This is a genomic window from Xanthomonas hortorum pv. cynarae, assembly GCF_002939985.1.
Taxonomy (GTDB): domain Bacteria; phylum Pseudomonadota; class Gammaproteobacteria; order Xanthomonadales; family Xanthomonadaceae; genus Xanthomonas; species Xanthomonas hortorum_D.
In genome coordinates this window covers 1-115,343 of sequence record NZ_MDFM01000015.1, presented here as the reverse complement: position 1 = coordinate 115,343, position 115,343 = coordinate 1, and the positions used below count along the sequence as shown (strand labels likewise).

The 115,343-nt window shown below is 62.4% G+C and carries 82 protein-coding genes, 1 other RNA gene and 4 pseudogenes (1 of these 87 running past the window's edge); 33 read left to right on the top strand and 54 right to left on the bottom strand.

Annotated elements, in window-relative coordinates:
* The 3 genes and pseudogenes from XcyCFBP4188_RS12305 to XcyCFBP4188_RS12295 form a co-directional block, all read left to right on the top strand.
* Positions 1-1,371 carry the 3' portion of a peptidoglycan-binding protein gene (locus XcyCFBP4188_RS12305; protein ID WP_104592219.1) on the top strand. 357 nt of this gene lie to the left of the window's left edge, so only the last 1,371 of its 1,728 coding nucleotides appear in the window; its start codon lies off the left edge, out of view; the stop codon is at positions 1,369-1,371.
* Positions 1,372-1,789: 418 nt separating this feature from the next.
* A pseudogene (locus tag XcyCFBP4188_RS12300) lies at positions 1,790-3,312 on the top strand (M4 family metallopeptidase); the annotation flags it as partial.
* Between the two features lie 108 nt (positions 3,313-3,420).
* Positions 3,421-3,906, top strand: coding sequence for an Mpo1 family 2-hydroxy fatty acid dioxygenase (locus XcyCFBP4188_RS12295; RefSeq protein ID WP_043907095.1), 486 nt, complete (start codon positions 3,421-3,423; stop codon positions 3,904-3,906).
* Positions 3,907-3,921: 15 nt separating this feature from the next.
* On the opposite strand, the gene XcyCFBP4188_RS12290 is transcribed toward XcyCFBP4188_RS12295, so the two are convergent.
* The gene (locus XcyCFBP4188_RS12290; protein WP_043907094.1) at positions 3,922-4,824 is read right to left on the bottom strand and encodes an NAD-dependent epimerase/dehydratase family protein; all 903 of its coding nucleotides are present in this window, start codon (positions 4,822-4,824) and stop codon (positions 3,922-3,924) included.
* A 166-nt stretch (positions 4,825-4,990) separates the two neighbouring features.
* Here XcyCFBP4188_RS12290 and XcyCFBP4188_RS12285 point away from each other — a divergent pair, with 166 nt between their 5' ends.
* The 6 genes from XcyCFBP4188_RS12285 to XcyCFBP4188_RS12260 are packed head-to-tail and all read left to right on the top strand — an operon-like array spanning position 4,991 to position 10,940.
* Entirely contained in the window at positions 4,991-7,819 is a 2,829-nt protein-coding gene (locus XcyCFBP4188_RS12285; RefSeq protein ID WP_104592217.1) for a monovalent cation/H+ antiporter subunit A, read from the top strand.
* A complete protein-coding gene (locus XcyCFBP4188_RS12280) occupies positions 7,819-8,193 on the top strand; it encodes a Na+/H+ antiporter subunit C (RefSeq protein ID WP_006451720.1) in 375 nt (124 codons plus the stop codon). Before XcyCFBP4188_RS12285 ends, XcyCFBP4188_RS12280 begins: the two co-directional genes overlap by 1 nt.
* Positions 8,190-9,734, top strand: coding sequence for a monovalent cation/H+ antiporter subunit D (locus tag XcyCFBP4188_RS12275; protein ID WP_006451719.1), 1,545 nt, complete (start codon positions 8,190-8,192; stop codon positions 9,732-9,734). The genes XcyCFBP4188_RS12280 and XcyCFBP4188_RS12275 overlap by 4 nt, the downstream gene beginning before the upstream one ends.
* Positions 9,731-10,237, top strand: a complete 507-nt coding sequence (locus XcyCFBP4188_RS12270; protein ID WP_023902358.1) for a Na+/H+ antiporter subunit E — start codon at positions 9,731-9,733, stop codon at positions 10,235-10,237. The genes XcyCFBP4188_RS12275 and XcyCFBP4188_RS12270 overlap by 4 nt, the downstream gene beginning before the upstream one ends.
* Positions 10,234-10,518, top strand: coding sequence for a K+/H+ antiporter subunit F (locus tag XcyCFBP4188_RS12265; protein WP_023902357.1), 285 nt, complete (start codon positions 10,234-10,236; stop codon positions 10,516-10,518). The genes XcyCFBP4188_RS12270 and XcyCFBP4188_RS12265 overlap by 4 nt, the downstream gene beginning before the upstream one ends.
* Positions 10,515-10,940, top strand: coding sequence for a Na+/H+ antiporter subunit G (locus tag XcyCFBP4188_RS12260; RefSeq protein WP_006451716.1), 426 nt, complete (start codon positions 10,515-10,517; stop codon positions 10,938-10,940). The genes XcyCFBP4188_RS12265 and XcyCFBP4188_RS12260 overlap by 4 nt, the downstream gene beginning before the upstream one ends.
* A 142-nt stretch (positions 10,941-11,082) precedes the next feature.
* On the opposite strand, the gene XcyCFBP4188_RS12255 is transcribed toward XcyCFBP4188_RS12260, so the two are convergent.
* Positions 11,083-11,709 carry a lectin gene (locus XcyCFBP4188_RS12255; RefSeq protein WP_167393543.1) on the bottom strand — a complete coding sequence of 209 codons (627 nt, stop codon included), beginning with the start codon at positions 11,707-11,709 and terminating at the stop codon, positions 11,083-11,085.
* A gap of 181 nt (positions 11,710-11,890) precedes the next feature.
* On the opposite strand from XcyCFBP4188_RS12255, the gene XcyCFBP4188_RS12250 reads away from it, so the two are divergent.
* Positions 11,891-12,436 carry a hypothetical protein gene (locus XcyCFBP4188_RS12250; RefSeq protein WP_006451714.1) on the top strand — a complete coding sequence of 182 codons (546 nt, stop codon included), beginning with the start codon at positions 11,891-11,893 and terminating at the stop codon, positions 12,434-12,436.
* A 318-nt stretch (positions 12,437-12,754) separates the two neighbouring features.
* Here the strand turns inward: XcyCFBP4188_RS12250 and hmgA are convergent, their stop codons facing one another.
* The 3 genes and pseudogenes from hmgA to hppD form a co-directional block, all read right to left on the bottom strand.
* The gene (gene hmgA / locus XcyCFBP4188_RS12245) at positions 12,755-14,059 is read right to left on the bottom strand and encodes a homogentisate 1,2-dioxygenase (protein WP_006451713.1); all 1,305 of its coding nucleotides are present in this window, start codon (positions 14,057-14,059) and stop codon (positions 12,755-12,757) included.
* A 161-nt stretch (positions 14,060-14,220) separates the two neighbouring features.
* Positions 14,221-14,549, bottom strand: a pseudogene (locus XcyCFBP4188_RS23660) (endonuclease domain-containing protein); the annotation flags it as partial.
* Positions 14,550-14,810: 261 nt separating this feature from the next.
* A complete protein-coding gene (gene hppD / locus XcyCFBP4188_RS12235; RefSeq protein ID WP_167393541.1) occupies positions 14,811-15,926 on the bottom strand; it encodes a 4-hydroxyphenylpyruvate dioxygenase in 1,116 nt (371 codons plus the stop codon).
* A 122-nt stretch (positions 15,927-16,048) separates the two neighbouring features.
* Here hppD and XcyCFBP4188_RS12230 point away from each other — a divergent pair, with 122 nt between their 5' ends.
* Positions 16,049-16,537, top strand: a complete 489-nt coding sequence (locus tag XcyCFBP4188_RS12230) for a MarR family winged helix-turn-helix transcriptional regulator (protein WP_104592213.1) — start codon at positions 16,049-16,051, stop codon at positions 16,535-16,537.
* A gap of 266 nt (positions 16,538-16,803) precedes the next feature.
* Here XcyCFBP4188_RS12230 and XcyCFBP4188_RS22610 read toward each other — a convergent pair whose 3' ends face one another.
* From XcyCFBP4188_RS22610 to XcyCFBP4188_RS12215, 5 genes are all read right to left on the bottom strand, one after another.
* Positions 16,804-17,256 carry a hypothetical protein gene (locus tag XcyCFBP4188_RS22610; protein WP_146094055.1) on the bottom strand — a complete coding sequence of 151 codons (453 nt, stop codon included), beginning with the start codon at positions 17,254-17,256 and terminating at the stop codon, positions 16,804-16,806.
* Positions 17,257-17,600: 344 nt separating this feature from the next.
* Positions 17,601-18,278 carry a hypothetical protein gene (locus XcyCFBP4188_RS22605; protein WP_146094054.1) on the bottom strand — a complete coding sequence of 226 codons (678 nt, stop codon included), beginning with the start codon at positions 18,276-18,278 and terminating at the stop codon, positions 17,601-17,603.
* Positions 18,279-18,411: 133 nt separating this feature from the next.
* Entirely contained in the window at positions 18,412-19,017 is a 606-nt protein-coding gene (locus XcyCFBP4188_RS12225; RefSeq protein WP_104592212.1) for a thioredoxin family protein, read from the bottom strand.
* An 11-nt stretch (positions 19,018-19,028) separates the two neighbouring features.
* Positions 19,029-20,549, bottom strand: coding sequence for a peptide MFS transporter (locus XcyCFBP4188_RS12220; RefSeq protein WP_104592211.1), 1,521 nt, complete (start codon positions 20,547-20,549; stop codon positions 19,029-19,031).
* A 258-nt stretch (positions 20,550-20,807) separates the two neighbouring features.
* Positions 20,808-21,701, bottom strand: a complete 894-nt coding sequence (locus XcyCFBP4188_RS12215; protein WP_104592210.1) for a tryptophan 2,3-dioxygenase — start codon at positions 21,699-21,701, stop codon at positions 20,808-20,810.
* Between the two features lie 359 nt (positions 21,702-22,060).
* Here XcyCFBP4188_RS12215 and XcyCFBP4188_RS12210 point away from each other — a divergent pair, with 359 nt between their 5' ends.
* The 7 genes from XcyCFBP4188_RS12210 (at position 22,061) to XcyCFBP4188_RS12180 (ending at position 32,175) form a co-directional block, all read left to right on the top strand.
* The gene (locus tag XcyCFBP4188_RS12210) at positions 22,061-25,642 is read left to right on the top strand and encodes a lamin tail domain-containing protein (protein ID WP_104592209.1); all 3,582 of its coding nucleotides are present in this window, start codon (positions 22,061-22,063) and stop codon (positions 25,640-25,642) included.
* A 176-nt stretch (positions 25,643-25,818) separates the two neighbouring features.
* The gene (gene pdhA, locus XcyCFBP4188_RS12205; RefSeq protein ID WP_104592208.1) at positions 25,819-26,907 is read left to right on the top strand and encodes a pyruvate dehydrogenase (acetyl-transferring) E1 component subunit alpha; all 1,089 of its coding nucleotides are present in this window, start codon (positions 25,819-25,821) and stop codon (positions 26,905-26,907) included.
* Positions 26,900-27,970, top strand: a complete 1,071-nt coding sequence (locus XcyCFBP4188_RS12200; protein WP_006448747.1) for an alpha-ketoacid dehydrogenase subunit beta — start codon at positions 26,900-26,902, stop codon at positions 27,968-27,970. Before pdhA ends, XcyCFBP4188_RS12200 begins: the two co-directional genes overlap by 8 nt.
* Before the next feature lies 1 nt (position 27,971).
* On the top strand, positions 27,972-28,355 hold the full coding sequence (locus tag XcyCFBP4188_RS12195; RefSeq protein WP_006448748.1) for an SH3 domain-containing protein: 384 nt from the start codon (positions 27,972-27,974) through the stop codon (positions 28,353-28,355).
* The gene (locus tag XcyCFBP4188_RS12190; protein WP_104592207.1) at positions 28,352-29,806 is read left to right on the top strand and encodes a dihydrolipoamide acetyltransferase family protein; all 1,455 of its coding nucleotides are present in this window, start codon (positions 28,352-28,354) and stop codon (positions 29,804-29,806) included. Before XcyCFBP4188_RS12195 ends, XcyCFBP4188_RS12190 begins: the two co-directional genes overlap by 4 nt.
* 370 nt (positions 29,807-30,176) lie before the next feature.
* A complete protein-coding gene (locus XcyCFBP4188_RS12185) occupies positions 30,177-30,791 on the top strand; it encodes an SMI1/KNR4 family protein (RefSeq protein ID WP_074058932.1) in 615 nt (204 codons plus the stop codon).
* A 94-nt stretch (positions 30,792-30,885) separates the two neighbouring features.
* Positions 30,886-32,175, top strand: a complete 1,290-nt coding sequence (locus XcyCFBP4188_RS12180) for a DEAD/DEAH box helicase (RefSeq protein WP_043907252.1) — start codon at positions 30,886-30,888, stop codon at positions 32,173-32,175.
* Positions 32,176-32,494: 319 nt separating this feature from the next.
* On the opposite strand, the gene XcyCFBP4188_RS12175 is transcribed toward XcyCFBP4188_RS12180, so the two are convergent.
* From XcyCFBP4188_RS12175 to XcyCFBP4188_RS12160, 4 genes are all read right to left on the bottom strand, one after another.
* Complete coding sequence (locus XcyCFBP4188_RS12175; protein ID WP_006448752.1) at positions 32,495-32,827, bottom strand: DUF6172 family protein; 333 nt, start codon at positions 32,825-32,827, stop codon at positions 32,495-32,497.
* Positions 32,828-33,102: 275 nt separating this feature from the next.
* Positions 33,103-36,192, bottom strand: coding sequence for an efflux RND transporter permease subunit (locus XcyCFBP4188_RS12170; protein WP_104592206.1), 3,090 nt, complete (start codon positions 36,190-36,192; stop codon positions 33,103-33,105).
* Positions 36,189-37,337, bottom strand: a complete 1,149-nt coding sequence (locus tag XcyCFBP4188_RS12165; RefSeq protein ID WP_006448754.1) for an efflux RND transporter periplasmic adaptor subunit — start codon at positions 37,335-37,337, stop codon at positions 36,189-36,191. Before XcyCFBP4188_RS12165 ends, XcyCFBP4188_RS12170 begins: the two co-directional genes overlap by 4 nt.
* Positions 37,338-37,414: 77 nt before the next feature.
* On the bottom strand, positions 37,415-38,032 hold the full coding sequence (locus XcyCFBP4188_RS12160) for a TetR/AcrR family transcriptional regulator (protein ID WP_043907254.1): 618 nt from the start codon (positions 38,030-38,032) through the stop codon (positions 37,415-37,417).
* Positions 38,033-38,122: 90 nt separating this feature from the next.
* Between XcyCFBP4188_RS12160 and XcyCFBP4188_RS12155 the strand changes: the two genes are divergently transcribed.
* Positions 38,123-39,583 carry an efflux transporter outer membrane subunit gene (locus XcyCFBP4188_RS12155; protein WP_104592205.1) on the top strand — a complete coding sequence of 487 codons (1,461 nt, stop codon included), beginning with the start codon at positions 38,123-38,125 and terminating at the stop codon, positions 39,581-39,583.
* 85 nt (positions 39,584-39,668) lie between these two features.
* Here the strand turns inward: XcyCFBP4188_RS12155 and XcyCFBP4188_RS12150 are convergent, their stop codons facing one another.
* The 4 genes from XcyCFBP4188_RS12150 to XcyCFBP4188_RS12135 all read right to left on the bottom strand — a co-directional run bounded on the left by XcyCFBP4188_RS12150 (position 39,669) and on the right by XcyCFBP4188_RS12135 (position 42,688).
* Entirely contained in the window at positions 39,669-40,106 is a 438-nt protein-coding gene (locus XcyCFBP4188_RS12150) for a VirK family protein (protein ID WP_167393540.1), read from the bottom strand.
* A 32-nt stretch (positions 40,107-40,138) separates the two neighbouring features.
* A complete protein-coding gene (locus tag XcyCFBP4188_RS12145) occupies positions 40,139-40,570 on the bottom strand; it encodes a VirK family protein (RefSeq protein ID WP_006448758.1) in 432 nt (143 codons plus the stop codon).
* A 388-nt stretch (positions 40,571-40,958) separates the two neighbouring features.
* On the bottom strand, positions 40,959-42,368 hold the full coding sequence (locus XcyCFBP4188_RS12140; RefSeq protein WP_074058441.1) for an FAD/NAD(P)-binding protein: 1,410 nt from the start codon (positions 42,366-42,368) through the stop codon (positions 40,959-40,961).
* Positions 42,369-42,611: 243 nt separating this feature from the next.
* Positions 42,612-42,688: non-coding RNA, sX9 sRNA (locus XcyCFBP4188_RS12135), on the bottom strand.
* A 170-nt stretch (positions 42,689-42,858) separates the two neighbouring features.
* On the opposite strand from XcyCFBP4188_RS12135, the gene XcyCFBP4188_RS12130 reads away from it, so the two are divergent.
* Complete coding sequence (locus XcyCFBP4188_RS12130) at positions 42,859-43,635, top strand: SDR family NAD(P)-dependent oxidoreductase (protein ID WP_104592204.1); 777 nt, start codon at positions 42,859-42,861, stop codon at positions 43,633-43,635.
* A 360-nt stretch (positions 43,636-43,995) separates the two neighbouring features.
* On the opposite strand, the gene XcyCFBP4188_RS12125 is transcribed toward XcyCFBP4188_RS12130, so the two are convergent.
* From XcyCFBP4188_RS12125 to glgA, 8 genes are all read right to left on the bottom strand, one after another.
* The gene (locus XcyCFBP4188_RS12125) at positions 43,996-44,628 is read right to left on the bottom strand and encodes an NAD(P)H-binding protein (protein WP_074058443.1); all 633 of its coding nucleotides are present in this window, start codon (positions 44,626-44,628) and stop codon (positions 43,996-43,998) included.
* A gap of 16 nt (positions 44,629-44,644) precedes the next feature.
* Positions 44,645-46,807 carry a glycogen debranching protein GlgX gene (gene glgX / locus XcyCFBP4188_RS12120; protein WP_104592203.1) on the bottom strand — a complete coding sequence of 721 codons (2,163 nt, stop codon included), beginning with the start codon at positions 46,805-46,807 and terminating at the stop codon, positions 44,645-44,647.
* A 121-nt stretch (positions 46,808-46,928) separates the two neighbouring features.
* The gene (locus tag XcyCFBP4188_RS12115) at positions 46,929-47,102 is read right to left on the bottom strand and encodes a DUF2934 domain-containing protein (protein ID WP_006449754.1); all 174 of its coding nucleotides are present in this window, start codon (positions 47,100-47,102) and stop codon (positions 46,929-46,931) included.
* A gap of 13 nt (positions 47,103-47,115) precedes the next feature.
* Positions 47,116-49,719, bottom strand: coding sequence for a malto-oligosyltrehalose synthase (gene treY / locus XcyCFBP4188_RS12110; protein ID WP_104592202.1), 2,604 nt, complete (start codon positions 49,717-49,719; stop codon positions 47,116-47,118).
* Positions 49,716-51,665, bottom strand: coding sequence for a 4-alpha-glucanotransferase (locus XcyCFBP4188_RS12105; RefSeq protein ID WP_167393539.1), 1,950 nt, complete (start codon positions 51,663-51,665; stop codon positions 49,716-49,718). Before XcyCFBP4188_RS12105 ends, treY begins: the two co-directional genes overlap by 4 nt.
* Positions 51,662-53,419 carry a malto-oligosyltrehalose trehalohydrolase gene (gene treZ, locus XcyCFBP4188_RS12100; protein WP_104592201.1) on the bottom strand — a complete coding sequence of 586 codons (1,758 nt, stop codon included), beginning with the start codon at positions 53,417-53,419 and terminating at the stop codon, positions 51,662-51,664. Before treZ ends, XcyCFBP4188_RS12105 begins: the two co-directional genes overlap by 4 nt.
* 2 nt (positions 53,420-53,421) lie before the next feature.
* Positions 53,422-55,653: a 1,4-alpha-glucan branching enzyme gene (locus XcyCFBP4188_RS12095; protein ID WP_104592200.1), complete on the bottom strand. Its 2,232-nt coding sequence runs from the start codon at positions 55,651-55,653 to the stop codon at positions 53,422-53,424.
* Positions 55,650-57,233 carry a glycogen synthase GlgA gene (glgA, locus tag XcyCFBP4188_RS12090; protein ID WP_167393538.1) on the bottom strand — a complete coding sequence of 528 codons (1,584 nt, stop codon included), beginning with the start codon at positions 57,231-57,233 and terminating at the stop codon, positions 55,650-55,652. Before glgA ends, XcyCFBP4188_RS12095 begins: the two co-directional genes overlap by 4 nt.
* Positions 57,234-57,719: 486 nt before the next feature.
* Here glgA and XcyCFBP4188_RS12085 point away from each other — a divergent pair, with 486 nt between their 5' ends.
* Entirely contained in the window at positions 57,720-59,348 is a 1,629-nt protein-coding gene (locus XcyCFBP4188_RS12085) for a GGDEF domain-containing protein (protein WP_104592199.1), read from the top strand.
* A 111-nt stretch (positions 59,349-59,459) separates the two neighbouring features.
* On the opposite strand, the gene XcyCFBP4188_RS12080 is transcribed toward XcyCFBP4188_RS12085, so the two are convergent.
* Together XcyCFBP4188_RS12080 and XcyCFBP4188_RS12075 are read right to left on the bottom strand one after the other, a co-directional pair.
* Positions 59,460-60,764 carry a glycoside hydrolase family 10-like protein gene (locus XcyCFBP4188_RS12080; protein WP_043908009.1) on the bottom strand — a complete coding sequence of 435 codons (1,305 nt, stop codon included), beginning with the start codon at positions 60,762-60,764 and terminating at the stop codon, positions 59,460-59,462.
* A gap of 426 nt (positions 60,765-61,190) precedes the next feature.
* Positions 61,191-62,132 (bottom strand): DUF808 domain-containing protein, encoded by a 942-nt coding sequence (locus XcyCFBP4188_RS12075; protein ID WP_043907935.1) that lies wholly within the window; start codon positions 62,130-62,132, stop codon positions 61,191-61,193.
* Positions 62,133-62,261: 129 nt separating this feature from the next.
* Between XcyCFBP4188_RS12075 and XcyCFBP4188_RS12070 the strand changes: the two genes are divergently transcribed.
* Together XcyCFBP4188_RS12070 and XcyCFBP4188_RS12060 are read left to right on the top strand one after the other, a co-directional pair.
* Positions 62,262-63,986, top strand: a complete 1,725-nt coding sequence (locus tag XcyCFBP4188_RS12070) for an ABC1 kinase family protein (protein ID WP_023902319.1) — start codon at positions 62,262-62,264, stop codon at positions 63,984-63,986.
* Positions 63,987-64,359: 373 nt separating this feature from the next.
* Complete coding sequence (locus tag XcyCFBP4188_RS12060) at positions 64,360-66,468, top strand: phosphoglycerol transferase I (protein WP_104592197.1); 2,109 nt, start codon at positions 64,360-64,362, stop codon at positions 66,466-66,468.
* A gap of 796 nt (positions 66,469-67,264) precedes the next feature.
* On the opposite strand, the gene XcyCFBP4188_RS12050 is transcribed toward XcyCFBP4188_RS12060, so the two are convergent.
* Entirely contained in the window at positions 67,265-69,688 is a 2,424-nt protein-coding gene (locus XcyCFBP4188_RS12050) for a DUF3772 domain-containing protein (protein ID WP_043909374.1), read from the bottom strand.
* 354 nt (positions 69,689-70,042) lie between these two features.
* On the opposite strand from XcyCFBP4188_RS12050, the gene XcyCFBP4188_RS12045 reads away from it, so the two are divergent.
* Positions 70,043-70,384, top strand: coding sequence for an HPF/RaiA family ribosome-associated protein (locus XcyCFBP4188_RS12045; protein ID WP_006451224.1), 342 nt, complete (start codon positions 70,043-70,045; stop codon positions 70,382-70,384).
* A gap of 212 nt (positions 70,385-70,596) precedes the next feature.
* Here the strand turns inward: XcyCFBP4188_RS12045 and XcyCFBP4188_RS12040 are convergent, their stop codons facing one another.
* A complete protein-coding gene (locus XcyCFBP4188_RS12040; protein ID WP_104592195.1) occupies positions 70,597-71,280 on the bottom strand; it encodes a thermonuclease family protein in 684 nt (227 codons plus the stop codon).
* A 497-nt stretch (positions 71,281-71,777) separates the two neighbouring features.
* Between XcyCFBP4188_RS12040 and XcyCFBP4188_RS12035 the strand changes: the two genes are divergently transcribed.
* Positions 71,778-73,358, top strand: coding sequence for a thioredoxin family protein (locus XcyCFBP4188_RS12035; protein ID WP_043909372.1), 1,581 nt, complete (start codon positions 71,778-71,780; stop codon positions 73,356-73,358).
* 533 nt (positions 73,359-73,891) lie between these two features.
* Here XcyCFBP4188_RS12035 and XcyCFBP4188_RS12030 read toward each other — a convergent pair.
* A pseudogene (locus tag XcyCFBP4188_RS12030) lies at positions 73,892-74,653 on the bottom strand (M13-type metalloendopeptidase); the annotation flags it as partial.
* Positions 74,654-74,844: 191 nt separating this feature from the next.
* Between XcyCFBP4188_RS12030 and XcyCFBP4188_RS12025 the strand changes: the two are divergent.
* The 5 genes from XcyCFBP4188_RS12025 to XcyCFBP4188_RS12005 all read left to right on the top strand — a co-directional run bounded on the left by XcyCFBP4188_RS12025 (position 74,845) and on the right by XcyCFBP4188_RS12005 (position 82,396).
* Positions 74,845-76,293: a cysteine desulfurase family protein gene (locus tag XcyCFBP4188_RS12025; protein WP_104592194.1), complete on the top strand. Its 1,449-nt coding sequence runs from the start codon at positions 74,845-74,847 to the stop codon at positions 76,291-76,293.
* A 72-nt stretch (positions 76,294-76,365) separates the two neighbouring features.
* Complete coding sequence (locus XcyCFBP4188_RS12020) at positions 76,366-77,286, top strand: DUF4007 family protein (protein WP_104592193.1); 921 nt, start codon at positions 76,366-76,368, stop codon at positions 77,284-77,286.
* The gene (locus tag XcyCFBP4188_RS12015) at positions 77,279-80,614 is read left to right on the top strand and encodes an ATP-binding protein (protein WP_104592192.1); all 3,336 of its coding nucleotides are present in this window, start codon (positions 77,279-77,281) and stop codon (positions 80,612-80,614) included. Before XcyCFBP4188_RS12020 ends, XcyCFBP4188_RS12015 begins: the two co-directional genes overlap by 8 nt.
* On the top strand, positions 80,607-81,449 hold the full coding sequence (locus XcyCFBP4188_RS12010; protein WP_104592191.1) for a phosphoadenosine phosphosulfate reductase domain-containing protein: 843 nt from the start codon (positions 80,607-80,609) through the stop codon (positions 81,447-81,449). Before XcyCFBP4188_RS12015 ends, XcyCFBP4188_RS12010 begins: the two co-directional genes overlap by 8 nt.
* A 17-nt stretch (positions 81,450-81,466) precedes the next feature.
* Entirely contained in the window at positions 81,467-82,396 is a 930-nt protein-coding gene (locus XcyCFBP4188_RS12005; RefSeq protein ID WP_146094053.1) for a hypothetical protein, read from the top strand.
* 184 nt (positions 82,397-82,580) lie between these two features.
* Here XcyCFBP4188_RS12005 and XcyCFBP4188_RS12000 read toward each other — a convergent pair whose 3' ends face one another.
* The 8 genes and pseudogenes from XcyCFBP4188_RS12000 to XcyCFBP4188_RS23200 all read right to left on the bottom strand — a co-directional run.
* A complete protein-coding gene (locus XcyCFBP4188_RS12000) occupies positions 82,581-83,711 on the bottom strand; it encodes a hypothetical protein (RefSeq protein WP_104592189.1) in 1,131 nt (376 codons plus the stop codon).
* 2 nt (positions 83,712-83,713) lie between these two features.
* On the bottom strand, positions 83,714-85,477 hold the full coding sequence (locus XcyCFBP4188_RS11995; RefSeq protein ID WP_104592188.1) for an ATP-binding protein: 1,764 nt from the start codon (positions 85,475-85,477) through the stop codon (positions 83,714-83,716).
* A gap of 8 nt (positions 85,478-85,485) precedes the next feature.
* The gene (locus XcyCFBP4188_RS22600) at positions 85,486-87,132 is read right to left on the bottom strand and encodes a DEAD/DEAH box helicase (RefSeq protein WP_146094052.1); all 1,647 of its coding nucleotides are present in this window, start codon (positions 87,130-87,132) and stop codon (positions 85,486-85,488) included.
* Complete coding sequence (locus tag XcyCFBP4188_RS11985) at positions 87,119-92,533, bottom strand: FtsK/SpoIIIE domain-containing protein (protein ID WP_104592186.1); 5,415 nt, start codon at positions 92,531-92,533, stop codon at positions 87,119-87,121. Before XcyCFBP4188_RS11985 ends, XcyCFBP4188_RS22600 begins: the two co-directional genes overlap by 14 nt.
* Positions 92,527-94,083 (bottom strand): hypothetical protein, encoded by a 1,557-nt coding sequence (locus tag XcyCFBP4188_RS11980; protein WP_104592185.1) that lies wholly within the window; start codon positions 94,081-94,083, stop codon positions 92,527-92,529. Before XcyCFBP4188_RS11980 ends, XcyCFBP4188_RS11985 begins: the two co-directional genes overlap by 7 nt.
* Positions 94,080-95,882, bottom strand: a complete 1,803-nt coding sequence (locus XcyCFBP4188_RS11975; RefSeq protein WP_104592184.1) for a hypothetical protein — start codon at positions 95,880-95,882, stop codon at positions 94,080-94,082. The genes XcyCFBP4188_RS11980 and XcyCFBP4188_RS11975 overlap by 4 nt, the downstream gene beginning before the upstream one ends.
* A gap of 341 nt (positions 95,883-96,223) precedes the next feature.
* A protein-coding gene (locus XcyCFBP4188_RS11970; protein ID WP_104592223.1) for an IS3-like element IS1404 family transposase occupies positions 96,224-97,326 on the bottom strand; the annotation gives its coding sequence in 2 pieces (ribosomal slippage) (positions 96,224-97,068 and positions 97,068-97,326; 1,104 coding nt in all).
* 53 nt (positions 97,327-97,379) lie between these two features.
* A pseudogene (locus XcyCFBP4188_RS23200) lies at positions 97,380-97,754 on the bottom strand (IS3 family transposase); the annotation flags it as partial.
* 171 nt (positions 97,755-97,925) lie between these two features.
* On the opposite strand from XcyCFBP4188_RS23200, the gene XcyCFBP4188_RS11960 reads away from it, so the two are divergent.
* Entirely contained in the window at positions 97,926-99,341 is a 1,416-nt protein-coding gene (locus XcyCFBP4188_RS11960) for a hypothetical protein (RefSeq protein WP_104592182.1), read from the top strand.
* Positions 99,342-99,594: 253 nt separating this feature from the next.
* A complete protein-coding gene (locus XcyCFBP4188_RS11955) occupies positions 99,595-100,314 on the top strand; it encodes a MobA/MobL family protein (RefSeq protein ID WP_104592181.1) in 720 nt (239 codons plus the stop codon).
* A 119-nt stretch (positions 100,315-100,433) separates the two neighbouring features.
* On the opposite strand, the gene XcyCFBP4188_RS11950 is transcribed toward XcyCFBP4188_RS11955, so the two are convergent.
* From XcyCFBP4188_RS11950 to XcyCFBP4188_RS11925, 6 genes are all read right to left on the bottom strand, one after another.
* Positions 100,434-101,894: a YfjI family protein gene (locus tag XcyCFBP4188_RS11950; RefSeq protein ID WP_104592180.1), complete on the bottom strand. Its 1,461-nt coding sequence runs from the start codon at positions 101,892-101,894 to the stop codon at positions 100,434-100,436.
* Positions 101,894-102,232: an FKBP-type peptidyl-prolyl cis-trans isomerase gene (locus tag XcyCFBP4188_RS11945; protein WP_104592179.1), complete on the bottom strand. Its 339-nt coding sequence runs from the start codon at positions 102,230-102,232 to the stop codon at positions 101,894-101,896. Before XcyCFBP4188_RS11945 ends, XcyCFBP4188_RS11950 begins: the two co-directional genes overlap by 1 nt.
* Positions 102,233-102,234: 2 nt before the next feature.
* On the bottom strand, positions 102,235-102,543 hold the full coding sequence (locus XcyCFBP4188_RS11940) for a hypothetical protein (protein ID WP_104592178.1): 309 nt from the start codon (positions 102,541-102,543) through the stop codon (positions 102,235-102,237).
* A gap of 813 nt (positions 102,544-103,356) precedes the next feature.
* On the bottom strand, positions 103,357-103,995 hold the full coding sequence (locus XcyCFBP4188_RS11935; protein ID WP_104592177.1) for a hypothetical protein: 639 nt from the start codon (positions 103,993-103,995) through the stop codon (positions 103,357-103,359).
* Between the two features lie 4 nt (positions 103,996-103,999).
* On the bottom strand, positions 104,000-104,269 hold the full coding sequence (locus tag XcyCFBP4188_RS11930) for a hypothetical protein (RefSeq protein WP_104592176.1): 270 nt from the start codon (positions 104,267-104,269) through the stop codon (positions 104,000-104,002).
* A 677-nt stretch (positions 104,270-104,946) separates the two neighbouring features.
* Positions 104,947-105,357 carry a hypothetical protein gene (locus XcyCFBP4188_RS11925; protein WP_104592175.1) on the bottom strand — a complete coding sequence of 137 codons (411 nt, stop codon included), beginning with the start codon at positions 105,355-105,357 and terminating at the stop codon, positions 104,947-104,949.
* A gap of 149 nt (positions 105,358-105,506) precedes the next feature.
* Here XcyCFBP4188_RS11925 and XcyCFBP4188_RS11920 point away from each other — a divergent pair, with 149 nt between their 5' ends.
* On the top strand, positions 105,507-105,704 hold the full coding sequence (locus tag XcyCFBP4188_RS11920) for a helix-turn-helix domain-containing protein (RefSeq protein ID WP_228318198.1): 198 nt from the start codon (positions 105,507-105,509) through the stop codon (positions 105,702-105,704).
* A 120-nt stretch (positions 105,705-105,824) separates the two neighbouring features.
* On the opposite strand, the gene XcyCFBP4188_RS23420 is transcribed toward XcyCFBP4188_RS11920, so the two are convergent.
* From XcyCFBP4188_RS23420 to XcyCFBP4188_RS23280, 9 genes are all read right to left on the bottom strand, one after another.
* The gene (locus XcyCFBP4188_RS23420) at positions 105,825-106,334 is read right to left on the bottom strand and encodes a JAB domain-containing protein (protein WP_104592174.1); all 510 of its coding nucleotides are present in this window, start codon (positions 106,332-106,334) and stop codon (positions 105,825-105,827) included.
* Entirely contained in the window at positions 106,334-107,287 is a 954-nt protein-coding gene (locus tag XcyCFBP4188_RS11910) for a DUF932 domain-containing protein (RefSeq protein ID WP_104592173.1), read from the bottom strand. The genes XcyCFBP4188_RS23420 and XcyCFBP4188_RS11910 overlap by 1 nt, the downstream gene beginning before the upstream one ends.
* Before the next feature lie 83 nt (positions 107,288-107,370).
* Positions 107,371-107,496: a hypothetical protein gene (locus tag XcyCFBP4188_RS23580; RefSeq protein ID WP_267929391.1), complete on the bottom strand. Its 126-nt coding sequence runs from the start codon at positions 107,494-107,496 to the stop codon at positions 107,371-107,373.
* A gap of 362 nt (positions 107,497-107,858) precedes the next feature.
* Complete coding sequence (locus XcyCFBP4188_RS11905) at positions 107,859-108,509, bottom strand: hypothetical protein (protein WP_104592172.1); 651 nt, start codon at positions 108,507-108,509, stop codon at positions 107,859-107,861.
* A 40-nt stretch (positions 108,510-108,549) separates the two neighbouring features.
* Positions 108,550-112,554: a hypothetical protein gene (locus XcyCFBP4188_RS22595; protein WP_146094051.1), complete on the bottom strand. Its 4,005-nt coding sequence runs from the start codon at positions 112,552-112,554 to the stop codon at positions 108,550-108,552.
* Between the two features lie 36 nt (positions 112,555-112,590).
* A complete protein-coding gene (locus XcyCFBP4188_RS11870; RefSeq protein WP_104592165.1) occupies positions 112,591-113,232 on the bottom strand; it encodes a DUF1629 domain-containing protein in 642 nt (213 codons plus the stop codon).
* A 105-nt stretch (positions 113,233-113,337) separates the two neighbouring features.
* Entirely contained in the window at positions 113,338-113,481 is a 144-nt protein-coding gene (locus XcyCFBP4188_RS23830) for a hypothetical protein (protein ID WP_487403396.1), read from the bottom strand.
* A 535-nt stretch (positions 113,482-114,016) separates the two neighbouring features.
* Positions 114,017-114,985, bottom strand: coding sequence for a hypothetical protein (locus XcyCFBP4188_RS11860; RefSeq protein ID WP_146094050.1), 969 nt, complete (start codon positions 114,983-114,985; stop codon positions 114,017-114,019).
* Positions 114,986-115,095: 110 nt separating this feature from the next.
* Positions 115,096-115,343: hypothetical protein (locus XcyCFBP4188_RS23280; RefSeq protein WP_218972684.1), on the bottom strand; the 248-nt coding region annotated here is incomplete at its 5' end.

Here is a 115,343-nt window from a genome sequence, read left to right as displayed (position 1 = left end):
AACCGCTTCGATGTGCAGACGCAGTCGCAGGCATTGGTGCAACATTTCATCGACAACCGCGATCTCGCGCGTAGCCGCGGCCAGGACGAGGATTACATTTACAAGTATCACCACGATGGTCCCAGCAAAGATTATGGTGGCCTTGCTCTATCCCGGCGCGAAATCGCCCCTCACCTGGACAATTACACCCAGTTCGTAGATCAGCGCCTCGCCCAGACGCAGGGAAACGCAGTGGATCGCTCGGCGCCAGCGGCGCACCCAGCCGAACCCAGCCATGCTACTCGCAGTAACTTCCAGCAGACGATGGAGCGCATGCTTCCAGGCCAAGGCAGTACCGATCCGCATATCACTGGTCATTACGGCGAGCACCGCGGCAGCCGTGGTCCGCACGGCGGTACGGACTTTAATTACGAGGGCGGCCAGGCAGGTCGCAATCTGCAGCATCCGACGGTGCATTCGCCGGTCTCGGGAACCGTCACGTTCGCCGGTGGCAACTACGGCACAGTCAAGATTCGCGATGCACAGGGCAACTCGCACGAGATCCTGCATCTGGAAGGGCTGAAGGTCAAAGAAGGCCAGGCGCTGTCTGCCGGCGATGCCATCGGCACGATGGGGGGACGCGGCCCGAACGGTGTCAACCAGTACGCACAGCATGTGCATTACCAACTGCGCGATGCCAACGGCAAGCTGACCAGTCCGGAGACGTTCTGGAATCAAGGCCATCATCAGGAATCAGGCGCTCGTCAGGCTCAAGCATCGACACACGCTGGCAACGGCACGCTGCGTCAGGGCGACCACAATCCCGATGTCGGCAAGATGCAGCAGGACCTCAACCGGCTTGGCGTGCGCGATGCGCAGGGCAACCGGCTTGCCGAAGATGGTCGTTTTGGCGACAACACGCGTGAGGCGGTAGTGGCGTTCCAGAAGCAGCATGGGCTGCAGCCCGATGGCGTGGTGGGCCGCCAGACGCAGGCCGCCTTGTCTGCATTGCCGGCGCAGACGCAGCCGCATGCAGGCCAGACGCAGCAGGCCGCGCCGAAGGGTCCATCGTTGAACGATGCCTCGCATCCGGACCATGCGCTGCATACGGCGATTCGCGGCAGGCTGCCAAGCATGATCTCCAACGAGACGGCGGCCCATGTCACCTTGCAGGCCAAGCAGAATGGCATCGATTCTGCCGACAAACTGCAAGACGTGACGGTGCAGAACGGTAAGGCGTTCGTGATGGGGACGACGCCGGGCTTCCGTGCGGCGGTGGATCTGAATCAGCCCGCTCCCACGCTCGAGCAGACCAGTGCGCAGTTGCTGGCCGGCCAGACGCAGCAGCAGACGCAGGACGAGCAGCACAAGGTCGCGATCGGCGGCCGCTGACGTTCGGCAGTGCATCGAGAAAAGCCGGCCAGTTTTCTGGCCGGCTTTTTTTGTGCGCGCGTGTTGATCGAGATGGCCGCTTCGCTCTCGAATACGGAGCTGCAATCGCATACCACTGCACGCCCCCTTGGCGTATCGCAGGTCGTTGGATGGCGGCATGTTCTTGTTGAGGCAGCGAAGAGATGACGCGCCTGCAGCGCAATGGGCGCCGATCGTGCAGCGCATGTTGCATCTGTCTGCGATGCGCTCCACAACGCAAAGTGGCGCGGCGCACAGAACGCAACACAACTGTAATTTTTACTACTGCGCTCTCACGGACTGTGCAAGGTTGGCTGCCGGCACCCTGCTGCCATTCGCGATCGGCTGATGCGCGTCGCCGCCGATCTTTGCATTGCACGTTTCTTGGGAGAGAGTCGTCATGCAATTCCATGTGTTGGGCGCAGCGATCTGCTGCGCGCTATCGTTGTCTGCTGTCGCCAGTGCTGCGGATCTTTCCGCCGATGCCGCGGTGGCGCGCGCGCAATCGTTGTTGGGCAAAAACGCTGCGGCGTTGGCCAATCGTGCAACCGCCGATGCGTTTGTCGCGCGCGACAGCATTGTCGATGCCGATGGCACCGAGCATGTGCGCTTCGATCGCACCTATCAGGGCTTGCCGGTCATCGGCGGCGATGTGGTGGTGCATTCGCGGCGCGGGGTGATGCGACAGTTGAGCCAGACCATGGACACCAACGTGCGCCCGGCCATCGTGCCGGGCATCGATGCCGACACTGCGGTGCGTGCGGCCGGTGCACAGTTCGATGTGGCACCCGACGCCGCGCCACGCGCAAATCTGGCGCTGTATGCGCGCCAAGGCGCACCGCGGCTGGTCTACGAAGTGATCTACAGCGGCATCAAGCCCGACCAGACGCCCACCGAGATGCATTACATCGTCGATGCGGTCAATCAACGCATTCTCGAATCCTGGGATACGGTGCACACCGTGTGCAGTGGCGGCACCAGCGCGACCGGCACCGGGCGTTCGCTGTATGCAGGCAACGTTGGATTATCGACAACGCGTTGCAGCAGCGGTTACGAGCTGACCGATCTGAGCCGCGGTAGCGGTGCCACTTACAACATGCGCAACAGCACCTCCGGCAACGGCACCCTGGTCACCGATGCCGACAACGCCTGGGGCAGCGGCGCCAACAGCGATACGGTGACGGCAGCGGTGGATGCGCATTACGGCGTGGCCTTGACCTGGGACTACTACCGCACCACGCATGCGCGCAGCGGCATCGCCAACGATGGCGCGGGTGCGCGCAGCCGTGTGCATTACGGTAGCCGTTACAACAACGCGTTCTGGCAGGACAGCTGCTTCTGCATGACCTTCGGCGATGGCGACGGCAGCACATTCACGCCGCTGGTCTCGGTGGATGTGGCCGGCCACGAGATGACCCATGGCGTGACCAGTCGCACCGCACGGTTGGTGTACTCGGGCGAGTCCGGCGGTTTGAACGAAGCCACTTCCGACATCATGGGCGCGATGGTGGAGTACTCCGCCAACAACAGCGCGCAGCCGGGCAATTATCTGATCGGCGAAAGATCGTCCCCGGCAACAGCAGCGGCACGCTGGCGTTGCGCTACATGTTCAAGCCGAGCCTGGATGGCGATTCGCCGGATTGCTACAGCAGCAGCCTGGGATCGCTCAACGTGCACTACAGCTCGGGGGTGGCCAACCATTTCTACTATCTGCTGGCCGAAGGCGCGGTGGTGCCGAGCGGCTTTGGTGCGGGCACCAGCTGGAACGTGACGCCGGCCGGGTTGGTGTGCAACGGCAATACGGCGTTGACGTCGATTGGCCGGGCCGCAGCCAGCCGTATCTGGTACCGCGCGTTGACGGTCTACATGACCTCTTCGACCAACTACGCGGCCGCACGCAGGGCCAGGTGGAGCGCGGTGTCGGTCAACTGATGCATGCCGGCCCTTGCCACGCGACCGGCGCGTGGCAAGGCGCCTGGCTGCCATCACGCCATCCGCGCGCGTATGCTTGGGTCATTCCTGGGAGGGAACATGACCGAACGCACCACGACCGCGCGACCGATCGACCGCTATTTCGCCAGCTACTCCGACGATCATCAAAACGCCACCAACCAGCAGATCCACGTGCTGGCGGTGCCGGCGATCCTGTGGTCGGTGGTGGCCTTGCTGTGGTGCATCCCGGTGGGCGGCACCTGGTTCAGCAGCGGGGTGTGGGCGGCGCTGTCGATGTTTGCGGTGTGGTCGTATTACAACCGGCTGTCGCGCCCGCTGGGGCTGGGCATGCTGGGCATCTTCTTCTTCTTCGGCTGTCTGTGCCGCTTGATCGAGAGCAAGCTCGGGCTGGCCGGCGTGTTCACGTCGGGCGTGGCGGTGTTTGTGCTGGCCTGGATCGCGCAGTTCGTGGGCCACAAGATCGAAGGCCGCAAGCCGAGCTTTCTGACCGATCTGACCTATCTGCTGATCGGGCCGATCTGGGTGCTGGCCAAGTTGTATCGCCAGCTGGGTTGGCGCTACTAGCTCGACGCACTAACCTCACTCGCGAACACCGAGTTCTTCCGGCAGCGGACGAAACGCACGCGGCGCATAACCGAAATCGCGACGCGCCGGTTCCAGATCGAACACCAGGTCATCGCACATGCGCTGCAACGCCGCTGCATTCATGCCACGCAGGTGGCCCAGGCGTTGCGCAGCGCTCAGCGCCAACCCGAACAGCGTCGGCGGCACCTGATACAACCGCGCCGGTCGTGGCAACGCAGCCAGCACGCGCTCCACCATCTGCATGTAGGCCAACACTTCGCCACCGCCCACCGCATAACTGCGTTGCTGCGTGGCCGGCTGGGTGGCCACCGCCAGCGCGGCGCTGGCCAGATCGTCCACATGCACCGGCTGACGTAAACCGGTGGCGTTGGCCGGCAACACGAACGCGCCGGTGCGCTGCGCCAGGCTGGCGATCTGGGTGAGCGTACGGTCGCGCCCGGCGCCATAGACCAACGTCGGGCGCAGCACCGTTGCGGTTGCGCCGCGCGCCTGCGCTGCAGAAAACAGCGCTTGTTCGGCGTTTGCCAGGCGCTGGGCGACATCGCGTTCGGCCGCATTGATCGAGTGCTCCTTGACCTCCAGGCTGGTCGAACCGAACGCCACAATGCGCGGGGCAACCACCGGGTTTTCGGCATACCAACGTGCGAAATGATCCAGCGGGCCGCAACTGAAGATCACCTCGAACGCTTCGCCTGCCGCTGCCGGCACGGCCAGATCGCCTTGCCGCCAGATCAACCCGGTACGCGCCGCACGCGGCTGCCGCGACCACGCCGTGACCTGCCAGCCACGGCTCAATAGCCGCGTCAGCAGGCGTTCGCCGATCTGCCCGCTCCCGCCGAACACCAGGGCGCGTGGCGCAGTTACAGCAGTGGACGGAGCGGGATTGGCAGCGGTCACAGGGCTCGGAAGCAGTCTTGGTGAGCCCAGCATAGCGAGTGCAACGCGGCGGTGCGACGACGATCCAGCGGCGATTTCCGCATGCGCCCGGCGATGACGTTGACGCGGACGTCAGTCAACGTTTTGTTAAGCTCTCTGGCCTGCTCGCGAATCTTGTGTTCCCTGCATGCCTTTTTCGTTGGAAATCCTGCTCGCGCTGCCCTTCGTGATGGCGGCCGCCACCGCGCTGTTCTGGCGCACCTCCCGTTCGATCACTGCGTGGTTGGCTGCGGCCGCGCCGTTGGGCGGGCTGCTGATCCTGGCGATGCTGACACCGGCGGTACTGCGCGGTGAAGTGATCCGCAGCGAACATGCGTGGTTGCCGCAAATCGGTTTGCTGTTCTCGCTGCGGCTCGATGGCCTGGCATGGATGTTCGCATTACTGGTGCTGGGCATCGGCGCGCTGGTGGTGATGTATGCGCATTACTACCTGAGCGCACGCGACAGCGCCTCGCGCTTTTTCGCCTATCTCATGCTGTTCATGGGCGCGATGCTCGGCATGGTGTTGTCGGGCAACCTGCTGTTACTGATGGTGTTCTGGGAACTCACCAGCATCAGCTCGTTCCTGTTGATCGGCTTCTGGTCGCACCGCAAGGACGCACGCGAAGGTGCGCGCATGGCCTTCGTGTTGACCGCCGGCGGCGGCCTGGCACTGCTCGGCGGAATCTTGATGATCGGCCGCATCGTCGGCAGTTTTCAGCTGGATGCGGTGTTGGCAGCCGGCGATCTCATTCGCGCCAGCCCGCTGTATCCGTATGCGTTGGGGCTGGTGCTGCTGGGCATTTTCACCAAGAGCGCGCAGTTTCCGTTCCACTTCTGGCTGCCGCACGCGATGGCTGCGCCGACACCGGTCTCGGCGTATCTGCATTCGGCCACGATGGTGAAGGCTGGTGTGTTTCTGCTGGCGCGTCTGCACCCGGCACTGGCCGGCACCGATCTGTTTTTCTACACCGTCACCAGCATCGGCGCGATCACGCTGTTGCTGGGTGCCTGGCATGCGATCTTTCAGCACGATCTCAAAGGCGTGCTGGCGTATTCGACCATTTCGCACCTGGGCTTGATCACGATGCTGTTCGGTCTGTCCACGCCGATGGCGGTGGTGGCCGGCGTGTTCCACATCCTCAACCACGCGGTGTTCAAGGCTTCGTTGTTCATGGCCGCCGGCATCATCGACCACGAAACCGGCACGCGCGACATGCGCAAGCTGGGCAATCTGCGCCGCCTGATGCCATTCACCAGCGCGCTGGCGGTCATCGCCTCGTTGGCGATGGCCGGCGTTCCGCTGCTCAACGGCTTCTTGTCGAAGGAAATGTTCTTTGCCGTCGCACTGGAAACCGAAGCGCCGCAGGCGATGCGTGTGTTGGCCAGCATCGCTGCGCTGCTGGCCGGTCTGCTCGGCGTGGCCTACAGCCTGCGCTTTGTGCACGACACCTTTTTCGGCGATGGCCCACGCGATCTGGACACCGCCCCGCACGAGCCGCCGCGCTGGATGAAGATTCCGGTGGAGGTGCTGGTGATGATCTGCGTGACAGTGGGCATCGTGCCGGCGTGGACGATCGCGCCGGTGCTGCGCGCCGGTGCAAGTGCGATCCTGGGCGACAGGTTGCCCGACTACAGCCTGGCGCTGTGGCATGGCTGGAACTGGCCATTGGCGATGAGCATCGCCGGCATGGTGGGTGGCACGCTGTTGTACATGGCGCTGCGCCGCACGCTGGACCTGTATACGATCCAGAACCGCTCGCCAGGCAAAGCGCTGTTCAACTGGAATCTGCGCGCACTCTATGCCGCCACCGCGCGCATGACCGATGCGGTCACCAACGGCAATCTGCAACGCATGCTGATGTTGCTGGTGTTGAGTGCGGTGGTGGTGGCGCTGGTCCCGTTCCTGCAAGGCGGCACGCTGCCTGCCTGGCCCGCACCCACGCCGATGCCGCTGCTGGGCTGGACGGTGTGGCTGCTGATGATTGCCTGCGCGCTGGGCAGCCTGTTCCTGTACAAGCAGCGCCTGCTGGCGGTGCTGGTACTCGGCGGCACCGGCCTGGCGGTCAGCCTGACCTTCGTGTTCCTGTCGGCACCGGACCTTGCGTTGACGCAGTTGCTGGTGGAGATGGTGACACTGGTGCTGATGCTGCTGGCGATGAATTACCTGCCCGAGCGCTCGCTGCCCGAGCCTGCGCGCTTGCGCAAGATCCGCGATGCCGCCATTGCCATCGTCGGTGGCGCCGGCCTTGCGGCGCTGGCCTACACCTTGATGACACAGCCCAGCCACACCGTGGCCGGCGAGATGCTGCAGCGTGCGCTGCCGGAAGCGTATGGGCACAACGTGGTCAACGTGATCCTGGTGGATTTCCGCGGCTTCGATACCTTCGGCGAGATCACCGTGTTCGCCATTGCCGGGCTGGTGGTGCATGCCCTGCTGCGGCGCTCGCGCATGGCGCCGGAGCGCAGCATGCCGGGGCCGCCGATCAAGTTGCCGGTGCCGGCCGATCTGGCGCAGATCATGTTCCCGCTCACGCTGACGGTGTCGTTGTTCCTGTTCCTGCGCGGCCACAATGCGCCCGGTGGCGGCTTCATCGCCGGCCTGGTGCTGGCGGTGCCGCTGCTGATGCAGTACGTGATTCAGGGCACCGCCTCGGTGGAATCGCGCTTCGGCTTCGATTACATCCGCCTGATCGGCATCGGGCTGTTGTTCGCACTGGTCAGCGGTGCGGGGTCGCTGCTGTTCGGCATGCCGTTCCTGAGCAGCGGGCATGTGGAGATTCCGCTGCCGCTATTGGGTGAGCTGGAACTGGCCAGCGCGCTGGGTTTCGATATCGGTGTGTATCTGGTGGTGTTCGGCGCGGCGATGTTGATGCTGTCGATGATGGGCACGATCAAACCTTCGCGCACGCGCAGTTCGCATCGCGGCGAGATCGACCCCACCCAACGTTCGACACGCACCGCGGAGCAGCATTGATGGAATTGGCACTGGCAAGCGCGATCGGCGTTCTCACTGCATTGGCGATCTACCTGTTGCTGCGCGCGCGCAGCTTCGATGTGATCCTGGGGATGACCTTCCTGTCGTATGCGACCAACCTGCTGATCTTCGCCGGTGGGCGCGTGCGTAGCGGTCAGGCGCCGGTGCTGCGCGACGACGTGCCCGCCGATCTGATGCACTACACCGATCCATTGCCGCAGGCGCTGGTGTTGACTGCGATCGTGATCGCCTTTGCGATGACTGCGGTGAGCCTGGTGCTGGCGATCCGTAGCCGCAGCGACAACGGCAGCGACCATGTGGATGCGCACGAAGACGCCACCACCGGTGTGGACACGCGCGAGGCGCGGCGATGAATCATCTACTGATCCTGCCGATCCTGATTCCGATGCTGGGTGCGTCTGCGTCGCTGTTTGTCGAGCATCGTCGCTACGGGCCGCGCGTGCAGCGCACGGTGGCGTGGGTGAGCATGGCCTTGCTGGCTGCAGCAGTGATTGCGTTGTTCGCGCGCGCCGCCGAAGGCGAGGTGCTGGTGTATCTGCTGGGCGATTGGCCGGCACGCATCGGCATCGTGCTGATGGGCGATCGCTTGTCGGCGTGGATGCTGTTGACCACCTTGATGCTGGGCTCGGCCTGCCTGCTGCATGCGTGTGCCGGCTGGGACCGCCGCGCGCCGCATTTCCATGCCTTGTTCCAGTTCCAGTTGATGGGCTTGAACGGTGCGTTCCTGACCGGCGACATCTTCAACCTGTTCGTGTTCTTCGAAGTGATGCTGATCGCCTCCTACGGGTTGTTACTCAGCGGCGGGCGCGGCTTGCAGATGCGCGTGGGCCTGCATTACGTGGTGTTCAACGTCTGTGCCTCGACCTTGTTCCTGGTCGCGCTGGGTTTGTTGTTCGGTGTGTTCGGCACGCTCAACATGGCCGAGCTGTCGCAACGCATCGCCGAGTTGCCGGCGCAGGATGTGCCGCTGGCCAAAGCTGCATTGGGATTGTTGCTGCTGGTGTTCTGCAGCAAGGCCGCGTTGCTGCCGCTGTATCTATGGCTGCCGGAAACCTACTCGCGTGCGCCGGCCGCGGTGGCCGCGTTGTTCGCGATCATGACCAAGGTCGGGCTGTACGCGACATTGCGGGTGTCGTCGCTGTGGTTTGGCGCCGGTGCCGGCGCGTTGCAGGGCTTCGGTCGGCACGCGCTGCTGTGGCTGGGTATCGCCACGCTATTGATGGCCGCCATCGGGGTGATGGCGGCATCGCGGCTGCGGGTGATGGTGTCGTATCTGGTGGTGTTTTCGGCGGCGACCTTGTTCATCGCCTTCTCGCTTGACGATGCCGGCGCCTTGGGCGCGGGGCTGTATTACCTGCCGCATAGCAGCTTCGTGGCCGCCGCCTTGTTCATGGTGTCGGATCTGATCCGCCGGCGTCGCGGCAGTGCCAGCGATCGCAAAGAAGTGGTCGCGCCACTGCCACGGCGTGGGATGCCCGGCACGATGTTCATGATCGCGGCGGTCGCGGTGGCCGGCTTGCCGCCGTTGTCCGGCTTCCTGGCCAAGGCGGCGTTGCTGCAGCACGTGCCCGATGGCCTGGTCGCACCGGTCTGGGCCGCGATCCTCGGCAGCAGCCTGTTGGTGGTGATCGGCCTGACGCGTGCCGGCGTGCGCCTGTTCTGGCGCGTACCCGAGGCCGTGGAAGATGCGCCGGAGCTGCAACCGCAACGGCGTGGCCGCATGCGCCCGGTGGAAACGGCCGCCACCGTGTTGCTGCTCAGTGGCCTGGTGGCGATGACGGTGGGCGCCGGTCCGTTGATGCGTTACACCGATGCGGCCGGCGCGCAGCTGCGCGACCCCGGTGCGTATGTGGAACAGGTGCGTGCCACCACACCGCAACGGAGGCAACCATGAGCGCGCGTGTGCCGCTGCGGCGGCGGATGTTTCCATCGGCACCATTGAGCGTGATGGTGTTCGTGTTCTGGTTGCTGCTCAGCGACAGCTTCGGGCCGCAGCAGTGGGTGCTCGGCTTGTTGCTGGGCTGGGTGGTGCCGATCTTCGCGGCACGACTGGACCGCGAGTTCGCACAGATCGGTTCACTACGTTCGGTGCCGCGCATGCTGCTGGTGGCCGCAGGCGATATCGTGCGCTCCAACATCAAGGTGGCCGGCCAGGTGCTCGGCCCGGAGTCGCGCATCCATCCCGGTTTCATCTGGGTGCCGCTGGATATCGCCAACATCCACGGCATCGCCGCGCTGACCAGCATGATCACGCTCACCCCCGGCACGGTGTCGGCGGCGCTCTCGGACGACCGCAAATATCTGCTGGTGCACGTGCTGCATCTGGACGATCCGGACGCGTTGATCGCCGAGATCAAGACCCGCTACGAGAAGCCCCTGATGGAGATCTTTCCGTGACCGGCCACATGTTCATCGAATCGACCATCGTCATCTGCATGCACGCGGTGGGTCTGGCCATGCTGATGGCGCTATGGCGATTGCTGCGCGGCCCCTCCGTGCCCGATCGCATTCTTGCGTTGGACACGCTCTCCATCACCGCCATCGCCGAGCTGATGCTGCTGGGCATGTACCTGGATTCGCCGATCTACTTCGAAGCCGCGCTGGTGATTGCGATGCTGGGCTTCGGCAGCACCGTGGTACTCAGTAAATATGTGTTGCGCCGGGACATCGTCGAATGATCGCCCTGACCGAATACCTGCTGAGTGCGTTGTTGCTGGTCGGCACGTTCTTCATCCTGATCGGCGCGCTCGGGCTGGTGAAGCTGTCTGACTTTTTCAAGCGCCTGCATGCGCCGACCAAGGCCAGCACCTTGGGGGTGGGCTGCGTGCTGCTGGCATCGGTGGGCTATCACCTGTTTTTAGGCGTGGACCCGCAACCGCGCGAGTTGCTGATCACCGTCTTTTTGTTCATCACCGCACCGATCAGCGCGCACATGATGGCCAAGGCGGCGCTGTCGCTGATGATGGAAAACCGCCCGGAAGTGCCGAACAAGAGCCAGATGGAAAAAGAGGGGTTGCCGACGCCCGCAGTGCAAGGCGATGTCGGCGAGAACGAAGAAACCGCCAAGCAGCATGCGGGGCCGGAATCCGATCAGCGCTGATGCGTTGGATGGCGGGTGCGACTGCTCGCCGGGAGCGCCTCGCAGGTGATGCCGCACCGGCAGTACTTTTCTCCAAATTTAAGCACTGCGATGAGATGCGGCTTGCAGCACTGTCGATGCACTGCCTCGACAGTGTTGTGACTCAGCCGCAGCCTTCGACATAATCCACCTGCGGCAGCTGCCCTACCCGCCAGCTGGTCACCCTGCCCTGGGCATCGGTTTCGAACACCAGCGCCGACTGTGCCGCCGCATCGGCAAAGCGCAAGGTGACTGCGCTGGGGATGTATTTGTGCGGCTGCTCGATCAGGCCATCGGGATACAGCGCGCGCAGCTGCGCCACTGTCATGCCGACCTTGCCGCCACCGGGTGCGAGTTCCTTGGGCTCGCTGGTCTGATAGCGCACAAAGTGGTCGCCCTCGAACATGAAACCGAAACGGCGCGCGTCGTCGGCCCACTGCGGCCGCAACAGATAACAACCGCCATCGCTTGCCGCTTCGCCGCGCAAATCGCCGCCCCAGGCGGCACGCGCCTGCGCCGCATCCATGCCCAGGCGCAGATCGCCGTAGCCATCCAGACGCGCGAGTGCGGCCGGGTCCTGACGCAGTTGCGGCGGAAACGTGCCGGCAGGCGCGGTGGCCGGTGGCACCTCGCCAGGCGGCTGGTCGTTGGGGGCTGCGGGGACAGGCACTTGCTCCGCACTGGCCGGCTCAGCCTTCGAAGAAGCGTCGTCGACGCGACTGCAGCCACTTACCAATAGCAGTGCGCCCATCAAACCAAGCAGTCTGGATGTCATGCGTGCATTCCTTACGGGTCCGCGACAGCCTACACAGCACGCAGCGCGGCGATGTGCAGAACGCTGGGGGCATTGCCGATGTGACCATCGCGTCGTACCGATGTCATCGGCGCTTCATTCGCAGCGGTCACGCTAGCGGCTTCGCAGGACCGCCGCCATGACCCCACGCAAGACCGAACTCGCTGTCACTGCGCTGCAGTCGCACCGCAGCCCCCTCACGTTGCTGCAGCGGCGCACCCTGATCCTGGCCGATGGCCAGCGCGACCTGGCGACGCTGGCGCAGTTGCTGGGCGGCGATGCCGCCACGCTGGTGCAGACCTTGTGTGCGATGGGATATCTGCAGCTGGGTGAAGCGGATGCAGGTGCGGGTGGCGCGCCTGGCACGTCCGCTGCGACAGAGCCGACGTCCGCTGCGCCGGTACAACCGACGGATGCGCAGCAGACCGAAGAAGACTTGCAGCGTCAGCGGCGTCGCGCGGCCACCAATGCACGGCTGTATCTGCTCGACATCCTGCAACTGCAACGCAACCCCGCCGCTGCCGCATTGCACCGTCAGCTGCAGGCCGCGCGCGCGGAAGACGCCATCGGTGCCGCCATTGCCGAGGCGCTGCGCGAACTGCCGCAGATCACCTCGGCAACCTATGCCGAACGCGTGCGTGCACGCATCGGCGAGCTGCTGCCGGATACGTTGCAGGCGGCATGATCCAGCAGCGGTATCCAGCCGCAATGGGTAGCGCGAGCGGTGCGCCCTGATATCACCCTGAGCTCGCTGTGGGCTTGAAGCGATCCAGATCACCGCTGCTGCTCACAGCCAGGCGACACGGTCATTGCTCGGTGCGGCATCTTCCCTTCGTGCGCATCGTTTTGCCCAGCAAGACGAACGATGCTAGGCCACTGGCAGTACCGGAGTGCAGTCCAGCGCACGCTACAACGGCGCGACCTGGAGGACGAGAGTCGTGCGCGCTACCCGCACCCGCCTGCCGAGCGCTCGCGACGTCTTATCAGACGCTCTGACATCGCATCATTCCGATCTGGGCAGCTGAAACGCCGCACGCAAGCCCGACCAGCACTGCTGATAATCGCCCTGTCGATGCGCCGCCTGCAGCGCTTGCCCGGTAGGACGCAATACCGCACGCGTCTCGAACATGAAAGCCATGGTCTCGGTGATCACATCCGGGCGGGTCAGATCCGCATGCGAGGCCTTGTCGAAGGTTGCCGCGTCCGGGCCGTGCCCGCTCATGCAGTTGTGCAGCGATGCCCCGCCCGGCGCGAAGCCGTCGGCCTTGGCATCATAGACGCCGTGCACCAGACCCATGAACTCGCTGGCCACGTTGCGATGGAACCACGGTGGGCGAAAGGTGTGCTGCGCCACCAGCCAGCGTGGCGGGAAGATCGCAAAATCCATGTTCGCCGTGCCATGCGTGTCGCTGGGCGAAGTCAGCACGGTGAAGATGCTGGGGTCCGGATGATCGAAGCTGATCGAGCCGATGGCGTTGAAGCGGCGCAGATCATAGCGATACGGCGCGTAGTTGCCATGCCAGGCCACCACGTCCAGCGGCGAGTGACCGATGTCCGCGCGCCACAGATGGCCCTGGAATTTCGCCACCAGTTCGAAGGCACCTTCGCGCTGTTCGTAGGCGGCATGTGGCGTTTCGAAATCACGCGCATTGGCCAGCCCGTTCGAGCCGATCGGCCCCAGGTCGGGTAGGCGCAGAAGACCGCCGAAGTTCTCGCAGACATAGCCGCGTGCACTGCCATCGGGCAGCTCGACACGAAACCGCACACCGCGCGGTATCACTCCGATCTGCTGCGGCTCAAGCTCCAGCACGCCCAGCTCGGTGTGGATACGCAGGCGGCCGAGTTGCGGCACCAGCAGCAACTCGCCATCGGCATCGTAGAAAAAGCGATCGTGCATCGATGCATTGGCCGCATACAGATGCACGGCAACACCGGACATGGTCTCCGGCCCGCCGTTGCCCGCCATCGTGTACAGACCATCGATGAAATCGGTCGGGGCGGACGGCAAGGGCAATGGGCTCCAACGCAGCTGGTCTGGTGGCACCGGACCGCTGCCGAAGTCGTTGTGAAAGGCGGATTGCTCGATCAACGAGAACGCGCCATGCACCGCCGCCGGACGGATGCGATACAGCCAGCTACGCCGGTTTTCGCCACGCGGCGCAGTAAACGCCGTGCCGGACAACTGTTCGGCGTACAACCCGTGCGCCACCCGCTGCGGCGAGTTCTGGCCGACCGGCAAGGTGTCGGCTACTGCCTCGCTGGCGAATTCATTGCCGAAGCCGGTCATGTAACGCTGGTCGTTGTGCATGGGTGCGTCCGGATGTTGACCCGCCCTCCACGACAGCAGAAGGTTGGGATCGAGTTGGATCAAGCCGCTCTTACCGAAAAAGAGCTGAAGCCTGGCGGATCAAGCCCCTCTCCCACCGGGAGAGGGTTGGGGTGAGGGTACGGCGTAGCGACCATCCTGCAGATCACCTCAACCACCGCATCCAGCGAAAACAACACATCGTTGTTCCAGAAGCGCAGCACTGTCCATCCCTTCGATTGCAGCCACCGCGTCCTTGCCTGATCGCTGGATGCTTGGTGCTGCGATCCATCCAGCTCAACAACCAACACCGCATCGATACAAAAAAATCTGCGATGTACGGCGGAATCGGATGCTGACGTCTGAACTTGAAACCTTGTAGCTGGTTATCGCGTAAGCAACGCCAGAGTGCACGCTCTGCGTCTGTCATCTCACTGCGTAATGCACGTGCGTGGGTGCGCGTAACAGTGGGTAATGGCGGTTTGATTTTCATCGCTCCACCGTACCCTCACCCCAACCCCTCTCCCGCAGGGAGAGGGGCTTAAGCGCCCGCATTTTCTCTGTGCTGCGCTGTCAGAAAAACACGTCCTTGGTGCGTGCTTGGCGGTACCCCTTGTTTCACTTGATCGGTAGCGTCGCCACATTTGACTTTAGGAAAGGCAACGCTCGGTATCGCAGCGAAATACACCGCTCACATACGTAACAACGCAGTTACTGACACGAATCCCAAATCCCCAATCACCAATCCCAGCCCTCAAAGCACCCCACGCTTCATCTGATCGCGCTCGATGCTCTCGAACAGCGCCTGGAAATTGCCTTCGCCGAATCCCTCATTGCCCTTGCGCTGGATGATCTCGAAGAAGATCGGGCCGATGCAGTTGGTGGTGAAGATCTGCAGCAACTTGCGCTGTTTGGTGTCCACGTCAGCATCGATCAGGATCTTGTTGCGGCGCAGCCGCGCGACGTCTTCACCGTGCTCGGGAATGCGCAGGTCCACCACGTCGAAATAGGTGTCCGGCGTGTCGAGGAAACTCACCCCGGCCTCGCGCATCTTTTCCACGCTGGTGTAGATGTCGTCGGTGAAGCAGGCGATGTGCTGGATGCCTTCGCCCTGGTAGGCGTCCAGATACTCGTTGATCTGGCTCTTGGGGTCGGAGGATTCGTTGAGCGGAATGCGCACGATGCCGTCCGGCGCGGTCATCGCCTTGGACACCAGCCCGGTCTTGGCGCCCTTGATGTCGAAATAGCGGATCTCGCGGAAGTTGAACAGGCGCTCGTAATAGTCCGACCAGCGTTGCATGTTGCCGAAGTACAGATTGTGGGTCAGGTGGTCGATGAAGGTCAGCCCGAAGCCGGCCGGGTGCTGGTCGGCGCCCGGAATCGGCTCGTAGTCGGCGTCGTAGATGCTGCCCGCATCGCCATAGCGGTCCACCATATACAGCATGCAATCGCCGATGCCCTTGACCACCGGCGCCGGCACTGCGCGCGTGTCCGCCTTGCCCTGCACCGCTTCGCCGCCGTTGCCGAGCACGGTCTGCAGCACGGTCTCGGCCGGGGTGCGGAAGCGGATCGCAAAGCCGCAGGCGCTCGGGCCGTGCGCGGCGGCGAAATCGGCGGCAAACGAATCGGGATCTTCGTTGAGCAGGAAGTTGACCCCGCCCTGGCGATAGACGGTAATGGCGCGGCTGCGATGGCGCAGCACCGGGCTGAAGCCCATCTTGCGAAAATAGTCGTGCAACTGCGCCACCTGGCCGGCGGGTGCGGCAAATTCGACGAATTCGAACCCGTCGATCCCCATCGGATTGTCGAAGGTGGTGACCTGCATGCCGGGATCGGGGCGGCTGATGGGGGGGTTCGGTTGTGCATTCATCGTCGTTTTTCCACGCTGGGCCATCCGCAGGGCTATGCGGGGTGGCAGAAGACCCGCGAGAATGTGCAGGCCACCCAAGGTTTGTAGTTGCAAATGAAACCAAAATCAAGACACAGTGCAACATGAGCGATCTCGACGCCCCCATTCCGCCGCAACATCCTGTGCTGCTCAACCTCGAGCAGTTCCTGCCGTATCGCCTCAGCGTGCTGTCCAACCGCATCAGCAGCAACATCGCCAAGGTCTACGGTGATCGTTACGGGATGGCCATTCCCGAGTGGCGGGTGATCACCATCCTGGCGCTGTATCCGGGTTCCTCGGCCAGTGAAGTCTCCGACCGCACGGCGATGGATAAAGTTGCAGTAAGCCGCGCCGTGGCGCGCCTGCTGGAGCGCGGCTTCATCCGCCGCGAAACCCATGGCGACGACCGCCGCCGCTCGATGCTGGCGCTGTCGCCGGCCGGACGCCAGGTGTACGAGACCGTCGCCCCGCTGGTCAACGAGATGGAGCAGCGGCTGATGTCGGTGTTCAGCGCGGAGGAGCAGCAGATCCTGGAAAAGCTGATCGACCGGCTGGCCAAGGACGGGCTGCCGCGCATGGCCGGCAAGGACTAATCAAAGCATGGCGCACCAAGTACATGGAGCAGCTCTGGCATTGATACTCGCGTTTACGCCGAACAGCCCGCGCATGTTTTGTTCAGAAAAATCTTGCGGGTTGATTCAAGTAGGTGCGCTCATAGAAAATCTTCTATTCCTCCACCTACCCCTTACAGAGGTAGGCGGAGATGCCAGCAGACCTGAAGCGAGCCTTGCATTTTCCAATTTAGATAATGGCTGGACTTTGGGCAGCCTAAGTTCAAATGCAATTGAGCCACTTCATCTCAAAGCGCAGTTAATGCACCGCCCATCGATTTATCGGAAGCGGCCTTTAAACAAGGCAAGGGATCTTCGCTACTTTTTTTCATCGCAGCAATACAATGGGCCGATACGTAACTATAATCTTTAGTGCTACTCTGATCGACAGCATCGAAAAATTTGACTTGCAATAACGTCTTAGACATGTTCCACAAGCTTTCTTTTGCATGCCCATTATTTAACTTAGAGTAAAGCGGAGCAACATTTAAGAAGCGCACAGCCAATGCTGTCTTGGCACTCTTTGCAATCATCTCTGGCGACCGAATCTCGCCTAGCGGCGAAACCACAATGCCATACTCCAGTTGAAGCTGACTGGCTTGTAACGCGGCCAAATCCTCTACGGATGGGGAGACAAGCGGATACATTACAGCAGCGCCTATAACTGCTCCAGAAAGCGCGCACACCAGATATTTTATCATCACAGCAATCCCGTTTTATTGAAATCGGTTCAACTGATTAAAGCCTAAAATTGCTAGTTTTCAAAAAATCGCCCGGCAGCTTTGGACTGACTTATTGACTATCACGCAAGCCATTTTAGGCTGTGTGAAACCTCCAGAGGGAGCGTAACTCACCTGACCAGTCGAAGGGTTATCCGGGAGGACTTCAACAGAGGTTCCACCATTAGGAATGGGGTTATCTCCGCCAATATTAATTTGAGCACCATTAACATTCTTAGCGGTACCCGAAAGTACGCGAGACGCCCCAGGAGCCATGGGATTTACTTGAAAGCACGCCGTATCTCCGTTTAAGAAAATGACGCACCCTACAGGTCCCTTACCCCCAAAATTTGATAGTGCTTTCCATAGCCCCCCCCCATTGACTGCTCGGTCCAGGTAGGGTTATTAATGGTTAACCCTGTAAAAATTACACTATCTAATGCCGCATGATGGTCGTAATAAGCATCTTGGTAGCTATCAAAATAACCAGTTGAATAATCTGGCGCCAATAGAACGCTACTCTTTGATATCCGCACGATATCTTGGATTTTCTGTCTCTCTACAGGAGTAGCATCCAGGGTAATTACCGTAGTATCTCCAGGGCCAGCCGTTCTCGAATTAGGCAATTGCTCTTCAGGAGGTGATGAGGTAGGTGCGTCACTTGACATTCGCACACCCACTACACGAATTCCAGAGGATGTAGTGAAAGCAAGTTTTTCTACCGAAGCGAAGGCAAACCTATCTTCCTTTATTTCAGGTATTGACAACGGTGCAGGCCCTGTTTGTCTGGCAACCTGGACCCACATAAAAGCGCCGTTGTTTGGATTAACAACACCATATAAAACACTCCCCCAAGTCGAGCCATGGGCACTTCGCGCACTCGCAGAGAATTGAGCCGTGGTGTTGCAATTGCTGCAGACTATCCAAGTCTGAGCTGACGCTGTCTCCTGTCGCATGAAAAAAAGCGAAGCAAGGAGTGAAACAAATATCCATTTCGTCTTCATAGTGCAGTCCTTGACAATGGGCGAATGCCCGTATCGAAGCTAAACTGAATGAAGTTGAAATGAAAGAACGCGCAAAGACAAGATTTCCTCTTGTTCAGAATATGTTCATGTTTTCATTCATTCGTCGCCCTTCTCAGGCCTGCGGCGGCGCCCACTGCTTGAGGAAGTCGAACAGCTTCTTGCGATCGAACCCCTCGCCCTTGCGCAGCTCCGGGCCGGACTGCAGGGTCAGCGGCTTGCCGTCGTTATCCAGCACCAGTAGCGACGGGTAGTCGTTGAGTTGGGCGAACTGCGACAGGAACGCGGCGTTCTCGTTGGCCGCATCGCGGTTGACCTTGACCACCACAAAGTGCGCATCGCGGAAGCTGCGTAGCTCGGCATCGCCGCCCATCAGCTCGTCCAGCGCCTTGCACGGCTCGCAGGCCGCATTGCCGACGTTGAGCACGATGCGCTTGCCACCGCGCTTGGCCTCGACCTTGGCGGTCTCCATATCTGCGGCCGGATCGCGCGAGGGATCGTATTGCGCGTTGAGCGCAGCGGCGGCGGCGATATCCGCAGCGGTGGGCGTATTGCCCGACGACACCGGCTGGCTGGGATCGGCGCTGGGCGGCTTCTGCATCGAGGTGTCCAGCGGCCGTGGCGCCTCCTGCTGCTCGCTTGGCTGCCCGCAGGCACTCAGCAAGCTTGTGAGCAACATGCCCGCCAGCAGCGGGCCACAGACAGTGGATTTCATCGGCATTGCGGTTCTCCTCACTTCACACCATGCATCAGTTTGTTGATCAACGGCGCGATCAGGAACAACACCGCGCCGGCGCCCAGCAGCGCCCAAAACCCGAAGGTATACCCGCTCAGGGCCGAGGACACGCTCATCCCTTCGCTTCCGCTGACATGCCCGGCAAAAATGCCTGACAGGTTGTTGCCGATGCCGGTAGACAAAAACCAGCCACCCATGCCGAAACCGACCAGACGCACCGGCGCCAGCTTGGTCACCATCGACAGGCCGATCGGCGACAGGCACAACTCGCCCACCGACTGGATCACATACACCATGAACAAGGTCCAGAACGGCACCTTGCCAGCATCGTTGACCAGGCTCGACAGCGCAAACATCAGCAGCAAGAACGCCAGGCCGTTGAACAACAGGCCCAGGCCGAACTTACGCGGAATCGAGGGATTGAAGCGACCGGACTTGACCCAGATCCAGGCAATGATCGGCGCCAGCGTGATGATGGCAATCGAGTTCACCGACTGGAACCAGGCGGTCGGGAAGGTCCAGTCACCAAAGCCGCGGTCGACGATGTTGTCGGCCAGGAAGGTGAACGAGCTGCCGGCCTGTTCGAAGAACATCCAGAACAGCACGTTGAAAGCGAAGATGATCAGCATCGCGATCACCTTGTCGCGCTGCACCTTGCCTTCGCGAATGCCTTCCACCAACAGCATCACCGACAGGCCGACGAACAACACCGTCAGCACGATCTGCAACACGTCCGCGCCGACCGCGAGCAGGAGGTACACCACCGGAACTGCAAGCACGCAGCCGACCAACACCATCAACACGCGGCCGATGCCCTGCGCGTTTGGCGCCGGTGCGCCGATGCCCTTGAGCTGCGCGCGGCCGATCCAGAACCACACCAGGCTGATCAGCATGCCCACACCGGAGGCCATGAACACCATCTTGTAGGACGGCATGGCCTGCGTGCCGAACACCTTTTCGGCCAGCAACTGGGTGAGCACCGGCGAGATCATCGCGCCGAGGTTGATGCCCATATAGAAAATGGTGAAGCCGCTGTCGCGGCGCGGGTCGGCCACCGAATACAGCTTGCCGACCATGGTGGAGATGTTCGGTTTGAACAACCCGTTGCCCACCACCACGGTGGCCAGGCCGATCTCGAACATGGTGTGGTCGGGAATGGCGATCAGGAACAAGCCGGTGGCCATCACCGCCGCACCGACCAGGATCGAGCGTTGGTAGCCGAGCACGCGGTCGGCCACGTAGCCGCCGAAGATCGCCGCCGCGTACACCAGCGCGAGATAGGCCCCGTAGGTGCGTCCTGCTGGCGCCTGGCCGGTGGCATCGCCACCGAAGAACTGCGCCACGATGTACAACACCAGCGCCCAACGAATGCCGTAGAACGCAAAGCGTTCCCAGAATTCGGTCATGAACAGCATCCACAGCGGCCGGGGGTGGCCGAGCAGTGTCGGGAACTCGGGAGGCGCAGGCGGCTGCGGCGGAGTGGTAGCGGAAGTCGGCGCAGTAGCGTCAACGCTCATGAGGTGTCCCTTGCGTATTCAGTGATGGCTGGGTGCACCAGGGCGAGCCCTGGGCGACGCGCGAGGATCACTTAGACGTCATGTTCACGTCAAATTCGCCGGACTCGGGAGCGCGATGCCAGCGGGTTGGATTGGGGGCTTGGTGGTGGAGATGGCACAGGATGACGCTCATACGCTCACCCCACCCCTCGCCTTGCGTGCGACCGGCCTGTGCTCCAGCGAACCAACTTCCGCTCTGCAAGCTTCCGCTTGTTCTCCTCAACCCTTCGCAGCCTCACCACCACTCGGCGCGCGGTTTTCCACCCCCACCGACGTGCGCACGTCGAACAGCTCCGGGAAAAACGTCAGCGCCAGCGCCTGCTGCAAAAACCCCACACCGCTCGACCCACCGGTGCCGCGCTTGAAGCCGATCACCCGCATCACCGTGCGCATATGGCGGAAGCGCCAGAGCTGGAACTGGGTTTCCACATCCACCAGGTCCTCGCACAGCGAATACTCGCGCCAGTAGCGGTCGGTGTTTTCGTAGATGCGCTCAAATACTGGACGCAATGCATCGTCGGCCACATGCGCGGCGGTCCAGTCGCGCGCCTGGTACTGCTGCGGAATCGCATGCCCGAAGCGCGCCAGATAGCGCAGGAATTCCTCGTAGAGGCTGGGCGCTTCCAGCACCTCGCGCAGCCGCGCCTGGCCCTGCGGGTCGTACGCGAACACCTGCAGCATCTGCGGGTTCTTGTTGCCGAGCAGGAACTCGATATAGCGGTACTGCAGCGACTGAAAGCCCGACGAGGGCCCGAGCACATCGCGGAATCCCATGTACTCGCTCGGGGTGAGCGTCTCCAGCACCGACCACTGTTCGGTGAGCTGGCGTAGCACCTGCTTGCTGCGCGCCAGCACCTTGCGGCACTGCCAGACCTGATCGTTTTGCAGATGCACCATCGCTGCGCGCAGCTCGTGCGCCAGCAGCTTCAGCCAGAGCTCGGAGGTCTGGTGCTGAATGATGAACAGCATCTCGTCGTGATGCGCCGGCTCGGACAAGGGCTGCTGCGCGGACAGCAACTGGTCCAGCCGCAGATAACCGCCATAGGTCAGCCGCCCCTCCAGATCGGTGTGAATGCCGGGTTCCAGGTCACGCAGGTTCTTGTCGACGGGCATGGCGTAGCGCTGACGATGGGCAGGCAAGGGTAGCGCAGCGCTGGCCCGGCTGACGCAGAGCCAGCGCTGCGGGATTGGGGATTGGGGATTCAGCGCTGCTGCCGACACCTGCGACTGGGTTGCGGCGCTGCTGCCGCGTTCGGCTTGCGCGGTGCGGTGTTGTGGCGTGCACCGTCGGGTCCTTCACAGCTGAAAAACGCGAGCGGGCGCGACCGCGCAGTCGCAGCCACTGCGCCGGTGTAACCATATGGTCAACCCAGGCCTGCAAATTCATGCAGAATCAAACGGCGCTGCCGGCCAGGGACGTGGCCGGACCAGGGGAGCGTTTCACGTCTCAAGGACCAGGGGACTCTCATCTCATGCATGTGTTGCAGCGTCGTGCAGCCTTACTTTTATGTGCGCTGGCGGTTGCCGGCCACGCCAATGCCCAGGTTGTCATCAGCCAGGTCTACGGCGGTGGCGGCAACAGCGGTGCCACTTTCCGCAGCGATTTCATCGAGCTGCACAACACCGGCAGCAGCACGGTCAGCCTGGACGGCTGGTCGGTGCAATACGCCTCGGCCGCCGGCAGCAGCTGGCAGGTCACGCCATTGGCGGGCAACGTGCCGGCCGGTGGCTATTACCTGGTCAAGCAGGCCGATGGCAGCGGCGGCAGCGTTGCGCTGCCCACGCCCGATGCCACCGGCACCACCGCCATGAGCGGCACCGCCGGCAAGGTGGCACTGAGCAGCACGGCTGCCGCGTTGAGCGGCGCCTGCCCCACCGGCAATGCCGACCTGGTCGGCTACGGCAGCAATGCCAGCTGCGCCGAAGGCAATGCGCCCACGCCGGCCCCCAGCAATACGCTGGCGGTGCTGCGCGGCGGCGAAGGCTGCACCGACACCGACAACAACGCGGCCGATTTCGCCACCGGCGCGCCGGCCCCGCGCAATAGCGCCAGCGGCGCACGCCTGTGCAGCGGCGGCGGCCAGCCGATCGCCACGCTGGCCGATGTCAGCCAGGCCGAGGGCAATAGCGGCAGCCGCAGTTTCGTGTTCACGCTGAGCCTGAGCCAGCCGGCCGGTGCGGGCGGTGTGCGCTTTACCGCTGCCACCGCCAATGGCACCGCTGTGGCTGGTAGCGACTACGTAGCCTTGCCTGCAACCAGCGTGCAGATTGCCGCCGGCGAACGCAGCGCCACCATCGCGGTGGACGTGCTGGGCGACACCACGCCCGAGCCCGATGAGACCTTTGCGCTGCAGATCAGCGGCCTCACCGGCGCGTTGCCGGCTACGTTGAGCGCCAACGGCACCATCCTCAACGACGACTTCAGCCTGCTGCCGATCCACGCCATCCAGGGCAAGGGTGCGCGTTCGTCGCTGGAAGGCCAGGTGGTCGCCACCTCCGGCATCGTGACTGCTCGCCGCAGCGCCGGCTTCTTCCTGCAGGCAGCGGATGCAGAAACCGATGGCGACCCGACCACGTCCGAAGGCGTCTACGTCTACACCGGCAGCGCCCCGCCGGACACCGCTGCCATCGGCAACCGCGTGCGCGTGCAAGGCACGGTGATCGAATACGTGCCCACTGCCGACCCGACCCAGCCGCCGCTGACCGAGATCGGTGGCAGCTTGACCGTGTTGCTGGATTCCACCGGCAACCCGTTGCCGATGCCGGTGGCGTTGAGCGCGAACTTCCCCAACCCGAACGGCGCCTACGACCAGCTTGAAGCGCTGGAGGGCATGCGCGTCACCGCCGCCAGCCTCACCGTAAATGCGCCCACCGGCGGCAGCGTCAACGAGACCAGCGCCACCGCCACCAGCAATGGCGTGTTCCATGCCGTGGTCACCGGATTGCCGCGTGCCTTTCGCGAGCCGGGCGTGCAACTGCCCGACCCGCTGCCGGCCGGCTCACCCGCTGGGGTGCCGCGCTGGAACACCAACCCGGAAGTGATCGCGGTCGGCAGTGCCGGCGTGGGCGCCGAGCGGCTGGATCTGGCGTCGGGCTGTATGGTGAGCGGTGCCACCGGCCCGCTGGATTACAGCTTCCGCCGCTACACGCTGTACCCGGAACGCACCCCGCAAGTGAACTGCAACGGTGCCGACCAACCGCGCCCGGCACCGCTGCCGCAGGCCGACGACGTGGCCGTGGCCACCTACAACATGGAGCGTTTCTTCGACGACCAGAACGACCCGGCGATCGGCGAACCGGTGCTCACCCCGGCCGCGTTCCAGGCCCGCCTCAACAAGGCCTCGCAGGCGATCCGCGGCTACCTGCATCTACCCGACATCCTGGGCACGGTGGAAGTGGAAAACCTGAGCGTGCTGCAGACCCTGGCCGCGCGCATCAATGCCGATGCGGTGGCCGGCGGGCAGCCCAACCCGCAGTACGTGGCCTATCTGCAGGAAGGCAACGACGTCGGCGGTATCGATGTCGGCTTCCTGGTCAAGACCGGCGCGGTGTCGGCCGGCGTGCCGCGCGTGGAAGTGGTTTCCATCGCCCAGGAAGGCAAAACCACCACCTGGACCGAACCGGCAGGCGGCGTGAGCCTGCTCAACGATCGCCCGCCGCTGGTGCTCACCGCCAAGGTGCACCAGGCCGATGGCCGCTTGCTGCCGCTGACCGCCATCGTGGTGCATCAACGCTCGCTCAACGGCGCCGAGACCGACGATGCCGCCGGCACCCGCATCCGCGCCAAGCGTCAGGCCCAGGCCGAGTATCTGGCGCGTCTGCTGCAGACGCGTCAGCAGCTCGACCCGGCCGAACAGGTGCTGGTGATGGGCGACTTCAACGCCTTCGAATTCAACGACGGCTATGTGGATGCGATGGGCACCGTCACCGGCAGGCCGGCGCCGGATGCGCAGACCGTGGTGAACGGCGATGGGGTGGATCTGGTCAACCCGGATTACACCGATCTGACCTGGTTCAACACGCCCGATCAGAGCTACTCGTACGCCTTCGATGGCAACGTGCAGTCGCTGGATCACATCATCGCCAACGAAGCGCTGATGCGTGCACCCAACATCGCCTCGCTGTCGGTGGGCCACGCGCGCATCAATGCCGATTTCCCCGGCACCGCGCGCAACGATGCCAACACGCCTACGCGTCTTTCAGATCACGATCCCACCATCGTGCTGTTGCGCATGACGCCAGCGTTGCGCGCCGACCTGGGCGTGATGGTGAACGCCGCACGCGCGCAAGTCACCGAAGGCGAGCGTATCGACTTCAGTGTGGATGTGCAGAACCGCGGACCCGACAACGCAGCGTTTGCAGCGGTAGCACTGGCCTTCGACGCAGCGGTGAGCCCACGGGTGACCGCCGCACCGGGCTGGAGCTGCCAACCGCCGGAAACCGGCACCCAGACGGTGGTCACCTGCACCATCGCCTCGCTGGCATCCGGCAATGCACAGCGCTTCGCAGTGGAGGTTGAAGCTGGCGCGGAACTGGCGGGACGCACGCTGACCCTGGCCGCTTCGGTCGCCTCGCAGACGCCCGACCCGCAGCCGGACAACAACACCGACACCGCAGCAGTGGCAGTGCAGCCACGCCTGCGCAGCGATCTGGCAGTGCGCCTGGAAGGCCCCGCCACGCTGCCGACCACCGCCTTCAATGCCACTTACCGGGTATTGCTGGACAACCGCGGCAACGCACCGGCCACCGGCGTCAACGTCCGCATCGAGGGCAATACGGTGTCGGCGTTGTCGCTGCTGGTGCCGCCCAACGGCTGGCGTTGCACCAAGCAACTGCAGTCGTTGCGCAGCGCGATCTTCATGTGCAGCACCGCCGCGGCACTGCTACCAGGCGCACAGGCAGCGTTCCAGCTGACCGTGGCGGCCAAGCCGATCCCGGTTGAAGGCGCGGTACGGGTGCAGGCAAGTGCCAGTTCGATCTCGCCCGATGCCAACCCGGCCGACAATGCTGCGCTGATCGTCACTCCGATCGGTGGAGGCGCCGGCCGCCGCTGATCGCAGTGCAACACGTCGCAGTTTGAACTGCGACAAAGGGCGCGGCCTGGTCCGCGCCCTTTTTTTTGTGCAACCCAGCATCATTGTGTGCTGCGGTGCAGGACAGCCTTTTGCTGCGTGGTCCTTAACATCGCAACTCATATCATTTGAAACTTCTTGGTGAAGGTGTCGCCGCAATGAGCGTAGCCGCGCAGTTCGAGATCGAATATCTGCAATACATGGACGCGGACGGCCAATGGGTCCGCGACGACCTGCCGGCCGATGCCGCCAATCCGCAACAGTTGCTCGCCCTGTTCAAGCGCATGCTGTTCGTGCGCACCTTCGACAGCAAATCGGTCGCCTTGCAGCGCACCGGCAAGCTGGGCACCTACGCCGCCTCGCTGGGGCACGAGGCCACGCATGTGGGCATCGGTGCCTCGATGCGCCGCGGCGATGTGTTCGCGCCCAGCTACCGCGAGTACGGCAACATGTTCGAACGCGGCGTTCGCCCGCGCGATGTATTGCTGTACTGGGGCGGCGACGAGCGCGGCAGCGATTACCCGCGCGATGCCGATGCGGCGATCGACTTCCCGATCTGCGTACCGATTTCCACCCAGTGCCTGCACGCGGCCGGCTCCGCACTGTCGTTCAAGCTGCAGGGCAAGCCGCAGGTCGCCGTGGCCTGCTGCGGCGATGGCGGCAGTTCCAAAACCGACTTCTACGCAGCGCTCAATTCGGCCGGCGCCTACAAGCTGCCGCTGATCCTGTGCGTGATCAACAACGGCTGGGCGATCTCGGTACCGCGCTCGGCGCAGACCGGTGCGCAGACGCTGGCGCAGAAAGGCCTGGCCGGCGGCCTGCATTGCCTGCAGGTGGATGGCAACGACCTGGTTGCCGTGCTCGAAGCGATGCGGCAGGCACGCGTGCGTGCACTGGCCGGCGACGGCGGCACGGTGATCGAATTTTTGACCTATCGCCTTTCCGATCACACCACCGCCGACGATGCGCGGCGCTACCGCGGCGAAGAAGAGGTCAAGCAGGGCTGGGCACGCGAACCACTGCTGCGCCTGCGCCGCTATCTCACCGCGCAAGGCCTGTGGGACGACGCACAGGAAGCCGCCTGGAAAACCGAGTGCGGCGCGCGCGTGGACGAAGAGGTCAACGCCTATCTCAATACGCCAGTGCAGCCGGTCGAAGCGATGTTCGATTATCTCTACGGCGATCCGCCGGCCGAGTTGCTGGCCCAGCGCGCCGAAGTGATGGCGCTGGAGGCCCGTCATGGATGAGCACACCCATTCGCACATTGCCGCCACTCAGCAGGCCAGTGCGCCTTACAACGCCGCAGCCACGCGCGGAGAGACTTCCATGAGTTCGCCCATCACCCTGATCGAAGCCATCACCCAGGCACTGGCCTGGGAGCTGGAACACGACCCTGCGGTGCTGGTGCTGGGCGAGGATGTGGGCGTCAACGGCGGCGTATTCCGCGCCACCGCCGGCCTGCAGCAGCGCTTCGGCAGTGCGCGCGTGCTGGACACGCCATTGGACGAAACCACCATCGCCGGGCTGAGCGTTGGCCTGGCCGCACAAGGCATGAAGCCGGTGGCCGAAGCGCAGTTCGACGGCTTCGTGTACCCCATGGTCGATCACCTGATCTGCCACGCCGCACGCCTGCGCAACCGCACCCGCGGGCGCCTGCATTGCCCGATGGTGTTGCGCGTGCCGTGGGGCGGCGGCATCCGCGCGCCGGAACACCACAGCGAAGCCAACGAAGCCATCTTCACCAACGTGCCCGGTTTGCGCGTGGTGTTGCCGTCTTCGCCGCAGCGCGCGTATGGCCTGTTGCTGGCTGCGATCCGCGACCCGGATCCGGTGATCTACATGGAGCCCAAGCGCATCTATCGCCAGTACAAGGAAGTGGTTGCCAACGACGGCGAAGCGCTGCCGCTGGATGTGTGCTTCGTGCTGCGCGACGGTACCGACGTCACCCTGGTCACCTGGGGCGCGCAGGTGAAAGAAGCGCTGGAAGCGGCCGACAAACTCGCCGGCGAAGGCATCAGCGCCGAAGTGATCGACGTGGCCACGTTGCGCCCGCTGGACTTCGACACCATCGCCGAGTCGGTCGCGAAAACCGGCCGCTGCGTGATCGTGCAGGAAGCCCCGCGCACTGCCGGCTTCGGTGCGGAGATCGCCGCGCAGCTGGCCGAAAAATCCATGTACGACCTGCTCGCGCCAGTCGAACGCGTCACCGGTTACGACACGCATATCCCGCTGTTCCGGCTGGAGATGAAGTACCTGCCGAGCGTGGAGCGCATCGTCACCGCCGCCCGTCGCGCGGTGGCCGCCGGCTGACATGCGCGCCCGCCTGCTCTGCGACCACCACGCCAGAGTCGCCAACCCGATTCGCTTCCACGCCGGCCAGCAAGTGGCAATCGGCGTGCGCGATGAAGAATGGCCGGCCTTTGCCTGGGTCAACACCGGGCAAGGCCACGCTGGCTGGGCGCCGGTGGCGTGGCTGCGCCCCTTGGGCGACGGCCTGGCCGAAGCCCTGCGCGATTATGACGCACGCGAACTCGTTGCGATGCAGGGCGAGGACGTGTTGCTGCATCACGAACATGGCGGTTGGTGGTGGTCCGAGCGTGCCGATGGCACGCAGGGCTGGCTGCCAGCCGCCGACCTCGAACTCCTCGACGACACCACGCCGCCGCTGCCTGCGGCGCAAGAGAATCTGCCATGAGCCAAGCCAAGAATTTCCACCTGCCCGATCTGGGCGAAGGCCTGCCCGACGCCACCATCGTGGAATGGTTCGTCAAGGAAGGCGACAGCGTGCGCCTGGACGACCCGCTGGTGTCGATGGAGACCGCCAAGGCGGTGGTCGAAGTGCCCTCGCCGTTCTCCGGCACCGTGACCAAGCTCGCCGGTGCGGCCGGCGACATCATCGTCACCGGCGCGGTGCTGGCGCAGTTCGCGCTGGACGCTTCGCAGCCGCAGCGCGCCGATGGTCAGGACACCGGTCACTCACACGGCCCTGCACCAACGCACACGCCCAGCACCGGCGACAGCGCCGCCGGCAACACGGCGCGCGTGGTCGTTTCCGATAACGGCGGCGAGATCGCCGATGCCGACTCCACTAGCAACGGCGAGAGCGACCGCGATGACGCCGGCACCGTTGTCGGCGCGATGCAGAGCTCCAATGCCGTGCAGAGCGAGCAGGCCATTGCAGTCGGCGGCGTGCGCGCCATGCCGGCCGTGCGCGCACTGGCCCGCAAGCTGCGTGTGGACCTGGTGCAGGTACGCGCCACCGGTCCGGATGGCACGGTGACCATGGCCGATGTGAAGCAGGCCGCCGCTGCCGGCAATGCGCCGGTGTCTGCGACGCGTGCGACTGCGTCGGTCACGCCGATCAATGGCAATAACGCGAATGCAGGCGCGCAACACGCCGCTGCAAACACGCAGGCAGCAAACGCCTCAGCAAGCGATACGCAACAACGTTCAGCGCTGTCTGCCAGCGGCAAACCCATGCGCACGCAATCGCCCAGCGTGGTCGCCAAAGGCCAGCCGGAGCAGCTCAAGGGCGTGCGCCGCAACATGGCGCGCGTGATGGCCGATGCGCACAGCAAGGTGGTGCCGACCACGCTCAACGACGATGCCGACATCCACGCCTGGCAGCCCGGCAACGACGTCACCGTGCGGCTGGTACGCGGCATCGTGCGGGCGTGCCAGGCGGTGCCGGCGCTCAATGCCTGGTTCGACGGCGAGGCACTCAGCCGCACCCTGCACACGCAGGTGGATATCGGCATTGCGGTGGATACCGAAGAAGGCCTGTTCGTGCCCGCGCTGCGCAATGCCGACATGCTGGACGCGCACGGCATTCGCGAGAGCGTCAACCGGCTGCGCCAGCAGGTGGAAAACCGCAGCATCGCCGCCTCCGAGCTCAGCGGCTACACCATCTCGCTGTCCAACTTCGGCATGTTCGCCGGCCGCTACGCGACCCCGGTGGTGGTGCCGCCGTGCGTGGCCATCGTCGCCGCCGGCCGCGCGCGCTACCAGCTCACTCCGGTGATGGGCAGTGTGGAAACCCACAAGGTGATGCCGCTGTCGCTGACCTTCGACCACCGGGCCGCCACCGGCGGCGAAGCCGCACGTTTCCTGCGTGCACTGCTGGACGATCTGGCGTTGGCCAACTGATGGCCCGCACAGTGACGCCATCAAGCGTCACTGTGCTGTCGCACGACGAGGGGCTATCGCCACAGCGCGTTACAGCGCTATCTCAGCGTACATCCCATGCACATACCCCGCGTGCAAGCGATGGCGTCTGTTGCAGTACGCTGCATCCCGCAGCAGGCATTCGCGGAGTGTCCATCGATTTTTCGCAGTCACGCTATGTCGAAGGTTGCTGGCAAGGCACTACAGCACCGGATGGCAAGCTTCTCTACGCTCAGGCCGTTCGTTGCAGCCCGAGCCTTTCGTTTTCTGGCTGCAATCAAGGCGTGTGGGGCGAAAGACTGCGGTAGCATCAGCGCCCCGCCGGCACCGCCCGTGTACACCTGGAGGCTTGATGGACGCATCCCACCCAGACGCCGACTGGCGCCCAGCCGACTGCCCGCCGCTGGCATGGCCGGACCTTGTCGATGACGATGCACGCCTGCGGTGGTACCGACAGGTCTGCACCGCGTATGCCGCACTTCTCGGCGATGACGCTGCGCAAGCCGCCAGCCTGCAGGCCGTGCTCGCGTGTCAGGCGCGCCTTGGCTGCGCGCTGCCACCGCTGCTTGCGCGCTATCACTGCGAGGTCGGCAGCCTGGCACTGGCAGAGACGTTGTGCGCGCTGGGCGACACTGCACCCAGCATCGAGCCGCTGCAGCAGGCCTATCCGAGCATCGACGAGATCGAGGCGAGCGCTGAAGAGCATGCGTTGATCCCGTCGCTGATCGTGTTCGGCGACTACCTGGGCAATGGCAATTTGTGGTGCTTCCATCGCGACAGCGGTGCGGTGTATTACTTCGATCACGACGACGGCACAATGCTCACGCGCCTGTTCGATTCGGTCGCCGGCTATCTGGATGCGCTGATGCTGCTGTGCCTGGGCGAAATCCACGATGATGATGCGGCAGCCCAGGCGCTGCTGGAAGCAAGACTGGGAACACAGACGGTGCGCAAATGGCGCTACTGACGACGCCGCGAAAAACCGGCGCAGCAGCCTCTTCGGCACGTCGCACGCATCGGGCCGATCGCACACAATCATGCACGTGTCCGGAGATTCCACGATGTCGTTCGACCACCTCGACCTGTCGCCACAGCTGCTGCCGGCCTTCACCGCAGCGCTAGCCCGCGCCGGTCACCACACGCCCACGCCGATCCAGCAGCAGGCGATTCAGCCGATGCTGCAGGGACGCGATCTGATTGCGATGGCGCAGACCGGCTCGGGCAAGACGCTGGCCTATGCGCTGCCGCTGCTGCAGCAACGCTGTCTTGCCCCGGAGACCGCCCCGCGCGTGCTCGGCGCGCTGGTGCTGGTGCCCACGCGCGAACTCGCCGCGCAGGTCGAAGACACGCTGCATCAGCTGGCGGCGCATCTGCCGCGTCGGCTCAAGATCGTTACGGCGACCGGGGGCAGTTCGATCAATCCGCAGCTGCTTGCCCTGCGCGGTGGTGCCGACATCGTGGTGGCCACGCCCGGCCGGCTGCTGGACCTGGTCGATCACAACGCGCTGCGCCTGAGCGAGGTCGCCACGCTCGTGCTGGACGAAGCCGACCGCCTGCTCGAGCTGGGCTTCGGCGCCGAGCTCGATCGCATCCTGGCCTTGCTGCCGGCGCAACGCCAAAGCGTGCTGTTTTCGGCCACCTTTCCGCCCGGCATCGCCTCGCTGGCCAAGCGTCGCCTGCGCGACCCGCTGCGCATCACCATTGTCGCCACGCCGGACGCTGCACCTGCGATCGAGCAACGCGCCATCGCTGTCGACGCCGGCCAACGCACGCAGCTGCTGCGCCATCTGCTGCAAGAGCATGGCTGGTCGCATGTACTGGTGTTCGTCGCCAGCCGGCACACGGCTGAAAAAGTCGCTGAAAAATTGACCAAGACCGGCATCAACGCGCAGCCGTTGCATGGCGAGTTGAGCCAGGGCCGTCGCGAACGCACCTTGTATGCCTTCAAGCAACGCGAGGTGCAGGTGCTGGTGGCCACCGATCTGGCAGGGCGTGGCATCGATATCGACGCGCTACCGGCGGTGATCAATTACGACCTGCCGCGTTCGACCGTGGACTACACCCACCGCATCGGCCGCACCGCGCGTGCTGGCGCCAGCGGGGTGGCGATCAGCTTCGTCTCTGCGGAGAGCCAGCCGCAATGGCGCCTGATCGAAAAACGTCAGGGGCTGCGCGTGCCGACCAGCGTGGTTGCCGGCTTTGAACCGACCCTGGCGACAGATGCGCCTGCGACGGAAAAACCGAACACCGACACACGCGCTCCGGACGACAACGGCGGCATCAAGGGCAAACGGCCAAGCAAAAAGGACAAGCTGCGCGCAGCGGCAGCACACGCAGGCAAACCGGACTGAGAGCGGGGAGTTACGTGTAACGCGCCGTCGTCACGCGGACAAGGCGCGGAAACCGCGCTTAGATACGCAGCATATGCGCAGGCCGGGCAGCGTCCAGCACGCGTCAATACCCGTTTTGTGCACTCTTGGCGCGTTGCGCATTACGACTTCGCACTGAGCAGACATCTGCTGCCGAACACGTGCCTCTTGTAGACCACGCGATCTGTCTTTAGATCAGCTGAGGCAACACGCGGTGAAGGCCAACCGCGTTGCTGATCGCGCCCAAGCAAAATCTTGCCAACGCAGCGGCAATCCACCGCTACGTCTATGCGGCGAAGACTCAGTCCTGCTCGAAATCCAGCTCGCCGCCCATGCCGCTATCGCCATCCACGCGCGGGATGCGCTTGCCGGGCTTGCGCAGGATTTCCACGAAGAACTGCTCGCCGCCTTCGCTGGTGAGCGCATTGATCGAGCGGATCAACTCGGCCGGCGGCAGCGGCGCGGCGCTGGCCTCGTCCACCCCGAAGCGCATGTCGAAGTCCCAGTAATCCGCACCTTCCGGCAAGTCCTTGCGGCGCTCGCGGCGGATGTACTTGCGGATATCGTTCTTGCTGGACTCCAGCAGACGATCGCGGTTCTTGCCTTCGAGGTTGAGCTGGTAGGTCTTGCGCATGGCGACATCGTTCCGGAACTGGCCGCCTATTGTGAGGCCACACGGCCGTTCTGGGTGAATCGGCGGCTGTCCGGGTGGGATTCGGGCCTGCACTGCGACCGAAGCCGGGAACCTCCCCCGACGCGTGCCGGTCCTGGCCTTCGGGCGGAAGCTCGGTCAATCCGCTGAGACACCGCGCCGCTACAACGCTGCAATGGCAGTGGAGTGGGAATCGCGCGAGCGACACTGCCACGCGGTCTCTGCGACGGGGCTCTCGCCACCGTCGCAGACCCAGCTCATGCGTGCTTGGCAGGCGTCGGTGCGCCGCTGTTCTCCGGCCGGATCTTGAACCAGATCGAATACATCGCCGGCAGAAACACCAGGGTCAAAATCGTGCCGGCCAGGGTGCCGCCGATCAGCGTGTAGGCCAGCGTGCCCCAGAACACCGAGTGCGTGAGCGGGATGAACGCCAGGATCGCGGCCAACGCGGTCAGGATCACCGGGCGGGCACGCTGCACGGTGGCTTCCACCAGGGCGTGGAACGGGTCCAGCCCTTCGGCCTCGTTGTGATGAATCTGCCCGATCAGGATCAGCGTGTTGCGCATCAAGATGCCCGAGAGCGCAATCAAGCCCACCAGTGCATTGATGCCGAACGGCTGCTGGAACAGGATCAAGGTCGGCACCACGCCGATCAGCCCCAGCGGGCTGGTCAGAAACACCATCACCATCGCCGACATCGAGCGCACCTGCAGGATGATGATGATCAAGGTGACCGCCAGCATGATCGGGAACAACGGCAGCATCGCGGCAGTCGCCTTGCCGGACTCCTCAATGGAACCGGCCTCCTTGATCTGATATCCGCTGGGCAGTTTGTCGATGATCGGCTGCAACTGCTTGGTGATCGCAGCCGAGACATCCGGCGGCTGCAGTTGGTCGTCGACATCGCCGCCCACCGTGATCGTCGGCACACGATCGCGGCGCCGCAGGATCGGCTCTTCCATCCGCACATCCACGCTGCCCACCTGCGACAGCGGCACGCGTTGGCCATTGGCACCGGCCAGGGTGAAATCGGCGATGCGTGCCGGATCAAAACGTGTCTCGCCGGCCGAACGCGCCACCACCTGCACGCTGCGAATATCTTCGCGCACCAGCGTGATCGGCACACCACTGAGCAGGAACTGCAACTGTTGAGCGACCGCGCTCGAGGTCAGCCCCACTGCCTGCAGACGATCCTGCTCCAGGGTGAAATGCAGCGTTGGTGTGCGGGTGCCCCAGTCGGTGTTGACGGTGCGCAGCATCGGGCTGTCCTGCAGGACCTGCTTCACCTGCGCGGCGATACCGCGCAACACCTGCGGGTCGGCACCACTGACACGGTACGCCACCGGAAATTGCGAGTACGGGCCGAAGGTCAGTTGCGTCACACGCACGCGCGCCTCCGGTGCCAGGCCTTCGGAGACGGCCTTGCGCATGCGCAGCTTCAATGCATCGCGTTCGTGCGGGTTGTCGGTGCGCACCACGATCTTGGCAAATGACGGATCCGGCAACTCCGGGCCCATTGCCAGGAAGAAGCGCGGCGCGCCCTGCCCGATATACGCGGTCACAATCTTCGCTTCGTCCTGCTTGGCAAGCCAGGCTTCCAGCTTGGCGGTGGCGGCGCTGGTCTGGGTGATCGAGGTGCCGTACGGCAGTTGCACTTCCACCAAGACTTCGGGGCGATCGGAGATCGGGAAAAACTGCTTCTTGACGATGCCCATGCCAAGAATCGCAAGCACGAACAACCCGATCACCGAGCCGGCGACCAGCCACTTGCGCGCGATGACACGCTCCAGCGCAGTGCGGAAGCGGTTGTAGCGCGGCGTGTCGTACATCGCGGCGTGGCCGCCTTCGATCTTCTTCAGGTCGGGCAGCATCTTGACGCCCAGATAGGGCGTGAACACCACCGCCACTACCCACGACACGATCAACGCGATTCCCACGATCCAGAACATGTTGCTGGTGTATTCGCCGGCGGTGGAAGCGGCAAACCCGTTCGGCATGAAGCCGACCGCCGTCACCAACGTGCCGGACAGCATCGGCGCGGCGGTATGGCTCCACGCATACGCCGATGCGGCGACACGGCTGTAGCCTTCCTCCATTTTCACCACCATCATCTCGATGGCGATGATGGCGTCGTCCACCAACAACCCCAGCGCCAGGATCAACGAGCCCAGCGTGATGCGGTCGAAATTCTTGCCGGTGGCCAGCATCACCACGAACACCGCTGCCAATGTCAGCGGCACCGCGGCCGCCACCACGATGCCCACGCGCCAGCCCATGCTGACGAAGCACACCAGCATCACCACCAGCAGCGCGACGAAGAACTTGGTCATGAACTCGCCCACCGACGCGTCGATGTTGACCGCCTGGTCGGTGACCTTGCTCAGGCGCATGCCCAGCGGCAGCTCGGCATTGATCGCGCCCACTTCGCTGTCCAGCGACTTGCCCAACTCCAGGCCGTTCCAGCCATCGCGCATGATGATGCCCAGCAGCAATGCCGGCTCGCCGCCACTGCGGATCATGAAGGTGGACGGATCTTCATAACCACGTTTGACGCTGGCGATATCGGACAGCTTCAAGGTGCGGCCCTGCACCACCAGCGGGGTATCGCGAATCTTCTGCAAACTGTCGAGCGCACCGTCCAGGCGAATGAACACCTGCGGTCCACGCGTTTCCACCGACCCTGCCGCATTCAAGGCGTTTTGCGCATTAAGCGCGGCAAACACCTCCTGCGGGCTGACCCCCAGCGTGGCCAGACGTTCGTGCGAGAACTCGACAAAGATGCGCTCGGGCTGCTCGCCGATGATGTTGACCTTCTTGACGCCCGGCACGTGCAACATGCGCTGGCGCAGGCTTTCCGCATCGCGTGCGAGCAAGCGTTGCGGCTCACCCTTGGCCTTCAACGCGAACAGCGCGAAGGTGACGTCGGCATATTCGTCGTTGACCATCGGCCCGATCACGCCGGCCGGCAGGTTGCCGACTTCATCGCCCACCTTCTTGCGCGCCTGATAGAACTGCTCCTGCACCTGGCTGGGCGGTGTGCTGTCCAGCAACGTCAACGTCGTAAACGCAAGACCGGGGCGCGTATAGGTTTCGCTGCGGTCGTACCAGCGCAGTTCCTGCAGGCGCTTTTCGAGTTTTTCGGCGACCTGGTCCTGCATTTCCTGCGGCGTTGCGCCCGGCCAGGCAGTGATGATGGTCATCACCTTGACAGTGAATGCCGGGTCTTCCGCACGGCCAAGCTTGAGGAACGCGACCAGGCCTGCCAGCGAAATCAAAAAGATCAGGAACAGCGTGATGGAGCGCTCGCGCACCGCGAGCGCCGAGAGATTGAAGCGGCCCTCGCTCACGGCTGCGCCCCTGCCGCGCTCGCGGTCTTGGTAGCACTGGTCGCGCCACTGGCAGGCGCAATCGTGTTGGCAATCCGCACCTGCTCACCTTCGCGCAACAGGTGCGCACCCAGCGCCACGATGCGCTCGCCACGCGCCAGCTTGCCGGCCACGTTGGCATGGTCGTCGTCCAGGCCCAGCACCGTCACCGGCCGCCAGCTCACCTTGGCCGGGTTGCCGGCAATCACCCACACCCCCGTCCCCTTGCCCGCATCGAACAGCGCGGCCAGCGGCACCTGCAGCCCGGCCTGCGTGCTGGCGGCCGGGCCGTCGGCAACGCGGATGCTGACGGTAGTGCCCAGCGGCGCATCGGCCAATGCGCCGTCGAGCACGTAACGCGCCTCGAAGGTGCGGGTCAGCCGGTCTGCGCTGTCGGACAGCTGACGCAGCGTGGCCGGCACCGTGACGCCTGCATTGCCGAACAGCGTGGCCTGCGCGACCGAGCCAACCGGCGGGCGCAATGTTTCCGGCAGCTGCACGATCGCCTCGCGGCGCCCGGCATGCGCCAGCCGCACCACCGGCTGGCCGGCGGCCACGACCTGCCCTGGTTCGACCAGTGTTTCCATCACCACGCCGTCGGCGTCGGCCAACAGATCGCTGTAGCGCTTGGAATTGCGGGCCACCTCGGCCTGCGCCTGGGCCGCGCTCAGCTGCGCCTTGGCGGCATCCGCTGCGGCCTTGATCTGGTCGTAGGCGGAGGCGGAGATGGCACCGGTGCCACGCAGATCGCGGTAGCGCGCCTCATCGTCGGCAGTCTGCTGCGCGCGTGCCTGCGCGGCTGCCACCGCGTCCTGCTGCGCGCGTGCAGCGAGCTGGAGATCGACCGGGTCGATCCGCAGCAACGGCTGCCCACGCGTGACCCGCTGGCCGGTATCGACCAGCCGCTCCAGCACCTTGCCGGAGACCCGGAAGCCCAGATCGCTCTGCACCCGCGCGGCGACCGTGCCGGAGAAGCTGCGCGCTGCCGTACCGGCCTCTTCGACGGTGGCCACGCGCACCAGCGGTGTCGCAGTGCGGGGGTCGGGCGGCGGCGCCTCGCCGCAGGCGATCAATGCCAGCGGCAGCGCACACAGGAAAGTGGAGGTAACGAGGCGGCGGCGAAGCATGGAAATCCCAGTGCGTGCTGTTGAAGGCTCGCATCTTGAGACTTGTGACCATATCAGTCAATAGTCACTATCGACTTTCAGGGCGAAAGGCTCCGCAACACCAGACCCGACAGCAGCAGCGGCACCTCGTCGACGTGCTCCAGGCTATGCTGCAGCAACAGCGGATTCATGTAAGGGCGCATCACCACGTAGATCGCCTGGGTGGCCTCGTCCAGTGGCGTCTTGCGCTCGAAATCGCCACTTTGCCGGCCTTGCTGCAGCACGTCCTGCAGCACTTTCTGGATGCGCACCTCGTAAGCGATCACCGACTGCCAGCGCTCGGTCGCCGCCGAGGTCGCAATCTCATACAGCTTGCGATCCTGAAAAAACAAGCGAAGGCTGGCCTCGATGATCACCTTGAACAGCCGCCGCAGCTTCTCGGGCGGCTGCTCGGCCTCGTCCACCGCCGCGCGCACCTCGGTCTCGATCTCGCGCAGGCAGTTGGTGCAGATCATCTCGCCGATGGCCTGCTTGGATTCGAAGAACTTGTAGATGTAGGCCTTGGAGAACCCGATCGCCTTGGCCAGATCGGACACGGCCGTCTTCTCGTAGCCGTAGCGGCTGAAGTGCTCGGTTGCCGCTGCCACGATCTGGTCGCGCACATCGTGGTCGGCCGGACCACGGCCTGAAACGGGATAGCTGGATGCTTTGCTCATGCCGACAGCTTAGCGCTCAAACACAATCCGCACAAAAGTGACCATTTCGTATTATAGTCACAGCCCGCCATTGCCTTCGCCGGTACCGTCATGTCGTCACTTCGCACCCTTGCCGCGCTCATCGCCGCCAGTCTTGCTGCAGGCTGCGCCGTTGGCCCCGAGTACACCCGCCCCTCGGCGCCCCTGCCGGATCGCTATCTCGGCCAGGCAGCGGCCGAGCAGCGCCAGGCCGCTACACAGGCCGATCTATCGACCTGGTGGACCGGTTTCGACGACCCGGACCTGAGCCGTTACGTCACCCAGGCGCTGGCGCAGAACCTGGACCTGGCCCAGGCCAGCGCACGTGTCACCCAGGCCCGCGCCGGGCTGACCGCCGCCACGGCCGCACTGCTGCCTTCGGGCAACATCAGCGGCAACGCGACCCGCGCCTATCAGTCGCTGGAGACTCCGCTCGGCCAGGTGCTCAACAGCACGCCCAACTTCGACCGCTATGCCAGCACCTACGAAGCCAACCTGGGCGCGAGCTGGGAGCTGGATCTGTTCGGCGGCCTGCGTCGCGGGCGCCAGGCCGCACTCGCCGACTACCAGGCCAGCGAAGCCGGTGCAGCCGCCACCCGTCTGGCAGTGGCCGCGCAGACCGCCGACATCTACATCAGCATCCGCGGCCTGCAGGCACGGCTGGAGGTGGCGCAGCGCCAGGTCGCCACCCAGAAAGGCCTGCTGTCCATGGTGACGCTGCTGCATGGCAAAGGACTCGCTCCGGAGCTGCAGCTGCACCAGGCACAAGGCGCGCTTGCACAGGCGCAGGCATCGGTGCCCGGTATCGAAAGCGGCCTGGTCGCGGCGATGAATGCACTGGACGTGATGTTGGGCGTTGCGCCAGGGACGCATCGTGCAGAGCTGGCCACAAGCAAACCCATTCCGCTTGCACCGCGCATTGCCGAAACGGGCACGCCCGGCGACCTACTGCGGCGCCGCCCGGACCTGATCGTCGCCGAGCGCCGGCTGGCAGCGTCGAACGCGCGCATCGGCGTGGCGATGGCCGAGTACTACCCGAAATTTTCGCTCAGCGGATTACTCGGCAGCGCCACCGCCATCTCCGGCGCCAACCTGTTCACCAGCGATGCCAACCAATCTGCCGGCGTGCTGGGTTTGCGCTGGCGGCTGTTCGATTTCGGCCGCATCAATGCGCAGATCGCACAGGCCAAGGGTCAGGAAGCCGAGCAGCTGGCCGCGTATCGCCTGGCCGTGTTGCGCGCCACGGAAGACGTGGAGAATGCGTTGACCGCACTGGTCAAACGCGAGCAGCAGGCAGCGGTGCTATCGCAAGGTGTGGATGCACTGGGCAAGGCGCGTGGTGCATCGGCGCTGGCCTATGAGAAAGGCGTGGTCAGCCTGATAGAAGTCTTGAATGCCGACGACAGCTTGCTGCGTGCCTCCGATGCGCAGGTGCAGGCACGCACCGATGCGGCACGCAGTGCAGTGGCCACCTTCAAGGCGTTGGGCGGCGGTTGGCAATCCGGCGCCACCGATGCGGTTGCGGTGCAGTAGTCGTCACGAGGTTGTATGTTGATGCTGTAGCGCCATCGACGTGATGCCACTCGCTCAAGTGGCATCGCGCAACGCATCGGCGTGTTCAGTGCGCGTGGAAGCGAATGCCCTGATCGATCGTGCATTGATACGCCAGCAGTGCCCCGCGTTGTTGCAGACCCGGCAGGTCGTACATGTAGGTGGTCAGCCGCACACTGTTGTCGGCAAGTACCTGGTAGCGCTGGAACTGCTGGAACGGCCTGCCATCGCTGCTGGCAGCGATGAACTGGGTGTCGGAAAACGCCAAGGTGCCGTCCGCGGTAAGACGGTATGCGCCGATGCGTACACCACCGCGGCTGCGACTGGATGCAGTGCCCGCTTCGGCCGTGCAGCGCGACAGATCGACCGACACCGCCACATTGCGGCCGGCCTCCAACGCATCGATCAGGCTCGCCTGCGTGTTCAAGGATTGCGTGGCGAATGCGGGAACCGCGCTGGCTGACAGCGCAGCGATAGCAAGTGAAAAATACAGACGTGAGGACATGTGCTTTCTCGGTAATGAGGGGACAAACGCACTCAATCGGCGTGGAAGCGGATGCCCTGGTTGATCGTGCATTGATAGGCCAGCACCGGGCCACGTTGTTGCAGACCCGGCAGGTCGTACATGTAAGTGGTGAAACGCACGCTGCCATCCGGGCGCAGCTGATAACGCATGAACTGCTGGATCGGCTTGCCGTCATTGGCCACGGTGAAGTGCGAACCAGAGAATGCGGCGGTGCCGTCCTCGGTGATGCGATAGGCATCGATATGGCGGCCGCCACGGGTCTGGGTGACCGGGGTGCCTTCTTCGGGCGTGCAGCGAGCGAGATCGGTCGTCAGGCTGACGTCATAGCCGGCCTCCAGGGCCGCGAGCACTTCAGCGCGGGTGTTGAGCGATTCGCTGGCCCAGGCGGGTAGCGCGCAAGCGCACAGCGTGGCGAGCAAGGCAGTGGCAGCAAGACGGGGCATGGCGGACTCCAGGCAGACGAGGGGATGAAGCGACCCGGACTTTAATCAGCCCAGGCCGATCAACATGACCCAATCCTGTCTGCACCGGTGCAGTGCGCTACGCATCACGCTGCATGATTGCGCTGTTTGGCGAAGTCGGCGCGAGATGGCGAGATGTGGGCTATACCTACGCGCGCAGACCAAGATCCCGTTAGAAGGAGCGATAAGCCCCTCTCCCATCGGGAGAGGGGTTGGGGTGAGGGTACGGAGCGAAGCTGCTCGCATCGTCCAACTGCACGAGGCTGCGCTCGTACCCTCATCCGCCCCTGCGGGGCACCTTCTCCCGACGGGAGAAGGGTTTAAAGCCCCTCTCCCGTCGGGAGAGGGGTTGGGGTGAGGGTACGGCCACCTACAAACGCGCATTGACCTCGCGCGGCACATGCTCCGGCTCCGGCTGTAACGCCGGCATCGCACCCAACAACAGACGCTCGGCCAACGCACGCGTGGCGACGCGCAACTCCGGCACAGCAGTGATTTCCCAATAGCGCCCACGCAACAGCGGACCAACGCAATACAGCCCCGGCACGATTTGCCCGGCGCCATCGCGCACCCGCAATTGCGCGTCGGTGTCCACACCCAACCCAAGCGGATCGGCACGCAACAGGCCGGCTTCGCGCATGCCGGCGATCAGCGGATCGCTGGTGCGGTCGATGTCGGTATCCAAGCCGGTGGCGCGGATCACCGCGTCGTAGTGACCGGTCTGCGCGTCGGCAGCACCACGCGGGCGGATCACCGCCTCCACGCCATCGGGCACCCAACGTGCACGCAGCAGGCGTGCTGCGGTCACCTGCAATTGGCCCGAGGCCTGCAGCTGCGCCAGTTGTTCTGCCGCGCCCGGCGCAACGCGGTGCCGCGCCACTTCCCAATACGGCCGCAAGTGGCGCAGAAAGCGCGCACGCTCAGGTAACTCAAGCCGCTGCCACAGCGGCTGCAGATGCGGGCGCAGAGCATCCACCACGCGCCGCCAATCGTCGACCACCGCACTCAGCTGACGCACACCGCGCAGCAGGCCGCGCAGGTCGGCGTCCTTGAGCGCGCGCTGCAGATGCGGCGGTAATTCCAGCGCCGCGCCTGGCTGGCGCAGATGCGCCTGTGGTGCCAGCCCCCGCCGCGAGATCGCCACCAGCCGGCCACGATGGCCGCGCGCATGCAGGGTCAAGGCCACATCCACCATGGTCAGCCCGGTGCCGACGATCAGCACGTCATCGTCGGGCGACAACTGCGCCAGGGCATCGCCTTGCCACGGCCAGCCGATGTAGCGCGGATGCACGCTCAAGCGCGGGCCGATGCCGGCAAGCGCCTGCGGCTGCAACGCACCGACCGCCAACACCACGCGGTCGCTATGGAAGGCATCGCCATTGGCCAGAAACACGCGAAACCCCTTGCGCACGCGCTCCACTGCCACCGCCTCTTGCGATAGCCGCATGATCGAGGCCTGCGCGCCGCTGACGGCGGTATCCAGCTCGCTGCGCAGATAATCGCCATAGGCCAGGCGCGGCAGGAATTCCAATCGCCCGCTATCGCCAAGATGCAAGGTATCGGCGAATGCACCGGGCGCTTGCGCATCGATGCCCAGGTCTTTGGCACGCACGTTGAGCAAGTGTTCCGGCCGCGCCGCACCATAGGCAATGCCGCTGCCGAAGGTCTCGGCCACGCCGACCAAAGTGATGCGGACCTGCGCGTCGGCCGTCTGCGCCAGCGCACGAACCAGCGCGGTACCGCAAAAGCCGGCACCGATGACGGTGATATGGGTTTCCATGTGCAACTCCCACTGAATGACCCGCACGTTGTGCCCGTAGCGCGGCGCGAACGTGTAAACAAATGGTTAGCGGCGAGCAAGCGAAAACGCATGAGCTGATCATGGTTGGTGATGAGGCTTGCGTCGCAGGGTGCGCGCGCACCGTATTGCACGCAGATGACAGCGCACGCGACCGCAGGTAGGTGCCGGCGCATGGCTCCCCACGTGGCTCGCAGCGCAGCGCTGCGCACCGCAATTGAGAGTGGCTAACAAAATGTAGCGAGCAGTTGCCGGGGGCATGCAGACAGCGCGCTCAGAACCGGAGTGTACGAGTGGCACATGCCGATTCTGAGCACCGGCCGCGCGCGTCTGGCGGTGAACGCAGTAATTTTGTTAGCCGCTTTTGGATTTTGGGTGCAGCTGCGATGGTACGTCCAACACCGCAATGGCGCCGAACACTGCGTCATGACCAAACTGCTCGATAATGCCTGTTTCCGATCGAGTGCACTCCATGTCCATTCCCGCAGCAGCCACGCAAGTCTCGCCGCGCGATCAACGCGTGCTGATCGCCGGCGGTAGCCGTGGCATCGGCCTGGCCATTGCCGACGCGTTCGTGCGCAACGGCGCGCAGCTCTCGCTGTGCGCACGCAATGCCGATGGCCTCGCACAGGCCGCACATGCGTTGGCGCCGCACGGCGCACCGGTACACACCTTCGCCTGCGACCTGTCGGATGCTGCGCAAATCGAGGCCTATGTGGACGCTGCAGCGCAGGCATTGAATGGCCTGGACGTGGTGATCAACAACGCCTCCGGCTATGCGCATGGCAACGACGATGCAAGTTGGCAAGCCGGTCTGGACGTGGATCTGATGGCCGCAGTGCGCTGCAATCGCGCCGCGCTGCCACACCTGCGCAACAGCGCTGAGGCGGTGATCCTCAACATCAGCTCGATCAACGCGCAGCGCCCCACGCCGCGTGCGATCGCCTACTCCACCGCCAAGGCTGCGCTCAATTACTACACCACCACGCTGGCCGCAGAACTGGCGCGCGAGCGCATCCGCGTCAACGCGATTGCGCCAGGCTCGATCGAATTTCCCGATGGGCTATGGGCACGGCGTCGCGATGAAGAACCGGAACTGTATGCACGCATCCGCGACAGCATCCCATTCGGCGGATTCGGGCAGGTGGAGCACATCGCCGATGCGGCGTTGTTTCTCGCCTCTCCGCAAGCGCGCTGGATCACCGGGCAAGTGCTGGCGGTGGATGGTGGGCAGTCGCTGGGGGTTTGAGCGAGGTGCCTGCGTTGGATAAGATGCCGCTGCACGTGAATTTGCAGGAGCGTGCCTGCGCGCGATGAGGCTTTATCGGTAACGCCTCTCGCGCTCAGGCGCGCTCCTACGAAGCGACGGGCACTCATCCTCTATCCCACGCCCTGGCGACAACGGGCCAGTGCTGGCGGTGGATGTTGGGAAGTCGCTGGGGGTATGAATCGGTTGCCTGCGCTGGAGGAGATGCCGCTGCGCCTGCATCCGTAGGAGCGTGCCTGCGCGCGATGAGGCTTTATCGGTAACGCCTTATCGCGCGCAAGCGCGCTCCTACGAGGCAGCGCACAAGCATCGGCTGCCTGGTGACGAGGCGACGATGCCTCGTTAGCCAACCAACTCTGCCGCCTCGACACTGTGCTCGCCGCGCGCAGGTGCCAGCGCGGCGCTCACCATGGCCGCAGCGATCCGTTCCGCCGGGTTGATGCGGAAACGGCGTGGCAGCAGCGGGCCGAGCGCGCCCAGTACGAGGCTGCCGATATGTTCGCCGGTACGCCGCTCTTCGCGTTCGCCGCCGATCAGGCCGGGGCGTACGAAGGTGAGCGAGGGGAAGCCGACTGCGCGCAGATCGCATTCCAGTTCGCCCTTGACGCGGTTGTAGAAAATCCGCGAGTGCGCATTGGCACCGGCGGCCGAATTCAGTACGAACACCGAGGTGCCCTGCGCGCAAGCCGCGCGTGCCAGTGCCATCGGGTAGTCGTGATCGATGCGATAGAACGCTTCGCGCGAGCCGGCCTGTTTCATGGTGCTGCCCAGGGCGCAGATGGCCGCTTCCATGCGCGGTGCGGTCCAGCGGTCCAGGCGATCAAAGTCGATCACCTGGTTGCGCAGTTTGGGATGGATCTGCGTCAACGGCCGGCGCGTGATCGCAACCACGCCCGTGCAGCGCGTGTCGGTGAGTAACTGCTGCAAGACGTGTTTGCCGACCAGGCCGGTCGCCCCTGCCAACAACACGTCCATCAGTGCGCTCCTGCCATCAGCGTGCGCCCTCGGAGACGATGCGCGCACTGCTGGCGATGCGATCGCGCTCCACAGCCAGCAGGGTCAACGAGTGCGCCGGCGCCCTCCATTCGCTGCCACCGGCCACCACGCGGCCGCCATGGCGCGCGGTGTCGACCAGCACGCGCCAATGTTCATCGTGCATCGCCGGCAGCGTGAACGTCACGCTGGCGGAGGCGGCATTGATCAACATCAGCAAGCTCACGTTGGCGGCGATCTCGCGCAGGCCGGTGGTCGGCGAGCGACCATCCAGGCGCAGCATCAGCGCGCGGGCTTCCGGGTCGTGCCAACCGGCTTCGTCCATCTCGTTGCCGTTGGGCGCCAGCCAGGTGAGATCCTTCAGACCCAGCGCTTCGTCGAACTTGCCGTCGAAGAAGCGGGCGCGATGCAGCAGCGGATACCGCTGACGGATGCGGATCAACCGCCGCACGAACGCGGCCTGATCGGCGGCGGCGGCCTTGCTGGCAGCCGTCCAGTCGATCCAGGTCAGTTCGTTGTCCTGGCAATACGCGTTGTTGTTGCCGTTCTGGCTGTGGCCGAATTCATCGCCGGCCAGCAGCATGGGCGTGCCTTGCGACAGCAACAGCGTGGCGAGCAGATTGCGCATCTGCTGACGCCGCAGCTGCTTGATCGCCGGGTCGTTGGTGTCGCCTTCGACGCCGTAATTGGCCGAGATATTGTGGTCGCTCCCGTCCCTGCCCTCTTCGCCGTTGGCAAAGTTGTGCTTGCCCTCGTAGCTGACCAGGTCGCGCAGGGTGAAGCCATCGTGCGCGGTGACGAAGTTGACCGATGCGGTGGGGCGGCGACCGCTGTGATTGAACAGGTCGGCCGAGCCGGTCAGGCGCGTGGCCAACTCGGCCAGCTGGCCGCCATCGCCGCGCCAGAACGCACGCACGTTGTCGCGGAACTTGTCGTTCCACTCCACCCAGCCCGGCGGGAAATTGCCGACCTGGTAGCCGCCCGGGCCGATGTCCCAGGGCTCGGAAATCAGCTTGGTCTGGCTCAGCACCGGGTCCTGGCGCACCGCATCGAGAAAGCTGCCCGACGGATCGAAGCCGTAGCGCTCGCGGCCGAGGATGGTGGCCAGATCGAAACGGAATCCATCGACGTGCATTTCCTGCACCCAGTAACGCAGCGAATCCATCACCATGCGCAATGCGCCGACGTTGGTCAGGTCGAAGGTGTTGCCGGTACCGGTGTCGTTGATGTAGAAGCGGCGATCGTCGGCCAGACGGTAGTAGCTGGCGTTGTCGATGCCTTTGAACGAGAGCGTTGGCCCAAGTTCGTTGCCTTCGGCGGTGTGGTTGTAGACCACGTCCAGCAGCACTTCCAGCCCGGCGTGATGCAGGCGCGCCACCATCTGCTTGAACTCGGCCACGGTCCGCGTGGACATGTAACGCGCCTGCGGCGCGAAGAAGCCCAGCGTGTTGTAGCCCCAGTAATTGCGCAGGCCTTTTTCCAGCAGATATTGATCGTCGACGAAGGCATGCACGGGGAGCAGTTCCACCGCGGTGACGCCGAGTGAACTGATGTGGTCGATCAGCTCGTCGGTCTTCAAGGCCGAGAACGTGCCGCGATCTTCCGGCGGCACCGCCGGGTGCAGCATGCTCAATCCGCGCACGTGCGCTTCGTAGATCACCGTACGGTTCCACGGCGTCTGCGGCGGGCGGTCCTGGCCCCAGGTAAAGGCCGGGTCGATCACCGCGGATTTGGGCATGAAGGCGGCGCTGTCGCGGCGATCGAAGCTCAGGTCCTTGTCGCGATGGCCGATGGTGTAGCCGAACAGATGCGGCGCCCATTTGAGCTCGCCAACGATCTGCTTGGCGTACGGGTCCAGCAGCAATTTATTGTGGTTGAAGCGGTGACCGGCGTCCGGCGCGTACGGGCCGTGCACGCGGTAGCCGTACAACTGGCCGGGACGCGCGTCGGGCAGATAGCCGTGCCAGACCTCGTCGGTGTATTCGGGCAGCGCCAGGCGCTCCTGCTCGCGGCCGCGCTCATCGAACAGGCACAGCTCCACGCGGGTGGCGTTGCGCGAGTACAACGCGAAGTTGACCCCCAACCCGTCCCAGGTGGCGCCAAGCGGATTGGGACGGCCTTCGCGGATGCGCGAGCGTTGCGTGAACTTGCGGGTGGCCATCGGTAACTCCTGAAAACGGTGAACTCAAAACCAGTGAGCGAATACGAATGCGTGCAGGTGCACGTTCAACCCTGCATGGCGCGGCCAGCAGGGTGCACCATGCAAGATGACAGAGGCACCGTTACTGACGTGCAGTGACGGGCGGGTTGGCCTGTTCGGCGGCGCGTTCTTCGGCGTCCACCAAGCGCTCGGCCATGGCCCAATGACGGGCCGCATGCCCGTCCGGGCGGCCTTCGGCCTCCCAGATCTCCTGTGCCAACTGGCGAAGTCGCGCCTGCCGTTGCGTGTCGTTCATTGCGTACGTTCTCTTAGGGGGTCGTCAACACTGCCACCGGCGCGCGTGCAAACAGCGTGGATAGCGCCAGGCGGCCTTGCTGCGGCTGCAACGTGCTGCCATCGAGCACATTACGGTATGTGCCTTGCGGCAATGCCAACGCCGCCTGACCCCAACGTGCCGGCGGCACCAGCAACGGCAGATCGCCCTCGGTCTCGTCACCGGCGCCTAGCCGCGTGACCGCCACCACCAGCGACTGGCCGCGGTGCTGACGACGGAACGCCAGCACCTGCACATCGCCACTGACCGCAACGTTGAGCGGCTGATAGTCGCCCTGCGCGAACAACGCCGGATGTTCGGCACGCAGCTGCAACAGCAGCGCGGTGAGGCGCGCCTTGACCGCGCCATCGCGCCAGCTGCGCAGCAGCGTGTTCCAGTCGCGCGCCTGCGCCAGCCATTGCTGGCGCTGCGCATAATCGACCGGGCGGCGGTTGTCCGGATCCACCAGCGACAGATCCCAGCCTTCGGTGCCCTGATACAGATCGGGCACGCCGGGCACGGTCAGGCGCAACGTGGTTTGCACCAGCGCATTGCGCGCGCCGGCGGCGGCGATGTGGTTGCTGGCACGCAGCAGCGCGCGCCGCAGCGGCAGCCCGGCGCGGCTGCACAACACCTGCTCCACGGTGGCTTGCACGGCCTGTTCGTAGGCCGGCGAGCCATCGGTCCAACTGGTGTGCAACTTGGCTTCGCGCACTGCCTTGAGCAGCCATTGCGCGATGCGCTCGGCGTACGCGGCCAGCGGCTCGGTCTGATCGGCGCCCAGGCCGATCGGCCAGGCGGCCACCAGGGTCTGCCACAGCATCTGCTGGTCGCCACCGGCCAAGGCGGGCGATTCCAGTGCCTCGGTCAAGGTATCGAACTGAGTGCTCTGCTCGATCCACCAGCGCGGTTGCTCGGACAGCACCGCCAGCCGCATGCGCAGGTCTTCGCCGCGCTTGTGATCGTGCGTGGCGGTGGCAAGCAGCGCGCGTGGGAAATGCTTGGCGCGCTCGAGATTCTGCGCATGGAACTCGGCCGCTTCATTGGCGAAGTGGGTCGGATGGCTGCCGACCTCGTTGCGCGACAGCAGCACGCCGTGCCGATAGAACGCGGTGTCTTCAACCGACTTGGCATTGAGCGGTGCGGACAACTGCTCAACGCGACGACGCAGGATGCGCCGCAGGGCGATCTGCGCACGGTCGGCGCCGGCATCGTCGAGCAACCAGCGCTCGATCGCATCGACGGCCGCAACGATCGATTCTGGCATGCCCTCGCGCGCGCGCGTGGCGGTGGCGCGCAGACGCTCGGCTTCGCTGCCGGTCACGCCCTTGGCACCGGCGTAGGTGCGGTACACCGGGAACCAGCGCAGCAACACGCACAGGCCGCGCGCCAGCATCTGCGGGCTGAACTCGCGCGTTGGCGGATCCAGCCGTGCCAATGCCGACAACGCACCCACGGCGCGATTGAATTCGGTCTGCAGCGGGCCACGCAGGATCTCGTCGCGTGCGGCGCGTTCTTCCTGGGCGAAATCGCCACTACGTCCGCTCACCTTTTGCCAGGCACGCGCCAATGGCTTGAAACCGGCCGCGTCATGCAGCACGCCGCCCACCTGGTCCATGAAGTCGTAACCGGTAGTGCCATCGCAGGGCCAGTCGGCCGGCAAGGCTTCGCCGGGCGCGAGGATCTTTTCCAGATAAAGCGCCAACGTGCCGGGCTTGAGTCCGCGCTGGCGGCCAGCCGCATCCAGCCGGCTGCGCAGCTTGCGCACATAACCGGTGGGGTCGGTGAGGCCGTCCACGTGATCGATGCGCAAGCCATCCAGATGGCCCTCGGCCACCAGCCGCAGCGGCAGCGCATGCACCGCGTCGAACACCGCCGGCAGTTCCACCCGCAATGCGACCAACGAGGTGATATCGAAGAAGCGGCGGTAATTGAGCATGTCGTTGCCCACGCGCCACCAGTTCAAGCGATATGGCTGGCGTTCGATCAGCTTGTGCAGGCGGCCATCGCCGCGTTTGGCGCCGTCGTTGTAGTCGCGCAGCCATTGCGCACGTGCAGCCTTTTCCGGCACCTCCAGCGTCTGCGGACGGATCGGGTAACGCTGGTCGTGATGCGCCAGCGCCGCACTGCCGTCATCCTCGACCACCAGCGTGATCAGGCCTTCGGCCAGTGCGGTGGCATACGGGCGATCCAGTACCGCCAGCCACAACTTACCGTCGCGCCCCGGGGCGCGCCAATCGATGTCGAACCAGTCGGCATGTTTGGCGCTGCGGCCGTTACGCAGCACATCCCACCACCACGCGTTATGCGCGTGCGTGGCCATGTGGTTGGGCACGATATCGGCAATCAATCCCATGCCGTGTTCGCGCGCGGCCTGCGACAAGGCGATCAACGCGGCTTCGCCACCGAGTTCGGGATTGACCACGGTCGGGTCGATATTGTCGTAACCGTGCGTGGAGCCGGGTACCGCAGTGCCGATCGGCGACAGGTACAAATGGCTGATACCGAGGCCGGCGTAATACGGCACCTGCGCGAGCGCATCGTGCAGGGTGAAGCCGACATGCAGCTGCAGGCGGGCGGTGGCGCGAAGGTCGATCATGGATGCGGTTCCGAAACGGCCGCGACGCGACGCGCCTCGGCGAAGCCCTGCAGCGCCGTACTCAGGCGCGCATGCGGCAAGGGATCGGGCAAGCGTCGGCGCCAATTGGGATGGACCTCGACGGTGCCCGGCAGATTGGGTTGTTCTTCCAGCGCCAGCGCGTCTTCCACCGGCAACAAGGCCAGTGGCGAGACGCTGGTGGCGGTGAAGCGCAGCGCGCCCAGCAGCGGGTCGTGCGCGGCGCTGAGGCCGGCGTGTTCGACCGCCGCATCCAGACGTGCAAGATCCTTGCTGCGCGCGATGGCATCGTCGCTCGCCTGCGCGGGCTTGATCAGTTCCAGCTTGCGTCGCCAATCGATATCGCGGCCTTCGCGCCAGCCGGTCAGCGTGGGCAGATCGTGCGTGGTGGTGGTGGCCACCGCATCCGGCCGCCACAACGCCGGCGACACAAAGGCGCCGTTGTCGTCGCGGGTGAACATCAACACATCGATGCCCATCACGCCACGCCGCGACAGTTCTTCGCGGATGCCGGGCGGCACCACACCCAGGTCTTCGCCGATCACGATGGCGCGATGCCGCCACGATTCCAGCGCGAGCAGATTGAGCAGATCGTGCAGCGGATAGGCCAGATACGCGCCCTCATTGGAGCTGGCACCTTCGGGCACCACCCACAGCCGCAGCAGGCCAAGAATATGATCGATGCGGATGCCACCACGGTCGCGCAATACCGCGCGCAGCAGCGCGATATACGGCGCGTAGCCGCTGCGTCGCAATGCAGTGGGCGAATACGCGCCGATGCGCCAATGCTGACCATCGGCATTGAAGGCATCCGGCGGTGCACCCAACACCAGGCCACGCAACACGGTGTCTGCGGCAGCCGCAGCTTCGGCGCCATTCGGGTCGAAGCCCACGGCCAGATCGGCGATCAAGCCGATCTTCATGCCACGCTCGTGCGCCTCGCGCTGTGCATCCGACCAACTGCGTGCTGCCAGCCATTGCGTGAATACATGCAACTGCGGATCGCCGTCGCCGAAATCCTGCGCGGCAAAGCGTGCAAAGCCCTCCAACGCAGCGCCGCCCTCGCTACGAAACGCGACCAGGTCGGCGTGATCTGCTGCGACGCGCGTGTACAGATGGCGCAGCAATTGCCACTTGGCCTGCGCAGACGCCGGCCAGTCGATCAATGCACTGTGATGCAGCGTATCGAAACGCTCGCGCAGCCCAGGCACTTCGTTGATCGCATCCAGTGCCAGTTCGCCGAGCACGCGCACCGGCGCGGCATGCAACGGATCCAGAAAGCGCCGGTCGCTGGGCGAATACGGGCTGTAGCCGCTGGTGACCGGGCGCGAGGCATGCACCGGGCTCAGGGCCAATGCATCGGCACCAGCCAGCGCGGCATGCCGCACCCACTCCACCGTGCCGGACGCGTCACCAATACCACCATCGTCGATGCTGCGCGCCGAATACACCTGCAGCGCCATGCCCCAGGCACGCGGTGCCGGCAATCCGCACGCATCGGCCACGCTGAAGCAGCGTTGCGGCGCCACTGCGACCCGCTGGGTCAGCGCGCCAATTTGCAGCGTCCAGTAACCGAAACGCTGCGGTGCGCGCACCTGTCCTTGCGCATCCGCACGCGCTTGCTCGCTGGCGCCGCTGTCGTCCACCCAACGGCCGCTGGCATTAGGGGCAACCGACACGGGCAATAGCGCGGCCACCTGTACGGTCAACAGCGGTGCCGGCTCGATTGCCTGCGCCTTGCAGCGACGCAGGCTGTCTTCGCGTTGCGTGGCGGTGGCGGCAGGCAGTTCCAGCGCAGTGAGCACCGCATGCAGCGACTGTTCGGACACCTGCCGCGGCTGGTCGCTGGCATCCACCCAATCCACCATCACCCCGGCCGCTGCGGCCAGCGTGTGCAGATCCGCCCTGCTCAGATCGCGCGTACTCATGCGCGCTCCTCATGCCAGGCGATGAAGCCATCGACCGGCAATTCCTGCGCGTCGGCAGCGACGTTTTCAGCATGCGCCACACGTCCGCGCAGTGGCGGCATCGGCACTGCAGCGCTGCCGACGTTGAAGGCGATATGCCACACCCCACCCGGCAACTCCCAGCTGGCAGTCACCGCGCCTTCGGCCAGCACACTGGCGCCCACGGCGCGCGCTTGCGCAAGACCTGGCACCAACCATTGGCGGCGCACGCCCAGCAAGGCGGTGAACCAAGCTGTCCATTGCGCGCCCTCGCCTTGCGCAGCGTCTTCGATCGGCGACCGCGAAGCGGCGAAGGTGGCGTAGCTGTTCGGGTCGGGAATGGTGGCGCGCTGCGCTTCGTCGGCGAATGCGGCGAAGTGGGCAAACTCGCGACGACGGCCTTCGCGCACCGCATCGTCCAGCGGCGGGCCGAAATCGGTGAAGAACAGGAACGGCTGCGTGGCGCCCCACGGTTCGCCCATGAAAAACAGCGGAATCATCGGCGTCAGCGCGGTCAACGCCAGTGCGGCGCACAGGCGTTGTTGCGACACCAGCACGCTCAAACGCTCGCCACGCGCACGGTTACCGATCTGGTCGTGGTTCTGCGCAAAAATCAAAAACTTGTGCGGCGGCAGATCACCACTGGGCTCGCCGCGCACATGTCCACGCGGATCCGGCTGGCCTTGATAGGCGAAGCCTTCGCCAAGCACGCGCGCCAGATGCTGGGTGGGTTGATCGGCGAACGCCGCGTAATAGCCTTCTTCCTCGCCGGTCAGCAATACGTGCAACGCATTGTGGAAGTCGTCGTCCCACTGCGCGGTGTAACCGCGTTGCAACTGCGAGGCCTGGTTGAATTCGTTTTCCAGCACCAGATGCACATGCCGGCCGGCCGGCAGACTGGCCTGCACGGTCTGCCGCAAGGTATCCAGAAAGGCGTTCGGGGTGATCGCGTGCACCGCATCCAGACGCAGACCGTCGAAGCCGTACTCGTGCAACCACATCAGCGCGTTGTCGAGAAAGTAACGCTGCACCTGCGGCTTGCGGAAGTCGATCGCCGCACCCCACGGGGTTGGCTTGTCTTCGCTGAAGAACGGGGCAGCGTAGCTGTGCAGATAATTGCCGTCCGGGCCGAAGTGGTTGTAGACCACATCCAGCAACACCATCAGGCCATGCCCGTGCGCGGCGTCGATCAATGCCTTCAATTCGTCCGGCGTGCCATAGGCTTCCACCGGTGCATACGGCAGCACGCCGTCGTAGCCCCAGTTATGCGCACCCGGAAACGCGCTCAGCGGCATCAGCTCGATCGCGGTGATGCCCATTGCCGCCAGCTGCGGCAATTGCGCCTGCACACCGGCATAGCCACCGCAGGTGCCGACATGCAGTTCGTAGATCACCGCCTCGTCCCACGGCCGTCCCTGCCATTGGGTGTTCTGCCAGGCGTAGCCATCGCTGGGCTGCACGGCGCTGGGGCCATGCACGCCCTCAGGCTGCCAGCGCGAGGCCGGGTCCGGCACCGGTTCGCCGCCATCGATGCTGTAGCGATAGCGCGCATCTGCCGCGCAGTCGATCAGCGCAGTGAAAAAACCATCCTGCCCGGCGTGCAGCGCGCGACGCACGCCGTCATCGAAGACCACATCCACGCCCTTGGCATCCGGTGCCCAGAGCGCAAAGCGCACCTGTCCCTCACCCGCTGGCCATGCGCCCCATGCCGGCAGGGTGTCGTTGCGCTCGTTCATCGTTATTTCTCCGCTTGCAGATAGATCGTGGCCAGCGGCGGTAAGGTCAGGCGCAGGCGTTGTGCGTGCCCGTGCATGCCCATCGGCTCGGTCGCAAGGCGACCGCTGTTGCCGAGATTGCTGCCGCCGTAATGGGCACTGTCGGTGTTGAGGATTTCGCGCCAGCCGCCGGCACGCGGCACGCCGACGTGATAGTCGTGGTGCGGTTGCGGGGTGAGGTTGCTCACCGCCAGCAAGGGTGCGCCGCCATCGGGATCGTGGCGGATGAAGGCCAGCACGCTGTTGCGCGCATCGTCGGCCACGCTCCAGTCGAAGCCGTCGGCGCGATGGGTGCCGCGATACAACGCCGGCACGCGACGCAAGGCCGCGTTGAGATCGCCCACCAGTTGCTGCACGCCGCGATGCGGGGCGCCATCGAGCAGATGCCAGTCCAGCGATTGGTCGTGATTCCAGTCGTTCCACTGGCCGAATTCGGCGCCCATGAACACCAGTTTGTCGCCCGGATGCGCCCACATCAGCGCCAGATAGGCACGCAGGTTGGCAAAGCGCCGCCAGTCGTCGCCCGGCATCTGACCGAGCAGACCACCGGTGCCATGCACCACTTCGTCATGCGAGAGCGGCAGCACGAAGCGTTCGGAGAACGCGTAGACCAGTCCGAAGGTCAGCTGGCTGTGGTGCTGCGCGCGCTCGGCCGGATCGCGCTGCATGTAACTCAGCGTGTCGTGCATCCAGCCCATGTTCCATTTGTGGGTAAAGCCCAGGCCGCCTTCGCTGATCGGCGCGGTCACGCCCGGCCAGGCGGTGGATTCTTCGGCGATGGTCAGCACGCCGGGAAAGCGCGTGGCGATCTCGCTGTTGAGCTGGCGCAGGAAAGCGACGGCCTCCAGATTCTCGCGCCCGCCATGCGCGTTGGGCACCCACTCGCCTTCGGCGCGGCCATAGTCGCGGTACAGCATCGAGGCCACCGCATCCACGCGCAGACCGTCGAGGTGGTAGTGGTCGATCCACTCCAGCGCGCTGCCCAGCAGGTAGGCGGTCACTTCCGGCCGGCCGTAGTTGTAGATCAGCGTATTCCAGTCGCGATGCATGCCTTCGCGCGGGTCGGCATGTTCGTACAGGGCGGCGCCATCGAACTGCGCCAGGCCATGTGCGTCATCCGGGAAGTGCGCGCTGACCCAATCCAGGATCACGCCGATACCGGCGCGATGACAGGCATCGACGAATTGGGCAAACCCATCCGGGCTGCCATGCCGCGCGGTCGGCGCGTACAGGCCCAGCGGTTGATAGCCCCACGAGCCACCGAACGGATGCTCGGTGATCGGCAGCAGCTCGATATGGGTGAAGCCAAGCTGCTGCACATACGGAATCAGTTGTGCGGCAAGTGCCGGCCAATCCAGCGGCTGGTCATGCCCATCGCGGCGCCAGGAAGCGGCGTGCACTTCGTAGATCGACAGTGGCGCCGGCGCCGCACTCGCATCGCGCGAAGCGATCCAGGCGGCATCGGCCCACCCGAACGCCGCGGCGCCCGGTACCACCGAGGCCGTGGCAGGCGGCAATTCGCTTTGACGCGCCACCGGGTCGGCCTTGAGCAGCACGCGGCCGTCGGCGGCAGTGATGGCGTACTTGTAGCGGGTACCGGCTTCCACGCGCGGCAGGAACAGCTCCCAGAAGCCGCCGATCCGCTGGCGCATCGGATGCCGCCGCAGGTCCCAGCCGTTGAAGTCGCCGACCACTGCCACACGCTGCGCGTGCGGCGCCCATACGGCGAAGCGCACGCCCGGCACATCGTTGCAGTGCAGATGCTGCGCGCCCAAGGCGTTGCGCAGCGCCTGGCCATCGCCTGCGGCAATCTGCAGCAGCACCGACTCATCCAGCGTGGCGGCGAACGCGTAGGGATCTTCGATCTCCTGCACCACATCCGGCCAGACGATGCGCAGCCGGTAAGGGCCCTCCACCGCCAACACGCCTTCGAATACGCCCTCGATCGCGCCGGGCTGCATGCGTGCCAACAACTTGCCGCGCGGATCGATCAGCCCCATCGCCTCGGCGCCGGGCGCCAGCACGCGCACCAGGCGGCGGCCGTCGGCCTGTGTGTGCGGGCCCAGTACCGCGAAGGCATCGGCGGGCAATCCATCGGCCAGCGCCTGCACGCACCGCATGACTTCGGACGCCTCTTCCATGCTCACCGCCGCTGCTTCCGTCTCCTGCCCCTGCACGCCCAACCGTTCGCTCATGACACCGTCGCAAGCGCGGGCGCAGTGGCGGCGGTGCGTTCGTAGAGGGAGAGGTACTTCTTGCTCGCCACATCCCAACCGCTGGGGCGCAGCATCGCGGCGCGGCGCATCGCCGACAGCAGGCTGGGCAGGCGGAAGGTGCGGAAGGCGCGCTCCAGGCAGCGGCGCAAGGCCTCCACACTGGCCTGCTGGAACAGGAAGCCGGTGACGCCGTCATCCACCGTGTCGATCAGGCCGCCGGTGGCGTGCGCGATCGGCAGGCAGCCGAAGCGCTGCGCGTACATCTGGCTCAGCCCGCAGGGCTCGAAGCGCGACGGCATCAGCAGGAAGTCGGCACCGGCGAACATGCGCCGCGCCAGGCCTTCTTCAAAACCGATGAAGGCACCGACCTGGCCGGGATAACGCCGGGTCAGCTCGGCAACCTGCTGCTCGATCTCCGGCTCGCCGCCGCCGATCACTGCGATCTGGCCGCCAGCCGCCACGATCTGCGGGGCGACCTCGCAGATCAGGTCCAGGCCTTTCTGATGCACCAGCCGCGAGACCACCGCAAACAACGGGCCGGTGCTTTCACGCAGGCCGAAGGCCTTGCGCACCTGCGCGGCGTTGGCCTGACGGCCCTGCCAATGATTGACGCTGAAATGCGCATCCAGATGTGCGTCGGTACGCGGATCCCAGCTGGCGTCGATGCCGTTGACGATACCGGTGAGCGCGCCCTTGGCTGCGCGGCCGGCCAGTAGGCGATCCAGCCCGCAGCCCTGTGCCGGGCCGGTGATCTGCTGGGCATAGCTGACGCTGACCGTGTTGACGTGGTCGGCATGCACGATACCGCCGCGCAGGAACGACATCTGCCCGTAGAACTCCAGCTCGGCCACCCGCTCGGCGGGGATGCCCAGCGCGGCGGCCATCGAATACGGCACCAGGCCCTGATAGGCCAGGTTATGGATGGTCAGCAGGCACGGCGTGGTACCGCCGGACCAACGCACATAGGCTGCCGCCAACGCGCACGGCCAGTCGTTCAAGTGCAGCAGGCGCGGCTTCCAGCCCAATCCGGCATGGCCGGCGGCAATCTGCGCGGCGGCATGCGACAAGGTAGCGAAGCGGATCGCGTTGTCTTCGAACTCCGAACCACTGGTGCTCACATACGGTGAGCCGTCGCGTTCGAACAGTTCCTTGGACAACAGGATGTAGATCGGCAGGCCGTCGGACTGCACGATGCGGCCGATGTCGCAGGCCGGCAGCGCAGCATGCGCCAACACCCGGCCGACGATCTCCACCTTGCCGGCGCGTGCCAGCACCGCGCGGTAGCCGGGGATCAACACCCGCACGTCGTAACGGTGGCGCAGCGCGCGTGGCAGCGCCGCGGCCACATCGCCCAGACCGCCGGCCTTGATGAAGTCCGCCATCTCCGACACCACGAACAGCGCACCACGCGTGTCGGCCAACGAGACCGGCAGGCGCTCGTGGTGCCGGATGAAACGCCCACGTGCATCGCGCGGTCGCCCGCTCTTCTTCAGAGTAGGGATCATCGTGCTTCGCTCTAAGCGTGCGGTAGTAGCGTGCAGCGGCATCATGGCAACCATCTAAACGTCCGTCGTAAAGTGGGTGGAGACGGAAAAACAGCGAAGCGGAAACCATCGTCTGCCACTGCGGCCAGGCGACCTGCTGCGAATGAGGAGCGGGGATGACGCGCGTACTCCACGTTGTCCTTGAGGATGAATCTACACCCCGACCAAATAAAAAATGCGTGAATACGTGCTGACTTTTCTGCGACAACCGACATTCCGTTGCGCATGGTTGCGCATGCACGCAGGCATAAGCCGCACATTGCAGGGCGATGACCTCCCTCTATCGGTGCATCAGCACTGCAATGCACCGCAGGCGGGATCTGTCGGCGGCGCCCGCCGTCACTTGCATGACTTGTTCATGCGCACGTGCGCAGCACTGGTCGCGCCCCTGACCGGCCGATGCGCGCATGCTGGTCATACGTCCTCTTGTCTGGCCCGCTTAAGCCACCCGCCTGCGCGCCGATAACGAGCGATAGCACTACGACTTTGAGACCCTGGCGCATGGCAGACCAGCCTGAACTCCCAAGCCGCCCGCGTGGCGGGCTGCGCCGCCTGTTGCCCTGGGGCGGGGCGGACAGCGCGCGCCCGGCTGCGGCCTTGCCGGCCGTGCTGAGCGGCGAGCGCGGTGGGCAAGGTCTGGCGGCGCATCAATTGGTGCCGGCCAAGACCAAATCCGGCGCGCACGATCCTGCCGCCGCCACGGCCTTGCTGATCCGCCTGTTCTCGCATGCGTCGCATCCGGAGGCCTTGTTGCTTGCCTTCGCCGAAGGGATCGCCAGCCTGCACGGCGAACTCGGCGACATGGGCGTGCGCCTGAGCGCGGCTTACGCGGCCGGCGACTGGCCTGGCTACGGCCGCGGCCTGCGCCAGTTGATCGACAAGTACATCCGCACCGTCGACACCGGCGATTCGCTGGCCGAAGGCCGCACCGAGGCCGAGCAGCTGCGCGATCTGCTGCGGCATGCCTTGGGCAACGCGCTGGCCACGCTGCTGCAACGCAGCCCGGAGCTGGCCGAAGAGGCGCAGACGCTGGCCTCGGCGCTGCGCCATTGGCGCCCGGGACACGAACTGATCACGCTGGAACAACGGCTGCGCGAGCTGAGCCACCAGATCGGCCTGCGCGCCGAGGATGCCAGCGAGCAACAGAACCTGTTGCTCGGCTTATTCGATCTATTGTTAGAGAACGTCGGCGAACTGCTCGACGATCGTAGCTGGCTGCAAGGCCAGATCTCGGTGGTGCGGCAACTGATTTCCGGCCCGCTGGACGTCAATTCGATCGAACAGGTGCGCGGCACCTTGCGCGAGGTCATCTACAAGCAAGGCCTGCTCAAGCAAGGCATCGCCGACTCAAAGACGGCCATGCGCGAGATGATGGTGTCCTTCGTCGACCGGCTGGACGGCATGGCCACCAGCACCGGCGAATACCATGATCGCGTTGCCGGTTATTCGCAGGCGATCGGCGACGCACGCGGCATTCCGGACCTCAATCGCCTGTTGCAGGACCTGCTGCAGGACACCGCCGGGGTGCAGGCGCAGGCACTGGCCGCACGCGACGAACTGCTCTCGGCCCGCCGCCAGGTCGAAGATTCCGAGCAGCGCATCGCCTCGCTCGAACAGGAACTCAAGGACGTGGCCGGCCTGGTGCGCGAAGACCAGCTCACTGGCGCGCTCAACCGGCGCGGTTTCGAAGAACTGTTCCAGCGCGAAGCCGCACGCACCCAGCGCAGCGGGCAGCCGCTATGCGTGGCGATGCTGGACCTGGACGACTTCCGCCGCCTCAACGAGACCCACGGCCATGCCGGCGGCGACGCCGCGCTGCGCCACACCGTGGACGTTGCCAAGGCCGTGCTGCGCACCACCGATGCCATCGCCCGCTTCGGCGGCGAGGAATTCGTGCTGCTGTTGCCGGACTCCACCATCTTCGAAGCCAGCGCAGCGGTGATCCGCCTGCAGCGCGCGCTGGCACAACGCTCGTTGCTGCACGACGACGTGCGCGTGTTCATCAGCTTCAGCGGCGGCGTGGCACTGCGCCATCTCGACGAATCCCAGGACGATGTGATCCGCCGCGCCGACCGCGCCATGTACGACGCCAAGTCGGCCGGCAAGAACCGGGTGATCAGCGCGGATTAGCGGTACGTGCCGACAGGTGCGTCCCCGCACCGGACCCGACGCCTGCGTGGGACAGGCAGAGTCAGCCCCTTCCGTCGCCTCATTGGCTGGACAGGCGTCTTGCCGATCGCTTCAAGGGCTCTGCCAACGCAGCGTGAGATAGTCCACCACCTGCTGCGTCTGGGCCGCAGCGAGAAATCCGTGGCGAAACAACATGCAGCCGCCAACCTCAGGCAGCGATGCGTTCACGTCCAGCTGGCGGGCGATCTCGGGCACACCGCCGTCCACTGTCCAATCCGGCTCCAGTGCGTTGGCAGTGCCGACTTTGTACAACGCCATGCCGATATAGAGTTGCACGCGCCGACCGCGCACGGTGTCCGCCCACCAGCGTGCGATGGTGTCGTAGCGCACTGCCTGGCGTGCCAGCGGCCAGTAAATCTGCGGCACGATGTAGTCCACGAGTTCTTCGCGAACCCAACGGCGGGTATCGGCGTAACTGGTATCGAATGCGGGCGCACCGGCCTGTGTGTCCGAGCCCAACGGATCATCCTGGCGATTGCGCCACACCCCGGCCGGGCTGACCCCAAATGCCACCGCTGGCCTGATCGCCCGAATGGTCCTGGCCACCTCTCGCATCAATCGATAGGTGTTGTCGCGGCGCCAATCCCCTTTGTCGGCAAATCCGGCCCCGTGGGCGGCATAGGTCTGTGCATCGTCGAGGGGAGACTGCGCCGATTCGGTGTAGAAGTAGTCATCGAATTGCACCCCATCCACGCGGTAGAACGCCACCAGCTCGGCGACCACGCCACAGATCCAGCGACGCACGGCCGGAATGCCGGGATCGAGCACCAGCCGATTGGCCGCCACGCCCACCCAGTCGGGGTGGCGCAGATACACGCTCTGCGGCGAATCGGTCGACGCAGTGGCAAACGCATCCAGCGTAGCCTGGTCCAGGCCGGTCGAAACACGATAGGGATTGAGCCAGGCATGCACCTGGATGCCCCGCGCATGCGCATGCCGCAGCAAGAATGCCAGCGGGTCGAAACCCGGGTCCTTGCCTAGAACGCCGGTCATGACCGGCGACCATGGCAGGATGCGCGAGCGGTACAGCGCATCGGCACAGGGCTTGACCTGAAAGACCAGGGTATTCAGATGCAGCGCCTGGGCCTGATCGACGATTGCCAGCAATTCCCGCTGCTGTACCGCGATACGTTCGGCAGGGTCGACGATCCGTGCGGACGCAGCGCTTGGCCAATCGAGATTGAACACGCTGGTGATCCAGGTCGCGCGCATCTGAGCGCTCGCCGGCGTGGCTGCGCTGGCTGGAACCCCCACGATGGCCGCGGCCATTGCTGCCGAGCCCAAACCGAGAAAGCGCCGCCGACCAATGCCGGGGGAGCCACCGACCGGTACCGCATCCCGATCCGCTGCAGACATTGCCTGGCGCGCTTGATCCGGCTGCTCCACGGCAAGCCGCACCGCACGCGTGTTGTCTTGTTCCTCAGCCGTTTTCTTCACGCATCCCTCCTGCATCGCGCTGCTGCAGTGTGGCCCGGTCTCTACGCCAGGCTGCCGTCATGCAGCACATTCCGATACCACCCACGCGGCACACCCTAGCAATGACGACCGCCGGAAGACGCGCGCAACATCGGAATCACGAACCTCGCTTCGTCAGGTACGCAGCCGCCGTGACGCAATGCCCGAAACGGCGGCGCCATCGTGCAGATGGGCACTCGCAAACGGCCGGCAGTCACTGGCGGATCGTTGGCAGCCGCCGTCATCGCCCTTGCGCTCGACCGACGCCAGCCAACGATGCCAAACCGGCGCCGAGTTGCCTCCCAACCCGGCGGCCGTGACGCGGCGTCAATGCGCCGGTTTTTTCCCGCGCAGCTTCTGGAACAGCATCACCGCGCCCAGCACAATGGCACCGGCGACCACGCCAACCAGCATGTTGCCCAGTGCATCGACCAACCACCCCATGCCGGCAGCCGACTTGGTCAGGTCCTGCACGACGTGGTGCAGCGCCGGGATGTTGTGCACCAGGATGCCGCCGCCGACCAGGAACATCGCCAGCGTGCCGGCCACCGACAGGAACTTCATCAGCCACGGTGCGGCCACCAGAATGCCGCGACCCAACGCCGCCAACGCCGCGCCCTTGTTGGTCAGATACAACCCCAGGTCGTCCAGCTTCACGATCGCCGCGACCAGGCCGTAGACACCAACGGTCATCGCCAGCGCGATCGCCACCAGCACCGCGACCTGCTGGCCGAACGACACCCCAGCCACCACGCCCAGCGACAGCACGATGATCTCCGCCGAGAGGATGAAGTCGGTGCGGATCGCGCCCTTGACCTTGTCCTTCTCCAGCGCCACCACGTCCACGCTCTGGTCGGCCAGCGCGCGGGTGCGTTCGGCATGCCGCTGCGCTTCTTCTTCCTCGTTGTGCAGGAACTTGTGCGCCAGCTTCTCCACACCCTCGAAACACAGGTAGGCGCCGCCGATCATCATCAGTGGCATCACCAGCGGCACGTTGTAGCCGCGCCCGCGCAGCCAGGCTTCCAGCGCGCTGATCGCCAGCGCCGCCGGCACCAGGATCACCTTGTTGACCAGCGAGCCCTTGGCCACCGCCCACACCACCGGCAATTCGCGGTCGGCGGTCACGCCGGTCACCTGCTGCGCGTTGAGCGCCAGATCGTCGCCGAGCACGCCGGCGGTCTTCTTGGCCGCGACCTTGGTCAGGATGGAAACGTCGTCCAGCAGGGTGGCGATGTCGTCGAGCAGGGTGAACAGGCTGGCACCGGCCATGCGGGGGTCCTTCGTGGGTGGCGCTGGATTCTCGCCGATCCAGCGCCCGCATTGGGTGATGGGGTGCATCGGATTCACCACGTCACCACCCAGCGCTGGCCACACTCAGCGATTGCACGAGTGCCGGAGATGGCCTTGAGTCCGAACGATCCTTCCCGCACGCCGGCCCAGGCCGCGATCCCGGCCGATAACGCCGTGGTGGGCGGCATGAGCCGGCGTACCCAGATCCTGCGCCTGTTGCTGCGCTATCGCGGCTCGGGCGTGTTTGCCGGCATGAACCTGGACCCGGCGGCGATCAACGAGTACGAAGTGCCTGCCGAAGGCACCCCGGACCAATTCGTCTCCGATCTGGAGGCACTCGGCCCCACCTTCGTCAAACTGGGCCAGATGCTGTCCACGCGCCCGGACATCGTGCCGCCGGAATTTGCCACCGCGCTGGAGCGCATGCAGGAAAACACCAATTCGGTGCCGGTGGAGCGCATCCGCCAGATCATCGAAGAAGAACTCGGCGTCTCGGTCAACAAGGCTTTCTCGTTTTTCGATCCGGTGCCGCTGGGCTGCGCCTCGCTGGCGCAGGTGCATCGCGCCGCCTTGCGCGACGGCACACCGGTGGCGATCAAGGTGCAAAAGCCCGAAGTGGCCGCGCAGGTGCGCTCGGACCTGGACGTGCTCAAGAGCTTTGCCACCGCCGCCGACCGGCTGACCGGCATCGGCCGCCGCGTGCGCTTTGCCGACTGGCTGGGCGAATTCGGCAAGACCCTGCGCGCCGAACTCAATTACGAGGACGAAGCCGAAACGCTGGTGCGCTTCGGCAAGCACCTCAAGCCGTTTCCGATGCTGTGGATCCCGCAACCGATCTGGGACCTGAGCAGCCGCAAGGTGCTCACCATGCAGCTGGCCGAAGGCGTGCGCGTGGACAAGATCTCCGGCCTGCGTCGCACCGAACAGCCGATGGACACCCTGGCCGCGGAGCTGGTCAAGGGCTATCTGGACCAGATGTTCGTGCATGGCGAAATCCATGCCGACCCGCATCCGGGCAACCTGCGCGTGCTGCAGGACGGGCGCCTGGCGATCTTCGACCTGGGCATGGTCGCGCACGTGCCACCGCGCCTGCGCGAGCGCTTGCTCAAGCTGCTGTTCGCCGCCGTCGATGGCCGCGGCGAAGAGGTCGCCGAAGAGACCATCGCGCTGAGCACGCGGCTGGAGGATTACGACGAAGACCGCTACCAGCGCGAGACCGGGCAGATGATCGCCCGCTACGCCGCCCACGACACCACCTCCGAAGGCCGCGTGGTGCTGGATCTGGTGCGCATCGCCACCGCCAACGGCCTGCGCACGCCGCCGGAGTTGAGCCTGCTCGGCAAGACGCTATTGAATCTGGAAGGCGTGTGCCGCGCGTTGTCGCCCACCCTGGATACGCGCCGCATCGTCGAGCGCCATCTGCAGCACGTGATGCGTGCGCGCCTGAAAAAATCCCTGTCCGCCGCCAACCTGGCCAGCGAGGCGATGGAACTGCAGCATCTGGTGCGCGAAGGGCCGCGGCGCATGTCCGAGATTCTCTCGCTGGCCGCAGAAAACCGCCTGCAGATGCGCGTCACCGGGCTGGAAGAATCGCATCTGATGGAAAGCCTGCAGAAGATCGCCAACCGGGTGGCGGCAGGCATCGTGACGGCGGCGCTGATCATGGCCTCGGCGCAGATGATGCGCATCGAAACCGGGCTGAAATTGTGGGGTTACCCGGCGATTGCGATGGTGCTGTTTCTGCTCGGGGTCTTCCTGGGTCTGGGTATCGTGCTCAGTGCATTGTTCTTCGACCGCCGCGTGCGTGCACGCGAGGAACGCGGGCACCGATAGCGCCACGCACAAACCACACACATGCGTAGGAGCGCACCCGGGCGCGACATGGCTCCGCCCGGCGTCGCTTGCCAAGACCGCCGCGTCCAGCGGTGGAGCGATGTGGCGCTATCGAGACGTCGCCTATGTGCGAGAAGCACGCCAGGTGCGGAATGCAGAGACCGCGAATCTCCAGCGAGCGCCACCGCGACCAGGTGATCGTCAGCGCGCACGCTGCGCCGCGTTGCGGCAGGCGCTCGACTCCAGCAAACATTTCAGTCAGCTTCAGCGCGGCATAGTCCGTCATCCGGGTGTCACATTGCAGGTGGCGCACAGGACAGGCGAGCAAGGCGTCCGGTACGCGCTCGCATCATCCCCCCACGGACGCTGCCGCATGCATTGGATGTTGTTGTTCTCGTTGTTGCTGTTGCTTTGGTTGTTGGTCGCCTCGCCGCGTCTGGCGTGGTTGAAGGCTGGCCTACTGTCGTTGCTGTTGCTGCTGCTTAGCGCCTGGGGCCTGGTCGACCGGCTCAGTGGCGATGGCATCAACGCCGCAACGCTGTACCACTTGCGCGCCGATATGGACGGCGCCGGGGTCAGCGATTTTTCCGGCTATATCGCCGTGTTCATCGGCATGGTGCTGCTGTCGCTCAGCCCGCTGGTGCTGCTCAAGGTGCGGCGTTTCCGTCGCCCGCGCGGTGGTGGTGCGGTGTTCTCTGCGTTCGTGACGATGTTGCTGGTCAGCATCGCGGTCAGCCCGCTGTATCGCGATGGCAAACGCCTGTACTACCAGTTGCGCACGGTGGATTACGCCACCGTGGTGCCGGAATATCTGGTCCCGCAGCAGCCGTTGCAGAAGCGCAAGAACATCGTGTGGATCTACGGCGAAAGCCTGGAACGCACCTACTTCGATGAAGACGTGTTTCCCGGCCTGATGCCGAACCTGCGCGCGCTGGCCACCGAGGCGGTGGACGTGCGCAACCTCACCTCCACCGAAGGCAGCGGCTGGACCATTGCCGGCATGGTCGCCTCGATGTGCGGCGTGCCGCTGACCACCGCGCCCGGCGATGAAAACAGCATGGGCCGCATGGGCCTGTTTCTGCCCGAGGCGCGCTGCCTGGGCGACTATCTCAAGGATCAGGGCTACCGCAATCACTATGTCGGCGGCGCCGATGCCAGCTTTGCCGGCAAGGGCAGTTTTCTGTCTAGCCATGGCTTCGATGTGGTGCACGATGTGAGCTACTTCCACGACAAGGGCGTGGCGCCGAAACACTTTTCCGCCTGGGGCGTGCACGACGATGTGCTGCTGGACGATGCCTGGGACAGCTTCCAGACGCTGTCGCGCGCCGGTCAGCCGTTCATGCTCACCACGCTGACCATGGACACCCACCATCCTGCCGGGCACTTGCCACTGGCATGCAAGGGCCAGCACTACGACAGCGCGCTGGGCGACATCGGTTTGTTGCATGCGATCAAGTGCAGCGATCGGTTGATCGGTGAGCTGGTCGCGCGCATTCGCAACAGCCGCTACGGCAAGAACACCATCATCGTGATCGCCTCCGATCACCTGGCGATGCCCAACGATCTCAGCGATGTACTCGCCAAGCAGAAGCGCGAAAACCTGCTGCTGTTCCTGGGCAAGGACATCGCGCCGCAGCAAGTGGTCACGCGCACCGGCAGCACACTGGATTCAGGCGCAACGCTGCTGCAATTGCTGGAACCGGGCATGCGCACGCTGGGCTTCGGCCGTTCGCTGCTGGCCAGCGATGCCCCACCCAGCGCCAGCGCGGCGGCCAGTCGCGACAGCGGCAAGGACTACCCGCGTTATCTGGCCTACGCACGCACGCTATGGACCGGGCGCAGCACACGCATGCTGCGCATCAACGGCAATGGCGATGTGGTGGTGGGCGTGCAGCAGGTACGCCCGCCGGTGCTGCTGGAATACGACGAGGACACCAATCTGAAAACGGTGTATCTGGAAAACACTTCGCGCCAGTTCGATCGCACCCATACCGAAGGCACGCTGGCGTATGTGGACCGCTGCACGGCATTCGAAGACGGCTCAGCCGATGGCAATTGGTGCGCGCTGGTGGTCGATCGCCAGCAGAGCATGAAGCTGTATCGGGACCCGGACCTGACCCGTGGCATTGCTGTCGATGCGCCATTGGATGCCAGCCAGCAAGGTCCGCGCCCACGCGTGCGTCAGCCGATCATGCTCACCCAGACTGCGCGCAAGACCGAGGCCGGCCGCTACATGCTGGAGCTGTACGCTAAACGCCGGCCCACGCGTGCATTCTGGGTGGAAGCGGTGTCATCCGAGCGCAAGGTGGTGCTGGCCCAGCAATGGGTGGTGCCCGATGCGGCGGGACGCATCCGCATGCCGGTAGGCCTGGAACATGCGGTGGAGGACCTGGAAATCCGCGCCTGGCTGGATTACACCGAAGACGTCAGCGTGGACGATCTGGCACTGGTCAAGGAAACGCCTGTCGCAGACCGCTCCTGAGTTGCGGCGCTGTACGGGCATCAGGCGTGCGCCGCTGTTGCTCGGTGCGGCTGCTCAGCGCTGGTTGCTCGGTGCGGCATGTACCACGCGTACATGCCGGTTCTGAGCGTACCGTCCACACTGGTTTTGCCAATTGCGCGCGACGTTTTTTGTCGGCCACTTCAAGACCATGAGATCTCGGTCGCCTTGAAACGATTGGACAACATGATTGGACGGTGCTGATAGATCAGCTATGGAGCGGATGATCTTTGGCTTGGCTGCAGGGCCCTTGCCCGCCCACCATCGCGGGACACGCCGCAAGTACGTCCGTGTAGGCTCTTACGCGGCATCCATGCCGCGTAAGGTCCCGCGACGGTGAGCGGGCAAGGACCAGTCGAGAGTGTCGGTGTGCATGGTGCAAGCAATGCACGATGCATGTTGTTCGGACAACGGCGCGTTCGGTCAACGTTCCAATACAGGTCGAGCAACCAACAAGCTGTTAAGAAAGCAGCCGACCAACTTTCTGGTGCGGTGCCCTTACCGATTGCGGGACCGTATGGCGGCATGGATGCCGCCACCGAGCCTACATGGACGTACTTGCGGCGTGTCCCGCGAGCGGTGAGGGCACCGCACCCTCGACTCGACTCGACTAACCAGGCTTTTTGACCTGATCGTTTGACTGTATCCAAACAACGCGAAGAATCGACATCCCGGTTATTTTGGAGCAGTTCGACAGTGCGGATAGATCAGTCGTACAGCAGCTGATCTAAGGCGTGGCTGCAGCGCCCATGCCCGCGCAATGCGTGCACGCGCCAGCTCAGTCTTCCGATGCAGGCGTGCCATCGCCTGCATCGCGCGCCACCGCCGCGCCCGCACGGCTGAAACGAATTTCCTGCGGCGATTGCAGCGCAATGCCCACCGTTTCCATCCGCTGCAGCAGCGCAAAGAACAACTCGCTGCGCACGCCATATGCATCGCGCGGGCTGCGGACATAGGCGAACGAATTGAAGTTGACGTGGCCGCCGGCCAGCGAATCGATGAACACCGCCGGCGCCGGCTCGGCCAGCACCTTGGTGTGCTCGGCGAACAGTTCCAGCAACATGTCGCGCACCTTGCCCACTTCGGCTTCCAGCGGCACCGAGAACTGCAGCTGCACCCGGCCCATCGGGTTGGACAGCGTCATGTTGCGCACGCTTTTGGTGATCAATTCCGAGTTGGGCACGATCAGGGTGGAGCGGTCGCCTACTTGAATTTCGGTGGCGCGCACGCTGATCTTGCGCACATCGCCCTCCTGGTCACCAATGCGCACCCAATCGCCGATCTTTACCGGCCGCTCGGCCAGCAGGATCAGGCCGGACACGAAGTTCTGCGTGATCGCCTGCAGACCGAAACCGATACCCACCGACAATGCGCTCAACACCAGCGCCAGCCGCTTCAGATCCAGCCCCAGCGCGGTCAGGCCCCAGATCGCCACGATCAGCCAACCCAGATAGCGCGCCACCGTACTGATGGAGTTGCGCGCACCGTCATCGAGCTCGGTCTTGGGCAAATAGGTGTTGAGCAGCCACTGCTGCACCACGTGCACCAGCCCCATGCCGAGCAGGAACACACACAGCGCCCTGAACACATCGCTGGGGGTGATCACCAGTTCCTTGCCAATGGGGATGCCGTGGGTAATGTTCTCCGCCCAGCCGGTCACCACATTGATGTTGGCTCCATAAGGCGTCAGTAGCACTGCGATGCCCAACAGCACCAGCAGCACCCGCGTCGCTGCGGACAGCAGCAGCCCCAGCTGGACCAGGCGTCCGCTCCCGATGCTCAGCGCATGCGACAGCGCGCGGCTGAAACGGCCGTCCGGATTGAACATCCAGCTCATCAGATCGTCGGCAAACACCACCAGCAAACCGAGCAGGCTGCAGATCAGAGTGATCCAGATGATCTGCCGCTCCACGAACAACGCCAGATTGAGGTAGCCGAACAAGGCCGATATCAAGGCGAAGATCACCGCCAGATGGCCCAGCAGCCGAATCAGCACGATGAAGCCGCCGCCCCGCGACACCACCGGCGTTGGCGCATCGCTGTCGGGATCAACCGCGCCCGCAGTCGCCGCCTGCGCCCGCAACGACAGGCTCAGGCCGGCCAGCGCCGACAGGATCAACCCCGCATACAACAACGCGGCGACCGCATCGGTGGCGGTCGTCAGCGCAGGGCTGCTGCCTGCGGCTTCACTGATCTTTGCGGCCATGCCGCTGAGCCAGATGACCGCGGCGGTAGCCAGGCAATGCACGCGCAGGCGATCGACGGTGGCATCGTCCAGCGGAAACAAGCGCCAGCTGGGTTGGTGCTTCATCAACAGACTTGCACTGAGCGAACCGACGAAGGCGGCCACCAGACTGACGGCGACAAACCCGGTCAGCAGTTGATCCAGATCGTCCGGCAGCTCGCCAAGCGCGCTGATGCCTTCAACCAGCACGAACGCCGCAATTCCAAGGCTCAGTGTACCGACCAGCAAGAACCACAGTGCCAGCCCGGAGCGTCGCAGGCGTCCGCCGGGCGCACGCGAGGCTGCGTAACGGCGCCCCAGGTGGCGCAGGAATATCCGCATCGGGAGTGCCAGCAGCAACGTGATCACGGCGGCGGTGATCAGCCCGCCCACGCCGTTGGCTGCAGTTCCCGCCTGCACCATCTGCACCGTCTTGGCGGAAAGCGCCTGCAGACGGGCACGATCGTCGGGCCATTGCTGTGCGATCTGGTTCCACAATGTCGGCGACAGCGGCGAGGCCACACGCGTGGAGAGCTGCACGCTGAAGCGTTGCACCCGTTCGCGTTCAAGCCGATCGGCCAGGTCCTTGGCATTGGAGACCAGCAGCGTGGCGCGCTTGAACTCGGCATCCAGCCGATCGCGCTGCTTGGTCAGCGACTGGCGCTGCTCGCGCAAGTCGTTCGGTTCGTTCTTTTGAGCGACGCCCAGCCCCTCCAGCCGCACGTTGAGCTCCTTCAGCGGCGGCTCCAGCGTGCGGACCAGATCCTGCGCCTGCCGCTGCGCGCCGGTGACGTCGTCGGTCAGCTTGCCGAGCTGGTCCTTATCGGCCTTGTCCATGCCGGTGTCGGCCTGGCTCAGCACCTTCTGCATGCTGTCCAGCTGGGTCTGCGCGTTCTCCAGCAGCGTGTCGTCGTCCTGCGCCACTGCGGCGCCCACGCACACCATCCATAACGCAGCCAGCAACAGCACACGCCGCAACACGCCGCGATGGGCACCCAGAGCAAATCGGAATTCAGACACAGGCAGGCATTGGACAAGCGCGGACTACCGCAGTGACGGCATCTTAATCCACTGCTTCGGGTACAGCCGATCGCTGCTGCCGTGAGGATTCAGTCTGGCAGAGCTCGCCAGTGTGGACTGGCACTCCGCGATTGGCGGTTCGTGCGCGATAGCCGCGGCACAGCTGGCAGCCGCAGGGGGGATGGACGCCCCACCCATCCCGACCTGCGCATGAACGCGGTGCAGCTTGTCACCTCGCCGCAACGGTGCGCTGTCGCAGAATCGAGTCACCGCTACGGCAGACGCAGCGGATGACCGCGAAGGAGACACTCTATGCAGATTCAGATCCAGACCGACAAGCACGTGCCGCATGACCCCTCTGTCGTGCAGCATGTCGAGAAGACCTGCTCCGCCCAGCTGGCGCATTTCGCCAACGACATCACCCGCGTCGAAGTGCATTTGCGCGATGAAAACGGTCAACGCGGCGGCGCGGCGGATCGAACCTGCAGCATCGAGGCACACGTCGCCGGCCTGCCGCCGATCGCGGCCACCAATAGCGCCGAAACCACCGCTTCCGCCGTCACCGGCGCCGCGCGCAAGCTGCGCACCGCCATCGAACATGCGCGTGGCAAGCAGCACGCCAAGGCGACCGCGCCGCCGCCGGACATGCTCTGATCAGAGCATCCGAGCTACGGCAGGGCCGCATTGCGCCCCTGCCGTGCCAAACCGAAAAAAACATCGGCCCGCTGCGGTGACACTGCAGCGGGCCGCTTTGCTAAGCGAGGTGGAGGCACCAGCCACTGCGTGCTGGCGCTTGGACGCCGTTGTTTGCGGCACTACTTGCTGCAACCATGCGTGATGGCCTGCGCTTGCGCAACAACGCGGCATCAACGTTTTGCCGGCTGCCATCCGGCCTCCAAGGCTTCTCTGGAACTGCAGAACATCCGCTCGCCGCGGGCGGTCGCAATGGAGGTGCGTTCGTAGTCGCGCTGACCGGGCATGTGGAAAATCTTTTTTCCCTTGCCAGAGATATTCCCTTTGATCTTGCAACCCGCGATGACAACAGTCGATGCGTGGGATGACGCCTTCACCGATGACGCGCGTTTGGCGCGTCGGAAGTCCGATGGCATCTGGAAGGATCCGCTCCAGATGTTGCGCTCCTGCTGCTGGGCAACGCGTTCGTCTGCAACGAAGGAAGTGGCGTATTGGCGATACGCCACTGCCCAACCCGAGCGAACCATCCAGCCGTTGAGGGACTGTCCCTGGACGAAGCACTCCGCAACGACCCTTCCATAGCGATCCATGTCATGCGGTTCACAACGCACGGTTTTGTCCAGCAGATGGCTGTCCAGCGCTGCGGCTGAGCGTCGGCCACACGGCCAGGCGCGCCCGTCCTTGGCTGTGCACTGCTGTGCGCTTTCCGGGGCATCGATGCCCCAAAGACGGATGCGCTTTTGAGCGACGGTGATGGTGTCTCCGTCGGTCACCGTCGCGCGGCCGCTGAGCTCTTGTGCCAAGACGGATGAAGCAATCAACGCAAGCGAAAAAAACAACGCACATCTGAACAACATCAACAGCAACTTCCTTCAAGAAATCGGCAACGCGCAGTCCTTTCTGCTCGCCTTGTTGGCAACGTTTCAGCCGGTTGGCTGTGTCAGGTCGGCTCCGTCGGCCTGATCGCCGGCAAGCAATAAATGCGTGCCAAAACGGCCCGGCACTGTAGCCGGAAGCGGCTGCGAAAGGCAGCGCGATCCTCATCTCCTTTCCGCCAGGCTGACGTTCTTACGGCCGCCGATGACTAGGTGGTCAAGGGCCGGATGTCGAGCAGGCTCAGTGATTGCTGCAGACGCTCGATGAGCTAGCGGTGGGCTTTGGGTTGACCAAAGGGTGGGCCGAGTCATCCCCTTCTTGCGCATGCGCTTTCCACATACGATGCGTTCGGCGTGACAGCAGTTCGCATCTTCCGCTCTGGGCAACGTCAAAAAAGGCAACACTTCAGAAAATTACAGGCGTGGAAGTGTTTTTAGACAAACGCGTTCAGCCAACCTCAGTCAGGCAAAGGCTTCCCATGGCACTGTCGTTTCGTTCGCCGTCCCCCACGCTCATCGCACTTTCCGCTTTGCTGGCAGCGCTCACGGCCTGCGAAAGATCGACGCCGTCGGCGGTCTCCGCGCCGCCCGCAGCAGCGACGCGGCCAGCAGTGGCACCCGCCATAAACTGGCATGAGGGAAATGTAGAAAAAGCCATGGAAGAGGCGAAGAAAGCCGGCAAACCACTCCTGTTGTATTGGGGCGCAATCTGGTGCCCACCGTGCAACCGGCTCAAGGCCACCACATTCAAGGATCCGGGATTCATCGCGCAGACGCAGCAATTCGTGGCGGTGCATCTGGACGCAGACCTGGAAGAAGCGCAGACCTGGGGCGAACGCTTCGGCGTCAAGGGGTATCCCACTGTTATCTTGCTGCGCCCGGATCGCAGCGAAATCACGCGGCTGGTTGGCGACAGCAGTACTGCCGAGCTTGTCGATAGTCTGCGTGTGGCAGCGCAATCCAGCACAAGTACAAAACAGATCCTGGAACGGGCGCTTAAAGCTCCACACACTCTCAAGCCTGAGGAGTGGACCCTTCTCGGCAACTACAGCTGGTTACAGGACGACCAGCTGATAGATGCAAAGACTGCGCCCGGCGTGCTTGCTGCATTGGCAAAGGCGGCACCGCAGCCGGCCTTGCAGCGTCGCTTCGAGCTGCTGGCAGTGTTAGTCACAAAACAGAAGCCCGTCGCAAGCCCGGCAACATACACGTTGCTGCAAACGGTGCTTTCCGACCCGTCGGAAGTCCGGAACAATCTCAATGTACTGGTTCGAGGTGCCGCCACGCTGATTGCTGCGGCGACCGACGATGCGGGCAAACGTGCAGAATTGTCCAGGGAGTTCAGTCAGGCGTTGGCGCAGGCCTATGCCGATCCCTCGCTACCGATTGTTGACCGTCTGCGGACTGCGTATGCCGAGATCGACCTTGCACGCCTGGCGCAAGGCCAGCCGGCCAGACCTGAAAGAAATACACCGCCACCTCCGCTGCCCGCAGCAGTCGTCAAGACTGTGCACCAGCGCGTTCAATGGGCGGTGACGGAAGCCAAGACTGATGAAGAGCGTCAATCCACGATTGCAGGTGCTGCCGGCTTGTTGGCTCTGGTGGGCGATAACAAAGGATCTGCTCAATTGATGCAGGCCGAGTTGGCGCGTAGCAAGACACCGTCTTACTACATGCCCTACCTGGGCATACTTGCCGAGCAGCGCGGTGACTCAAAGACTGCGCTGTCATGGTTCAAAAAGGCCTACGATTCGACCGGTAGCCAGGGGACCATCGTGGAGCGGGGCATGACCTATCTGGACGCGCTGATCCGCCTCAGGCCCGATGACGGCACCGGTATCGAGACGCTTGCAACCCGAGTGATCGGGGATCTGACGCGGCAATCCGATGGCTATCTGCAAGAGAACCGCGAGCACTTTGAGGAAGTCGGAGCATCGTTGAAGACGTGGAGCAAGCAGAGCCCGGCTGGCGGTGCAGTCCTGACGCGCCTGCGCCAGAAGGCCCAGACAAGTTGCGCGGACAAGAACAAGCCAGCCGCCTGCGCCGGCTGGCTGGGGTGACGCGCGGCGTAGATGCGCGGTGTACCTACGCAGGTGGATCCGCATAACAGCTGCTTCATCAGCAGAAACGCAGGCAACGTCGCCCCGTCGACCACCGAGTCGTACACGTGATCGCCCACGGCTCATCCGGCGGACCGTGGATGCGCCCTGCGCCTACGCCTGCGAACGAAAGCAGTCCCGCCCATCCGCCGCTGAGCCGCTGGTGAGGCGGGCAGGCCGGTCGTCGCGCACGGACCTACAGGCAACAAAAAACCCGATTTCTCGGGGATTTTTGGATTTTCTCTGATGTCCCTGGAGGGTCCATCTGGTGCGTCCGATCTACCCATGGGAGTTGCGTGCGCTGCGAGCTCACATGCTCTTCCCAGGCCTCAACTGCGGTAGACCAGCTGATACGTCAAAGGCCCGGAAATCCGGGCCTTTGCTATTCGTTACGCTGCTCAGCATTACGAGACAACCACACAACAACCTTTGTTATCTAGACACGGCCTGTGTCATTCGTGCCTGATCCGGCAGCTAGGAGTGACAGCGACCACTCACCAGATCACCACGCGTTCTTTTTCGTCGCGCACCATTGGATCGCCAGCCTTGCACGAGAATGCGGCAGCGAACTGAGGCATATTCGAAGGAGCTGCAAACGCTCTCACCTTGGCAGGGGCATGTGGGTCGGCAGCCAATTGAACCAGCTGCCTTTCCTCACGGGTCAGCCAGCGCCAGTTGCGTGCGAAAGCAAGGAAGAAGCGCTGGTCCTGGGTGTAGCCATCCACCTTCACCGCACGCTCCGGATGCTTACGCAAGTTGGCTTGCAATGCATCGTAGGCCACGTTAAGCCCACCAAGGTCTGCAATGTTCTCGCCCAAGGTCAGCTTTCCATTGACGTGCAGCTTGGGATGATTTGGCAAGGGCACATACCCATCGAATTGCTTGACCAACCCTTCAGCACGCTGCTCGAACGCAGCACGGTCGGCTGGCGCCCACCAATTGGTACCATTGCCCGCGGCATCGAATTGACTTCCCTGGTCATCGAAGCCATGCGTGGCTTCATGGCCCATGAGCGAGCCGACCGAACCATAATTCAGCGCATCATCGGCGTTAGGGTCGAAGAACGGAGGCTGGAGGACGGCTGCGGGAAAATTAATAGAGTTGTCACCCGGCGAATAAAAGGCATTGACTGTTTGCGGCGTGGTGACCCAGCGCGTGCGATCGGTGGGCTTGCCAATCTGCATGATGTTGTAGCGGTAGTTGAATTTGGCAGCTGCTTGCACGTTCTGGTAGTAAGCCCCCGGAGGGATTCGAACCTTTAGAACAAGTCCATGATCTAAAAGAAATTAAGATCAAGAAAGCCACGAAAATGCCCCCATTAATGCCCCCAAATTACGTGGACGCTCATGGACATAATTGGATAGTTAGCAGAAGTCAAAACAGGAGCTGAACAAGCGCGCATCGTCGAAATCTCAGCTACTGTCTGTGATGTCGGCATCGACTTCACATGGCAAATAGCCCGTCAGCGACCCTGCCGAATCAACTGCAGCCATGGTACCCCTTGCCCATAGCGAGATGCAGCGCATTTGAACGCGCGAGCGTGCTCGAAACTGACCGTAGACGGAGTAACGCAGAAAGCCAAAGTCATGCCAGACATGATGTCCAGAAAGAACTGACCGGCAAGTCCACCTATGCCCCAATGGCAGGACTGACGGCCTTCATCGCAACGGTCTATACCAACTGTGGCAAGGTATCGCGTGCGAAGTTCGTCTCTTCCCTATCGTTTGCCAGGTCCGCAATGAAGCCCCCAATTTACTTGGATTGTAATGCCTCAACGCAACCCGATCCCGAGGTTGTCGAAGCTATGCTCCCCTGGCTTGGAGCTACCCATGCCAATCCTCATGCCGGGCACCTTGCTGGTCAGCGAGCCGCCAAGGCGGTCGACACCGCTTTGCAGGCTATCGCGAGCCTGATTGGAGCATCGCCGAGTGAAATGGTTATCACGTCAGGAGCTACAGAGTCGAACAACCTCGCGTTACAAGGCATTCTTTCTCAAAGCCCGAATGTCTCAAGACTTTTGCATTCCTCAATTGAGCACAAGGCCGTGATTGAGGTAGGCGCGCATCTACGTACACGCGGCGTTTCAGTTGAGACCATTCCTGTTAACAGGCAAGGCCGGGTCGAAGTAGAGGCTGCAGCGAAGATAATTGAGTCCGGGCACTTCAATCTCAATTTAGCCTCCATCATGCATGCCAACAATGAGATCGGAACCATACAGCCAATCGAGGAAGTTTCAAATTTATTGAGATCAAAAAATGGAATTTTGCATGTCGATGCTGCACAAACTGCAGGAAGATTAAGGATTGACGTTGCCGCAATGGGGGTCGATTTACTAAGCATTTCATCCCACAAAATGTATGGCCCGTCAGGAATTGGCGCTCTCTATATTTCGCGACGAGCTAGAAAATTGATACACCCTCTGTTTTTTGGGGGAGGCCAACAATCCGGGCTTCGCCCAGGAACTCTACCGGTTTTCTTAATAATCGGCTTCGGAAAAGCATGCGAAACAGCATTAAATGGCATGGAGCGCGATGCGCTGCACACCGAAGTCCTTGCGGATTCGTTTTGTAATTTTCTCAGCGAGTTCGGGGTTAATTTCAAAACTTTCGATTGCGGCGGCCCAAACCTTCCTGGCCTTAGAAGCATTCGCTTTATAGGAGCCGATGCTGATGACCTCGTCATGCGCGCAAGTCCCAAGTTGAGCATTTCAAGCGGCTCTGCCTGCACATCGGGTTCCATTCACCGCTCACACGTTCTGCAAGCCTTGAGGTTCTCCGACGACGAGGCCCGGGAAGTCGTTCGTATCGGGTTTGGCCGCCAATCGACCATGTCTGAGGCCTACGAAGCGGCACGAATATTGGCTGACGCTGCAGCCTGTATGAGTAGGCTTGGATAGGACGCACGCCTTATCGCCCGCGAGGTCTGTTGCGGACTGGTGAACTTCGCCAGTCGGGCATAGAATGTGTCCATGACTCGCCACCACGCAACATCAGCCTCGATTCCTGCCCATTTCTCGGGACACGAGACCTTCCCACTGCGTCAGATGTGGCTAAAAAAGGTCTACGATCAAGCAGTTGCGGGCGGCAGCATCCCGAAGGCAACGTTTACGGGCGACGATGCCATTGCTATTTTTGGGGTAGGCAAAAACATGGTTGCCTCCATCCGGCATTGGGCTCTAGCCTGTGGCGTCCTGTATGAAGACCAGGGCAACTTTCGTATTGGGAAGCTTGCTAGTGAGATCCTGCAGGATGGTGGTCTTGATCCCTATGCAGAGAGTCCATCCACGGCATGGCTTGCCCATTGGCAGCTTGCTGGCCGCTGCTTCCGTTCTACGACGTGGTACTGGCTATTCAACAATGTAACGGCACCGACCTTCACCCGCCAAGAGCTCGGAGAGCCTCTGGAGCGCTACGCTCGCGAACTCGATCCGAAGCACCGCCTCTCAGTCTCGACGATCTCACGAGACTTGGAGACTTGCCTGCGCAGCTATGCCCCCCGTGTGGTCGGCGGCTCGCCCGAGGACTTCGCCGAGCCGCTGCTTGGCGAGTTGGGCCTACTGCAAGAGGTCCATAAAGGACAATATGCCTTCCGCCGTGGCCCGAAAGCTTCGCTGCATGATGGCATCTTCGCGTATGCCCTAGTCGACTTCTGGAACCGCGAGGCCGATGGCCAAAGCTCGCTGGCCTTCGAAACCGTCGCCTACGCCGAAGGCTCACCTGGCCGTGTCTTCAAGCTAGACGAGGAGTCGATCGCCCAACGGCTGATTGCTCTCTCGGACTTCACAAGGCGCAAGCTTGAGTGGACCGACTCCGCCGGTTTACGGCAGGTCCACCGGAAGGATCTGTCAAAGGAAGACATAAAAAACATGATCAGGCGCGCTTATGACTGACAAGAAGCAACTGGCTCTGTCGGACATCGTCCAAATATCGCGCCAATACCAGCGCTCCATCCGCGTGGATGCCGATATCGGCCGCGCCGACGCCCTTACCGGCTACATCTGCCACGCGACTGTGTCTGCCGTGGTCGATGGCATGTGCAAGCAACTCTCAGGCACCAACCAACGTTGCTTCACATGGACGGGCCCCTTCGGCGGTGGCAAGAGCTCGCTTGCCGTAGCCTTGGCAAGCGCGCTGCACCCTGACAAGAATCTGCGGACTAAGGCGCGCAAGGCATTGCGACTGGACTCCAAGCCTGCCTTTGACAAGGCCTTCCCCGTACGTAAGGGATGGCTGCTCGTGCCGGCCGTGGGCCGGCGCGGAAGCGTGGTAGCAGAGCTGCATGCGTCTCTGCGGCGAGCGCAAGGTCGCAATATCGATGGCCGCAGCAAGCCCAACGCGCAATCACTGATTGCTGAGCTTCTCGAAGAGGCCCAAAGTCGCCCACATGACGGCGCACTGGTCATTATCGACGAGATGGGCAAGTTCCTTGAGGCTTCCGCACTGGGCTCCGGGGATGATGTCTACTTCTTCCAAGAGCTAGCCGAAGCCGCCGCGCGCTCCGAGGGTCGCCTAGTGGTCGTGGGCGTGCTGCATCAGTCCTTTGCGCAGTATTCAGCCCGCTTAGGCATCGATACCCGCGACGATTGGGCCAAAGTGCAAGGCCGCTACATCGACTTGCCCTTTGTGGCCGCGAGCGACGAGGTCGTCGAGCTCATCGGCCGCGCGATCGAAGCAAAGGATAGCCCTCCCTGGATACCCGAGGCGTCCAAGGCCATCGCCGAAGCGATCCGCTCCCGCCGCCCTGCCGTGGGGAAAGACTTCGCCAAGTCCTTGGAAGCCTGCTGGCCGCTGCATCCAGCGATGGCTGCGCTCCTGGGCCCGATCTCAAAGCGGCAGTTCGGCCAGAACGAGCGCAGCACCTTCGGTTTCCTCTCGTCGGTGGAGCCGCATGGTTTCCGCTCTTATCTAAACTCGACACTTCGCGAGGACGCGAGTTGGTATCGTCCAAGCGATTACTGGGACTACCTGCGCTCGAACTTGGAGCCGGCGATCCTTGCCTCTCCGGACGGCCACCGCTGGTCGCAAGCCGTCGAGGCGGTAGAGCGAGCCGAAGCCAAAACGGGCGATGCATTGCTCGTCTCGCTGATAAAAAACATCGCGGTCATCGACATGTTCCGCAACGGCTCGGGCCTGGCGGCCGATGCCGCGGTGATCGGTGCACTCTTCTACGACAAGACGCGCGAAGAGCTGGACGCGGCCCTCAAAAAGCTCTCCGATCTCAAAGTCGCCCTCTACAAGAACTACACCGGGGCTTGGTCTGTCTTCGAAGGCAGCGACTTCGACATCGACGCGGCCATTGCCCAAACCTTGGCCGCCTCTCCGGGCATCGACTACGGCCGCCTGGCGCAGCTCATGGGCCTACATCCGGTCGTGGCCAAGCGGCACTACCACGAGACCGGCTCCATGCGATGGATGGAGCTCTCGCTATGCAGCATCGAGCAGGCTGAGAAAATCGCCGCGAACTACCAACCCAAGAAGGGCGAGTTCGGCACCTTCATCCTCGCGCTGCCCAGTAAAGGCATGAAGCCGAGGGACGCGCGGGTACGAGCGCAGGTGTGCTCCAAGTTGAACCCATGGCCCGTGATGGTAGGCATTCCTGCGAACCACGCCCGTATCGCCGAACTCTCGGCGGAACTAGTCGCCTTGGAGCAAGTCAAAGACCGCCACGAGCTGTCAGGCGATGCCGTCGCACGCCGGGAAGTCTACGCGCGCCTAGCCGCCACCCGCGCCGACTTGGAGGACCAACTGCAAGCCGCGGTGTCGCTGGCGAAGTGGCACGACGGAACCGACCAAATCGTCGAGCCAGGCTCCAAGCTCTCACCGGTTGCGTCGAGCCTGGCCGAAGACATGTTTGGCGATTCGCCCCCGGTGTGGAGCGAGCTAGTCAACCGCGACAGCGTGTCGAGCAACAGCGTGAAGGCGCGTCGCGATCTGCTGCACGCGATGATCAAAGCAGAAGGCAAAGAGGCTTTGGGGTTCGAGGGCTTCCCTGCCGAGCGCGGCCTCTATGAGACATTGCTCAAGCGTACGGAGCTACATCGCCAAGACGCCTCTGGGGCCTGGCGCTGCATGCCTCCCGGCGATGGGTTCGCCGAAGGTTTCAAAAACCTCTGGAGCGCCACGCGAACCCTCTTCTCAGACGGGGACGCCCGCGTGGGAGCGCACGAGATTTACAAGCTGTGGAGCGGTCCGCCGTTCGGTATGAAGCTGGGCATCCAGCCCGTGTTCCTCACCACCTTCCTGCTGGCCCACAAGGCCAACGTCGCCGTCTACAAGGACGGGATGTTCGTGCCCCGGCTCACCGACTTCGACATCGACGAGTGTCTGCAAGACCCTGATCGCTTTTCGCTGCGCTGGGTGACAATCGACGAGGAAAAGAACCGCATCCTAAAAGGTATCTCTAAGCTGTTGGCCGAAATTGGCGAGAACGCCGGCGCAGCCGATCCGCTAGAGGCCGCCCGCGGCCTGGTAGCTATGGTCTTCAACTTGCCCGAGTGGGCTCGGCGGACTTCGCGGATTGGGCAAACAGCCCGTGACATGCGCGACATGCTTTTAAAGGCTAGCGACCCACACAAGGTGTTGTTCGTTGATCTGGCATCGCTCCTAAGCGCATCCGATGGCAAGGCTTATGTAAAGGCGCTGCGCGCGCCGCTGCAAGAGCTCGCCGGCGCCTACGGGAAGATGCTCGCTGAAGTCGAAGACAAGATGCTCGCCGCTTTGGACGCAAGCCGCGACGATTTGGAAAGCTTGCGCGAGCGGGCGAAGTCAGTCTCCGGCATCTCGGGAGACTTCCAAATTGATGGCTTCGCTACGCGCTTGGTTAGCTACGACGGATCGAGGGCCTCACTAGAAGGCATCCTGAGCCTAGCGGCGGAGAAGCCGCCCCGCGATTGGGTGGATCGGCACATCGACGCCGCGATCTTGGAACTGGCGAAGTTAGCGCGCCGCTTCCGCGAATCTGAGGCCTTTGCCGCCGTGCAAGGGCGCGAGGCGCACAGCGAAGCCATCGCCGTGGTCATCGGTGCGGGGGCAGATACCAAAACGATCTCTCGCTCATTCGCGATCTCAGACCGCCATCGCAAGACCGTGGAGTCCAAGACCCTCGAGGTCGTCTCCCTGCTGGAAGGCCAGGGTCTTGGAACGGAAGTTTTGCTGGCGATCCTGGCAAAGGTCGGGATGAAACTGGTGTCCATCGACAAGGAGGCAGCCAATGGCTGAGCGGCACGTTTTGGGGATCTCTGGAGGCAAGGACAGCGCGGCTCTGGCCGTCTATATGCGCGAGCGCCACCCGGAGCTCAACATCGAATACTTTTACACCGACACAGGCGAAGAGTTGCCCGAGGTCTACGAGTTCTTGGGCAAGCTTGAGGGAAAACTTGGCAAGACGATTCAAAGGTTGAATCCGGACCGTGACTTCCGCTTCTGGCTTCGTCAATACAATCACTTTCTGCCCAATCCCAACGCCCGTTGGTGTACCCGCCAACTGAAGTTGGCCCCGTTCGAGAGCTGGGTGAGACCAATGCTTGAGGCCGGCGACAAGGTCACGTCCTACGTGGCCATCCGCGCCGATGAGGACTATCGGGAGGGTTACTCGGCTAAGGCCGGCAACCTGTTCGTGAAACTGCCCTTCCGTGAGGAAGGCATCGACAAGGCCGGTGTCATCGACATCTTGGAGAACTCCGGCGTCGGCTATCCCAAGTATTACGAGTGGCGATCGCGAAGCGGCTGCACCTTCTGCTTCTTCCAACAGAAGATCGAGTGGGTGCGCCTGAAGGAGCGCCATCCGCAGGCATATGAAGACGCCAAGGCGTTGGAGAAGGACGCGTTGGAGCACGGCTCCCCCTTCACCTGGTCCAAGGGCGAATCGCTGGTCGATATGGAGCAGCCTGAACGCATTGCCGAGATCGAAGCGGAATACGAGCTCCGCCGAGCTCGCATGCGCAAAGCCATCCCGATCAATCCACTGCGACCTGTGAAGGCCTGCCCCGACGAAATCGACGAAATTTACGGGGTGGACGAAGGTAACGGCTCTTGCGCGGTTTGTCATAAGTGAACTGAGGAAAATAAGGCATGAGCGCCGACGATCCTGAACTTGGCATGGCGCATTTCTGTCCTACTTGCTCAGGGACTCGTGGGCTCGATGAACACTTAATCGAAGTTAGTTTTGCTGCGCACTTCCTTGGAAACACGTCGCCCTACTTGAGCGAGCACGGCACAACGAAGATTCGGACCGAGACGATTGGAGATTGGCTCAGGTTAGCCGCTCAGCTTGAAAAGGTCGAAGTCGACACCTGGAAGTTCGAATCCTCGGACGGACTTTACTGCGGAAGTATTGGCGACAACATCGATGCCCACGCGAAGCATTACGCGACTCACGCTACCGCGCTCACGCGCTTCATGTTTGTCTGCAGTGGCCTGGAGGAAGCCTATCGTTTCATTGATCACCTCTATGGACCATTATCGGCTCGTAAAGGCATAGCTAAGGGCCTGCTGAAGAGAACAAGTAGCCTGCGGGCGGTGGCTCTCTTAGATGATCTCTTCGAGAGTGAAGGGGTATCAGCTGTGCCTCAGGACTTTAGGCATCACTGCAACAATTTCATCATGCTGTTCGATCGATACAAAGCTAGCCACGCCGCCGCTTTGGGAGGGATGGACGTGCTTGCGGAGGGTCGATTGACTTTTGCGCTGCAGCTAGTACGCAACCTTCGGAACCATGTCGCACATGGAACTTTCCCTTTGGGCCCGCCGGCCGAATACGGAGGCCACGAGGACAGCGAAGAGCTTGTGCTGATGCTCAGGCATGCGTGCAGGGTGTCGGCCCTATACCTTCAGATCATCCTTAGATGGTTCACCGTAGGATTTGAATCCTATGAATATCGTGCTATCGAAGGTGGTAATGGCAAAAAATTCGATCACTTCATAGAAAATTGCACACTCGAATACATACAGGATCTACATGTAAAGTGCGATTTCGCCCTCCATAAGGACCTCTACGAGTAAAATCTAAATGATGACTAGCATTCGAAGAAGGCTTGGATAGCAAGTCCCGGATGAGCCGCTCCTCGGAGGCAGTCATCGCAGCCAGACATCGGACTGACATGGCACACAGGTTTCGGCGAGAAACTTACGCAGCCCCGTACCCCAACCTGCCTAAAGAGTAAGATTCTGGGGGCATCGATGATTTCTATAATGAGGATGAGCGCACGTCGCCTGCGCACTGCATCGTGAGTATTTCGCTCAGATACCTGTCTAAATTGGAGACGGAGATAAATCCGGTCTGGCCCGACGTTAGGACAGAGAATGCGTCCATCCCGATCGTTATCGCTGTCTTCTTAACCGAGCACAAGGCTACTTGAGCCGCATACTTGACGAACAATTCCACCTGATAATCGCCAAGGGGCCACTGATCCACATCATATCCAGGTCGTTGAACCGGAACGAACAGCACGGACTTTTTGACCGAAGACTGGGGAGAGATCGCGAAATCCCCAAATGGATACCCGCTCCGTCGTCGAATGTCGTACCCCGCCTCTATCCCCTCAGAAACGATGCTTTCGGGGCGATAGCGCATCTCACGCCCCAGCTCAGTCGACCACACACGCAGCAGAAACATCTCAACGATGGCCGTGGAAGCACCGCCGTTGACGACGGTGAGCGGAAGTATCAGTTCGAAAGCTCTCGTCGAGACCACGATTGGCCCGGCAATCTCGAGAACACTCCACAGGACAGCGCAGTTTGCGGTCAGTCGCTGGCTGACCGCATGCGGATAAGAAGCAGTGATCCCGCTCAGCAACCAGCCGTCAAACTCCTCATGCAACATACGTTTTCCGTGTATAGCCGCCTGCATCATGCGAGCAACGAGTTCGTAGATCAGTGATTCGCGAAGTGGAAGTGGAAGTGGATCGATGGACTTCGCGGTAAGGTAGCGATCCACTTTGGTTATGGCTTGGTCGAGTAGGGCCAGCGTATCCATCGATGTGGGCGTTGGCACATCAACGCCGTCAAAGGGCGCGGCTTCCAGCACGGCAGCTGCGATCGGCCCGGCCAGCATCAGCTGGTACCTATTTGCAGAGTTGGACGCCTTTAGTTCCCTGCACCAGGCCACCACGTCGCCTTTTCCAATCTGATTCTTTGAGGATTTGACCTGTTGAGCGCAGGTCGAACCATCGGCATACTCCCAATGAATGTCCACCTTGTCATTTTCGGAATCAGGCTCGAGCGTGACAGCATTCCACTGTCCGCTAGCCCAAAACGAGTCGAGAAGGCAGATGAGGGTCTGGACAGCAAATCCACGGATCGCTTCGCGCCCACTCATGGCTAATTCTCGAGCTCAAAGAAGTCCATGGCCATCCGCCCCCACAGCAAGCGAATTTCTTCGATACCCAATCGCACCTTCTCGCTAGGCGCTTCATCCTCCATTCGGGCCCAGGCGGCGATGAGCGACAGAACCTCTCTAGCGTACTGGACCTCCGGTCCACTCTCCCCTTGAAGCGCCTCGAAGATGCGCGCGTGCACCGGGTGACGACTGTTGAGTGTGATCAGGATGACACCTCCAGCCGTGGAGATATCGAAGATGTTGAAGCCCGTCAGATCAGAATGCCTGAAGCGAAATTTGATCTTCTTGGTGACATAATCCACGGCCAGGTCATGAGCCTTCGTCTCCTCCACGCCGTCTTGCACGATATCTGCTGTCAGCGCCAATGCGCGTTCGCTGGTGGAAGCGTGCTCCTCTTTATCACTCCTACCTGTGTCCCCCACTCGCTCTCTGCGCCTTGCCACCGAGTCCGTCGCTGCTTTCTCGGCCTTGCTTTCGGCCCGCTCCGTCGTGGCGTAGATACGTTCGCCTTCTCGCATCTTGGCCACTTGAATACGCATGGAATTCAACAACTTCTCGATTTCGCGGCTGATGCGATACATGGCAAGCCGCGGGTCCCGATCCTGCTCGAGTTCCTCCTGGTAATCCTTCACGGCAAGGCCCTCTTCGAACGCGTCTTCCTCGATACTTAGACGTGTAAATCCCGTGGCGGACTGTTTGTTGTTAGTGACGCCAAAAACGTCATCCAAGCCTGGATCGAACTGCACTTCGACCCCCCACCATCTCTCGCGCGTGTCATAGGAGTTCGTGAAGCTGTGATTGAGCTCCAACTCCCGCCCTGATCTCACGACGGAGATGCCCTGGTTTTTTTGCGCGTGCTGACCAATCGGCTTGGTTCCTCCTTCACGCCGCGTCTCTGGCTTACAGATCGACGCAATGATGGTCACGAGGTGTTCTATCCCGCAGTAAGCCACCGTGAGCACCAGCGGCTGTCCGAACGTCACGAAGGCCGGCTTTTGATTGAAGGGGAAGGGGGCATTTGTTCCGGACATCAGGTAGAGCGGATCATTTGGCCGGACGAAGCTTTCGAAGACGGTCGATTTGGTCTTGCTCTCATAAGCGGCAAGGCGAATTCGAACGGACTTGTCATTGATGAAGTGTCGGTACACGCGCCCACTGATAAATTCCGTATGTCGAAGTAAAGTTGTACTTTGCTTCCAGGAGATGCGGTCCAGCTTGCTCCAGACGACCAGTGTACCGTGCTCTTCGAGGTTACCTGCGATCAATGATCGCCACTCGGAGGGGAGTTCAGAAGATCGCGGTTCTGGAACCTCTGTCATCTTGCCATCTTGAATTTCCTGCACATCTAAATACGCGTGATAAACCGAACCTTTTTGCCATGTCCAAACGTCCACCCTTTTGCATTGAGAAATAGAGGAGTTCGGCAATCCCATCCCAAACTTACCGATCCCTTTTTGTTGAGCTTTTTCGAGGCGCGACCCGTTGCCGAACTGCAGGGCTTTTCTCAACAGCGAGGGATTCATGCCACAGGCATTGTCATAGACCGCAAGTCGGGAGATCTGACGTCGCCCGCCAGTAGGAGCCTCGTCAATACAGATGACCTCGACCTCGGTACGGGATGCGGTGTCTTCTCCTGCTTGGATGGCGTTGTCAATGAGCTCTGCAAGTGCATGGGCGGTATCACGATAGCCCGAGCTTCGCATCGCGGAGATCGATAGGTTCTGGGGAATGATGGGAAAGGACATATGATCTCCTAGAATTTCAGCGTTGACCAAGTGCCCAACGACGCCACCAAACCAGCGTCGGCTTGTGAGTCGGCTGCCACAATGAGTCTGAGCGTCGGAAGATTGGCGTCTCGAGCCTGCACGAGTCGCCCGATAGTTGAAAGAAACGATGCCTTAGACTTACCAGGCGACGCCATCACGCACAAAGTAATATCTGGGATAGCTCTTCCGGCAAGCAGGAAACCGTGGACGCACAAGACCTTTTCTTCTCTGGCGACAAATTTCTGAAGGGCAAGAGTGCGTGCTGCTGGAGAGTCCTCTGAAGTAATCGATCTTGCCGGAACCCCTAGAACGGGTAGCAGGCAGGCAAAAAGTCTCGCACTAGCCGGCGTTGTCGCGTAAAAAATGATCCGCCCCCCTTTCTTAGATTCCTCACCAAGGAGTGTCAGGAGACGCTCGTTGCGTTCAACGTTTTTACTGAGCTCGCATACATAGGCTTGATCGAAGTCAAGTGAGTTCTCGTTACTTGCGGTGGGCGAGGCATCTGTTGAAGCAGTTGCAGACGATGTACTTGTGAGGTCGACGATCGAGCCTGCGATGTCCACGAAGTCGCCCGCATTGCGAAGCGCCTGCAATTCGTCGTCTGCCGTGACCGTAATGCAAGCTCCCGTGAAGGCTGACTGCAAGGCGCTGCGCGCAGGTCCGGGCGGAATGGAAGCTCCTGACGAGGCTAAGATCCCCACTAGGCTAAATGGTCCGCCCGCTGACATTCTTCGTACGATCTCCGCGCCAGCGGGATGGACAAGGTTCTCCGCGTCTGCAAGAACTGCCACCGAGGTGACGGCACCGAGCTTCTCCAGGGCTGCGTCATCTTTGCTGAGTCGGAGGATGTCAATGACCGCAATCGCTCCCCCAAGTTGATCCAAGTCTCGCGCCGGGTGGTTGCCATAAAGTTGGAGAAGGGTGGTATCCCGCGATCCCAATTGCTTCCATACCTCCTGCAGCTCAAGGAAGGCTTCCTCACACATGGCCGCGCCCGGTGCCAACCAGACAACGGACCTGTCGTCAGCTTCCGAGCGAAAGAGATCGAGCACAGCAGTGGCTACGAGCCGGAGCTTTCCAGCACCAAACGGCATGTGGACAAGAATGGACGCCGACGGGTACGCGATCGCTCGTCGAAGTTCGCGAAATGCGTTCAGTTGATGCGCGTAGAGCTTGTGGGAAGCAACGGCTTTGTGGGATCCCTCGGATGGTTGAAGAGTTTCCTCACGCTCATCATTCGCAACACCGTACCATGTGTCCAGAAGCTCCAGATTTCGCGGTGCGTCGAAGTCGATACCCCCCAGTGTCCGGTGAGGGGAGATCACCGGCAACTGAAGCAAATTGCACAGATCAGTGGCCTCTTGCTGATTCAGCTTGGAGACTAAAAGGCTTCGAATGTCTCGCCTTCGTATGGCACCACGTTCACCGTTCACGTTAGCGATGAAGTAAGCCAGACTCATTGGGCTAGTCACATCTGCGCCCAGCTTGCCTAGCAACGCCATGGTCGAGGGACCTACGAGGGCGGTGAGCGCAGATGCCTCGTTTCTAGCCAAGTGTTCAACGAGCCGCGTCGTCGCAGCCCCTTGCGAAGATCCAGGGATCGACGGTGCCTCTTGAGTATCAGATGGTGCCATGCGCTAATCTTGGCGAGTTGTCGAGCGAAATCGCCATCACAGCCGCGGTGATCTCGTCGTCGGACAGAAAGGGAGCTTGTGCGTAGACCAGGCCCTGCTCGCCATTAAGCTTGGCAGCCAGGTGTCCACGGCCGAGAAGGAGTTCAGCGCCTGGTCGATCCAGCGCGATCTTGGAGGTGGCCTCGCTAGAAACTTTGAGAATAAGGCGGTTGCCGAGGTTTTCGCGCAACTGCATTGGCATGACATCCTTGTCGGGGCGCTGCGCTGCAAAGATTAAGTGGATCCCCGCAGCGCGGGCTTTGACGCCGAGTCGCTGTACAGCAGCGCCCACTGCAGACTTGTACCCATCGTCGAGCATCCAGTCCGCGAACTCGTCATGGATCAGGAAGACCATGGGCAAACGTTCGTCGGCCGAGACTTTCGCATTGTAGGTCGGCAAGTCACGTGCACGAGCCTTGGCGAATAAGCGATAACGTTCTTCCATCTCCTGCACTAAAGCCTTGAGAACTTCCGCCGCTTTCTCCTTTGTCGTCACGATCTCGTCGCGCATGTGCGGCAAGTCCGCCAAGGACGCGTAGTCGACGCCCATCTTGGGATCTATCAAGATAAGCTGCGCCAAGTCCTTCGGGTTAGTTGCGGCGATGTCCAAGATCAGCGCCTGAATCAGCACTGATTTGCCGCTGCCGGTGGCACCCGCCACCAACGAATGCGGCTCATGGGACGAGAGCCCGCCAAATTCCGCGCCGAGGTTCAGATACAGCAGTGCACCGTTGATCTCCTGGAGGCCCAAGAGGAATGACGTGTTGATACCGGCGACGTTACGATTGAGCTCGCGTCGCGACCACAGCTCCCAGAGCGACACGGACTGGCGTTTGGAGCCGGCGACCGTCACCACGATCTCGCCGGGCTTGGGCTGGACGGTGACGAGATTGATCGCGTGCGTGGTCAGGAGCTGGGTGCGCTTGTTCTCAATGTCTTCCACGCGCAGCCGGTCGGAACCAGCCAGGCGCACCAAGCAACCATTGGGGGTCAGACGCGTCCCCAAAATGGCCGCCTGTAGCCCGTAACTGTTAAGCGCGGCCTTGAGCTTCTTGGTGACTTCCTGAGCCCAGTCCTCCCGCTCAACGTCGGACTGCGCGCCGCCCGCGAACTTGGAGGCAACCAGCTCTGAGAAAGCGGCGCCAAGATTGGCGGCCAGCGCAGGGCTTAGAGCCGAAGCCGGCGGCACGGTATCGGCTTTGGCCAAGATTTGCGCAGGCGGCGAAGGCTCTTGCGCCAGGCTAGTGCCCGGAGCCGCGGCGGTGGCTTCCTCTGGAGACTCTTCCAGCAGCACGCCGACACCGCTAGCGAGTTGGCCCATGGCGGCGAGCCATGGCACGCGCGGGGCAGGCTTTTTGAAGCCATGCCCATCCCAGGGCTGGTGGGGTCCCAGCCCAGCGCGGGCGCCGAGTCCGCCGGCGCCCTTAGCGTAGGCCTCGGCGAGCTTTCGCAGATCGGACCGATCGAAGACCTCTTGCCACGATTTCACGCCGTCGGAATCCTCCAAAAGCTCCTGGTCGGAGGCAGAAACCGAGCCGGCGTCCGAGGTGTGGACGTAGACGTGCGAGTAACCTCGCAGCGAGATATCTACATCGCCCTCGCGAAGCTTCGAGCGCGCGCGCTCCATAAGACCTGTCATGCCTGGTGGGATGTCGGCGTCGATGAGCATGTCGGCCAGACGGGCTAACCACACGTCCCGGTCCAGCCGGCCGGGGTCGCCGAAAAGCGCCTCGCGGAACATCCCAAGGGTCGTCAGGAGTTGATCCTTGGAATCGCGGCGCGCTTTGGCCAAGCCGTCGGCGGCGACGTATTTAGATTCGACGATTGAGATCACTACGCGAACGCGCTCCTCCCGTTCCTCGACATTGAGCGCAAGGATGTCGGCGATACGGCTCTCTGGCTGCGAGAGCCAGCTTGCGTAGTCGTCGAGCAGGAAGTACGCCGTCAATATCTGCCCCCCGCCAGCGGCGGCTCTGAACTCCTCTGCGAGCAAATAGCGGCTAAGCACCAGGCCGATCATTTCGCCTGCGGATACGCCGCGCTTGGCTGCGCGCAAAACGATATCGCCGGAGACCGATAGCGCATCGCGCTTGGCCTTGTCAGCGGCGGCCTGGACCTCGGAAGCATCGAGTTGCAAATTCAGCTCGTCCAAGCGGCGGCGCACTAGTACGCCTAGCAGACGCAGTTCGGAGGTCGAGCTCACGATCATATTGCGGCCGTTAGTGGAGCCGCGGCGATAGCGGACGACGGTGATGTCGTTGTGCTGAAGTTGGCGTTTGTCGAGCAGCTCGTCATAAGTGGCGACCCACTCGGCCAAGTCATGGGCGTCCTTGATCATGCCGGCCAGCGCGGGGCTTTGCAGCGAGATGCGCCGGGCTGGCAGGAAGCGTTCGCCAGGTAATGCATCAAGCTGGCGGCAAACGGCAGCCACTGCGGACACATAGGCCCAGCCCGAGGCCGTCTGCCAAGGACAGGCCAAGAAGGTGGTGGATTTCAGTTCGTTCTCGCCCGAGACGCTGCGGTAGGACCAGCGCGAGGGAGCGTGCTCCAAATTCGGCCGATCGTTCGTCCAGGCGACAGAAAGCCATTCGGACTGCGCCGCCCGCGAGACCACGTCATGCAGGAAAGCTACATCGAAGGCCTTGAAGCCCTGGGCGCTCTCGCTAGGCGTGGCCGAGATCGGCGTTACCGAAATGCGTAACCTGGAGATGAAGTTGTCGCTGGTCTCACTGACTACGGGCAAGTCCGGATCGTCTCCGGCCTTGTTGACCAGCTCACCGTAGACGCTGCGCAGCTTTGCCGGATCCGAGTGACGCACCGACACGCTGCATTTAAGCTTCCCGTCCTCTTGAATCGACGAGAGCTCGCGCACAGTAGCCAGCGGCAGCTCGGCCGCATCGGCGTTGTAAAGTACGACGCTCAGGTTCGATGCCTCATGAGGCTGCAAGCCAACGTAGCGCTCCAAGAGCTCTCGTGCTTGCTTGGCAGCGGCAGCTGGGTCCACGTCGGTCATTGCATCCTGATTGCCCCGCGTGGGCGATTCCAAGAGGCTATAGCCGTTGACTGTGCTGCTCTCAGACACCAGCGTCGGCGCGCCGGCCCGGTTGAGGACAGCGATCTCCGGATAGAACGGATGGGCGATCTCGTCGGAGAACTCGCGCATGAAGATTTCGCGGTCTCCATAGAGGATGTTGCCGCTGGAGAGCAAGTGGGTGGCAAATCCGGCGACACGTCGGGACTTCACTGCCAACGCCTTCATGCGCTCCGGGTGCCATGGCGGGATGATCAGCGCGGGGTTGTCGCCAGCCACGCGGGCCGTGCCTACCGAAAGAATCTCGGAGACCAGGCGCGAGCGGCACACGTCGCCGCGCGCTTGGGACATAAGGGTCGCCATCAGGGCGCCGAAGGATTCGGCCTGGCGCATGACGGCCTCGCCATGAAGGCCGATAGAGACGAAGTCCTCCATCGCCTTGATGTAGTCCTCCTCGAACTTGTCCCAGGATGCCTTGACCTCGTCGCGCTGCGGCGGAGTTAGATAGCCGCCTTCCGCGAGATCCTTGATCCGGCCCTTTATCTCGCGGCGCAGGCTGCGGAGCCTGCTGGCCGCTGGGACCAAGGAACCCGCGTCGGTGGAATAGGTGGCCTCCAACGTGCCGGTGTCGAGCAGCGAGACATTTTGCACACCACCCTTCTTGCTTACTAGGCGGCGCGGGACTTCTGTGCAACCGGCCGCCCCCCTCTCCAAAAGGCGACGCATATCTGCGACCATCGACAGACCAATCGAGGTGGGTTTGTAGCTCCACAAGAGCTGGGTCTTGGCGAGCACATTCTCTTTGCCATTGGAGAATTGGATTAGCGCCACATCGAACTTGATCTGCAAGGCCATGCGCGAGAGCGATGAATTCGGCCGCATCTTGTTTTTCTTGTCGCTGCGGAGCTCCTTCTCCTTGGCAAAGAAGGCCTCATAATCGAAAAGCGGATCGGGGAGGCTCGCATTGCCGAGACGCTCAACCTTCCAATCGGCCTTGGAACCCATGAGCTCCTTCAAGCCACGATACATCGCCGAGAAGTAGCTGCCGGCGTCGTAATTGAAGCGCTCACGCCACTCCTTGCGACCCTTGGTCACGGTGAAGCGCAAGATGCGCTCGCCTTCGGTATCGCGCAGCCCCGCATGTAGGCTGTTCACTACGCGCGCGAACCCATCGAAAAAGTCGTTGCATTCGATGGGCTTGCCATAGAGGGCCTTCTCCCAGCGCGCGCATAGCTTGGCATCTTGCTCAAGCAGCCGGCGGTACTTGACGAAGAACTCCTCATCGTCTTCGGTAAAGTCGGAGCGTCGCTCGCGCGACTTCAAATCCTCCAAGAGCTGGCGCCCCTCGAGATCGAGCGAATTCTCTTGGTCGCAATCGTGGTCGAGGAAGCGGATGGTCGAGTCAGCCAATCCGAATTGTTTCTCCTTGGGCTTGTCGAAGGCGAGGTAGACGCCGTCGGCCTCCCACTCGAACTGGGCCAGAGCGGAAGACACCTCCTGATCTCCCGCGGGAGAAGTGACGAAAGCATCAAGCGCAAGGCGCGCGGCGTCCGTGATCTCAGCCGCATTGATCTCAATGCGCTCAATTAGCTCGTCGGGGTCCAGCGGCTGGCCGTTATGGCGAAGTTTCTTTAGCAGCGGCGCGCGCTGCGTGAAGAGCTTGGCGAAGGCCTTCTGCCAGGCCTTGCGAAGCGGTCCGAAGCTCTTTGCATTGGAGAAGAACCCTGTGTCGCGGGGCAAACCAGCACGCGGCATTGCAAAGCCCACGGCATCGCGGATGGCAAGTCCGCGGATGGACATGGCCTCGACAATCTCGGAGCAGAACTCGCCAAGCTGGACGAGTGAGAGCTCAGAGGAGGCGAGCAATCCGCCCAAGGCCGCATGGAACACCGAGCGGTCATCCGGCACCGGCGCGAGCCCACCCGCGTGCAAGGCGGCTTCGACCCAGGATTCAGGGTCGGCACGCATCTCCTTGGCCCCGATGGCCATGACATGGCCGAGCGTGTCGGCCAAGTTGTGCTCGTTGCCGTTAGCAGTCAGGATTGCAGACTTGACGGTCGCAGCGTTGTTGCGGACGTAGCCGGCGTTATGCGGGATGAGGATCTCAGGCGGCAGGCTTTGGCCATCAACCAAGGCCTCGGGGATCATGAGATCCACGCGAGCCAGCAGGTCGGGATTAGCGAGGATCGCCCGCGCCACAGCCGCAATCTGGCTGGACGAGAGCTTGTCGAGCCGGAACAACGCGGCAGAATCGCCGGACTGGCCGGGATTGGAAATCCGCTTGGCTAAGATGTCCGCGCCGACGCGGCCAATAATGCGGTCGGTCAGCATGCGGCCTCTTCCTTCGCGAACGGATTTTCGACAAACGAGCAGGAATCGGAGAGCCTGCGTACCAGGCCCAATCCCAAAAGCCGGGCTTCAAGGTTGTCCCGGTTCTCACTGAGCTCCTCTTGGTCTACAAGTTTTGCGTCGACCAAGCGCGCGCCTTCGGCGTCGCCGAGGATGAGGCCGTAGCGCTTCTTAGCCTCAGTCAGGAACTCGTCGAACTGCATAGGGTCGTCGACGATGGCCACCACGATCGACTTTAAAAGCCTATCGTTGGGGGCGTAGCGGGTGCGCCGCGAAAGGCGGCGGGAGCTGAGGCCAATCGCCCGCGACCAGGACGCGTGAATCTTGCCGACATGCTGCTGATGCCGCGCGAGGGCAAGCTCGGTGAGCCTGTCGACTAAGGCGTCGGGGCTCTCGCCCGAGTGGTCCTCGTCGTCGCCCCCATCGGCTGATGGCCACTGGAAGCGCTCGCGCATGAGCCTCACGCGCTCAGTTTCCGGGAACTCGCTGGAGGCTGCCTCGGTCCAACCGGCATCCATGCGGATCGACTCGACATGGGCGCGCACCGCCTTGGCGGGCAGGCCTTGGTTGAGCTGGTAGCTGTCGCCGGAAAGTGTGCGAACCTTCGTGCGTTCTTTGGAAACAATCTCGCAGAGGATCTCGACCGGATCATCGTCGCCGGCTACGCGCTTCGCCCGCTCCAGGAAGTAGAGCAGCATGTTGAGCCCGGAGATGACGATCAGGTGCTCCAAGGCGTCATAGATCGGCATATCTCTGGCCAGAATCGACAGCCAGTCATCGCAAATTTGATCAAAACGCGGGTTAGCGGCTTCAGGCAGATAGCCAGACTGCCGGGCTTCATCCGCGCGCTGTGACGGACCTTGCATTGCTCGCGCGAGCCGGTTCATCGGCGCCTCGCGGTCGAACAGGCGCTTGGCCAGCAGGTCGCCCAGCTCGGCGCCGCGCTTCGACCGGGTGAGCATCATGTAGAGCAGCTCGCCAGTGCGCGCGAAGAAGCGCCGATCGTTACTCATCTTGCCCTTGGAGTCGATCTCCAAGTCCTCGTAGAGGGCGTCTGGGCCGAAGGGAAAGACAAATTTGGAACTCCAGCGCTTGTTGCTGCGCGACTCGAAGGAAGAGGAGCGCAGCAGCTCCACGGCCTTGGCGAAATCGTCGAAGCTCGCGAACGAATTGCGCAGGTAGGCCATGTCGTCAACGCCGTCACCGTTGCCTGTTGCCCCGTGGGCGAAGCGCTCGAACCACTGCCGCCATTTCTCCTCATCCGGTTGTGCGCTTTCGGAGATGGACTCGACGTAGGGGTTGTTGAAAAGCAGGCCGCGGAGGCGGATTTGGCGCTGTGGCTGGAACTTGAAGGCACCACCAAGGCCCTCTTGTGGGCGAAGCGGCTTGTCGAGGTTCGAGCCCAGTGCTCCGAGAAACTCGAGCACCGTCAAATGAGGGAGTTGCTCGTCGTAGAGACGGTGCCCCCAGATGTTCTCGTCGACGCAAAAATCGACGCTTTTGATCTCGGGACGTTTAAGGATCTCGCTCATTCCGGAGTCCTTACGGTTACGGGGCGGGCGAACCCGCGGCCTCCCGGCTCGATGTCGATGAAATTCAGCGTCAAGGCGGAGGCTTCCCCGCCGACCTCGTCGTCGTCACCGGCAAAGCCAGCCTTACGGACGATCTCGGCCTTGCGCAGCAGCTTGGTCTTGAAGGCCAGAAGGTCTTCAAGGCACTCGTTGGAAAAGCTTGCTGGCAGCGCGCCCTCGGCCACACGCGCGAGGAACTCATGCCGGATAGGCGTGAGGTCGAAGGCGACTGAGTTGCCGGGGCTTGGCGAGAGCGATACGTCGAGCTGAAGGCGGCCAGCCTCCTCGTCGTACTTGATGGCCATGCCTACGCCACCCTGCCTGCGCGATGGCGTCTCATGATCGCAGAGCACACTCACGCGGCTTTGCGTGAATCCGCCGGAACTGGCAATGAAGATGCGGTCAACGTTCTCCAAGAGCAGGCCCGTCATGACCCGGTTAAGGCCACGTGCAATAAGCCCGCGAGTGGTGTCGTTCACCGCCTTCTTGGCCTTGAGCGACTCGATGATGTCCAAGTACTCGCCAGCGAAGCGAAAGGCCGTCATTGACCAGCGGGGGTAGCCGGGCTCGGATTCAGGCAGCGTGAAGTAGAGCCGGCGACGCTGGTCCTCAAGAATCTCCATGAACTCAGCGGAGCCGCCATCCAAGCGCGCGCCTTCATAGCCTTCCAAGTAGGCGTCCTGAGCCGCGCGGAAGTCCGCCGTCGCGCCATAGACCGGGTCAACGGCCACTAGACGCGCGAAGTCGGCCTGCAATCGCGAATCGTCCTTACCGTAGACCAGCAAACCATCGGCCGCGTTGGTCGTCTCCTCACCCACACCGAAACTCGCCATAGCCTTGAATACGAGGCGATCAGAGGCCCGTCGCTTAGGCAGGTTGGCCCCGAATGCGTTGGCGTAGATGCTGGCCTTGCGGATGTGGCTGCCCTCTTGGATCTTGGGCACGTCCGCGCAAGTCATCAGGTTCTCTTTTGCCAACTTGGCATCTGCGTAACCGAGGACCATGTTGGAGCATAGTGCCAGCAGATCGCGCACCGGAAGATGTAGCCCATTGAGTCTGGCGATCTCGACCAAGTCGCCAAGCCGGAGCGCGAGCTGCCCGCTATCGGCTTCTCCGAGAAGGCGGCGGCGGTTCTCATCGATCGGGCAAACATTCCCACCTACCCTCAAGGAGCAGCGAGAGCAGTTTGCCCATTCGGGGTGCCCAGCAACTGCCTTGGCAACTTCGTCGAGCGTCTTGCGGCTGGTGGAGCGGCTGAGGTCGAATACAGCCAAGCGGTCGGGCGCCGCCACTGCTTGCAGGAAGCTCTCCTGCAGGGGCTTGCGGAGCGGATGAATGCGATCCTGCCGTTTACCTAGGTCGCGCAGGCGATCGAGCAGTTGGCCATGGTTGGCCGCCAGGATTACGACTTCGGAGTCGTCGCCTCCTAGAACCGACCTTTCGAGGCGCTGCAGCGGCAGATCGCTCTCCTGGCCATTGAATTCGGAAAGATCCTTTATGAACACCGCTAGGCGACCATCGACTAGGCGATGTTCCTTCACGTTCTCTTTGCCCGCCCAGACTTTGGGGTCGCCGCCGATGTGGTTCCACAGTGCCCGGCAGTGGTAGGTCTTGCCATCGCCCGCGGTGCCGACGATCAAGAGCGAGCCCTCCACCCTCGACTCAATATGTCGAATCATGTCTTCGAGCAGCGGTGTGGAAAGACGAATCGGTTGGACTTTCGCTCGCCCGATCGCGCCAATCACGTACTCATCGAACATCGTAAGATTGCTCGAGGTTGGCCCATAACTCCTCAGCAAGCGCACCCACGCACTTGTAGGAAAAGAAAATTTTTCAGCTAGACCAACTTCGCTGGTTACGGTAGTCACTCGCTTCTCCCCCTGCCAATTCCCTGACTGCCCCATCTCCGAATGAATTGTGCCATGGAGGCTCAACGTGGCGACCAGTCTCCAATCCTATTCTGTAGACCCGCTGAGAGCCAATGGAGCGATGTACGCCTCAGCCAGCTTCCGCAAGGACCTATCCAAGACTCTAGTGAACCGCCCTGGTTCCGTGGAGGCCACCCGACGCGACGTCCCCCCGCCCTGAGTAGCGGCCTGGTTTAGAGTCCGGGGTTGATGATATCGTTGTTTGCCAGATGTTGGGCATAAGCAGCCGGGGTCATGCCGCCGATTGCTTTCTTGGGTCGGTCCTCGTTGTATTCGCGTCGCCAGCGTTCGATTTCGGTGCGCGCGTGCAGTAACGTCGGGAACCAGTGCTCGTTGAGGCATTCGTCGCGCAGTCGGCCGTTGAAGGATTCGACGTAGGCGTTCTGGTTCGGTTTGCCTGGCTGGATGAGCCGTAGTTGCACATTACGGGCATGCGCCCAAGCGACCATCGCCTTACCGCAAAACTCCTTGCCGTTGTCAGTGCGGATCACCTTCGGCAAACCGCGACGGTGCGCCAGTCGGTCCAGCACGCGCGTCACCCCGTGCCCGGAGATCGCGCGCTCCACTTCGATGGCGACCGCTTCGTGGGTTGCATCGTCCACGATCACCAGACACTTGATCACCCGGCCTTCGGCGGTGCGGTCGAACACGAAGTCCATCGACCACACCTGGTTGGCCTGCGATGGCCGCAGCAGCGGTTGACGCTCGCCTATTGGGACCTTCTTGCGCTTGCGGCGGCGCACTTGCAGCTGCTGCTCGCGGTACAACCGCTCCACACGCTTGTAGTTCACGATGCGCCCTTCTTGCCGCAATTTGAGATAGATCATCCCCACGCCATAGCGGCGATGGCGATGCGCCAACGCACAGATGCGTTCGCGCAGTTCGCCATTGCGATCTTCGCGTGGGCAATAGCGCAGCGCACTGGCGCTCATACCGATCACTGCCAACGCACGACGCTCGCTGGCACCACGCCCGATCCATTCGCGCACCAGCGTACGACGCGCCGGTGCGCTTACCACTTTTTTCGCAGTGCATCCTTGATCAGGTCGTTCTCGAACAGCTGCTCGGCCAGCAACTTCTTCAGCCGCGCGTTCTCGGACTCGAGGTCCTTGAGCCGCTTGGCATCGGGCACGCTCATCCCACCGAACTTGCTGCGCCACAGGTAGTACGAGGCCTCGCTGAAGCCATGCCGCCGGCACAGGTCCTTGATGGCGACGCCGCTTTCGGCTTCGCGCAGAAAGCCGATGACCTGCTCGTCAGTAAAACGTTTCTTCACGTCCAATCTCCTCGGGGTAGGGAATTGGACTCCAAACTGAGGCGCTACTCAAAATTGGGGGGACGTCGCACCTGCAACAAATAGCGCAGCGAGGCCAGCCGGTCCAGCACGCGCGAGGCGCCATGCCCGGAAATGGCACATTCCACCTCGATTGCCACGGCTTCGTGGGTGGCGTCGTCGACGATCACCAGGCACTTGATGACCTGGGCCGGGCGCAGGAGCGGGTGCCGCTTGCCCGTTGGCACCTGCTTGCGCTGCGCCACCTGACCTGCAGGTGCTGCACCTGATACAGCCGCTCCACGCGCTTGTAGCTGGTCAGGTATCCCTCTTGGCGCAGCTTGAGATAGATCGTCCCCTACGCCATAGCGCTTTTGCCGATGTACCAAGGCCAAGATGCGCTCGCTCAATTCAACATTGCGATCCTCGCGCAATCTCCATGGTTTGAGGAATTTCGCTACTCACAGCCGGGAGAGGCGTCGCTGTTTCCGATCGCGCTAAGGCTCTACCAACAACGTCAATGTGGAACCGAGCCGCAGGCCATGTGAAGCTGTGGAGACTCTCTAAGGAGAGCCATCACGATTACTCATGAAGATTCCGAAATGGCCCTAGAAGCAAACCAACCGGAACCGGCCAAGAGCCTTCCATTCCAATTCTGCCCCATCGCCCCGAGCGAGACAGCCACGCTGAGTGAACTGGTCAAACACCTGGATACGGAAGTTCAGAAGGTCAGTGCAGAACCTGTTACCTCAAGGACGCTCAAGCGGACTCTGGATTTTCTGCAGAAGTCTATTGGCGTCTGCATAGCTGGCAACAACGAGCCGCTGCAGATGTCGACCCTTAAGACTATCCGGCTCCTCTTCCTAACCGATCTGGGCAGCGACAGGAACCTTTTCCGTCTCCTGACGCCCCCTGAAGCGGACGATGAAGCCACCATGGAGTTCAGCACCGCCACCACCATTCCGCGCGACCAGGAAGCATCCAAGCTCATCCAGGGCTTGACTGCCAACCTGGCTTTGGAGATCGAGCCCGTGCGTGTTCAGATGCTCTCAAGGCTACTAGGAGATCGAGAGGCTCACTCCTTAGCGGAGAAGCTTCTTCTGCACGTCGAACGCACGAATGATGAGGTGTCAGCAACCCTTCGCGAGGGTCTTTTCGGCGACGATACGTTGCTTGCGCTGGCGTTTGGTCACATGGCCAAGCTGATGGATCAGTTCCGCGTTCAACAAAAGGAGGAACTCAATACGCCGGCGAATGAGGCCATGTACACCTATCTTCTAACGCTACCTTTTAGGCACTTCATCCAGCACTACCCCAAGCACCTTGAGCACACCCGCATCCAGCTGGACATCGGTGACATTCGGAACGACGCAGAGCACTTCTGCCGTCTAGCCAGCGGTGATTCCCAATGGCACCACGGCCCATCCAACCGCGTGTTCTCAGTCAACACGTTTCACCATCTACTTTTGGAATGCCCGGATCAGATGTGTGATCTGGTTAGTAAGGCGACCAGCACTGCTACGACTATAAAGCAGCTAAGGGGACATGAGGATCGCGCCAAGAGACTGCTTATTTCATACGAGTACCGCTCATTCGATTGCAATGATCCGGACGCGGCCATGCTGACTGTGTATGACATAGTCGCTGCTTTCTCTTCGTTCCGCTATCAGCAAGCGGATGGGCAAGAATACAAACCTTACTGGCATGGCCAAACCGATCAAGGCAAGAGCCCGCAGCGCTTGTTCGATAAGGGGATGCATCCCAAAGATCCCCATCAGCACCAGGGCGTGGCGCAGATATACCTCAACAGGTTCTACGAGTACCAGGCAGCATTCAACGGGACGACCAGGAGTTATCGTGCACGGCTGCAGTACCAGACAGCCAGGCTCCAAGCGTACCAATCGGCACTTGAGCTCAAGGACATCGCCGCCATCTCAATGGCATTGACGACACTTAACTTCTACTGCGTCGGCGCTGCCAAGGACTACGTGATAGAGCACCTCACCATGAATCGATAAATTTCTACGCCATCAGTTCTATGTATATGGATACCGGCAAATTCCATCGTCAGAGAGCCGTACAGGAGTTCCGATAGGCGAATCTCCAGTGACATCTGGTTAGAGGTGAGGAACCAGTACGGGGTGCGTTAACACGCGCACTTACCGTTTCTAATCGAGTGATCAAAATAATGATGGAACCCGCTTTCGAAGCAGCCGACAACAGATCTCTTGTCGGCTTTTTACTTCTATATAGAGAAAGGGTGAAACACTGATGGCAAGCTTCCATTACAGCATCAAGAGCGGCAAGAAGGGGTCGGCACGCAGGCACGGTGCGTACATTGATCGCGAGGGCGCACATAGCAAGCGCGAAGATCTAATCCACTCCGGTCACGGCAATCTCCCTACCTGGGCAGAGGATGATCCCAGGGCCTTCTGGAGCATGGCCGATAGATACGAACGATCCAACGCCGCAGCGTATCGCGAACATGAGATTGCGTTACCTAACGAGCTGTCCAAGGACCAGCTAATCGAACTCGCGGAACGGCTAGCACGCAATGTGGCAGGCGTTAAGCCATATCAGTACGCAATTCACGCCCCAGCCGGTTCGATTGGCGGCATCGAGAACCCGCATGTGCACCTGATGTGCTCTGATCGCGTCCCAGATGGAATCGAACGGACTCCGGATCGAACTTTCGCGCGCTACAACCCGAAGAACCCAGCCAGTGGCGGATGCCGGAAGGACAGCGGCGGCAAGAGTCCGATAGAACTGCGGCAGCAGGTCAGCGCGCGACGTAAGCTGGTAGCCGACGCTCAGAATCAGATGCTGGCTGAGTGTGGGCATAGCACGCGGGTTGATCACCGCAGCCTCAGAGACCGGGGCATTGAACGGCCCGCCGAACGGCATCTGGGCCCACGCCTGATCAAGGATATGGCAGACGCCGAAAAGCAGCAGTTCACGGACCACCGTACCGGCCACAGCACCAAAGCCTAGGCCATACGCTAAAAGGCAGAGGCGATTCTGCGACAAAATCGCAGAATCGCCTGGGTTCTGGCCGAGGATCTAGGGGAAAACGCCCTCGTCAGCGACGAGGGCATTGAACGGGACACCAGCTACAGCATCATGCTGGGTTGGTCGAAGAAATGGTTCATGAGCTGCAGATAGGTCTTCCGGTCCCGAGGACCGATCACTACGTTCACCGCCCTGCGCATTTCGAGCAAGCTCAGGGCGTCGTTGAGCCGTCCGCGGTCGCGTACCGGACCACTGCGGAGGATCCGATTCTTGGGTACATAGGTGTCAGAGGACGGACCACCCCATATCCGGGAATGCAGGTACTCAGCGAGGGCCTGGGCATCGACCAAGTCTTGTGGTGCGGTCGATGCCGGCGAGAACATGTACTTATACTCGTCCACATGCCAGCGAACGATCTCGAAGGCACGGTTGACGGTATCCAAGGTGATCTGTCCGAGCTCCCCTCCGAAGTAGTGAATTGAGGCGGCCAAACGAGCCATGATCTCCATCACCTTGGCTGCAAAATCATTGATGTCGCTGAAGTACTCACCTTCGCGCAACATCCTTTCGGTCTCGTCCGACAGATCCAGCCACCTTTCCTTCGCGTCACGGCTGAATTCAATCGTTTCGCGCTTGATTTCGCCCGATTCCATCTCCGTCCGGTAGCGTTCCAGCAGCTGCCGGATGCGTGCGTGGAAGATCGGCAGAGCCTCCCAGACGGCTTCATCCCCGTTTACACGGCGGTAACCCATGGTCGACTGCGGCCAGCCCACCAGATAGCGCGCCCAGTGACCGCTGCCCTTTGCCACCGAGCCGCGGCTGTCCAAGAACGCCTTGAGGGGGGCGTACTGGGTCATGATGCTCACGGACACTCGTGGGTTCATGGCCACCAGACTTTCGCGGTCGGCCCGGTCCCGGAGCAGCACTTCGGGCGAATCCCACAGACGGTTCAGCAGCCCCATATGGGTCATCGCCTCACTTTTGAACAGCAGATGGCCTTCATCGGTGGTGATCGCGATCGACTCGCCATCGCCTTCCAAGGCCTCCATCACGGCTTTGGCGGTGATGTCCTGCCGCAGGAAGTAGCGTAACTTGGGCTGCTGTGGTCGGCGCCGGGCGTGTTCCATCAGCTGGGCATCCAGCTCGTCAGATTCCAAGCCCTTGCTCACCGCCCGACTGATAGCGCTGCGCAAGCCCTTCGACTTGGCTTCCCACGAGCCGAGCTCGGCCTTGAACTGCTCGCTCTTCGCTTTGTGAGCAGCCATCGCCATGGCATCCGCGTCGCGGAACGGTTCGAGGAGCAGTGAAGACACCGTGGACTTGCGCTCACCCGATTCCGCCACGATGAGCAGGTTCTGGGAGACTGGACGGACCTGCCCGGTCGGCATCTTGACGTCAATCAGGCCCTGACATGCCATCGTGATCGCATTGATCAGCCCCATGCCGATCATCGCGTCCGGTGCCTGGACGTTGCGGACCAGCTCGTGACCAGCTTCACGAGCAACCACGAGGAAGGCATCGAGCGGGTAGCGGGGCGGCGTGCGCTGCATTGAGATCGCCATTATTCCACCTCCTGTTCGGCCGCAGCAGTTACGGGAATCTGCTGGCCACAGTTCTCACACACCAGCTGGTGACCAGCTTCGCGATGGCGCTCACGCTCCGCATTCAACAGCTTGCGGAACTGAGCCAAAGTCAGGCCGTGCTTGTACGCAGCGTTAAAGTGGTTCATCGCCACGCGCTTGCGCATCTTCTGAACGAGGTTACGCTCCAACGCCGGATATGCGTCACGGAAGTCGATTTCGATCTTGCTCTTGCCGCCCGTCAACTCCCTAGCTAGAGCCAGCTCGAGTGCCTCCAAGGGGCTACGAGAACCTGACAACGCTTCGATGTATGCGCTCATGGTCAGTTGCTCTCCAAGCCGGTACGCACCTTGTTGGTACGGTCCTGCAACCAGGCGATGGCTTCATGCGTCCAATAGAACTGGGGCGAGTTCTTACTATCGTAGAGCGGGACGCCTTTCGGGAAGTTCGGATCGGTCTTCTTCAGCAGATAGCCTTGGCTGCGGCCGATGGACATGATCTTGATCATTTCCTTGAACCGCAGAGTTGGGCGCCCTACCAAGCCGTCCGGGATCGGGAAGTGCGCCGTCGCGTGAGCGGAGCATTTGATGTCGTCCAGCATCGGGGCCGGAGTGGCTGCGTTGAAGTTCATGTGGATTCCTTAGGATTTGAGTTGCGATGGAAGGAATCCGGCCGGAATCCTGGCTGGCGGTGACCAGCTCGGGTGCATTTGAGCCGATGGCGGCGCGAAAGCCCATGCTCAAAAAATCAACGTTTTGGATTTGGGCGCTGCAGATGCCTATAGCTGGGGCGCAAAGACGCAAGTACGACTATGAATCAGACACTTAGCATCACAAACCCGACTCACTGGTCATCCACTTCGCCCCCAATCGCAGCGCGATTGAATGAGATTCCCCGGCCGTGCATTAGCGATTGAGCCGGTTCGATTCGGGTTGACCGAGCACTGAGGCCAGGCCAGATCAGTACACTTTTGAATGGTTCCGAACGGTTGCCATGGCCTGGCAGCACTCTCCCGCTATTCGACGATCTTGAATGGTCTTTGCCGAATCGATGCACCCGACCCCGGAGCTGGCGCAGTTGCCGACCAGTCACCGCGCTTTCCGCAAGGCTAGGCCCGACGAGGACGCGCGCCACCTGCATACATGCATCCAGCGCAGTCGCCCACTGCCGTGGAGGCCGAAGCAGCTGAGGCAAACCTGCCGCCCCTGCGCTTCCGCGCCGCCCTGCGTTGGCTTGAACAAAAAAAAAGCAGGTCGAAGTCCGAGGCGAGGAATCTTGCCGCATGGTCTGGGTGCTGGCGCCGTACTTGTCCCTACTGCACCGCAGCCCAGGCGCGCTGTAAGGCCCAAGAGAAAACCGCCGGCCATGACGCCAGAGGAGGAGCTTTCGCTCCACCTCTAGATGACTCAGCATCTGCAGGTTGACGCGTGAGTTCGGAGCGCTGCTACGACTGCACCTGCAGCAGCTTCCCACCGTGAAGGACGTACCGCCCCTCATGCTCTATCGACGGGCAGCAATCCGGATCATCCGGCCCCTGCATCAGCAACTTCACGCGGATTTTCCCGTCGACGATGCTCAGATCCTGTGCAACGGCCCCAAAGCCTGCAGCTGGGGTTGTGTCAATCAGACCCAGCTGTCCACCGTCGGCACGCTGGAACACCGCGAGGTACGTGCTGCTGCCGTTCCCGCCACCCTCGCCTTCCAGGGTGTACAGCACGGCGACCTCAGCCTTGCCTTCGCCGGTCAGATCACCCTCCGCTGACTTTCTGGCATCCCGATACTCCATGCCACCCTCGGACCTCTTCACTTCCCCTGCAAGCGCGGTATCGATAACCTCCGCATCTGGGACAACTGGCGTTGACACTTCCGACGCTGCGGCCTTCTCGCTTCCGACTTGAACAGGCTTGGCTCCCTTGTCGCACGTGATGGTCTCAGCCTCGGATCGCTTGATGCCGGCCAGGACCTCACAACCTGCAAGGTTGATATCGCCGGCTTTCGTCACCTCATCTGCTTTGCCACATCCCGTTACGGCTAGCGCGGCTAGCAGGATCATCGTGGACCGGTAAATCTGCTTCATCTTCATTTCCTTATCGCTTCCTGCACTGTTGTGCGGCATTGGCCAATTGATCGATGAAGTCCGGGGGCGAAGAACCCTCGGACTGACTTGCAACAATTCCTTCTTCCCCGTAATGCGCCTGCAGTTTGTCGAAAGCGCATTCGCAGACAGACTTGTTCCCTCCACTGCTGGCACAGCTGCCGATGAATTCGCTGCGTGCCTTGTCCGCCTTGCTGCTGCATGCTCCAAGCATCAGCAACGCCGCCAGAGCGGCCGCAATCTTCGCGACATCTCGTGCCATGACTAGGCCCTCCTTTGCACAAGGACCAATATGCCGCCTATTACGACAAGCCAAATCGACCCGCTCAGAAGCTCTCCGAACGACGGGAACACAATTGCTGGGCAGACCAACGCGCGCTGAGTCTCTGCGTGGAATTGGTTAATGAGACAGGTTGCACGCGGATCAAACCCTAACGAGCAGCAAGCGGGCGCAACCGGGTTTGAGAGATTTGTGGTACAGGCTAAGCCGCATGAGATCCCGGCCGTCTACCTGCTGGCCCAAGTACCGAATATGGCCGCTACCATCTCGGTCTTCGCATAAAACTCCGCGGCAGCGAATACCGTCTTAGCTTTGGCATGGATCAAGCCGCCTTTATAGCCAGCGTGGTAGAGATCCTGAAGAGGGCGAACGCTAACCCAGCACTACTGGATCGATTACGCGCTGGTGTAATTGAAAAGCAAGTTGTAGCTCGCCTCGGTTGGCCCTCCTTGGCCGTTTTCGAGATCCTCTCGTGGAGCACTTCCAGCTGGCCGCGCGGCCATCAGTAATACGGTGCTGTTGGTGACAAAAATTAGTCCAGTACCCGCACCCCCGCCAATTCCAAGGCACGCTTGCACTGCGGGGGCAGCAGCCGGTAAGCAGCTGATGGCTCTGGGTTGCCACCTGGAGGGTTGGGCGCGAACAGCCGCCAGGCGATGCTAAAAAATCGGGCCGAGCATCGATTTTTCATAGGAAAGGAGCGTCTGAGAGTCGCCTTGGTCCGTTTCCACCCTGTAGCGGAAGCTGCGTCCGCGGCCTGGCTGGTAGTCGTAAGTGATGCTGGCTTCGCATTCGTAGACGTCTGTGTCCTTGTCATAACTCAGGACGCGGATTTTGGATATCTCGTAGTTGTCCGGGATTTTTCGGAAGGCCTCAACGTTAAACATGTCCATGTACTTCTTGGCTTCCGCGCTGTTCTCGTACCACGTCACGCGCTTCTCCACCGCTTTGACGATCACGTCGTGGATCAGGTCCATGGTCTTGCCATCACCACAGTCAGGCGTGCCACCGACACAACCTGACAAAAGAACAGACACCAGCACCATGCTGGCTGAGACGATTCCCTTCATTTGATTCCCCTGTGTTTGTTAGGTGACCGAGTTGGACATAGGGCAATTGGGCTAGCCCAGACATCGCCGAATGCTAATCTTAGTATGTCGAATAGTAGTATTCAAACCCAGACCATCTTGCGATGGCTCGGGCAGCTCACGAAACTCGGTTGGTCACCGTCTTTGCTGGCAACGTCCGGCGATTGAGGAAGGAGCGCGGGCTGTCGCAGGAAGACCTTGCCGAGGCAGCCGGCGTCCACAGGACCTACATCGGCATGCTCGAGCGCGGCGAGAAGAATGTGACGATCTACAACATCGAGCGCATTGCACTGGCGCTTCGGGTTCGCCCCGGGTCACTTCTCGACTGACGGCAATTCTGTGGCCGGCCCTTCAGGGCTCGGCCACTGAACACGTGGGACAAGACGAGTCGATGTCCGGCCTTGGCCGGGCGCGTTGTGCCGAGACCGGCCCCAGAGCGGATGTCAGCCCTACACCCATCCCCGGGTAGCCATCGAGACCGCTTGGTGGGCTGTGACCACGAAATGGTCCAGCAGCCGGATCTCCACCAGCTGCAAAACGGTCTTCAACTGGACCGTGACAGCCCGATCGGCTGCTGAAGGCTCAGTATGGCCGCTCGGGTGGTTGTGAGCCACGATGACTGCCGCGGCGTTCAAGGCCAGCGCGCGCTGGACGACGATGCGCGGGTGCACCTCCGCGCCCTCCACGGACCCGGAGAATAAGCGCTCTACCCCGATGAGCCGGTGCTGGTTATCGAGAAACGCAACCTCGAAGTGCTCCCGTATCTCACCACCCAACCGCAGCCGGAAAAAGGCGCCGCACTTGGAGACGTCACCTAGTCTTGGCCCTGGTTCGCTGGCTCGCTGTTCGAGGATGCGTAGGGCGCGCGCGACGATCTTGTCATCCCGTGCGTGGATGACTTCCTGTGATGGTGCAGGCCCGCCATCAGACGGCGCACATGTGCGTGTCCCGGCCTGCATCACGCCACCATCCCCGTTACCTCTTCCCACGCGCGCTGCTTGATCTTGGCCCCCTGCCCAAACCAGGCCGCATCCCGGCGATGGTCGTCACTTCGAGCACGTCGATGATGATCAACGTGCTCTGTGATGGCGTTGAGCAGACCCCAAGCCGTTGCTCGGCTGGAAGCAAGCTTGGATCCTTGCCCATCGCCCTCATACAGCGCGCGCACTTTAGCCACCGCCTGTTCGTTGACCACCTGCGCCGCATTGGGAGTGGCGTAGGTCAACACACGGCGCAGCAGAGCATCAGCAGCGTCTGGATCTACTGGGGATTCGCACAGTGCTTTCATTCGGTCTACGAAACCGACCCAGGCTGAAACCGTAATGCCGAGCTGGCGCTTCACGAGGTCCGGGTCGAAGTGGCTTCGGTGCGGCACCTTGATGGCGCCACCGCTGTCTCCCAAGGCAACCGCCAGGGTGTTGTTGCAGACCACCCTGATAGAAGTGAATTGAGCTGTTGTGGCCAGCGTCCCATCACAGGCAGTGGCCAGGAGAAGATAGCCGTCCACTCTGTCCCTCCCCCGAAGCACGGTGCTCTGACCTGTCCTGGCCAATGCCCAAAACTTACGTCCTTCCTTCAGGACGCCGGCCGTCTCCAGCTCGAATCCGTTGTTCGCCGTCAAGTCCCGGTAGAACTCCAGGATCTCCCCTGGCTGGACGACTTGGAAGCGCTTCGAAACCACTGCCAGAGGCGCTTTGGTATCAGAGCGATAGAGAACCTTGTTCCCAGGAAACGCATTGATGGCTCCAATGTTCTGACTGCCAGTGATGTATCGAACCTCCGACTCCTCGATCTTCCAATCCATCCCAGCCTGTTGCTTCCATGTCTCGATAGGCTGCTGTCGAGCGAGCTGATTACCCAGCCCATGCCAGGGCTTATTGCCAACATAGGCCATTGATTCAAGCAAGTGCATTGTCGATTCCTAATAGTTGAGGCCATAAATGCACAAGGCCCGGACGAGCCGGGCCTTGTGAGAGGTAACGTTGGTTGTGCCGATCAGTGATCGAAGAAATCACTGCAGTTAGGGCAAGTCGCCGCCACGGTGCATTTGACGATGCCCGCCATGACGGCGGTGGCCACCACCATGATGCAGTAGATCAATTCGACCTTGCTCTTCGTCATTACGTGCATCCTAAGCTGGCACTGCAATGCGGAGCGCCGGACGCGAAGCGGGGTATATCCCGCCTCACATAGGTGATATGGGTTTTAAATAATCTTTAGGCGTTTTTTCCTATCTTTTCGATCTTGCACGGGGAGACACATCACCGCAGCGTGTTGGGCTTGCAGCCGGCGCAGGCGCAAGATGCTTCTAACTCTGGAAGCCTTTAGAGTCCTAGTGCGCAGAAGGTGGCAACAGGCAAACGGTGGCCGTCAGCGGACATCGCTTACGCCGAGGGCTCCTATCGAATGAAACCGGAACGAGAGGGACTAGGACAACCGCCAAAAACGTTAGCGCCCCACCGAGCGAATGCGGTCTACAGGTATCACTGCGCAGCTGGTGTTGTGCGCAGGTTGACCGCTCTGTATTGCCTCTGATTGCCGTAGCGCGGCCCATTTTTTTCGAAGGTGGCGCAGAGCCGGCCTTCCCCACAGGGAGCTAGGTCGGCACGCGACACGCGATCCATGTAGTCGATGGCGGCTCGAAGCTGTGCGAGCTCGGTTCGCTTTTCGTTGATGATGCCAACCGAGTAAGCCACCGTACCCAGGCCCAAAACGCCCGCCACAAGCATGGTGGCGGATGCCATGCCCATGCGTCGCGTAATCCGTGTTTCCAAGGATTGCTGTGCCTGCGTGTAACGTCGAGTAGCTTGCTGCAACGTCTCGTCCGCATGCGCCATCTCTTTGTTGAACCGCTTGGCGGCCGGCTCCAGGGTCTGCGACAGCGCCTGATTGGTCAATTGCGTCAGCCGCGGTAGTGCATTCTCCAGCACTCGATTGACCTTGTAGTCGGCGCTACCCACTGCGCTTTGCAGTACCTGGAGTTGTTCGACGATGAGATCGCGCAGGTTGTGTTCGCGCTGTTGCATGGACGACACCAGCGTCGTCAACACCTTGATGGTCTGCTGCAACGAGGCGTTCGAGGCGTTCAATGTCACCAGCATTTCCGCCATTGCAGAAGCGTCTTGCTTGTCCATGAGGTGTCCTAAGCTCAGCGGGTCATGGAAGCGATTTTGACTAACCGCCGCCCCCACCACCACCTCCTCCACCACCTCCTCCACCGCCGTCCCCACCGCCGCCGTCACCTTGAGGCCCGTTCTGCATCGGCCCCTTGGCGAACTCCGGCAAGGTCATCACCATCACCGGACCACGGCTGGTGTTGACCTCGGCCGCGACATCCATCCCCAGTGCCTGCCGCGTGGCGACGTGCTCTTGCGCTTCCTGCATGGCCTGCGCTTCCAGGAAGTCGTTGCCTCTTTTGATCAGCGCCTGGGTTGCTGCGCTGTTGGCTACCCGAGTCAAGGCTTGCTCAATCGCCAGCTCGTTCTTGCTTTCCAGTGCATAGAGCACTTCGTCCACGTCAGGGTCACCGGTGATGGATTTCCGTTCGGTCTGCGACGATTCGTTTGGCGCATCCCCCACCCCTCGCCTGGTGGAGCGCTGAGCTAGAGGTGAGAAGGCATCGGTTTGCTCAGCAGCTTCACTGGGCGAGCGGCGACTTGGTTGGTGCGCGCTGAATGCATCAATGCTTCCACTCTCCTGGTCTCGCGCGCCGTCGCGAGCGAAGGGATAGGATTCTCCGCGCTCGCGATACTCCCTCCATTCCTTGTGGAAGCGTTCGTCTTCCCGATCCGCCGCCTCAATCTCCTGTTGCAGTTGACGCAGCGAGCGCATGGTCTCTTCCAGGAATAGTGCGCCGCCCGGGTCTGCGGCGCTGCGATCCTGCGCCGGGGTTGATGGCGTCTGTTGGTTTTCTGCGTCAGCAGACCCGACGGACATCCGAGTGTCGGCACTACTTGCCAATGACTGCTCACGCGCTTGCGCGAGGTGTTCTGGGGGCAGCACCGGCGCACCATGATCACCGAGCAAGGCGTTTGAAGGACGGGGCTGCACTGTCTCCGCATGTCGCTCAGGAGTGGAAGACCCCGTGGACTGCGATGCAATCAATGGTTCTGCTGCCGCATGCGTTGTGTGGGACATGCCGCGAACCGAATCTGCCTCCTGCTCACGCGCCACGTCTTGCTGACGGACCGATGCTTGCTCCATCTCTCCTTGCTGCGTTTGCACCTGGTGATGCAGTGCTGGCGACACCGCATCGGCCTCTGCGTTTTGAAAAGGTTGGTTGTCCGACTCCGGGCCTTTTGAAGGAAACACTTGGAGGCGCGCGGTGTCGAGACTCTCCACTGCCTGAATCTCCAGCGCGCGCTCCGCATCTTGTGCTTGGCGTGGCTGCGCGTCACCCAGACCAGGCGTTTGCTTCAATAGCTCATGGGCGCCAGGAGCCAAGTGTTCGCCGGCCTGTTGGTTCTGTGTTTCTCCCCGAGGGCGCGCATCCTCGTGCTGCGACCCAGGCCATGGCGTTTGTGGAGCCAACGTGGCATCTGGTGCATGCGGCTGAGGGTCCAGTTGCTGCGAGGCATGCTGGCGTTGGTCTTGCTGCTGCGCTTGCTGAGCCTGAGCTTCCTGGACCTCAACTTGCTTGGCTTCTGGAGCCTGTCGATCTTGCTGCTGCTCCCGCTGTTGGTTGTCCTGAGCTTGACGCTCTTGCTCCTGACGTTGCTGGATCTCCCTTATCTCACGCTCTTGTAGATCGCGTTGCTGGCTGGTCTGCGCTTGGCACTCCTGCACTTGGCGTTCTTCTAGCTCACGTTGCTGCTCTGCTTGGCGTTGACCTTCCAACACCGCATGCGCCTGGACCGCTTGTTCGCTTTGTGACCTATCTTCGCGCTCAGGCTGTGCCTGCTGGAGGTGCTCGCGCACCTGCGCGGCATGCTGCTCTTGCGCGAGGCGATCTTGCTGTTCGCGTTCTTGCCGCGCCTGCGCCGCAACAGAGGCCTGCATGCGGGCCTGGATGTCGAGCACTTGCTGCGGATTGGAAGAATCAGAGGTCGAGGTATCTGTATCTCCAGCAGCTTCGGGCACCCGTGCAAGGGTTGCCGATTCCTGTCGGTGCCCCCGTGCATCACTCAACGCCTGGCGGATGTCTTCGCTGCTGGTAATCGCCACCACGCGAGCGACACCATCACTGCCGCTTTGCAGGTGCGCGATGGGGCTGTCATAGCCGTATTGCCCCGATTCGTTGCGCTGCAGCTGCTGCATCGTCGGCCCGGTGATGCCGTTGGTCTCCATGGTTCGCTGCGCGGCCAGCACCACGGCCTGCTGGGTGTCCAGATTGACGTTCAAATCGACGCCTGCGGCCCGGTAACGGTGCAGCAGCTCGTTGTGCTCCAACTGCGCCGCCGTGGGCAAGGGAAGCGCCTGGATGGCCGCCAAGGCTTCGTGGGAGCGATCTATTGAGGGCTGCCGCAGTTGGTCGGTCAGTTCCAGCTCCACCGCCAGATTGCCGCTGGCGACGCCACCCTTGTTGGCCCACTGGCCTGACTCAGTGCGCTGGTAGAGCCGAGCATCTGAGCCCAGCACCGCGCCTGACTTGGCCTGGGCTGCTTGGACGGCCGCCGGCACCTCCACTCCATAGGACTGGGCCCGCTGTGCGGCATGGTTCCCCAAATAGGCGGCCGCGATGGCTTCTCGCCCGGTGGCGATGTTGCTTTCGATGCGCCCAAGGGCTTCTTGGTTAAGCTGTTGCGCGCGTTCCAGGGGAGCGGTTTGATGTTCGTAGCTGCCCCGGTCGTTGGCACCGGACACAGCGGTCTTGACTTGGCGTTCCCATGCCTGGCTCTCGGGATTGCGCCGCCAGCTCTGGTTATCCAATCCGATTTGGTCGCTTGCTTGAGCCGGGAGGTTGAACGGGTCCTGGGGCGGTGGCGCCTTGCCCAGCGCCAGCTCCACCGACTTGGCGTTGGCTAGCGCACCCAGCTCCTGCGATTTCTCATAGCTGGCGACCACGGGCTGCTCATCGGACGTGCGGCGGCCATTTTGGACAAGGTCAATGGCCGCTTCGCGCTGCCAATTGCGACCGTTGAACTGCCAGTCCACGCCCGCCTTGTCGGTCTGGTGGTAGATGGCACGGTTGTCAAATAGGTCGGCGCCCTTGTCGAACGCCTTGCTCATCAACAGCGCGTCACCGACGACCAAGGCCGCAGGCACGAAGCCACTGCCGCCCAGCGCCGCCGCGGTGGACGCACCACCGGCCCAGCCACCGGCATTGCGCGCCAAGGCATGGGTGACCTCAGACTGTGCGGCGGTGACGTTGCCTTGTTCCAGCAGCTCGGCCGAACGGCGGGCAGTTATCACTGCATCGGCGCCGGTGGCCAGCAAGCCGCCCGAACGCACCAGAGTGCTTGCTGATGCTTCGCCCAATAGCAGTTCCACGGATATGCCACCGCGCTGGCCTCGGGGGACGCGCAGGTTGTGTGCGGCCTCCTCGCCCAGGGTCTGCTCAACCTTGAGAATGCCCTGCTCTGAAAAGAGTACGCGCCCATCGTGGTGCGCATTGGAAAGGGCGAGCGACAACCCGCTGCGCTGAAGTTGGATGTCGCCGCCCCGGATGATCGCGCTGTTGCTGACCTGGATTTGGTTGAGCGTGGTGACGATGCGCGACTCAGAGTGCGCGACGGCACCCCAGCCATGGTCCACCCCAGTGAAGCCCTTCAGGGCTTCAATTTGTTGGGCATGGTTTTGATAGTAGGCCGGGACATCGCGAAAGAACTCCCGGACCCGCTGGCTTGTTTGCGCGGGGATTTCGCCAACCGGCGTGTTGGTGTTCAAATCCCCATTGATAAGCCCGACCTTGACCGTATCGCGTAGCTGTTCAACGCGCTTGGCAACTCGATCCATCGCCGCCGTGTCGCCTTCCAGGGCCGCCTGGCCATCTCGAGATGCTTCGATGTCGTCCAGGCGCCGGATCATTCCACTTTGGTATTCAGCCAACGGGCCACCGCTATGCGGCGTCACGCCCATTGCTTGCGCAAGCTGGGGGCTTGCCGGGAGAAACAAGCGATTTTCGGCGGCGTGAATGTCGAATCTTCCGACGACCTGGAGCCGGGAAAGCAGTTCGCTGTTCTTCAGCGTCTGCTGTTCGATGTTGTGATGGTCCTGAAAAAGCGTCCGATAGTTGGACATGAATAGGCTCCTTCCTTGCTGCCTTGTATTCGCGGCTTAGCAGTTCACGACGTCGTCAAACCAAAGCCCATTAGACTCGCTCGGCGTGACAATGCCTGCCGCGTCTACAGCATCCTTGAACGTCCGGTCGCAGTAGACAAAGCCGTTGAAGGGCAGCCTAAAGACGTGCGCCGGGCCCAGCACATCTTGCTTGAAAGCCAATCGCACATCGCCGGTCAGGTCGTAATACTTTCCCGCCTCGTAATCGTCGCTGAGCACGATGTTCAGCTGAGAGGCCTCCTCATCCAGGGCATCCACCATTCGGACCACATCGCAGAGGAAGACGGTTGCCCCCTGGGAGCCGTCGGCAAGGCGATAGTCGGTCTCGGCAAACGCGAACGCACCAGGGTCTACCGCTTCCATCACCTGACGGAGTCGGTCGGACACCAGCCAATAGCCACTCAATCCGCCTTCGAGGTCTTGTGGCGGAACGCCTTCATTGGGATCGTAGACCAGGCGCGGAACTTCTCTCAGTGGCGGGAAGCCACGAGTCTTAGGGCGCAAGATCAAGCGCGGCGGCGTCAGCAGAGCCTTCTCGTTCTCGAAAACCACACCGTGGCCCTTTCCGCCCCTGCGCGCATCCGGCTGCAGAATAAAGAAGTCCCCTGCCCTTGGCTGATTGGTCGTCGTTGTTTCCATGCGTTATTTCCTACCCATCTTGGCACTGCATGCTCGTCCGGAGGAGCTTACCTGCTTTGGTGCTGGCTAGACATGGACCGCCCCCGCGCCTTTATGACTGGGACATCAACGCTTTTCCGGTTGCCATCCTGCTTCCAATGCTTGCCTGGAAGTGCAGAACATCCGCTCCCCACGTGCTGGAGTAATGGAGATGCGTTCATAGTCGCGCTGCCCAGGCATGTGGAAAATCTTTTTCCCCTTGCTGGAGATGTTTCCTTTTACCTTGCAGCCAGAGGTGACAAGGGGGGCGATGTGTGGGCTGTGGCTTTAAGGAACCTCTGAGCAACGCACCGCAGATACGCGACACTAACCGCTCACGCCGAGGAGTGACCCATCCAACTGATGTTCGGTGACGCGGAGGGCCTGGGCAAGCGCAAGCGAACACGCCGCTAGATCTTCCCGGCCGAATGGTAGCGCCCGCTGATGCACAAGGGCTGCACAGCCACCAAAGGACAAGCAGCGACCAAGCTGCGGGGCCGACTGAAGGATTAGTGCAAGGCTACGTCCAGACCTTCGATTCGTGTAGCGGCATCAATGTCGAATTCTGCAGCTGACGATTCTGCAAAATGACAATCCAGACCGATGTCTGGGCAAAGGTGTCTTAAGGACAGAGGTGGGGCGCACTCATTTGAAGGCCGAGGGCCGACTCTGGCACATGCATATGCTGTCTAGTTAAATCGCCCGGCCACCTGAGTATGGAGGCACCAGAATGATCACACGTTCGCGGCGAGCCGGCACATAGAGCTTATCTCGCTAGACCACATTGGCTCGGCTTGGCGGTGTATCCGGCCTCGGCAGCTCCCCGCTCACCCGCTTTTGGCCGTATTGGATCCGAATGGACCTCAGAATTCATCGCAAGCCAGTTCATCAAGTTTGCGGGCATGCCTGCCATATCCTGGGAACGACGATTAGCGATGTCAGAAGCTTCAAGTTCAATCTTCAGAGCCTTCTGTATCTTCGTAGGATCACACCTGAGCCAAGCTGTCTGCGCCGTCCGCAGAAGGCCATCAAAATCGGCGAAACGGCCGCACTTCACCACCCCATATTTACCAGGAAGATCTGTCCTTTGGATAGTCGATGGCAACCTCCAACGGCTAAGCTCAAGCGCCTCTAGGCATCGGTGAACGCGACTCGACTGAGCTGCGTGCAGCTCTACGAAAGCAAAGTGCCGTTCGCCTGGATCAGACACCGCTTCGACAGCCATCAGTGAAGCAACAAACACCGTAGTCTCATTAACCAACTTGCGACGTTCATTCAAATGTACCCGTTCAAATCCGTGCCTACGTGAGAAACACTCTGGCCAAGATGTAATCTCAGTATCCTGAAGAAGGCCTGCCGCTTCTCTAATAGCGTTAAGAGCCTTCGATATGTCTCGCTGGAAGGATGCATCAATACGGCGAAATCTCGCCTCCGCGCGCCTCCGATCTAGTGCGGCCTGGTGGACGCGCTTCTGCAATATGTGCAGGTCAGCATCTGTAATCTCAATGCGGAGCATCGTTGCAAAGTCACGCAGCTTGGCTGCCGCCGTCATCTGGGTGCCGAGCTTCGGCGCTAAAGAGGACTCCACTCGCCGTAGATAGCGCTCAATATCCATGACACTTCCGCCAGCAGCGAGGAACTGCATGAAAGCAACCTGGCCGCGCAATGGGAAGGTGGGGGTAGTCACTGAAAGTGCTCGAATGCGGTGCAAGGTGGGATCTTCATTGATGTCCATTTAATATATTAACTCACCGAGCTCCCTGAGCCAAAGGGAGGCGAGCAATAACGGCGTGGGAATTTTTCGGTGATTCCCATAGTTGCATCAGAGTGAGTGATTGTCGTCTGCTATTCTTTCACTTCGTTCATTTTTTTGGGGTGGGGATTGTGCGTAGCTATCAGGGTGTAGTCCTGTTCGTTGACATGCTCGGCTTCAGTGCATTGACAAGGGGTAAGCTGGAGCTTAAGGCGGAACAGTTGGCGCCGTGGAATGTGGATCCACAAGGCGATTTCCCTAGAGCGTGTTATGAACTTTGCCCTTGTCACGATAACGTATACGGATGAAGCCTCGTAAGCCATATCCAACCGATATCTCC

Bases quoted from the DNA above. Each gene is read 5' to 3' on its own strand.
- XcyCFBP4188_RS12295 (WP_043907095.1), top strand. From the start codon at position 3,421: ATGACCGAACGCACCACGACCGCGCGACCGATCGACCGCTATTTCGCC.
- XcyCFBP4188_RS12285 (WP_104592217.1), top strand. From the start codon at position 4,991: ATGCCTTTTTCGTTGGAAATCCTGCTCGCGCTGCCCTTCGTGATGGCG.
- XcyCFBP4188_RS12280 (WP_006451720.1), top strand. From the start codon at position 7,819: ATGGAATTGGCACTGGCAAGCGCGATCGGCGTTCTCACTGCATTGGCG.
- XcyCFBP4188_RS12275 (WP_006451719.1), top strand. From the start codon at position 8,190: ATGAATCATCTACTGATCCTGCCGATCCTGATTCCGATGCTGGGTGCG.
- XcyCFBP4188_RS12270 (WP_023902358.1), top strand. From the start codon at position 9,731: ATGAGCGCGCGTGTGCCGCTGCGGCGGCGGATGTTTCCATCGGCACCA.
- XcyCFBP4188_RS12260 (WP_006451716.1), top strand. From the start codon at position 10,515: ATGATCGCCCTGACCGAATACCTGCTGAGTGCGTTGTTGCTGGTCGGC.
- XcyCFBP4188_RS12255 (WP_167393543.1), bottom strand. From the start codon at position 11,709: ATGGGCGCACTGCTATTGGTAAGTGGCTGCAGTCGCGTCGACGACGCT.
- XcyCFBP4188_RS12250 (WP_006451714.1), top strand. From the start codon at position 11,891: ATGACCCCACGCAAGACCGAACTCGCTGTCACTGCGCTGCAGTCGCAC.
- hmgA (WP_006451713.1), bottom strand. From the start codon at position 14,059: ATGCACAACGACCAGCGTTACATGACCGGCTTCGGCAATGAATTCGCC.
- hppD (WP_167393541.1), bottom strand. From the start codon at position 15,926: ATGAATGCACAACCGAACCCCCCCATCAGCCGCCCCGATCCCGGCATG.
- XcyCFBP4188_RS12230 (WP_104592213.1), top strand. From the start codon at position 16,049: ATGAGCGATCTCGACGCCCCCATTCCGCCGCAACATCCTGTGCTGCTC.
- XcyCFBP4188_RS22610 (WP_146094055.1), bottom strand. From the start codon at position 17,256: ATGATAAAATATCTGGTGTGCGCGCTTTCTGGAGCAGTTATAGGCGCT.
- XcyCFBP4188_RS22605 (WP_146094054.1), bottom strand. From the start codon at position 18,278: ATGAAGACGAAATGGATATTTGTTTCACTCCTTGCTTCGCTTTTTTTC.
- XcyCFBP4188_RS12225 (WP_104592212.1), bottom strand. From the start codon at position 19,017: ATGCCGATGAAATCCACTGTCTGTGGCCCGCTGCTGGCGGGCATGTTG.
- XcyCFBP4188_RS12220 (WP_104592211.1), bottom strand. From the start codon at position 20,549: ATGAGCGTTGACGCTACTGCGCCGACTTCCGCTACCACTCCGCCGCAG.
- XcyCFBP4188_RS12215 (WP_104592210.1), bottom strand. From the start codon at position 21,701: ATGCCCGTCGACAAGAACCTGCGTGACCTGGAACCCGGCATTCACACC.
- XcyCFBP4188_RS12210 (WP_104592209.1), top strand. From the start codon at position 22,061: ATGCATGTGTTGCAGCGTCGTGCAGCCTTACTTTTATGTGCGCTGGCG.
- pdhA (WP_104592208.1), top strand. From the start codon at position 25,819: ATGAGCGTAGCCGCGCAGTTCGAGATCGAATATCTGCAATACATGGAC.
- XcyCFBP4188_RS12200 (WP_006448747.1), top strand. From the start codon at position 26,900: ATGGATGAGCACACCCATTCGCACATTGCCGCCACTCAGCAGGCCAGT.
- XcyCFBP4188_RS12195 (WP_006448748.1), top strand. From the start codon at position 27,972: ATGCGCGCCCGCCTGCTCTGCGACCACCACGCCAGAGTCGCCAACCCG.
- XcyCFBP4188_RS12190 (WP_104592207.1), top strand. From the start codon at position 28,352: ATGAGCCAAGCCAAGAATTTCCACCTGCCCGATCTGGGCGAAGGCCTG.
- XcyCFBP4188_RS12185 (WP_074058932.1), top strand. From the start codon at position 30,177: ATGGACGCATCCCACCCAGACGCCGACTGGCGCCCAGCCGACTGCCCG.
- XcyCFBP4188_RS12180 (WP_043907252.1), top strand. From the start codon at position 30,886: ATGTCGTTCGACCACCTCGACCTGTCGCCACAGCTGCTGCCGGCCTTC.
- XcyCFBP4188_RS12175 (WP_006448752.1), bottom strand. From the start codon at position 32,827: ATGCGCAAGACCTACCAGCTCAACCTCGAAGGCAAGAACCGCGATCGT.
- XcyCFBP4188_RS12165 (WP_006448754.1), bottom strand. From the start codon at position 37,337: ATGCTTCGCCGCCGCCTCGTTACCTCCACTTTCCTGTGTGCGCTGCCG.
- XcyCFBP4188_RS12160 (WP_043907254.1), bottom strand. From the start codon at position 38,032: ATGAGCAAAGCATCCAGCTATCCCGTTTCAGGCCGTGGTCCGGCCGAC.
- XcyCFBP4188_RS12155 (WP_104592205.1), top strand. From the start codon at position 38,123: ATGTCGTCACTTCGCACCCTTGCCGCGCTCATCGCCGCCAGTCTTGCT.
- XcyCFBP4188_RS12150 (WP_167393540.1), bottom strand. From the start codon at position 40,106: ATGTCCTCACGTCTGTATTTTTCACTTGCTATCGCTGCGCTGTCAGCC.
- XcyCFBP4188_RS12145 (WP_006448758.1), bottom strand. From the start codon at position 40,570: ATGCCCCGTCTTGCTGCCACTGCCTTGCTCGCCACGCTGTGCGCTTGC.
- XcyCFBP4188_RS12140 (WP_074058441.1), bottom strand. From the start codon at position 42,368: ATGGAAACCCATATCACCGTCATCGGTGCCGGCTTTTGCGGTACCGCG.
- XcyCFBP4188_RS12130 (WP_104592204.1), top strand. From the start codon at position 42,859: ATGTCCATTCCCGCAGCAGCCACGCAAGTCTCGCCGCGCGATCAACGC.
- XcyCFBP4188_RS12125 (WP_074058443.1), bottom strand. From the start codon at position 44,628: ATGGACGTGTTGTTGGCAGGGGCGACCGGCCTGGTCGGCAAACACGTC.
- glgX (WP_104592203.1), bottom strand. From the start codon at position 46,807: ATGGCCACCCGCAAGTTCACGCAACGCTCGCGCATCCGCGAAGGCCGT.
- XcyCFBP4188_RS12115 (WP_006449754.1), bottom strand. From the start codon at position 47,102: ATGAACGACACGCAACGGCAGGCGCGACTTCGCCAGTTGGCACAGGAG.
- treY (WP_104592202.1), bottom strand. From the start codon at position 49,719: ATGATCGACCTTCGCGCCACCGCCCGCCTGCAGCTGCATGTCGGCTTC.
- XcyCFBP4188_RS12105 (WP_167393539.1), bottom strand. From the start codon at position 51,665: ATGAGTACGCGCGATCTGAGCAGGGCGGATCTGCACACGCTGGCCGCA.
- treZ (WP_104592201.1), bottom strand. From the start codon at position 53,419: ATGAACGAGCGCAACGACACCCTGCCGGCATGGGGCGCATGGCCAGCG.
- XcyCFBP4188_RS12095 (WP_104592200.1), bottom strand. From the start codon at position 55,653: ATGAGCGAACGGTTGGGCGTGCAGGGGCAGGAGACGGAAGCAGCGGCG.
- glgA (WP_167393538.1), bottom strand. From the start codon at position 57,233: ATGGTTGCCATGATGCCGCTGCACGCTACTACCGCACGCTTAGAGCGA.
- XcyCFBP4188_RS12085 (WP_104592199.1), top strand. From the start codon at position 57,720: ATGGCAGACCAGCCTGAACTCCCAAGCCGCCCGCGTGGCGGGCTGCGC.
- XcyCFBP4188_RS12080 (WP_043908009.1), bottom strand. From the start codon at position 60,764: ATGTCTGCAGCGGATCGGGATGCGGTACCGGTCGGTGGCTCCCCCGGC.
- XcyCFBP4188_RS12075 (WP_043907935.1), bottom strand. From the start codon at position 62,132: ATGGCCGGTGCCAGCCTGTTCACCCTGCTCGACGACATCGCCACCCTG.
- XcyCFBP4188_RS12070 (WP_023902319.1), top strand. From the start codon at position 62,262: ATGGCCTTGAGTCCGAACGATCCTTCCCGCACGCCGGCCCAGGCCGCG.
- XcyCFBP4188_RS12060 (WP_104592197.1), top strand. From the start codon at position 64,360: ATGCATTGGATGTTGTTGTTCTCGTTGTTGCTGTTGCTTTGGTTGTTG.
- XcyCFBP4188_RS12045 (WP_006451224.1), top strand. From the start codon at position 70,043: ATGCAGATTCAGATCCAGACCGACAAGCACGTGCCGCATGACCCCTCT.
- XcyCFBP4188_RS12040 (WP_104592195.1), bottom strand. From the start codon at position 71,280: ATGTTGTTCAGATGTGCGTTGTTTTTTTCGCTTGCGTTGATTGCTTCA.
- XcyCFBP4188_RS12035 (WP_043909372.1), top strand. From the start codon at position 71,778: ATGGCACTGTCGTTTCGTTCGCCGTCCCCCACGCTCATCGCACTTTCC.
- XcyCFBP4188_RS12025 (WP_104592194.1), top strand. From the start codon at position 74,845: ATGGCAAATAGCCCGTCAGCGACCCTGCCGAATCAACTGCAGCCATGG.
- XcyCFBP4188_RS12020 (WP_104592193.1), top strand. From the start codon at position 76,366: ATGACTCGCCACCACGCAACATCAGCCTCGATTCCTGCCCATTTCTCG.
- XcyCFBP4188_RS12015 (WP_104592192.1), top strand. From the start codon at position 77,279: ATGACTGACAAGAAGCAACTGGCTCTGTCGGACATCGTCCAAATATCG.
- XcyCFBP4188_RS12010 (WP_104592191.1), top strand. From the start codon at position 80,607: ATGGCTGAGCGGCACGTTTTGGGGATCTCTGGAGGCAAGGACAGCGCG.
- XcyCFBP4188_RS12005 (WP_146094053.1), top strand. From the start codon at position 81,467: ATGAGCGCCGACGATCCTGAACTTGGCATGGCGCATTTCTGTCCTACT.
- XcyCFBP4188_RS12000 (WP_104592189.1), bottom strand. From the start codon at position 83,711: ATGAGTGGGCGCGAAGCGATCCGTGGATTTGCTGTCCAGACCCTCATC.
- XcyCFBP4188_RS11995 (WP_104592188.1), bottom strand. From the start codon at position 85,477: ATGTCCTTTCCCATCATTCCCCAGAACCTATCGATCTCCGCGATGCGA.
- XcyCFBP4188_RS22600 (WP_146094052.1), bottom strand. From the start codon at position 87,132: ATGGCACCATCTGATACTCAAGAGGCACCGTCGATCCCTGGATCTTCG.
- XcyCFBP4188_RS11985 (WP_104592186.1), bottom strand. From the start codon at position 92,533: ATGCTGACCGACCGCATTATTGGCCGCGTCGGCGCGGACATCTTAGCC.
- XcyCFBP4188_RS11980 (WP_104592185.1), bottom strand. From the start codon at position 94,083: ATGAGCGAGATCCTTAAACGTCCCGAGATCAAAAGCGTCGATTTTTGC.
- XcyCFBP4188_RS11975 (WP_104592184.1), bottom strand. From the start codon at position 95,882: ATGTTCGATGAGTACGTGATTGGCGCGATCGGGCGAGCGAAAGTCCAA.
- XcyCFBP4188_RS11960 (WP_104592182.1), top strand. From the start codon at position 97,926: ATGGCCCTAGAAGCAAACCAACCGGAACCGGCCAAGAGCCTTCCATTC.
- XcyCFBP4188_RS11955 (WP_104592181.1), top strand. From the start codon at position 99,595: ATGGCAAGCTTCCATTACAGCATCAAGAGCGGCAAGAAGGGGTCGGCA.
- XcyCFBP4188_RS11950 (WP_104592180.1), bottom strand. From the start codon at position 101,894: ATGGCGATCTCAATGCAGCGCACGCCGCCCCGCTACCCGCTCGATGCC.
- XcyCFBP4188_RS11945 (WP_104592179.1), bottom strand. From the start codon at position 102,232: ATGAGCGCATACATCGAAGCGTTGTCAGGTTCTCGTAGCCCCTTGGAG.
- XcyCFBP4188_RS11940 (WP_104592178.1), bottom strand. From the start codon at position 102,543: ATGAACTTCAACGCAGCCACTCCGGCCCCGATGCTGGACGACATCAAA.
- XcyCFBP4188_RS11935 (WP_104592177.1), bottom strand. From the start codon at position 103,995: ATGAAGATGAAGCAGATTTACCGGTCCACGATGATCCTGCTAGCCGCG.
- XcyCFBP4188_RS11930 (WP_104592176.1), bottom strand. From the start codon at position 104,269: ATGGCACGAGATGTCGCGAAGATTGCGGCCGCTCTGGCGGCGTTGCTG.
- XcyCFBP4188_RS11925 (WP_104592175.1), bottom strand. From the start codon at position 105,357: ATGAAGGGAATCGTCTCAGCCAGCATGGTGCTGGTGTCTGTTCTTTTG.
- XcyCFBP4188_RS23420 (WP_104592174.1), bottom strand. From the start codon at position 106,334: ATGCAGGCCGGGACACGCACATGTGCGCCGTCTGATGGCGGGCCTGCA.
- XcyCFBP4188_RS11910 (WP_104592173.1), bottom strand. From the start codon at position 107,287: ATGCACTTGCTTGAATCAATGGCCTATGTTGGCAATAAGCCCTGGCAT.
- XcyCFBP4188_RS23580 (WP_267929391.1), bottom strand. From the start codon at position 107,496: ATGACGAAGAGCAAGGTCGAATTGATCTACTGCATCATGGTGGTGGCC.
- XcyCFBP4188_RS11905 (WP_104592172.1), bottom strand. From the start codon at position 108,509: ATGGACAAGCAAGACGCTTCTGCAATGGCGGAAATGCTGGTGACATTG.
- XcyCFBP4188_RS22595 (WP_146094051.1), bottom strand. From the start codon at position 112,554: ATGTCCAACTATCGGACGCTTTTTCAGGACCATCACAACATCGAACAG.
- XcyCFBP4188_RS11870 (WP_104592165.1), bottom strand. From the start codon at position 113,232: ATGGAAACAACGACGACCAATCAGCCAAGGGCAGGGGACTTCTTTATT.
- XcyCFBP4188_RS11860 (WP_146094050.1), bottom strand. From the start codon at position 114,985: ATGGACATCAATGAAGATCCCACCTTGCACCGCATTCGAGCACTTTCA.